Source organism: Kitasatospora sp. NPDC006697 (assembly GCF_042869935.1).
GTDB lineage: Bacteria > Actinomycetota > Actinomycetes > Streptomycetales > Streptomycetaceae > Kitasatospora.
The window spans coordinates 113,032-194,775 of sequence record NZ_JBIAGU010000018.1; the positions used below are offsets into that span (position 1 = coordinate 113,032).

Below are 81,744 nucleotides of genomic sequence, written 5' to 3' on the forward strand. Positions count from 1 at the left end.
AGCAACTGCCGCACCCGGCCCTCGATCTCGTCCCGGATCGGGCGCACCGCCGCCACCCCCTGGCCCGCCGGGTCCGCCAGCCGCCAGTCCAGGTACCGCTTGCCGGGGAAGTAGGGGCAGGCGTCGCCGCAGCCCATGGTGATCACCACGTCGGAGGCCTGGACCGCCTCCGCGGTCAGCACCTTCGGCACCTCGGCCGAGATGTCGATGCCGAGCTCGGCCATCGCCTCGACCACGGCCGGGTTCACGCCGTCGGCGGGGGCGGAGCCGGCGGAGCGGACCTCCACGCGGTCGCCGCCGAGGTGGGTGAGAAAGGCGGCGGCCATCTGCGAGCGGCCGGCGTTGTGCACGCAGACGAAGAGCACGGACGGGACGGCGGCGGGGGCGCTCATGGGCGGGTTCATCCTTCTCGGGTGGCAGCGGTCGCGGGGCGGCCGAAGAGCAGGGCGACCAGGCCCAGCCCGAGGGCCAGTCCGATGCCCTGGGCGGCGACGAAGCCCGGTACGGAGGCCGGGGCGATCCCGGCGAAGGTGTCGGTGAACGCCCGGCCGACCGTGACGGCCGGGTTGGCGAACGAGGTGCTGGAGGTGAACCAGTACGCGGCGCCGATGTACGAGGCGACGGCGGCGGGCGCGAACCGCGCGCGCCCGGCCCGGGTCAGGCCGAAGACCAGCAGGACCAGGCCGGCCGTCGCCACCACCTCGCCCAGCCACAGGTGCGGGGCCGAGCGGGCGTGCGTGGAGAGGCGCACCAGCGGTTCGGCGAACATCGCGTCCGCCAGCACCGCCCCGCCGATCGCGCCCGCGACCTGGGCGGGCAGGTAGGCCGCGACCTCGCGCGGCCCGAGCGCCCGGCCGGCCCAGGCGGCCAGCGTGACCACGGGGTTGAAGTGCGCGCCGGAGACCGGGCCGAGCAGCAGGATCAGCACCCCGAGGCCGAAGACCGTGGCCAGCGAGTTGGCCAGCAGCTGCACGCCGACGTCCGGCGAGAGCTTCGCCGCCTGGATGCCGGAGCCGACCACGACGGCGACCAGCGCGCCGGTGCCCAGGAGCTCCGCGGCCGCCCGGCGGCCCAGTGGAGGTATCGCGGTCATCTCGGGCCGCCGGCCGCCGGGGCCTCCAGCAGCGCCGACAGCCTGGCCAGCGCCACCGGCAGGACCCAGTAGTAGACCCAGGTCCCGCGCCGCTCCGAGCCCACCAGGCCGGCCTCGCGCAGCACCTTGAGGTGGTGGGAGATGGTCGGCTGCGAGACGTCGAACGGGCCGGTCAGGTCGCAGACGCAGGCCTCGCCGCCGTCGTGGGAGGCGATCAGCGACAGCAGCCGCAGCCGGACCGGGTCCGACAGCGCCTTGAACATCCTGGCCAGGTCGACGGCGTCCGCCTCGCCCAGCGGCTCGCGCACCAGCGGGGAGCAGCACACCGCGGCGTCCTCCGGGGCGAGGACGACCAGCTCTGAATTCGACATGCGTCTATGTTGACATCCATCGATTCAGGGAGGCAAGCTCGCTGTATCGATGGATATCAATCCAGAAGATCCCACCCCAGGGAGACCGCCATGTCCCGTGTCCAGCTCGCCCTGCGCGTCGCCGACCTCGAAGCCTCCGTCGCCTTCTACGCCGAGCTCTTCGGCACCGAGCCGGCCAAGCGCCGCCCCGGCTACGCGAACTTCGCCATCGCCGAGCCCCCGCTCAAGCTCGTCCTCATCGAGGGCGAGGCCGGCCACGACACCCGGCTCGACCACCTCGGCATCGAGGTCGACAGCACCGAGCAGGTGGCGGCGGCCGGCGCCCGGCTGCAGGAGGCCGGGCTGGCCACCTTCGACGGTGGGGGCACCTCCCGGCCGAAGGCTGGGGGAGACACCTCCTGCTGCTACGCGCTCCAGGACAAGACCTGGGTGACCGGCCCGGGCCGGGAGCCCTGGGAGGTCTACGTGGTCAAGGCCGACGCCGAGACCTTCGGCGAGCGCCCCGAGGACCAGGCGCCCGACGACCGCCGCGCCGCCTCCGGCTGCTGCCTCCCGACCGGACCGGCCATCGCCCCGGCCGCGCCGGCGGCCGCCGCCGGCTGCTGCGGCTGACCCCGGCGACCCGCTGCGCCCCCTGCCGCCGGGCCCGCCCGCTCGCTACCATGACCGGCCGTAACGGCAGACAGCAGGCGGCTTTGGGGGGAGCACAGCTGTGGACCTGGTCGGGCGGGACGAATCCTTGGCACTGCTGGCGGACGCGGCGGCGCGGGCCCGGGAGGGGCACGGCGGGCTGGTCATGGTGCGGGCCGATCCGGGCACCGGGGTGACGGCGCTGCTGGACGCCCACCTCGCGCAGGTGCGCGCGGCGGGCCTGCCGGCCTACCGGGTGCCGGTCCTGGCGACGGGACTCAGCAGCCTCTCGGCGGCCCGACCACCGGACTGGGCCGGGCCCGCCGTGGTCGTCGTCGACGACCTCCACCTCGCCGACGACGCCACGCTCCTCGCCCTGCACGCCCTCGCCGACCCGGACCACGGGCGCCCGCTCTCCGTGGTCACCGGCCGGCGGCGCGGCAGTTCGCCCGCCCGCTTCGCCGGGCTCGACCGACTCGCCACCGTGGTCCACGACCTGGCACCGCTCGACGAGGCGGCCGTCGCCCGCCGCTGGGGCGCCGACCCTGCCGCGGCCGGCGCCTGCGGCAACCCCCGCCTGCTGAACGCCCTGCGGCGGCCCGCCGAGCTGGCCGCGTGGGCCACCGAACTCGCGGGCCCCGACGCCGCCTTGGCCCGCTGGATCGCGCTGCTGGCGGAGCACGCCGAACTCGACGCCCTCGCCGCGCTGACCGGCACCGCCCCCGAGGCGGTGCTGGCGGCCGTCGACCGGCTGCGGGCGAACGCCCTGCTCTCCCCCGACGCGATCCGCCTGCACCACCCCGTCGTCCGGCAGGCCCTCGCCGCCGCCTCCGCCGCCCTGCGCCCGGCCGCCGCCCGCCGACTGGCCCGGCACGGCGTGCCGGACCCGACCGTCCTGCGGCTGCTCGCCGAGGCGCCGGTCGACGCCTGGGCGGTCGCCTGGCTGCTGCGCCGCGCCGACCGGCTCAACGTGCGGCCGACCCCCGCCCTGCTGAAACTGCTGGCCCGCGCGGCCGAGCACCTGCCGCTGGACGACCCGCGCCGGGCTCGGCTGGTGGTCGCCCTGGTCGAGGCCCACTACTGGTCGGGCGACCGCCCGGCCGCCCGCCGGCTGGCCCGCGCCCAGCTCACCGCGCCGCTGCCGACGCCGCTGCGCCGGCGGCTGCGGGTGATCCTGGCCAAGGCCGCGCTCGCCGAGATGGACCCGGCCGCCGCCCTCGCCCTGATCGCCGCCGAACAGCTGGACGACGGCCGGCTCCACCCCCGCCTCGCCCTGCTGCGCACCTACGCCTGCCTGCAACTCGGCGACCTGGACACCGTGAAGCAGTCCCTGCCCGTGGCCAGCGCGGCGGCCGACGAGGACCCGCTGCTGGCGATCGCCCTGCTGAACCTGCGCGCGATCGAGCGGACCGCCTCCCACGACCTGGCCGGCGCGGTCGAGTTGCTCGACCAGGTGGACGCGATGCTGGAGACCACCGCCTACGACCGGGTGGAGTGGCTGGACTCGCGGCTGCTGCGTGCCGTGATCCAGGACCTGCGGTCCGACCCGGCGATCGACGAGACCGTCGAACAGGCCCGTCCGATGGCCGAGTTGCTGGGCGCCTTCTGGCTGCCCTGGCTGCACACGGTGGCCGCGCTGAGCGCCTACCGGACCGGCCGGTGGGAGCAGGCGCTGGCCGAGGTGGACGCGGCGATGGCGCTGCCCAACCTCTACGGCATGGGCCGGCCGCTGCACGCCGTGGCCGCGCTGATCCTCCTGCACCGCGGCGAACTCGACGCCGGGCGGGCCCGGTTGGCATCAGCCGAACGGTCCGTCGCGCGCAATGCCGCGCTCTTCTACGAGCAGGTGGTCGCCGTGGCCCGGGCCACCGTCGCCGAACTGACCGGCGAGCACCGGCAGGCACTGGAGATCGTCCGGACCGTCACCGACGGCATGGCCGAGATCCACCCGAGCAAGTCGACCAGCCTGACCGGCAGCGAGCTGGTGCGGATCGCCGTGAACAGCGGCGGCCAGGAGGAGGCCCGGCGGCTGACCGAGGCGATCCGCAACCGGACCACCGACAACTCGCCCGGCCGGCGCGGCGCGTTGAGGTTCGCCGAGGGGCTGGTGGTCGGCGACCCCGACCTGCTGCTGGCCGCCGCCCACGACCTGGCCGACGCCGGCTCGTTGGTCGCGGCCGCGCACGCCGACGACCAGGCGGCCCTGCTGTTCGCCGCCTCCGGCCGGGCCGAGGACGCCCGGGCGGCGCACCGGCAGGCGGTCAGCCGGTTCGGGGCGCTGGCGGCCACCGGGGAGATCGACCGGGCCACCGCCGCGCTGCGCGCGCACGGGGTGCGGCTGGGCGCGACCGGCTCCCGCCGCCGGCCCGCCCACGGCTGGGCCTCCCTCACCCGCGCCGAACGCCGGGTCGCGGAACTGGTCGCGCGGGGCCTGACGGACCGTGAGATCGCCGACCGGCTCATCGTGTCGGTGCGCACCGTCCATTCGCACGTCTCCCGCATCCTCGCCAAACTCGGCTACTCCTCGCGGGTCGAGGTTCTCCTCGCGTTCTCCCGGGCCGAGGGCACGGACCTCCCGGACCCGGACCTCTCCGGATTCCTCGGTAGGAGTACTGATGATTGAACCGCCCGGCGCTGCTGAGCTGGCAGGGTAACTCGCCACCAGCTCGGGGGGACGCATGGCACTGGATCTGCCGCCGGAACTGGAACCGGTGCTGGCACTGCTCGGCATCGAGTGGCCCCAGGTCGACGAGGACGAGGTCACCCGGTTCGCCGACGAGTTGAGCAAGCTCGCCTCGGCCCTGGACTCGGTGCAGATGTCCGCCGACAAGGCCGTCTCCACCCTGCGCGAGGCCTACCACGGCTCCTCCGCGGACCAGTTCGCCGAGCTGTGGACCGGCATCTCCACCTTCTCCGGCCTGGTGGTCGAGGTCTGCGGCACGCTCGCCACCGCGCTGCACGCGGGCGCCCTGGTCATCTCGGCGGCCAAGGCCGCCTCGATCGCCCAGCTGGTGACCACCCAGGGCGAGTTGGTGGCCGCCGCGCCCACCGGCCCGGTCGGCGAGGCGATGGTCATCGCGATCGGCCAGCAGTTGCTCGCCGCCCTGCTCGACCAGGCGTCCACCGCCCTCGGCCAGGCCCTGGCCAAACCGGTCGGCGACGCGGTGGAGGGCCTGGTCAAGACGGTGATCGGCGGCGGCCCGGCCCGGCCGGTCGGCAGCGGGTTCGGCGTGGACCTCTCCGTGCTCGCCACCTGCGCCAGCACCCTGCTCGGTCACGCCGAGGACATCGACTCCTACGGCTCCTCCTTCCGCACGGTGATCGCCGGCCTGGACCTCGGCAACCCGGCCGACGCCTTCGGCCAGATCGCCACCGCCGTCGGCGAGAAGGTCGGCACCGTGGTCGGCATCGAGGTGGTCCGCCGCCTGCTCGACTCCTTCCAGGGCACGGCCACCGGCCTGACCCAGGTGGCCGCCAACCTGGCCACCCACGAGGACATCCACACCCAGCAGCTCACCGGCATCCTGGCCTCGCTCGGCAACTCCGCGCCGCTCAGCGCGCTCACCCCGCTGGCTCCGCTGAACCTGGCGAGCATCAGCCCGGACCTCCTCGCCAGGACCACCGGCAGCCTGCTCCCCGTCGACGCCCTGAACCCCGACAACGGCCGGAGCGGCGCGGGCGGCGGCGCGGGCGGCGGCCTGCTGCTCCCGCCGGGTGCGCTGCTCCTGCCGCCGACGCCGCCCATCGGCGAGCCCGAACTCCCGTCGGCCACCAGGCCGATCGGCGCCGAGCCGGAGGAGGTCGGGGAGCCCCGGGGCACGCGCAGGGTCACGGGCGGCGCGGAGGAGGAGCCGTCCGAGGGCGCTCGCCGCAAGGCCGTCGGCGAAACCGGGGGCGAGGGTGAGCGCGAGGGCGAGCCGGGCATGAGCGGCGCGGGCGGGGTCGGGTCCGGCGCACGGCGGGGCTCGGCGAACAGCGGCAAGGTGCGGACGGCCGTGCGGGAGCAGTACTACGCCAAGCTCGCGGCGGGCGGCGAGGAGGACGAGGAGGAGGAGGCCCCGGGGGAGGACCCCGAGGACGGCGAGGGCGTCGAGCACGAGGAGCCGGAGCTGGAGGTGTAGCCCCCCGCAAATCGCGTTGCGCCCCTCCCGCCCCCTGGGCAGGATCCGGCCATGGATGACACCGTGCGTCGGTTCCCGTCCCAGCTCCCCGCCTTGCGCGCAGCGGCGGCGGCCGCCGGCTTCACCATGTCCTCCGAGGACCGCACCGGCAGCCTGCTCGCCACCCTCGCCGCCACCCGCCCCGGCGGGCGGCTCCTGGAGCTGGGCACGGGCGCCGGCGAGGGCACGGCCTGGCTGCTCAGCGGCATGGACCCGGCGGCCACCCTGGTCACCGTGGAGCTGGACGACGCCGTGCAGCGCATCGCCCGCGAGCAGTTCGCGGACGACGGGCGGGTGACCTTCGTGACCGGCGACGGCGGCGCCTGGCTCGACACCTACGACGGGCCCGCCTTCGACCTGGTCTTCGCCGACACCTGGCCCGGCAAGTTCACGCACCTGGAGCGCGCCCTGGACCTGGTCGCCCCGGGCGGCATGTACCTCATCGACGACCTGCTGCCGCAGCCCAACTGGCCGCAGGGCCACCAGGAGTCGGCGGACCGCCTGGCCGCCGGTCTGACGGCCCGCCAGGACTTCGCGACCACCACCCTGGACTGGGCCAGCGGCCTGCTGCTCGCCGTCCGCCGGGCCGGGTGAACCGGGTGCCCACCGTCGTGCTGATGTGCGGTCTGCCCGGCGCCGGGAAGTCGACCTACGCCCTGCGCCTGGTCGCGCAGGGCTACGCGCGCCTGTCGATCGACGAGGCCGTCTGGCAGCTGCTCGGCGGCCGGGACGCGGGCGTGGTGCTCGCACCCGCCGCGTACGACGCGCTCAAGGAGCGGGTGCGCGCCGACCAGCGCCTGGAACTCGCCGAGTTGATGCGGGCCGGCCGCGATGTCGTGGTGGACTACAGCTTCTGGAGCCGGGCCGCCCGCGAGGCCGGCCTCCCGTCCGCCGGACACGCTCTGGTTCGGCGCGGGGGGGTGGCCGGCGACCGGCTGGGCCACCGCCGGGTGCTGCTCACCGGGCCGGCGCCGTTCGGCGGCGACTGGCCGTCACAGCTCCAGCAGGGCTGCCAGGGTGGCCACCTCGCGGATGCCCGCCCCGGCGGCGCGCTCCGAGGCCGGGCCGCCGGTGGTCCTGCGGTTGAGCCAGTAGGCCTGCAGCCCGGCCTCCTTGGCGCCGAGGGCGTCGTGCAGCAGGTGGTCGCCGATGTGCAGGACCCGGGCGGGCTGCAGGTCCAGCCGGGCGGCGGTGTGGCGGAAGGCCCGGCGGTCCGGCTTGCGGAAGCCGCTCTGTTCCGGGCTGGTGACGCAGGCGAAGTAGCCGCCCAGGCCCACCTTGGCCGGATCGGTGTTGCCGTTGGTGGTGACCGCGAGCACGAACCGGCCGGCCAGCGCGTCCAGCACCTCCACCACCTCGGGGTACGGCCGCAGGGCGGACCAGCGCCGCTCGTTGTACCAGTCGAACAGCCCGTCCACCCGCGCCGGATCGGCCCGCTGGCCGCTGCTCTCGATCGCCCGGCTGAAGGACTGCTTGCGCAGTGTCGACAGCCAGATGTCCGGCGCCGCGTCCCGGCCCTCCTGCCAGAGGCCGGTCAGCCACTCGCCCGTCACCGGGCCGTCCGCCCGGCGCGCCCCCTCCTCCGTGAGCCGGTCCGCCACCGCGGCGATCGCCACGGCGTACGCGGCCTCGAAGTCCCACAGGGTGTCGTCGGCGTCGAACGAGATCGCGGCTATCGCAGGCATGCCCAGGACCCTACTGCAGGGCCGGGGCCGGTCCTCCGGACGGACCCGTCAGCCGTAGGCGGGCTCGCGGACGGTGGCCGCCGAGAGCAGCACGTCCACCAGCCGCTCCGCCGCGTCCGGGCGGCCGTGCGCCCGGGCCCGCTCGGCCATCGCGGCCCGCTTGGCCGGGTCGTCCAGCAGCGGGGTGAGGGCCTGGCGCAGCCGGGCCGCGGTCGGCGCGCCGGTCAGCGCCACGGCGGCGCCGGTGGCCTCCAGGTGGCGGGCGTTGTGCTCCTGCTCGTTGCCCGCCGCGGTGGCCAGCGGCACCAGGACGGAGGCCTTGCCCAGCGCGGTCAGCTCGGCGATGGTGCCCGCGCCGCTGCGCGAGACCACCACCCCGGCCAGCGCCAGCACGTCCGGCAGCTCCGCGCCGACGTATCCGGTGACCAGGTAGCGCCCGCTCAACTCCCGCCCCAGCGCGGCGGCCTGCTGGCGCAGCGCGGGCTCGTGCACCGGTCCGCACTGGTGCAGCACATTGGCCCGGGTGAGCAGCCAGGGCAGCAGCTCGGCGATCAGGCCGTTGATCTGCTGCGAGCCCTGGGCCCCGCCGGTCACGTAGACGGTCGGCCGGGAGAGGTCGAAGCCCCGCAGGCCGAGCGCGGCCACCGCCCGTTCCGGACGGCCCGTCAGCACCTCCGGCCGCACCGGGTTCCCGGTCACCACGGCCGCCGCCCGGGCCGCGTCGGACAGGTAGTGCAGGGTGGACTCGGAGGAGACCGCGAAGCAGGTGGCGGCCCGGGCCAGCGCCCGGTTGGCCAGGCCCAGCCGCACGGTCTGCTCGTGCACCACCAGCGGGCGGCGGCAGATCCGGGCGGCCAGGCCGACCGGCACGGCCACGTAGCCGCCGGTGGCCAGCACCACGTCCGGCCGCGCCTCGGCGACCAGCGCCCGGGCCTGCGCCACGCCCAGCGGCACCCGGCCCATGTCCCGCACGTTGGCGGGCGAGACCAGCTTCAGCGGGTTGGCGCTGCGCCGCACCTTGCCGGTGGCCACGGTGGCGAACGGGATCTGCTCGGCGGCGGCCACCCGGGCCTCCAGGCCCTCGGCGGTGCCGATCCAGAGCGCCTCCAACTCCCGCCCGGCCCCGGCCAGCCGGGCCTGCAGCGCGCGCACGGCGGTCAGCGCGGGGTAGGTGTGGCCCCCGGTCCCACCGCCGGTCACGACCAGGCGGAACGGGCGCCGCGGGTCCTCGGGTTCGATGCGTCCATCAAGCACTGACGCATTGTGCGGCGCCCGGCGGGGCCGCCGTGACGGCGCTCGGCGGCCGCCGCGGGGTCCGGCCAGGTGGGGCCGGGCGGGCGTCAATCCGCCCGGCACAGGGACCACCCTTTCGGGGCGAGACCGGGCGCGCTAGCGTCTGCTGCGGTGGCGGCAGGTGCCGGTGTGGCTCAGGGGGGCTCGAAGACCATGGACGAACAGGACGTGCTCGCGGCGCGGTTCGAGGAGCACCGGCCTCGGCTGCGGGCGATCGCCTACCGGATCCTCGGCTCGCTGGCCGAGGCCGAGGACGCGGTGCAGGACACCTGGCTGCGGCTCGGCCGCACCGAGGCCGCCTCCATCGACAACCTGGGCGCCTGGCTGACCACCGTGGTCTCCCGGGTCTGCCTCAACTCGCTGCGCTCGCGCGACCACCTGGGCGAGGAGCCGCTGGAGGCCGCCGCCGCCAGGACCGACCCGAGCGGCATCGACCCCGAGGAGGAGGCGCTGCTGGCCGACTCGGTGGGGTTGGCGCTGCTGGTGGTGCTGGACAGCCTCTCCCCCGCCGAGCGGGTCGCCTTCGTGCTGCACGACATGTTCGCGGTGCCGTTCGAGGAGATCGCCGCCCTGCTCGACCGCACGCCCACGACGACCCGTCAACTCGCCAGCCGGGCCCGGCGCCGGGTACGCGGCAACCCGCCGCCCACCGCCGACCTGGGCCGCCAGCGCAAGGTGGTCGGCGCCTACCTGGCCGCCACCCGGGCCGGCGACTTCGACGCCCTGCTCGCGCTGCTCGACCCCGAGGTGGTGCTGCGCGCCGACAAGGCGGTCGGCCCCACCCCCGCCGCGATCCTGCTGCGCGGCGGCCGCACCGTCGCCAAGGCCGCGCTGGCCTCGACCGGCCGCGCCCTCAGCACCCAGCTCGCGCTGCTGGAGGGCGCGGTGGGCCTGGTCATGGCGCCCTCGGGCCGGCTCGCGGTGCTGCTCGCCTTCCGCTTCTCGCCGGAGAGCGGGCTGATCACCGAGATCGACGTGATCGCGGAGCCGGTGCGGCTGGCGGACGCGGACCTGGCGGTGCTGGCGGACTAGACGGCCGCCATGGCGGCGTCCGTCCCGCGCGGCGCCGCACTGGCCATGCGGTACAGCCGCACCCGGAAGACGCCCGAGGCGGTGACGCCGAGGGTGGTGGCGAAGGCGAGCACGGTCACGGCCGCGGCGAAGCCGGCGACCGAGAAGCCGGCGCTGCCGGACTCCCCGGCCAGGATCACCAGGACCAGCGCCGGAAGGAGCGTCAGCAGCGCCGGCACGGCGAAGAGCCAGCGGGTGCGGGTCACCGAGCCGGCGTACTGGGTGAAGGAGCGGACCGAGGCCTCGCCGGCGGCACGCAGGCCGTGGCCGTCGAGCAGCATCGCGGGCAGCATCAGGTAGCCGCCCACCGTCCAGATCGCGCCGAGCACCCCGCCCAGCAGGGAGCTGAGCAGCTCGCCGACCAGCGAACCGAGCACCCAGCGGATCGCCTGGATCAGCAGGTTCACCAGCACGCTGAAGAGCGTCCAGGTCAGCAGGGCCAGCCAGCTGCGGGCGGCCCTGGCGTAGGCGGCTCCGATCCGGACCGGGCGGCCGCTCAGCGCGTCGTCGGCGGCGAAGATCATCGCACCGCCGAAGAAGGCGCCCAGCGCGGTGATCAGCACCCCGATGACCACCGAGACCGCCACCCGCTCCGACCCCTGGACCCCGCCGATGGCGGCGGCCGCGACCGAGGCCGTCAGCGGGCCCGCCATGCCGAGGGTGCCCAGAACCGGCAGCACGAGCAGCCGCTTGTTCTTCCGGACCACCTGCAGTGAATCGCGCACGGGTCTCATCCCGGCGTCCCCTCCCTCTCGATCATCGGACACCGGCGCGGAGCCCCCAGGAGGACGCCGCGCCGGTGGTGTTCGAAAGGTATAGATCAGGTAATGCCCCGCACAAGGCGGGTCCGGCCGGGCGTCAGACCTGCGGGCCCGCAGGGTCGGTCACCCGGGGCGCGGTGAGCGCCGGGCGGGCGGCGGTGTTCGGGGCGGCGAGCTTGGGCGCCTGGGTGCCGGCGGCGGACGGGGTGTCGCCGAAGCCGTCGAGCAGCCCCAGCGGCTCGATCCGCACCAGGTGGGACGGCGCGTAGAAGTGGTAGCCGTAGTGCAGGCGGGCCCGGTTGTGGGCGTCCACGGTGGGCTCGGTGGTGCCGTCCTGGGCGGTGGCGACCAGGCCGGTGTGCGACTTGGTGGCGCCGGGGCCGGCGTAGGTGACCACGACGTCGCCGGGGCGGGCCTGCTCCGGGTGGTCGCCGATGTCCGTGCCCAGGTGGCTGTCCATCAGGTAGTCGTACAGGTTGTGGTACTGCGGCAGGTCGCTGATCAGCAGCAGGTCGTAGGTCTTGCCGTTGGGCGCGGTGTAGTGGAAGTAGGAGTCCTGCGAGTCGTCCGGGCCGAGGCCGGGCACCAGGCCGGCGGCGGCCAGCGCCCGGGCCACGTACTCGGCGCACTGGTAGTTCGGCTGGTCCGCCCCGAACGCCACCGGGGTCGGGTCGTTCCACGCGGAGTCCGCCCAGTGCTGCTCGGCCCAGTCCACCTCGACCCCGCGCAGCAGGTCGCCGAAGCTGGGGACGCCGGCGGTGGTCGCCGGGGCGGCGGAGGCCGCCGGGGCCGCCGCCAGGGCGGGCGCGGCGGCGAGGGTCAGGGTGAGTGCGGCACCGGCGAGACGGCGCGCGAAGGTCTTACGCATGGTCAGAAGCCCCCGGGTGATTGGGTCGTGAAGATCCAATCTATGCGGACTCGAACGCCCGGTCTATCCGGAGTGACATGATCCGGATGAGCCGACGCCCCGTCAGTAGCGCCACCGGGTGGCCGCGGCCAGCTCCTCCGGGGTGTGCTGGGCGAACAGCTCCAGCTCGGCCTGGCGGACGGCGGCGACGGCCTCGTAGAGCGGGTCGCCCAGTGCCTCGCGGAGCGGGGCGGAGGTGCGGTACTCGGCGAGCGCGCCGGCCAGGCTGTCGGGCAGCCGCGGGATCTCGCCCTCGGGGTGCTCGGAGGGCTCGTCCCGCACCTCGGCGGGCAGCGCCCGGTGGGCGTCCAGCCCGGTGAGGCCGGCCGCGATCACCCCGCCGAGCAGCAGGTAGGGGTTGGCGGCGGCGTCGAAGCACTTCAGCTCGGCATTGGCGCTGCCGGGGCCCTCGCCGGGCGGGCCGGGGATCAGCCGGAGCGCGGCCTCCCGGTTCTCCCGCCCCCAGCACTGGTAGGCGCCGGCCCAGTGCTGCGGCACCAGCCGCAGGTAGCTGGCGGGGCTCGGGGCGCCGAGCGCCAGCAGCGCGGGCAGTTCGGCGAGCACGCCGGCCAGGAAGGACTCGGCCTCGGTGCTGAGGCCGTGCGGACCGGGGCCGCCCTGGCCGAGGTTGCGCCCGTCCCGCCAGAGCGAGAGGTGCAGGTGGCCGCCGTTGCCGACGGCGCCGGGCTGGACGGCTGGCGCGAAGGAGGTGCGCAGGCCGTGCCGGACGCCGACGGCCCGGATGGTCTGGCGGACCAGCACGGTGGAGTCGGCGGCGGCCAGCGGATCCGCGGGGGCGATCGACACCTCGAACTGCCCGTCGGCGTACTCGGGGTGCAGCTGGAGCACCGTCAGACCCTGGCGGTCCAGCGCGTGCAGCAGGTCGCGCAGGTAGTCGGAGAGGTCGGTCAGGCGGTGGAAGCCGTAGGCCGGGCCGTGCGTGGGATAGACCGGCGGATCGCTCGGCGGGCCGGCCAGCGCGACCACCCACTCCACCTCGATCCCGGCCCGCAGCTCCAGCCCGCGCCGGGCGGCGGCCGCCACGGTGCGGCGCAGGAAGGCGCGCTGGCAGCCGGGGTGCTCGGCGCCGCCCTGCTCGAACCGGTCGGCGGGGGCCCAGGCCCAGCCGGGCTGGGCGGCCAGCCGGGTGAGCCGGTCCAGGTCGGGGACCAGCCGCAGGTCGCCGACCGGGCCGCCGATGTGCCGGCTGGTGGTGATCGAGTCGTCGACCAGGAAGACGTCGAAGCAGGGCGCGGCGCCGACGCCCCAGGCGGCGGCGTGCTCAAGGCGGCGCACCGGCACCGTCTTGACCCGGGTCAGCCCGGCGTTGTCCACCCAGCTGAGCACCACGCCCTCGACGCCCTCCGCGCCCAGCCGGGCGGCGGCCACCCGGGCGCGGGCGGCCCTGGCCGCGCGGGCGTCGGAGCTCGGCAGCCGCTCGGCGATCGGCTCGCCCGCGGGCAGCAGCTCCTCGGCCGAGGGGTCGAGCGGGTCGAGGGAGTCGAAGGAGTCCTGGTCGGCGATGGTGGTGCTCATACGATCCATGCTCCCGCCACCCCCACCCGTCCCACCATTCCCCGCAGGAGTGGATCGGCGAACCCGAAACTGACGCGGGATCACCGAAAGCTGCCATCCACCCCCTTTCCTACTCGCTGGTAACCCGGTTACAGTGGCCGCACGCACCACCGCCGGGCTTCGGGAGCCGCTCCGGCGCTGTGCCTTTCACGGTCCACGGGTGATCCACGTACCGGACCGGACGTCACCAGGGTTCGTCCCCCACGCGCGACCACTGCGGCCCGGCCAGAGCGGACTGGCCACCGCAGCGCGCGGTTCGACCGCACCCCGAGTCACCCCGCCCCGTACACCCGTCTCGGCAGTCACGGCCGTCCCAGCAGTCACGGCCGTCCTGGCCGTCAAGGCCGCCCCGGCCGCCGCGCGTGTCCCGCGCCGCCGCCCCGGCCCGTCGCTCTCCCCCGCCGCGTCCCGATCGTCCCCCGCGCGCCCAGCCGCCCGCGGGGTGCCGCGGCCACCCCGAAAGGACCAGCAACGATGCAGGCCCCCGAATCCCAGGCTTCCGAACCGCAGGACCTCCCCACCCCCTTCCCCACCGTCGCCGTGGTCGGCCTCGGCACCATGGGCGCCGGCGTGGCCGTCGCCGCGGCCCGCAGCGGCCGCCGGGTGATCGGCGTCGAGGCGGACGGCGCGGCCGCCGCCCGGGCGCTGGCCCGGATCGAGGAGGCGACCGCGCACGCCGTCGCCCGCGAGCGGCTGACCGCCGGGGAGCGCACCGCCCTGCTCGCCCGGATCACCGTGGGCGCCGAGCTCTCCGCCGTCGCCGCGGCCGACCTGGTCGTCGAGGAGGTGCCCGAGCAACTGGAGCTCAAGCGCGAGCTCTTCGCCGAGCTGGACCGGATCTGCCCGCCGCACACCGTGCTGGCCACCGGCACCACCTCGCTCTCGGTGACCCGGATCGCCGCCGCCACCGCCCGCCCGGAGCGGGTGCTCGGCCTGCACTTCTTCAACCCGGTGCACGCGATGAAGCTGGTCGAGGTGGTCCGCAGCGTGCTGACCGACCCCCAGGTGGCCGAGCAGGCCGCCGAGTTCGCCCGCGCCCTGGGCAAGGAGCCGGTGGCAGCCGGCGACCGGGCCGGCTTCGTGGTGAACGGCCTGCTCTTCGCCTACCTCAACCAGGCGGCGGCGATGTTCGAGTCGCGCTACGCCACCCGGGAGGACATCGACGCGGCGATGCGGCTGGGCTGCGGCCTGCCGATGGGCCCGCTGGCGCTGCTCGACCTGATCGGCCTGGACACCGCCCGCACCGTGCTGGAGGCGATGTACGAGCAGTCCAGGGACCGGCTGCACGCGCCCGCGCCGATCCTCGGCCAGCTGGTCTCGGCGGGCCTGCTGGGCCGCAAGTCCGGCCGCGGCTTCTACCGCTACGAGGCCCCCGGCTCCTCCAAGACGGTCCCGGAGGCCGCCTCGGCCGCCGCCGGCCGCCCGGCCGGCCGGACCGTCGGCAGCGTCGGCGTCTGCGGCTCCGGCACCATGGCCACCGGCATCGCCGAGGTCTTCGCCAAGGCCGGCCACCCGGTGGTGCTGGTCGCCCGCAGCCAGGAGAAGGCCGAGAAGGCCAAGGCCCAGCTGGCCCGCTCGCTGGACCGCTCGGTCGCCAAGGGCCGGCTGACCGCCGAGCAGCGGGACCGCACCCTCGGCCTGGTCACCCCGACCGGTTCGCAGGCCGACCTGGCCCAGGTGGACCTGGTGCTGGAGGCGGTGGCCGAGGACCTGGCGGTCAAGCGGGAGCTGTTCGCCGCCCTGGACAAGATCGTCAAGCCGGGCGCGGTGCTCGCCACCACCACCTCCAGCCTCCCGGTGATCAGCTGCGCCACCGCCACCTCCCGGCCGCAGGACGTGATCGGGATGCACTTCTTCAACCCGGCTCCGGCTATGAAGCTGGTCGAGGTCGTCTCGACCGTGCTGACCGCGCCGGAGGTCACCGCCACCGTGCTGGAGCTCTGCGCGGAGGTCCGCAAGCACCCGGTGGAGTGCGGCGACCGGGCCGGTTTCATCGTCAACGCCCTGCTCTTCCCCTACCTGAACGACGCGGTCCGGATGCTCGCCGAGCACTACGCCACGGTGGACGACATCGACACCGCGATGAAGCTCGGCTGCGGCTACCCGATGGGTCCCTTCGAGCTGCTGGACGTGGTCGGCCTGGACGTCTCGCTGACCATCGAGCAGGTCCTCCACCAGGAGTTCCGCGAGCCGGGCCTGGCCGCCGCACCGCTGCTGGAGCACCTGGTGGCGGCCGGCTGCCTGGGCCGCAAGACCGGTCGCGGGTTCCGCGACCACGCCCGCCGGTGACCGGCGCCGGCCCGGCGGGGACGCCCCGCCGGGCCCCGCTGCCGCCACTGACCCCGCCCCGGCCGGTCTGGGGCCCGGGCCGGGCTCCGCGTCCGGCGGCCGGGCCGGCCGTCCGGCCGGTGGCCCGCAGGATGCCGCCGACGGCGCCTGAGCAGGCCCGGGGGGCGTGTAGCGTTCCGGGCATGGACCGGGAACAGACATCCGCTGAACAGACCGGGCACGCCGGGCCCGAGAGCCGCGCCGCCGAGCCGGGCCCGGGCAGCCGCCGGGCGGCGGCGCAGCGCCAGCAGATGCGCCAGGACCTGGCCGCAGCCGCGATGCAGCTGTTCGCCACCCAGGGGTACGAGGAGACGACGGTCGATCAGATCGCCGCGGCCGCCGGGGTGGCCCGGCGGACCTTCTTCCGGTACTTCCGGTCCAAGGAGGAGGCGATCTTCCCGGACCACGACGACACCCTGGTCCGGGTGGCCGACCTGCTGGCCAGCGCCGAGCCGGAGGAGCACCCGCTGGACGTGGTCTGCCGCGGCATCAAGGAGGTGCTGCGGATGTACGCCTCCACCCCGGCCGTCTCGGTCGCCCGGTACCAGCTGATCCGTCAGGTCCCGGCGCTGCGCGAGCGGGAGATCGCGGTGGTGGCCCGCTACGAGCGGCTCTTCACCCGCTACCTGCTGGGCCGGTTCGACGCCTCGGACACCATCCCGCCCGGCTGGCAGCACGGCGGGGACGACGACTCGATGCTGGCCGAGGTCTCGGCGGCGGCGGTGGTCGCGGCCCACAACCACGTGCTGCGGCGCTGGCTGCGGGCCGGCGGCCACGGGGACGTGGAGGCGCAGCTGGACCACTCCTTCGCGGTGATCCGCGGCACCTTCTGGGCCACCCCGCCGAGCGGGGTGCGACGGCGCAGCACGGTAGTGACACCCAGTGCCACCGGGACCCCCGGGGCCCTGGAGGCCACCAGCGCACTGAGTGCCACCCCGGGCGGTGAGGTGCTCATCACAGTGGCCCGCACGGATGCCCCGCTGGACGTGGTACTGGACAGCATCCGGGCCGCACTCGGCCACTAGAACAGAAAAACAGCAGGTCAGAAGGCCCGTCGGGACTCTCCCGGCGGGCCTTCGGCCTGCCCTGCGCCCCCTTGGGCGACGCTGGAGAGCCGGGCAAAATTCATGGCACCCAGTGTCTTTACGAGTGGCACAGGGTGCCAGTAGCTTGTTACCCACCAGTCGCGGCGCCGCGGCTCCCCACCTCGGCGCGCCGTCGTCCGGCGCCCCCACACCCTCGGGGGCGAGCACCTCACCCCACCCGACCCACTGCGAAGCCGGTGTCCGCTCCCGGCTCCCCCAGACGCCCTGTGCGCCCTCACACAGGTACGCCTTCGGAGGCAGCCATGAAGGAAATCCTCGACGCGATCCTCAGCGCCGACAGCACGTCCGCGGACTTCGCCGCGATCAAGCTCCCCGAGTCCTACCGGGCGGTCACGCTCCACAAGGACGAGGAGCAGATGTTCGCGGGCCTGGAGAGCCGCGACAAGGACCCGCGGAAGTCGCTCCACCTGGACGACGTCCCGCTGCCCGAACTCGGCCCCGGCGAGGCCCTGGTGGCCGTGATGGCCAGCGCCGTGAACTACAACACCGTCTGGTCCTCGATCTTCGAGCCGGTCTCCACCTTCGGCTTCCTGGAGCGCTACGGCCGGCTCTCCCCGCTGACCAAGCGGCACGACCTGCCCTACCACGTGCTCGGCTCCGACCTGGCCGGCGTGGTGCTGCGCACCGGCGCCGGGGTGAACGCCTGGAAGCCCGGCGACGAGGTGGTCGCGCACTGCCTCTCGGTCGAGCTGGAGAGCCCGGACGGCCACAACGACACGATGATGGACCCGGAGCAGCGGATCTGGGGCTTCGAGACCAACTTCGGCGGCCTGGCCCAGCTGGCCCTGGTGAAGACCAACCAGCTGCTGCCCAAGCCGAAGCACCTCACCTGGGAGGAGGCCGCCTCCCCGGGCCTGGTCAACTCCACCGCCTACCGCCAGCTGGTCTCGCGCAACGGCGCCGGCATGAAGCAGGGCGACAACGTGCTGATCTGGGGCGCCAGCGGCGGCCTGGGCTCGTACGCCACCCAGTACGCGCTGGCCGGCGGCGCCACCCCGATCTGCGTGGTCTCCAGCCCGCAGAAGGCGGACATCTGCCGGGCGATGGGCGCCGAGGCGGTCATCGACCGCTCGGCCGAGGGCTACCGGTTCTGGAAGGACGAGCAGAACCAGGACCCGCGCGAGTGGAAGCGCCTGGGCGCGAAGATCCGCGAGCTGACCGGCGGCGAGGACGTGGACATCGTCTTCGAGCACCCGGGCCGGGAGACCTTCGGCGCCTCGGTCTACGTGACCCGCAAGGGCGGCACCATCGTCACCTGCGCCTCCACCTCCGGCTTCATGCACCAGTACGACAACCGGTACCTGTGGATGTCGCTCAAGCGAATCGTCGGCTCGCACTTCGCCAACTACCGCGAGGCCTACGAGGCCAACCGCCTGATCGCCAAGGGCAGGATCCACCCGACGCTCTCCAAGGTCTACTCGCTGGAGCAGACCGGCCAGGCCGCCCTGGACGTGCACCACAACAAGCACCAGGGCAAGGTCGGCGTGCTCTGCCTGGCCCCGCAGGAGGGCCTGGGCGTGCGCGACGCCGAGTTCCGCGAGAAGCACCTGCCCGCGATCAACCTCTTCCGCGAGCTCGACGAGCGGAACGTCAAGCCCGGCCGGGACATCTGATGACGGAGCGCCAGAAGGACCGTCCGTGGCTGATGCGGACCTACGCGGGCCACTCCACCGCTGCGGACTCCAACGCGCTCTACCGGCGCAATCTGGCGAAGGGCCAGACCGGCCTCTCGGTCGCCTTCGACCTGCCCACCCAGACCGGCTACGACTCGGACCACGTGCTGGCCCGCGGCGAGGTCGGCCGGGTGGGGGTGCCGGTCGGCCACATCGGCGACATGCGCACCCTGTTCGACGGCATCCCGCTCGAGCGCACCAACACCTCGATGACCATCAACGCCACCGCGATGTGGCTGCTGGCGCTCTACCAGTCGGTCGCCGAGGAGCAGGGCGCGGACATCGCCAAGCTCACCGGCACCACCCAGAACGACATCATCAAGGAGTACCTGTCGCGCGGGACGCACGTCTTCCCGCCCGGCCCCTCGGTGCGGCTCATCACCGACATGATCGCCTACACCGTGGCGCACATCCCCAAGTGGAACCCGATCAACATCTGCAGCTACCACCTGCAGGAGGCCGGGGCCACGCCGGTGCAGGAGATCGCCTTCGCGATGTGCACCGCGATCGCCGTGCTGGACGCCGTCCGGGACTCCGGCCAGGTGCCGGCCGAGCGGATGGGCGAGGTGGTCGGCCGGATCTCCTTCTTCGTCAACGCGGGCGTCCGCTTCGTCGAGGAGATGTGCAAGATGCGGGCCTTCGGGCGGCTCTGGGAGAAGGTCACCCGGGAGCGCTACGGCATCGAGGACCCCAAGCAGCGCCGGTTCCGCTACGGGGTGCAGGTCAACTCGCTGGGCCTGACCGAGGCCCAGCCGGAGAACAACGTCCAGCGGATCGTGCTGGAGATGCTGGCCGTCACCCTCTCCAAGGACGCCCGGGCCCGCGCCGTGCAGTTGCCGGCCTGGAACGAGGCGCTGGGCCTGCCCCGGCCCTGGGACCAGCAGTGGTCGCTGCGGATCCAGCAGGTGCTGGCCTACGAGTCCGACCTGCTGGAGTACGGCGACCTGTTCGACGGCTCCGCGGTGGTGGAGGCCAAGACCGCCGAACTGCTGGCCGGCGCCGAGGCGGAGATCGCCAAGGTGCTGGGCCAGGGCGGGGTGGTCGCGGCGGTCGAGTCCGGCTACCTCAAGTCCGCGCTGGTCGCCTCGCACGCCGAGCGGCGGGCCCGGATCGAGGCCGGCGAGGACAAGATCGTCGGGGTGAACTGCTTCGACACCACCGAGGAGAGCCCGCTCACCGCCGACCTGGACACCGCGATCATGGTGGTGGACCCGGCCAGCGAGCAGTCGGTGCTCGGCGGCCTGCGGCGCTGGAAGGCCGACCGCGACCAGGCGGGGGCGGCGGCCGCGCTGGCCGAGCTCAAGCGGGTGGCCGGCACCACGGAGAACCTGATGGCCGCCACCCTGGCCTGCGCCCGGGCCGGCGTGACCACCGGCGAGTGGGCCTTCGCGCTGCGCGAGGTCTTCGGCGAGTACCGGGCGCCCACCGGCGTCGGCGGGGCGCCGGTCGCGGTGGCCGCCGAGCCGGGCGGCGAGCTGGACCGGGTGCGGCGGGCGGTCGAGGCCACCGCCGCCGAGCTGGGTGCGGGCAAGCTGCGCCTGCTGGTCGGCAAGCCGGGCCTGGACGGGCACTCCAACGGCGCCGAGCAGATCGCCGTGCGGGCCCGGGACGCCGGCTTCGAGGTGGTGTACCAGGGCATCCGGCTGACCCCGGAGCAGATCGTCTCGGCGGCCGTCGCCGAGGACGTGCACTGCGTGGGCCTGTCGATCCTCTCCGGCGCCCATCCCGAGCTGGTGCCCGACGTGCTGCGGCGGCTGGAGCGCGCCGGGGTGGAGGATGTGCCGGTGATCGTCGGTGGCATCATCCCCGCAGCGGACGCCGAGGCCCTGAGGGCCGCCGGTGTCGCCGCGGTCTTCACCCCGAAGGACTTCGGCATCACGACCATCATCGGCAGGATCGTCGACGAGATCCGGCTGGCCAACCGGCTGGCCCCGATCGTCGGCGAACCGATCAAGGAAGAGACCCTCGCGTCATGACCTCAGTGAACCGCCTCCGCCCCCGCCGCTCCTGTCTGGCCGTCCCGGGAAGCAACCCGCGCTTCCTGGAGAAGGCCCAGGGCCTGCCGGCCGACCAGGTCTTCCTCGACCTGGAGGACGCCTGCGCCCCGCTGGTCAAGGAGAGCGCCCGGCACACCGTCGTGGACGCGCTGAACAACGGCGACTGGGGCGGCAAGACCCGGGTGGTCCGGGTGAACGACTGGACCACGCACTGGACCTACCGCGACGTCATCACCGTGGTCGAGGGCGCCGGGCCGAACCTGGACTGCATCATGCTGCCCAAGGTGCAGGACGCCGAGCAGGTGAAGGCGCTGGACCTGCTGCTCACCCAGATCGAGAAGACCATGGGCTTCGAGGTCGGCCGGATCGGCATCGAGGCGCAGATCGAGAACGCCAAGGGCCTGGTCAACGTCGACGCGATCGCCGCCGCCTCGCCCCGGCTGGAGACCATCATCTTCGGCCCGGCCGACTTCATGGCCTCGATCAACATGAAGTCCCTGGTGGTCGGCGAGCAGCCGCCCGGCTACCCGGCCGACGCCTACCACTACATCCTGATGCGCATCCTGATGGCCGCCCGGGCCAACGACCTGCAGGCGATCGACGGCCCCTACCTGCAGATCCGCAACCCCGACGGCTTCCGCGAGGTGGCCGGCCGGGCCGCCGCGCTGGGCTTCGACGGCAAGTGGGTGCTCCACCCGGACCAGGTCGGCATCGCCAACGAGGTCTTCTCCCCCTCCCAGGAGGACTACGACCACTCCGAGCTGATCCTGGACGCCTACGCCTGGGCCACCTCTGAGGCCGGCGGCTTCAAGGGCTCGGCGATGCTCGGCGACGAGATGATCGACGAGGCCTCCCGCAAGATGGCCCTGGTGATCGCCGGCAAGGGCCGCGCCGCCGGCCTGCAGCGCACCTCCAAGTTCGAAGCCCCGGAGGCCTGAGCCATGCAGTTCGGACGCACCTACGAGGAGTTCGAGGTCGGCGCGGTCTACAAGCACTGGCCCGGCAAGACCGTCACCGAGTACGACGACCACCTCTTCTGCCTGCTGACCATGAACCACCACCCGCTGCACATGGACAGCAACTACGCCGAGAACACCACCGACTTCAAGAAGAACGTGGTGGTCGGCAACTACGTCTACTCGCTGCTGCTGGGCATGTCCGTCCCGGACGTCTCCGGCAAGGCGATCGCCAACCTGGAGATCGAGTCGCTGCGCCACGTGGCGCCGACCTTCCACGGCGACACCATCTACGGCGAGACCACCGTGCTCGACAAGTGGCCCTCCAAGTCCAAGGACGACCGCGGCATCGTGTACGTCGAGACCAAGGGCTACAAGCAGGACGGCACCGTGGTCTGCCTCTTCCGCCGCAAGGTGATGGTGCCGACCGCGACCTACATCGAGCAGCGCGGCGGCGAGCAGCCGGCCCGGCCCACGCCCGCGAGCTGACCCGACCCCCGGGGGGCGGGCGCCGTCATCGCCCACACCTCCGGTCGCGGGGCCCGTGGAAGACCACGCTCCACGGGCCCCGCTCCCTCCCCTCCCCACCCTCACGCAGACTTTTTTGGAGCCGCACGATGGGACGCCTCGCACAGACCGACGGCCTCACCGAGATCCAGCGGGACATCCTCGCCACCGTGCGGGAGTTCGTGGACAAGGAGATCCTCCCGGTCGCCACCGAGCTGGAGCACAGGGACGAGTACCCGACCGCCATCGTCGAGGGCATGAAGGAGCTCGGCCTCTTCGGCCTGACCATCCCCGAGGAGTACGGCGGCCTCGGCGAGTCGCTGCTCACCTACGCCCTGGTGGTGGAGGAGATCGCCCGCGGCTGGATGTCGGTCTCCGGGATCGTCAACACCCACTTCATCGTCGCGCACATGATCAACGCCCACGGCACCCAGGAGCAGAAGGACTACTTCCTGCCCAAGATGGCGGCCGGCGAGATCCGCGGCGCCTTCTCGATGTCCGAGCCGGCCCTGGGCTCCGACGTGGCGGCGATCTCCACCAAGGGCGTCAAGGACGGCGAGCACTACGTCCTGAACGGCCAGAAGATGTGGCTGACCAACGGCGGCTCCTCCACCCTGGTCGCGGTGCTCTGCAAGACCGACGAGGGCGGCTCGACCCCGTACAAGAACATGACCACCTTCCTGGTCGAGAAGACCGCCGGGTTCGGCCCCAACCCGACCGTCCCGGGCCTCACCGTGCCCGGCAAGATCGAGAAGATGGGCTACAAGGGCGTGGACACCACGGAGCTGGTGCTCCAGGACGTCCGCATCCCGGCCGACCGGATCCTCGGCGGCGTCCCCGGCAAGGGCTTCTACCAGATGATGGACGGCGTCGAGGTGGGCCGGGTCAACGTGGCCGCCCGCGGCTGCGGAGTGGCCCGCCGCGCCTTCGAGCTGGGCATCTCCTACGCCCAGCAGCGCACCACCTTCGGCAAGAAGATCGCCGAGCACCAGGCGATCCAGTTCAAGCTGGCCGAGATGGCCACCAAGGTCGAGGCCGCCCACCAGATGATGGTGATGGCCGCCCGCAAGAAGGACAGCGGCCAGCGCAACGACCTCGAGGCCGGCATGGCCAAGTACCTCGCCTCCGAGTACTGCAAGGAGGTCGTGGAGGACGCCTTCCGGATCCACGGCGGCTACGGCTTCTCCAAGGAGTACGAGATCGAGCGGCTCTACCGGGAGGCCCCGATGCTGCTGATCGGTGAAGGCACGGCGGAGATCCAGAAGATGATCGTGGGACGCCGGCTCCTGGAGGAGTACAAGATCGCCCAGTAACCCCCGGAGGGGCCCGGTGACGGGGGTGCCGGGCCTCACCCGCGGTGCTGAGAGAAGACTCACTGATCTTGGCCGAACCCTTGGGAACCGCTCCGGCTGCGGCTACGGTCGTATACATAGCGCGTGCGTCCAGGCACGGCAGGAGACAGTTGACCGAGCAGGCGGGTTGCCCACCCACCACCTGCTCCCGATAGCATCCACCGGGACAGCAGCTGTCCCCTTATCACCCGATCCCGCGGTGGCCCCTCGGTCGGCCATGATCCCCCGCGACAAAGGTCTTAGATGCCCATCAGCCCGTCCCCTCACTCCTCCGTCACGGAGCGCGATCCCTTCGCTCCCGAAGCGGCAGGCCGCCGTCCGCGCGTGACCATCGCGCGCGGGGCGACGCCCTGGTTCGTCCCGACCCTGGCCACCGCGGCCCTGACCACCGCTCTCACCAAGCGGAACGGCAAGTGGGCCCTCGCGGCGGTCCCGGCCTGCGCGCTCAGCGCGGGCATGCTGTGGTTCTTCCGCGACCCGGAGCGTGAGATCGGCGCCGGCAGAGTGATCTCGCCGGCCGACGGCGTGGTGCAGAGCATCGACGCCTGGCCGGACGGCCGGACCCGGGTCGCGATCTTCATGAGCCCGCTGAACGTCCACGTCAACCGCGCGCCGCTGCCCGGCACGGTGGCCTCCGTCGAGCACATCGCCGGCGGCTTCGTGCCCGCGTTCAACAAGGACAGCGACCGCAACGAGCGGGTCGTCTGGCACTTCGACACCGAGCTCGGCGACATCGAGATGGTGCAGATCGCGGGCGCCGTGGCGCGCCGGATCGTGCCGTACATGCCGGCCGGCACCAAGGTCGAGCAGGGCGAGCGGATCGGCCTGATCCGCTTCGGCTCCCGCGTCGACACCTACCTGCCGGCGGGCGTCGAGGTCGGCGTCTCGGTCGGTCAGAAGACGACGGCGGGGGTGACACGCCTTGACCGTGACTGATCCCGAGACCCTGGTGGGCATCGGCGAGCAGGAGGAGACCGAGCTGCGTCGGCGCCGCTGGGCGCGCGATCGCGAGCTGCGGGCCCCCCGTCCGCCGCAGGCGCTCTCCACGGCCGACTTCCTGACCCTGGGGAACGCGGTCTGCGGCTTCCTGGCGATCTACTCCGTCACCACCAACATGCTGATCCCGCACATCACCGGGAACGGCAACGGCGGCGGCGTGGTCCGGCACGGCGCGGCCACCGCGGTGACCCTGCTGCTGCTCGGCGCCATGTGCGACCTCTTCGACGGCCTGGTGGCCCGCAAGCTGCGCGCCTCGGCGCTCGGCGCGGAGCTGGACAACCTGGCCGACCTGATCAGCTTCGGCATCGCCCCGGCCTACTTCGTGGCGGTCTGGGGCATCGTCTCCCCCGGCACCAACCAGGGGCTCTCGGCGTTCATCGCGCTCACCGTGCTGCTCGCGGTGGTGCTGCGGCTGGCCCGGTTCTCCGCGGTGAAGATGCGGCCCGGGGTGTTCCAGGGCATGCCCTGCCCGATGGGCGCGATGACGGTGATCGCCATCGTGCTGCTGGACCCGCCGTTCCTGGCCGGCCTGCTGGCGATCTTCGGCGTGGCCTACCTGATGGTGAGCCAGGTCGAGTACCCCAAGCCGCAGGGCCTGCTGGCCACCGCCACGCTGGCCTGGATCGTGGTCTCGATCGGCTGCCTGGGCGCCTGGGCGGCCGGCCTGCCCGGCGGCGACGTGCTGATGCACATCGGCGCCTTCGCGCAGATCGCGCTGGCCGCGATGGCCCCGATGCTGGTGATCCGCCGCAAGGTGGGCCAGAAGGTCGGCGACGTGCGCGCCCGCCGCGCCAGCTCGCGCAGCTGCTGAGGCCGTAGCGCCAAAGGCCGAGGGCCCCGGAACGAAACCGTTCCGGGGCCCTCGGCCTTTCTCCGTACCTTCTCCGTACCCGCGTGCGGGTCACGCGCCGCCGTGGTGGACGCTGAATGCCGACCGTCGGGCCGCCCGGGCCACCGCCGGGTCCGGGTGCACGGTGGCGACCGCGGTGAGCACCGAGGCGGCCCTGGCGTGGCCGGACTGCCGGGCCCGGGCGAACAGCCGCACCGGGTCGCCGGCACTGGCCCCCTCCACGTGGCCGACCAGCAGCTCCACCTCGCCGTGGTCCAGCACGGCCGCGGCGGTGTCCACCCAGAGCCAGGCGGCGTCCTCCGCGCTCAGCACGTCGGACGGGACCACCCCGCCCTCGTCCAGCTGCTCGGCCAGCCAGAGCAGCGCGTAGGGCCGCAGCACGGGCTCGTCCACGGCCGCCCGCACCGCCTGCTCGGCGGTGCCGCCGGCCACCCGCAGCGCCTCGAAGGCCAGGCCGCGCAGCAGCGCGTCCTCGCCGCGGGCCGCGTCCAGCAGCTCGGCCACCGCGCGGTCCACCGGGCGGGCGGCGACCCAGGCCCGGTACTCGGCGCGGGCCGGGCCCGGGGAGTAGTTGGCGCAGGCGTCCAGCAGCTCCAGGGCGCTCTGCTCGATGTGGCCGGCGGCGGTCTGCGCGACGGTGCAGATCTCCTCCAGCTTGGCCCGCACCGCCCAGTGGCCGAGCGGGGAGAGCTCGGCGGCGGCGTCGTGCCGCTCCACGGCGCCGACGGCGGTCAGGCCGTCCAGCATCCAGTCCAGCACCGCGGCCACGTCGGAGGGCGCCGGCGGGGCGTCCACCTGCGGCTCCCGGCAGGTGCCGCGGACGGCGGAGACGGCGGAGGCGGCGTGCGGCACCGGCGAGAGCGCGGCGAAGTCGCTGCCGCCGTGCCGGCGCTCGTCCAGGCCGCGGCGCAGCAGCTCCATCAGCTCGCCGTCGGCCACCGGGCCGTCCACCAGGTGCAGGAAGGAGAGCAGCTGCGGGGCCTGGTCCACGGCCTGTCCGGCGAGCACCGCGAAGACCCCGCGCAGCGCGGCCGGCGGGACGGGGGCGAGCAGCGTCCAGGCGTCGAACAGCGCGGACCAGCCGCGCAGCACCGCCTCGTCGTCGTGCTCCCAGGCGTGCAGGCGCCAGCCGGGGGCGGCGCCACCGTCCCGGGGCTCCACCAGGCCGACCAGCAGGGCCTGGCCCCAGGCCTTGGCGGCGGCGCCGACGGTCATCGCCAGCGCCCGCCCGGCCGTCCGGGCGTCGTCGGGGAGCAGTTCGCCGCGCTTGTCGACGGTCTCCAGCTCGCCCGCCCAGCGGGCGATCCGGACGGCGTCCTGCAGCATCCGGCGGGCCAGCGGAGCCAGCTCGGCCGGACCGGGGAAGCCCTCGGGCACCGGGACCCGGCCGCGGCCCGGTCCTGGTGCGGGCGTGCGTCGGCGGCCGGCGGAGCTGACGGAACGGCCCGGCTGGGCGCCGTCGGCACGGCGGGCCGTACCGGGCAGACGGGTCACCGTCGCGCCGGTGCCCGTGGTCGGCGGGAGCGGGGCATCACGGTCGCGCGGATTCCGAGACGTCACGCCGTGCAGTCTTCCCCGTGTACGGGGCGGTTGTCACATCGAGTTCGGCGCGTCTTGCGGCGAACCGGCTCGCCGGGGGCCAGGACTCGGGGCAAGAGCGGCCAAACCGGGCCGACTCCCGTTGAAAATGACCTGAGCACGACAGTACCGTCGGTACTGTGCGTGGTCAAGGGGTCACCAGCTGCGCGCGGGGAGGGCGCGCGGTCCCGCGCGTTCAGAGGATCGGGGTCAGGAAGCGGCGCAGCGTCTCCTCGTAGCCCGCCGGGTCGGCGTTCCAGAGCGCCCCGTGGCCGGCCCCGGGGACGGTGTGCAGGCTCACCAGGTCGCTCCGGCGGTGGGCCAGCCGGTCGGCCGCCCCGAACGGCGCCACGGCGTCCTGCGGGCTCGCCAGCAGCAGCGTGGGGGCCGCCAGGTCGGTGCCGTCGGCGATCCGGGCGAAGCCCGCCAGGTCCACCCCGGTGCGGCCCTCGGCCGCCCAGGCGCCCAGCCGGCCGACCAGCTCGCCCGGCACGCCCGCCCGGGCCGCCACGCCGCGCACCGAGGCGGCCGGGTCCAGCACCGGCGAGTCCAGCACCAGGCCCGCCAGGTGGTGGCGCAGGTCGGAGCGGGCAGCGGTCTGCAGCACGGCCGTGGCACCGACCGACCAGCCGTAGAGCACGATCCGGCCGGCGCCCGCCTCCTTGGCGAACCGGATCGCCGCGTCCACGTCCCGCCACTCGGTCTCGCCGAAGTGACCCATCCCGTCCGGCGAGGGCGGCGCGCCCTGGTCGCCGCGGTAGCTGACCACCAGGGCGGGCAGCTGCAGCCGCTTCAGCACCGGCAGGACGGGCAGCGCCTGGCGGCGGTCGGCCAGCGCGCCGTGCACGAGGATCACCCAGGTCCCGCGGATCGCCGGCACGTACCAGGCGGGCAGCAGGCCCAGCTCGCCGTCGACCACCACGTCCATGTAGTCCAACCCGCAGGCCGACCCCGGATCGCCGCGCAGCACCCGGTTGGTCAGCTCCACCTCGGCCCCGTCCGCCGGCGGCGTGCCCGCCACCGACTCCACCCGCCGGGTCACCGTCTGCGGCCCCGTCGCCAGCACCTCCCCCACCACGGCGTGCCCACCCCGCCACTCCACCGCGTACCGCCCGCGCCGCGCACTCGCCACCGTCCGGGTCAGCACCACCTCGCGCTCCCCCATCCGATGCACCTTCAGCACCGGCTCCCCCGCCACCGGCCCCACCTCCGCATGCCCCGGACGGATCGTCAGATCGGCGACCCGGCGCCCCACCATCAGGGCGACCGCCCCCGCCCCGATGACGACGGTGGTGGCCGCGGCGACAACGGTTCCCCAACGCATGGGCACTCCCCGGAGCTGTTGGTCCTCGGATCTCACTGACCCCACCAGTTGACCGCGCTGCCGCACGTGCGGCCACCGGGGGACGGCCGTCCGGTTCCTAGCTTGCCCGCTCCTCCCCGCGTCGGACGGCGGTCGTGTCCCCCGGCCTTCGGCGGGGGCCCACCGGGGCGGGCATCGGCGGCGGGGGCCCTCCTGGCCGGAGGGGATGGGGTCATCGGCGATCGACGAGAGACCGTCGTGGGGCCCTCCCGGCCGAAGGCCGGGGGCGTGTATGCCATCAGGAAGAGACTCGCCGACGGAAAGCGCCCCGGTCGTGACACCAGTGCCGAGGAGGAGCCATGGTGCCGCCCGGCCGGAGGCCGGCGGCCGAGAAGTCGTCGTGGGGCCGGTGGCGGGCATGCCCCGGCGGCAACCGCCCGGCGTCATCAGGAAGAGATTCGTCAACGGAAACACGCCCCAGTCATGTCACCACTGGCCTCCTCCTCACCGCGATCTCGCGCCCGGGTCGTGGCAGCCACTCCCTCACCCCCGCCATCGGCGTCGCGCTCCGCTGCCTCCTCGCCCGCGCGAGCCGGGCGTGGCTCCTGGGGCTGGGCCTTCGCGCGGCGGGCAGCACGCTCAGCCGGGCCGGCCTCCGGCTCCTCCGAGCCATCCCCCACCTCCCGCGCCTGCTCGCCCGCCGGTGCCAGCGAGAGGCCGGGCCTTCTCGCGGCAGGCAGCGCGCTCGGGCTGCGCGGCCTCTCGCGTCCCCTCTATCCCTCGCCCGGCGGCAGGCCTCCCCTACACCGCCAGACCCCCCGTCCCCTGCTCCGCCAGCAGCGCCCAGAAGCGCTCCGGGTGCGGCTCGCTCGGGGGCGGCGGCGCGGTGCGCTGGGTGGTGGATCCCCAGTGGGAGGGAACCTGGTGTTCCGCCTGCAGCGCCGTCAGGGCCCCGGTGAGGCGGGCAGGTGGGACGGGGACCAGGCGGGCGACCGCCGGGAGGTGGGCCTGCCAGCGGCCCGCCACGCAGCGGCGGAGCAGGTCCGCCAGCTCGCCCTCGCCGCCCGTGACGCGGACGAACTCGCGCAGGGTCATGCCGAGCAGTGCCACCAGGGCGGCGGCCTGTTCCGGGTCGCCGGTCCAGCGGCCCGTCAGTTCGGCGGCCGCGTAGCTGCGCAGGCCCATGCCGATCCGGGTGGCCGCGTGCTGCTGGCTCAGTTCGCGGGCGAGCCGGAAGTCCCGCAGGGTGGCGGGGCGGGTGCCCATCAGCTGGACCGGCGGGCACCAGAGTGCGCGGGCGAGGGCGATGAACTCCTCTTCCCCCGGGATGATCTCGCCGCTCTCCCAGCCCAGCACGTGCCCGGGCAGCAGCCGCACGCCGTGTGCAGCCATCGCCGCCGCCACCTGCTCCGGGGTGAGGCCGAGGCCGGTCCGGTGCGCGCGGGCGGCCTGCGGGGAGAACGGGACCGGAGCGGGGGCCGGGGGCCTGCTTCTTCGCATGGCGCCGACGGTAGGGCGGCGCGCTTCCCGGACCCCACCCGCTGAACGCACGAAGCCCCTCGGCGACGCCTGACATCCCGTTGGACGATCGCCCAGCACCCGCGCCCCCACCAGGGCGGCTCCCGGTGTGATCAACCACTCACCCGACGAGGGGGATGGCCGGCCGACGGGCGCTCAGGCTCCGGCCCGCCAACGGCAGCGAGGCGGCCCCGGACGAAGCAGCTCCGGGCGCCGACCAGCCGCGCACGTCAGCCCGCCCATCCGCCCGTGTGATCAACCACGCACCCGATGGGGAGGAGGGGCAGCCGACGGGCAATCAGGCTCCGGCCGTCGCACAGCGCGTCAGGCTGGACGGCCGCGTCAGCCCGCCCGCCCATCCCCCGTGTGATCAACCACTCACCCGCCGACGGGCGCTCAGGCTCCGGCCCGTCAACGGCATCGAGGCCGCCCCGGGCGCAACAGCTCCGGGCGCCGGCCGGCCGGGCGCGTCAGCAGGCCCGGCAGCGCGCCCTCCCTGTTGACGCGCGGTTTGGCCGCGTGATGGTATCCATGGGCCATACGGAGGCAAGCAGAGGAAGCCGGTGCGAATCCGGCGCGGTCCCGCCACTGTCACCGGGGAGCCCGCCGGAGAGTCGGCCGCAGCGCGCCCCGGGAGCCAGGAACTCTCGCCCCCGGTTCGTCGATCCAGGGCGCGGACCCTGAGTGAGGACACGCACCGATGCAGCGCGCCCTGCCGCCGCCCGCGCACGCCCCGGCCTACGCGCTCGGCGCCGTGGCCGGGTTCGCCGCCGACGCGGTGTTCGCCGATCCCCGGCGCGGCCACCCGGTGGCCCTCTTCGGCAGTGCCGCGCTCCGGCTCGAGAACCTGCTGCACCGCGACCACCGCGGCGCCGGCGCCCTGCACACCGCGCTCGCCGTGGGCGGCGTGGCCGTCGGCTCGGCCGCGCTGCTGCACCGGGCCGGGCCACTCCGGCAGGCCGTGGCCGCCGGCCTCGCCACCTGGACGGTGCTCGGCGGCACCTCCCTGACCCGCGAGGCGCGCACCATCGCCGCCGCGCTCGGCGCCGACGACCTCGAGGCCGCCCGCGCCCGCCTGCCGCACCTCTGCGGCCGCGACCCGAGCGCGCTGGACGGGCAGCAGATCGCCCGCGCCGTGGTCGAGTCGGTGGCCGAGAACACCGCCGACGCCGTGGTGAACGCCCTGGCCTGGGGCGCCCTGGCCGGCACTCCGGGCCTGCTCGCCTTCCGCGCCGTCAACACCCTGGACGCGATGGTGGGCCACAAGTCCCCGCGCTACCGCCGGTTCGGCTGGGCGGCGGCCCGGCTGGACGACGTGGCGGGCTGGCCGGGCGCCCGGCTGACGGCGCTGCTGACCGTGGCGGCGGCCGAGGACCGCGGCCGGGCCTGGCAGGTCTGGCGGCGGGACGGGGCCGCGCACCCGAGCCCCAACGCGGGCCAGGCGGAGTCGGCCTTCGCGGGCGCCCTCGGCGTCCGGCTGGGCGGCACGCTGCAGTACGGGACCAGGACGGAGCACCGCCCGGTGCTGGGCGCCGAGCTGCGCCCGGTGGCGGTGCCGGACATCGAGCGGGCCTGCCGCCTCTCCCGCCGGGTCGGCCTGCTGGCCCTGGGGACGACGGTGGCGGCCCGACTGCTGTGGAAGGGACGCAGGTGAGCAACGCGATCCTGATCGCCGGCACCACCTCGGACGCCGGCAAGAGCGTGGTGACCGCGGGCATCTGCCGCTGGCTGGCCCGACAGGGCGTCAAGGTGGCGCCGTTCAAGGCGCAGAACATGTCGCTGAACTCGATGGTGACCGCCGACGGCGCCGAGATCGGCCGGGCCCAGGTGATGCAGGCCCAGGCGGCCCGGGTGGAGCCGGAGGCGGCGATGAACCCGGTGCTGCTGAAGCCGGGCGCCGACGGGCGCAGCCAGGTGGTACTGCTGGGGCGCGCAGTGGCCGAGGTGGGCGCGCTGGACTACCGGGAGCGCAAGCCCTACCTGTTGGAGCGTTCGCTGGAGTGCCTGGCCGATCTGCGCCGCCGCTTCGACGTGGTGGTGTGCGAGGGCGCCGGCTCGCCCGCCGAGATCAACCTGCGCGACCGGGACATCGCCAACATGGGCCTGGCCCGGGCCGCCGGCCTGCCGGTGCTGGTGGTCGGCGACATCGACCGGGGCGGGGTGTTCGCCGCCATGTACGGCACCCTGGCGCTGCTGGAGGCGGCCGACCAGGCGCTGGTGGCGGGCTGGCTGGTGAACAAGTTCCGCGGCGACGCCCGGCTGCTCGCGCCGGGGCTGGACATGCTGCACGAGCTGACCGGCCGTCCGGTGCTGGGCACCCTGCCGATGCTGCCGGACCTCTGGCTGGACGCCGAGGACTCGCTCGACCTCGCCACCGCCGTGGACCGCTCGGCGGCCACCGGGCCGGTGGGCGCGGACGTGCTGCGGGTGGCGGTGCTGCGGCTGCCCCGGCTCTCCAACTTCACCGACCTGGACGCGCTCGCCCAGGAGCCGGGCGTGCTGGTGCGCTGGGCGACCCGGCCGGAGGAGCTGGCCGACGCCGACCTGGTGGTGCTGCCCGGCACCCGGGCCACCGTCGCCGACCTGGCCTGGCTGCGCGAGCGCGGCCTGGAGCGGCCGCTGCTGGCCCGGGCCGCCGAGGGGCGCCCGGTGCTGGGCGTCTGCGGCGGCTACCAGATGCTGTCGCGCCGGATCACCGACACGGTGGAGTCCGGCGCGGGCACGGTGGACGGCCTGGGGCTGCTGCCCGTCGAGGTGGAGTTCGCCGTCGAGAAGACCCTCGGCCGCCCGGTCGGCGAGGCCTTCGGCGAGCGGGTCGAGGGCTACGAGATCCACCACGGCATAGCCCGGGTGGCGGGCGGGGAGTCCTTCCTCGACGGCTGCCGGGTCGGCTCCGTCTGGGGCACCACCTGGCACGGGGCGCTGGAGAACGACGGCTTCCGCCGCGCCTTCCTGCGCGAGGTCGCGGCGGTGGCGGGGCGGGCCTTCGTGCCCGCGCCGGACACCTCCTTCGCCGCCGCCCGGGAGGCCCGGCTGGACCGGCTGGGGGACCTGATCGAGGAGCATGCCGACACCGACGCGCTGTGGCGGCTGATCGAGGGCGGGGTCGGCGGCGCGCTGCCGTTCGTCCCGCCGGGCGCTCCGGCGCCCCGTCCTGTGCCGGATGGAGAGGTGTCCGTGGAGCGTGAAGAGGGTGGAGAGCTGTGAGTGACGTCCGTTACCCGTTCACCGCGGTGGTCGGGATGGCCGACCTGCGGCTGGCGCTGCTGCTGAACGCGGTCTCGCCGGCCGTCGGCGGCGTGCTGGTGCGCGGGGAGAAGGGCACCGCGAAGTCCACCATGGTGCGCGCGCTGGCCGGACTGCTGCCGTCCATCGCGGTGGCCGCGGACTGCCGGTTCGCCTGCGACCCGGCCGCCCCGGACCCGCAGTGCCCGGACGCCCCGCACACCGCCGGCGGGCAGGAGCGGCCGGCCCGGCTGGTCGAGCTGCCGGTGGGCGTCACCGAGGACCGGATCGTCGGCTCGCTCGACCTGGAGCAGGCGCTGGCCCAGGGCGTGAAGGCGTACGAGCCGGGGCTGCTGGCCCAGGCGCACCGCGGCGTGCTCTACATCGACGAGGTCAACCTGCTCCAGGACCACGTGGTGGACCTGCTGCTGGACGCGGCCGCGATGGGCCGCTCCTACGTGGAGCGCGAGGGCGTCTCGGTCCGGCACGCGGCCCGGTTCCTGCTGGTCGGCACGATGAACCCGGAGGAGGGCGAGCTGCGGCCGCAGCTGCTGGACCGGTTCGGGCTGACGGTGGAGATCGCGGCCACCCGGGACCCGGCCGAGCGGGCCGAGGTGGTGCGCCGCCGGCTGGCCTACGACGCCGATCCGGCGGGCTTCGCGGCCGGCTACCTGGCGGACGAGCGGGCGCTGGCCGAGCGGATCGTCCGGGCCCGCGAGCTGCTGCCCGCCGTGGTGCTGGGCGATCCGGCGCTGCGCCAGATCACCGCGGTCTGCGCGGCCTTCGAGGTGGACGGGCTGCGCGCGGACATTGTGATGGCCCGCACGGCGGTGGCGCTGGCGGCCTGGGACGGGCGTACGGCGGTGCTGGAGGAGGACGTCCGCCAGGCGGCCCGGCTGGCCCTGCCGCACCGGCGCCGCCGCAACCCGTTCGACGCGCCGGGGCTGGACGAGGAGCAGCTGGACCGCACGCTCGGCGAGCACAGCGAGCCGGAGGAGCCCACCGACCCGGAGCCCACCGACCCCGACGGCGACGGCGACGGCCCCGGGGACGGCGGCGGTCCGGACGGCGGCGGCGCCCCCGCGCCCGAGACCCCGTCGGCCGAAGCCCCGTCACCCGACGCCCCGTCACCCGACGCCCCCGACGCCCCCGAGGCGCCCGCCGCCCCGCAGCTCCCCGCCCCGGGCCCCTCGCGGGAGTCCGCCCCCGTGGCCGCGGGCGAGCCCTACCGCACCCGGCTCTTCAAGGTCCCGGGCACCGGCCACGGCGCCCGCGGCCGCCGCTCCCCCGCCGAGACCGACGGCGGCCACACCATCCGCGCCTGCCGCCCGCAGGGCGCCCTGACCCGGCTGCACCTGTCCGCCACCCTGCGCGCCGCCGCCCCGCACCAGCTCGCCCGCGGCCGCACCGGCCGGGCGCTGCGCCTGCGGACCGACGACTTCCGCGAACAGGTCCGCAAGGGCCGCGAGTCCAACCTGGTGCTCTTCGTGGTGGACGCCTCCGGCTCGATGGCGGCCCGGCAGCGGATGACCGCGGTCAAGGGCGCGGTGCTCTCCCTGCTGATGGACGCCTACCAGCGGCGGGACAAGATCGGCATGGTCACCTTCCGCGGCTCCGGCGCCGAGCTGGCGCTGCCGCCCACCTCCTCGGTGGAGGTCGGCGCGGCCCGGCTGGAGCTGCTGCCCACCGGCGGCCGCACCCCGCTGGCGGCCGGCCTGCTGCGGGCGCACGAGGTGCTGCGGCTGGAGCGGGTGCGCGATCCGCTGCGCCGGCCGCTGCTGGTGGTGGTGACCGACGGCCGGGCCACCGGCGGGCGCTCCGCGCTGGCCGAGGCCGGCCGGGCGGCCGGGCTGCTGGCCGCCCAGGGCACCGCCGCCGTGGTGCTGGACTGCGAGTCCGGCCCGGTCCGGCTCGGCCTGGCCCGCACCCTGGCCGGGCAGTTGAACGCCGCCGCCGTCACCCTGGACGAGCTGCGCGCCGAGGGCGTGGCCGCCCTGGTGCACGCCCACCGACCCTCCACCCAGCGAAAGGCAGCGTGATCCCCGTGCCGCAGGGACAGCCCGAGGTCGTTCCCAACGACGGCCTGACCACCCGTCAGCGCCGCAACCAGCCGATCACCGCCGTGCACACCGGCCCGGGCAAGGGCAAGTCCACCGCCGCCTTCGGGATGGCGCTGCGGGCCTGGAACCAGGGCTGGTCGATCGGGGTGTTCCAGTTCGTCAAGTCGGCCAAGTGGAAGGTCGGCGAGGAGAACGCGCTGAAGGTGCTGGGCGCCTCCGGCCAGGGCGGCAGCGTCACCTGGCACAAGATGGGCGAGGGCTGGTCCTGGGTCCAGCGCTCCGCCGAGATGGCGGAATCCAGCGAGGAGGCGGCCAAGGAGGGCTGGGAGCAGGTCAAGCGCGACCTCGCCGCCGAGACCTACCGGCTGTACGTGCTGGACGAGTTCACCTACCCGATGAAGTGGGGCTGGGTGGACGTGGCCGAGGTGGTCGAGGTGCTGCGGGACCGCCCGGGCAGCCAGCACGTGGTGGTCACCGGCCGGGACGCGGCCGCGCCGCTGCTCGAACTGGCCGACCTGGTCACCGAGATGACCAAGGTGAAGCACCCCATGGACACCGGCCGCAAGGGCCAGCGCGGGATCGAATGGTGACCGCCCTCCCCCGGATCGTCATCGCCGCCCCCTCCTCGGGGGCTGGCAAGACCACCGTCGCCACCGGCCTGATGGCCGCGCTGACCGCGCGCGGCCTGGCCGTCTCCCCGCACAAGGTGGGCCCGGACTACATCGATCCGGGCTACCACGCGCTGGCCACCGGCCGGCCCGGCCGCAACCTGGACGCCTTCCTGTGCGGCCCGGAGCGGATCGAGCCGCTGCTGCGGCACGGCGCGGCGGGGGCCGACCTGGCGGTGGTCGAGGGCGTCATGGGGATGTTCGACGGGGCCTCCGGGCGGGGCGAGCTGGCCTCCACCGCGCAGGTCGCCAAGCTGCTGCGGGCGCCGGTGGTGCTGGTGGTGGACGGCTCCTCGCAGTCCCGCTCGGTGGCCGCGCTGGTGCACGGCTTCGCCAGCTGGGATCCGCAGGTGCGGCTGGCCGGGGTGATCCTCAACCGGGTGGCCTCCGACCGGCACGAGCAGCTGCTGCGCGAGGCGCTGGAGGAGGGCGCGGGCGTGCCGGTGCTGGGCGCGCTGCGCCGCTCGGCGGCGGTGGCCACGCCCTCCCGCCACCTGGGCCTGGTGCCGGTGGTGGAGCGCTCGGCCGAGGCCCTGCGGGCGGTCCGGGACATGGGCGAGCTGGTCGCCGCCTCGGTCGACCTGGACGCGGTGCTGGCGCTGGCCCGGTCCGCCCCGCCGCTGACCGCCGAGGCCTGGGACCCGGCCGCCGAGGTGGCCCGGCCGGCCGGCCCGGCGCCGCGGATCGCGCTGGCGGCCGGCCCGGCCTTCTCCTTCAGCTACGCGGAGAACGCCGAACTGCTCGCCGCCGCGGGCGCCGAGGTGCTGCCCTTCGACCCGCTGCACGACGCCGCCCTGCCTGACGGTTCGTCAGCTCTGGTGATCGGCGGTGGCTTCCCCGAGGTGTACGGCGAACAGCTCAGCGCGAACGGGCAGTTGCGCAAAGCGATCGCCGAACTGGCCGCCGCCGGAGCGCCGATCGCCGCGGAGTGCGCCGGACTGCTGTACCTCGGCCAGGAGTTGGACGGCCACCCGATGTGCGGGGTGCTGCCCGTCACGGCCCGGATGACCGAACGGCTGACCCTGGGCTACCGGGAGGCGGTGGCCCTGCACGACAACGCGCTGGCGGCCGCCGGCACCCGGCTGCGCGGCCACGAGTTCCACCGCACCGCCTGCACCCCCGGCGCCTCCGCGGCGCCGGCCTGGGGCTGGCGGGCCCCCGACGGCTCGCCGGTCACCGAGGGGTTCACCACGGCCAATGTGCACGCCAGCTACCTGCACCTGCACTGGGCGGGCGCGCCGCAGCTGGCGGAGCGGTTCGTCCGCTCCGCCGCCGTGCACTGACGCTCCGTCAGCGGCCCGCGATGGTGCCGCCGTCCAGGTGGAAGACCTGGGCGGTGAGGTGCCCGGCCTCCGGGGAGGCCAGGAAGAGCGTGGTGGCCACGATGTCGGCCGGCACGCCGTGGCGCTTGTTGACGGTCTGGCCGACGTTCCAGGCAAGCCGCTCCGGGGAGATGCCCTCGGGGCCGAAGAACTCGGTCTCGCTGATGTAGCCGGGGGCGATCACATTGGCCGTGATGCCCTCGGGGCCGACCTCCTGGGCCAGCGTCAGGTTCCAGTTCTCCACGGCGGCCTTGGCGGCGCCGTAGGAGCCGGAGCCGCCGCGGTGGGCCGCGATCGAGCTGAAGTTGATCACCCGGCCGCCCGGGTTGAGCCGGTCGCGCAGCGCGGTGGTGAGCAGCACGGCGGTGAGGACGTTGGCGTCCAGGTTGGCCTGCCAGGCGGCGGCGACCCCGGCCAGGCCGGCCTCCGGGGCGGACGGCGAGGTGCGGTCGCGGTTGCCGCCGGCGTTGTTGACCAGCACGTCGATCCGCTCCGGGAGCTCGGGCAGCGCCGCCTCGACCTGCGCGGGGTCGGCACCGTCGAAGGCCACGGCGCGCACGTCGGCGCCCAGTTCGGCCACCGCGCGGTCCAGCACCTCCTTGCGCCGGCCGGTGATCACCACCTGGTCGCCGCGCTCCGCGAAGGCCGCCGCGATGGCCCGGCCGATGCCGGTGCCGCCACCGGTGACGACGATGTGACGCATGGTTCACCACTCCCCTGTTGATGTCGGTGTGCCGAGCGCAGACTACGCTCACCCCACCAGCCCTCCCGAAAGGCCCGCCTGCCGTGGACGTGACCGCCACCTTCCAGCTGACCCCGCGTGAGTTCCGCAGCGCGCTGCGCAACCTGCCCGTGCTGCGCCGGATGCGGGTGCTCGCCGTGCTGATCGCGCTGGTCGGCGGGATCGTCACGGCCACCGGCGGCCACGACGGCTGGACCCCGCTGGGCACCGGCCTGGTCCTGCTGGTCTTCGGCGAGCTGGGCGTGGTCCGGCTGGGCACCCGGCGCAGCGCGCCGCTGATCGCCAACCCGTGGACGGTCCGGCTCACCGACGGCTGCTACCAGCTGGAGACCAACGCCACCACCGCCAAGGTCGGCTGGAGCCTCTACCGCGAGGTCAGCGAGCACGGCGGCTTCTGGTACTTGCACCAGACCAACCGGGCGGTCTCCTTCCTGCCCAAGCAGGCCTTCCCGGAGCACGACGCCGCCCGGGTGGCCGCCTTCTTCGCCGCCCGCCTCCCGAAGCTCCCCCGCCCCTGGTACCGCAGGGTGCTGCTGCTGGGGTGACCGCCCCCACACCCGCCCCGGTCCGATTGACGCCCCTTCACGCACCGTGGTGGGATTTCCGGGCGCGCGGAGGGAGTACGAGCACAGGTGACCAGCGAGAACGCGGCCGGCGTCGTCGTCGGAGTCGGAGCCAGCAGCGGGGTGGCCGAGGACGAAGTGCTGCAGCTCATCACGGCGGCCCTCGCCGAGGCGCGGCTGCCCGCCGCCCGGGTGCGGCTGCTCGCCACCGTCGAGGCCCGCGCCGCCGAGCCCGGCCTGCTGCGCACCGCCCACCAGCTGGGCGTCCCGCTGGTCGGCCACCCGGCCACCGAGCTGGCCGCCGTCCCCGTGCCCCACCCCTCCGGCGAGGTGCAGGCGGCACTCGGCACCCCGAGCGTCGCGGAGGCGGCCGCCCTACTCGGCGGCGGTGAACTGCTGGTCGGCAAGCGGAAGTCGGCCCATTCGACGGTGGCCGTCGCCACCCTGCCCGCGGCCGGCCGGGCGCTGACCGCCCCGGTGCACGCCCACGACCTGCGCCACCACGGCGACGCCGAGGTGCGCGACCCCGGGCTGGTGGACCTGGCGGTCAACGTCCGCACCGGCACCCCGCCCGGCTGGCTGCGCTCCGCGCTCGCCGACACCCTGGGCGGCCTGGCCGCCTACCCCGAGCAGACGGCCGCCCGCACCGCCGTCGCCGCCCGGCACGGCCGCCCGCTCGGCGAGGTGCTGCTCACCTCCGGCGCCGCCGAGGCCTTCGTGCTGCTCGCCCGCACCCTGCGGCCGTCCCACGCCGTGGTGGTGCACCCGCAGTTCACCGAGCCCGAGGCGGCGCTGCGGGACGCGGGCGTCGAGGTGCACCGGGCGCTGCTGAGCCCGCGGGACGGCTTCCGGCTGACGCCAGGCGCCGTGCCGGAGGAGGCCGACCTGGTGGTGGTCGGCAACCCGACCAACCCGACCTCCGTGCTGCACCCCGCCGGGGTGCTGGCCGCGCTGGCCCGGCCGGGGCGGACCCTGGTGGTGGACGAGGCGTTCATGGACACCGTGCCGGGCGAGCGCGAGTCGCTGGCCGGGCGCACCGGCCTGCCCGGCAGCCTGGTCGTGCTGCGCAGCCTGACCAAGACCTGGGGCCTGGCGGGCCTGCGGATCGGCTACGTGCTGGCGCCCGCCCCGCTGATCGCCGAGCTGGCCGCCGCCCAGCCGCTCTGGCCGGTCTCCACCCCGGCCCTTCGGGCCGCCGAACTCTGCAGCGGCGAGCGGGCGCTGGCCGAGGCGGAGGCGGCCGCGGCGGAGCTGGTGGCGCACCGCGGCTACCTGCTGGAGCGGCTGGCCCGGTTCCCGCGGGTGCGGGTGCACGGCGAGCCGGCCGCCTCCTTCCTGCTGCTGGAGCTGCCGCACGCCGCCGAGGTCCGCACCCGGCTGCGGGCCGCCGGGTTCGCGGTCCGCCGCGGCGACACCTTCCCGGGGCTGGGCCCGAACTGGCTGCGGGTCGCCGTCCGCGCCCCGGAGACCACCGACGCCTTCGCGGCGGCCCTGGAACGCGTGCTGGACCGCCCGTTCGACTGAGCGGTCAGCTCGCCGCCGCCAGCAGCGAGTCCGCCAGATCGGTGCGCTGGTAGAGCACCGAGCGCCCGGACCGGTGCGAGGCGACGATCCCGGCCGCGCGCAGCGCCGTCAGGTGCTGCGACACCCCGGCCGCCGACATGCCGGTGCGCCGGGACAGCTCGGTGGTGGAGGCGGGCACGGCCAGCTCCGCCAGCAGCAGCGCCCGGGAGCGCCCCAGCACCGCGGCCACCGCCTCCGGCACCCGGGTCGGCTGCTGCTCCCAGAGCAGGCCGACGCCGCGGCTCGGGTAGCAGAGCTGCACCACCTCGCCGGGCCGGTTGATCACCATGGTGTGCGCCGGGCCGACGAAGGCCGAGGGCACCAGCAGCAGCCCGCGCCCGGCCAGGCCCTCGCTCGGCCCGCAGGTGATCGCGGGCAGCGTCAGCCGGTCGGTGCACCACTCCACGCTCGGGTGCAGCTCCTGCAGCACCGCCGCCGATCCGGCCGCCGCGAACCGGCGCGACTGGTGCAGCACATCGCTCTCCAGCACGGTGCGCAGCCGGCTCCAGTGCGGCGCCAGCGCCACCTCCCAGTACCGCCGCACCTGGTCCACCAGCTCCGGCAGCACCGCGGCCGGGTCCCGGTGCAGGGCGGCCACCTCGGGCGTCCAGCTCGTCATCAGCTCCAGGTCCGCGCGGACCCGGCCGGGCTCGGTCCGGGCCACCACGGCCAGCTCGGCCTCCAGCGCGGCCGCCGCGCCCGCGCTGGGCGCGACCCTGCCGGGCGGCGGGTTGAGGAAGTCGGGCAGGTAGCCGTAGGGCGGGACCAGATCGGCGAGCAGCCCCGTGCCCAGCCCGGCGGCGGCCAGCCGGGGCCGGGCCTGCTCCACCCAGCGCCGGTGCAGCGCCCCGGGCGAGCGGCGGCCGAGCACCCGACGGCTCGTCACCACCTCCCAGAGCGGCGAGTAGGCCAGCCTGGTGTGGGCCAGGTCACGGGTGGTGAAGGCCAGTTCCAGCACGTGTCCCCCCGGGTGGATTCGGCTGAGCGCGAATGAATTGGTCCCACCGTAGTGCGGAGCACAGGCTTCCTGCCATGTCCTCCACCGTGTCCCGCACCACCAGCACCGACGCCCCGGAGCCGACGCCCGCCACCGGTGGGATCCGGGCCCGCTTCAGCGGGTTCGGCCGCCCGCTCTGGGTGGTGGTGGTCGGCACGGCGGTGAACCGGCTGGGCAACATGGTGCTGCCGTTCCTGGTCTTCTTCCTCGGCGCCCGGCACGTGCCCGCCGACCGGATCCCCTGGGTGCTGGGCGCGCTGGGGCTGGGCTGCCTGCTCGGCCCGGTGCTCGGCGGGCTGGTGACCGACCGGTTCGGCGCCCGGCCCGCGATGATCGGCGCGATGCTCGCCACGGCCGCCTCCCAGGGCCTGCTCTTCGCCGCGCCGAGCCCGGCCACCCTCGCGCTGGCCACCCTGGCGCTGGGCACCGGCAGCACCCTGCACCTGCCGGGCGCGGCCGCGGTGGTGGCGGGCTCGGCGCAGGGCGAGCGGCGCCAGGTGGCGTTCGGACTGCTGCACTGGTCGATCAACGTCGGCACGGCGGTGGCCGGCGCGATCGGCGGCTTCCTGGCCGAGCACGGCTACGGGCTGCTCTTCGCGCTGGACGCCGCGACCTGCCTGGCCTACGCCGTGCTGGCCGCCACCCTGCTGCCCAAGCGGGCCCGCGCCGGGCGGGGCCGGACGGCGGGCGACGGCGGCGGCTACGGCCTGGTGCTGCGCGACCGGCTGCTGCTGGCGCTGCTGGTGCCGGTGCTGACCGGCGAGGCGGTGTACTCGCTGACCGAGTTCAGCCTGCCGCTGGCGATCCGCGACCACGGCCTGCCGCCGACCGTCTTCGGCCTGGCGGCAGCGGTGAACGCGGTGCTGGTGGTGGCGCTGCAGCCGGTCGCCAACGTGCTGCTGACCCGGTTCGACCGGGGCCGGCTGATGGCCTTCGCCGCGGTGCTGGTCACGGCCGGGGTGGCGCTGACCGGGATGGCGGACAGCACCACGGGCTTCGTGGTGACGGTGGTGGTGTGGAGCCTGGGCGAGGTCTGCGCGGCCGGCCTGGCCGGGACGATGGTGGCGGACCTGGCGCCGGAGGGCGCGGCGGGCCGCTACCAGGGCGCCTGGGGCTGGACCCGGGGCCTGGCCCGGTTCGGCTCCCTGGTGCTCGGCTCGGCGGTCTACGCGGAGCTCGGCGCGCCGGCGCTCTGGTGGAGCGCGCTGGCGGTCGGCCTGGCCGGGGCCGTGGTGGCGCTGCTGGTCGGCGCCCGGCTGCGGCAGCGGACGGCGGCGACGGCCACCGCCGTCGCGGTCGCGGCCTGACGGAACGACGGAAGGGCCTGACCCCGCTGATGCGGGGTCAGGCCCTTCCGTTCGGCACCGGGGGGATCAGACCTGGCCGGCCTTCTCCAGGGCGGAGCAGCAGGTGTTGACCAGCAGGCGGGTCACCACGTACGGGTCGATGTTGGCGTTCGGGCGGCGGTCCTCGATGTAGCCCTTGCGCTCCACCTCGACCTGCCACGGGATGCGGACCGAGGCGCCGCGGTCCGAGACACCGTAGGAGTAGACGTTCCACGGGGCGGTCTCGTGCTTGCCGGTGAGGCGGGACTGGATGTCGTCACCGTACTGGTTGACGTGCTCCATGACCTTCTCCTGCGACTCGCCCAGCGACTCGCAGGCGGTGATGATCGCGTCGTAGCCCTCGCGCATCGCCTTGGTGGAGAAGTTGGTGTGGGCACCCGCGCCGTTCCAGTCACCGCGCGCCGGCTTGGCGTCCAGGGTGGCGTCGATGCCGAACTCCTCGGCGGTGCGGTAGAGCAGGTAGCGGCCGACCCACAGGTCGTCGGAGACCTGCAGCGGGTCCACCGGGCCGATCTGGAACTCCCACTGGCCGGGCATGACCTCGGCGTTGATGCCGCAGATCGCCAGGCCGGCGGCCAGGCAGCGGTCCAGGTGCAGCTCGACGATCTCGCGGCCGAAGACCTCCTCGGCGCCGACGCCGCAGTAGTAGCCGCCCTGCGGGGCCGGGTAGCCGCCCTCCGGGAAGCCGAGCGGGCGGGAGCCCTTGAAGAAGGTGTACTCCTGCTCGATGCCGAAGATCGGCTCCTGGGCGGCGAACTGCTCGGCGACCGGGCGGAGCAGGGCGCGGGTGTTCGACGGGTGCGGGGTGCCGTCGATCTCGTGCACCTCGCAGAGCACCAGGATGTTGTCGCCGCCGCGGATCGGGTCCGGGTAGGTGCGGACCGGGGTCAGCACGCGGTCCGAGGCGTGGCCCTCGGCCTGGTTGGTGGAGGAACCGTCGAAGCCCCAGGTGGGCACGTTCTCCGCGGACTTGAGGACCCGGGTCTTGGAGCGCAGCTTGGCGGTCGGCTTGGTGCCGTCGATCCAGATGTACTCGGCCTTGATTGCCACGGGTTACCTCGCGAACTCTGAGTGGTGGGTGCCCCCGTAATGTCGCAAGCCGCCGTTTCCCGGTTGTTCCTCTCGTGTAACCAGCGTGTGAACCGACTGTCCGCACTGGCACCCTCACACTGCGAGAGTGCCGGTGCTCATGACAGGCCTGCCGCCGCAGGCCGCTGATCAGTGCTTTTTCCGGTGGCGGGCCAGCGCCAGCACGCCGCCGCCCGCGACCAGCAGCGCAGCGCCCGCACCGGCCAGCGGCAGGACCGGGGCACTTCCGGTGAACGCCAGCTCCGTTCCGGGCCGCGGATGTTTCGTCGGAGTTACGGAGGGGGTGCCGGACGGGGTGCCGGCCGGCATACCGGAGGGCGCGGCGGGCGCGCTCGAGGTCGCACTGACGGCGGCCGCGGGCTGCGCGACCGACGCGGCGTCCGAGGGCTGCGCGGCGGACGGGGAGTCCGAGGGCACCGGGGCGGCGCTCGCGGACGGGCTCGCGCTCGCGGCGGCCGTCGGCGCCGCGGGCTTGGTGCAGCTCACCGAGGCGACGGTGATGGTGCCCTGCACGGTCGCCACGTTGAGGTTGAGCGGGTTGAGCGCCACCGTGACCACCAGCGCCGAGGCGGCGGCCGTGCTGGAGGTGGTGGTCCGCGGGGCGTACTGCACGTCCAGGGTGCCGATCCCGGGCACCGGCACATGAGTGCTGCCGGTCAGGCTGAGGGTGACGGGGCGGCCGAGCACGGTGAGCCGGGCCGGCATGGTGACCCTGGCGGTGGGCGCGCCGTCCGCCGGGCAGTCGGCCTCGGCGGCCAGCGCGTCCAGCCCGATCAGCGTGCGGTCGGGCAGCCCGGGCGCGTTCACGCCGGCGTTGACCAGCTGCACCGCGGCGTGGGCGCCGCTCGCGTCCCGGTGCGTGCTGGAGCTGCCCGCGTCGGCCCGCACCAGGGTGACCGGCCCGGACTGGGCGACGCCCTGCACCACGGCGGTGAGCACCGAGCCGTGCAGTTCGGCGGGCGACTGCACCTTGTTCAGCGCCACGTCCACCGGTATGTCCACCGCATGGTCCAGCAGCCCGACGTGCAGGGCGAGTTCGGCGGTGGTGGCACTGGCGCTGCCGCCCGGATCGGCGGCCCCCTCGGCCGCCGCGGGCAGCACCGGCAGGGCGGTCAGCGCGGTGACGGCGGCGAGCAGCGCGGCCGAGCGGACAACGGTAGGTGACGACAAGATGACGCTCCCATGGATGTGATGAGAGCGTCATCTTCTTGCCGGATCAGCTGACCCAACGGCAACTCATGGATCACTGTCACCCGTTGGAGTGAAGAAGGGGCGAAGCTCCCCCCGCCGCACCGCGACGGGCGGGACCACCGGCTGCATCAGTCCCCCGCGACGACCAGCCCGAGCCTTGGGCGGACAGTTCCGCCCGACTGCGATCCCGTGATCAGAAGCCGGCCGCGCCGGCGGGCTCCGGTGGGGCCACCGGGTATCCGACCGCGCGCACCTTCTCGTCCAGCTCCTGGGCGAACCCCTGCCAGGTCTCGGCGTACTGCCGGGCGAGGTCCACCACCAGGTCCCGGCAGTGCGAGGGCACCACCTCCGTCAGTTCCGACCAGCCCTGCCGGCCGATCGCGTTCTGCTGCAGCAGGCGCAGCAGCTGCCTGCCCTCCTCCTTGTGGCGCAGCGAGGGGTCGCGCACCAGCTTCTCCAGCAACTGGGCCGGGTCCCGGTGGTCCGTCCGGGCCCGGCGCTCGCCCCGGTGCCGCTGTGCCGGCACCGAGACCGCCGGTCTGGCCGCCTCCGCGCCGGGCTCGCCCTCGCGGGCCGTGGCGCTGCGGCCCGGCAGCGGGTCCTGGAAGAGCTCCAGCCTGCGCCGGACGTCGCTCACCGTGGCCGGCGAGATGCCGGCCTGCCGGGCCACCTCGCGCAGCGAGGCGTGCGGGCTGCGGGCGATCAGTTCGGCGGCCCGCTGGCGGCCGGCCTCGCTGTTCAACGGTCGCACCCTGCCGTCCCGGCCGATCCGCCCGGCCAGTTCCGGCAGCCCGTCCGCGGCCCGGCGGCGGATGGCCGCCACCGTCTTGGCGCCGAGGCCGGCGACCCGGGCGATCGCCCGGTCCGACATGTAGGGGTGCGAGTTGATGATCCGCTCGGCGGCGGCCCGCCGGTCGGACTGGGACAGCGGCAGACCGTGGGCGGTGTTCGCCTCCACCGCCCGCAGGAAGGCGTCCTCGCTGCTGCCGTCGAAGAACTCGACGTCGATCGTCCGGGCACCGCGGGACCGGGCGGCCAGCAGGCGGTGCTCGCCGTCGATCACCCGCATGGTGCGGCGGTCGACCAGGATCGGCGGCAGCGGTCCGTCCACCTCCGCCAACGCCCTGACGTGCTCCGGGTCGTATCCCGCCGAGCGCACCGACCCGGCAGGCACCAGCGCGGCGATCGGGACCGCCACCACCTCCCGGGTACCGGTGGCGGCCGGCTCCTGCGTTCCGGCCGGCCCCGACGGGCCGACCGCTTCGACGGCCCGCACCGCACGGGCGGGCTCGGTGACACCGAAATTCAGCCGATCCATCATCCTCTCTCCCCCTTATGTCGCACGAACGAATGCTTGGAACGGAGTCCGGACACCCTCGACGGCAGTCGTCACGCCGGCCGTCGGGAGGGTCGTCGCCCCGGCCGCTCAGTCCGGGCCGCATCGCCACTGGTGCAGTGACGGCAGTTGGCCCATGATCTCCCCGACCAGCCAACGGGCGTGGCGGGCCGGGTCCCCGACACCGCTGGACACGAAGACGGCCAGGTCGATTCCACTGGACGTGGCGGTGGCGGTGATGTGCTCGATGTGGTGCCCGGGTTCGAGGTGCGTCCACAGGATGTCGACGAGCAACTCGGCGGTCTGCTGGGTCGCAGGGTCCGGGCCGGTCAGTAAGAGGCGGGCGAGCCGCATGGCGCTACTCCCAGGCGATGCAGTCGGACGAGGGGGAGGCGCTCGGGCTCGGGGTGGGCGTCGCGGCCGGGCTGGTCGCGGCCGGTGCCGCGGAGCCGGTGTCGGCCTGGGCGGCGGCGGCGCCGGCGGCGATCGCGGCGGCGGCGAGACCGGCGACCATCAGGGTGCGGGCGTTTCTGAGCATGGCGGTGTCCCCGTCTCGATTCGATGAGTGCTGGCGCGGAACTCGGTGGAAATCACCGGGGCTCGGCGGAAATGCGGCGGAACTCGTCCACCTGCGTTTATCGGGAATTCCGGTCCGGAATCGCCGGTTCCCTATTTCCGTCTCCCGTTCCGTGTTCCGGTCCGGGCTGACGAGTCACATCCTGCCCAGCCTCGAGCGGGCCTGGATAGGCATTCGAGCTGGACGCAATATGCCTGGCCCATGTAGGACAGCTCCCGGGCGGGGGGCGGCCGCGCACCCGTCGGTCAACGCACCGTCCTCGACGCGAACACCTCATCCCCGACGCACACAGTGCCTCCAAATCCCGGTCCGGCGAGGCAAACTCAGCCCACAGCCCCTTGTGCCGCACTAGGGCGTTTGCGAGGATCACGGGTGGCGTGCCGGGCCACGGGGGTTGTCCGGCCCGAACTGTGGGGGGCGTTTACTCGTGCTGCAGGCACTGGGACTTGGACAGGACGCCGAGGACCTCTACCAGGCGATGTTGGAAGCACCTTTGCTCGGCATCTCCGACCTGTGTGAACAGTTGGGCCTCCCGGAGCACCGGGTCCGGGCCGCCCTCGACGAACTGGTGCGATCCACCCTGCTGCGCGAATCGCGCGAGACGCCGGGTCAGTTGCGCGTGGTCAGCCCGGACATCGGGCTGGCGGCGCTGCTGCGCCGGCAGGAGGCCGAACTGGCCCGCCGTCAGCAGGAGCTCGCCGCGAGCAAGGCGCGGGTCGCGGAGACCGTCGCGCAGTACGCCGATCTGCAGGAGAACGGCAAGGACCGCGAATCCCAGCGCCTGGTGGGGCTGGACGCGATCCAGGGGCGGCTGGAGGTGCTGGCCCAGGAGGTGGCCGGGGAGTGCCTGTCGGTGATGGCCGGAGGCGGCCACTCCGAGGCCACCCTCAAGGCCGCCCGCCCGCTCGACCAGAGCGCGCTGGATCGCGGCGTCCAGCTCTACTCGCTCTACCAGGAGAGCGCCCGCAACGACCCGGCGACCTGGGCCTACGCCCGCTGGATGACCGAGGCCGGCGGGCAGGTGCGCACCGCGCCGGTGCTGCCGCCGCGGATGCTGATCTTCGACCGCACCGTGGCGGTGGTGCCGATCGACCCGAAGAACACCGGGCTCGGCGCGCTCTGCACCCGCGAGCCGGCGGTGGTCGCGGCGCTGGCCGCGGTCTACGACCAGGCCTGGTCCACGGCGATCCCGCTGGGCGCCCAGCGCGCCCCGGACGCCGACACCGGCCTCACCCAGCTCGACCGGGAGTTGCTCGCGCTGCTCGGCACCGGGCTGACCGACGAGGCGGCCGGCAACCGGCTGGGGGTCTCGGCCCGCACCGTGCGCCGCCAGATGGCCGCGCTGATGGAACGGCTGAATGCGACCAGCCGCTTCGAGGCCGGCCTCAAGGCGGCCCAGAAGGGCTGGCTCTAGCGCTCCGGCGGCTGCTCTCCCGCTTCGGACACGATCCGATCGGCAGCGCTGATATCCGCCGCCGCGCGCGGTGTTGACCGACCGTCAATCCTCGGCCCGGCGAACGGATTCCCCGATGCGGCCGCGGCCCCGCCGTGGGGGCGGGGCCGCGGTCGGAGGGGCGGGCCGGGCCCCCGCCGTGGGGGCGGGGGCCGGCGGGGTGCTCAGGCGCCCTGCCAGCGGGGCTCGCGGCGCTCCGCGAAGGCGCGCGGGCCCTCGACGGCGTCCGCGCTGCCGCGGCGCCGCTGCTCCCACGTGAAGGGCGTCTCGAAGGCCTGCGGCAGCGGCATGTCCACCGACCGCAGCACCGCCTCCTTGATCGCCCGGACCGCCAGCGGGGCGCTGCGCAGCAGGGCGCCGGTCCACTCCGCCACGCAGTCGTCGAGCTCCGCGGGCGGCACCACCTGGTTGACCAGGCCGAAGCCGAACGCGGTCGCGGCGTCCATCCGACGCCCCGTCAGCAGGTAGCCCATCGCGGCCTTGAGCGGCAGCTGCCGGGCCAGCCGGAAGGCCCCGCCGGCCCCGGGCACCAGCCCGAGACCGGCCTCCGGCAGCGCGAACACCGCCCGCTCCGAGGCGATGATCAGGTCGCAGGCCAGGGCGAGCTCGAAGCCCCCGCCCAGTGCGTAGCCGTCGACCCGGGCGAGCACCGGCTTGGAGAAGGCGAACCGCTCGGTCAGCCGGGGCCAGCCGGGCTGGCCCCGGCTGCCGAAGCTGGACCGGGGCACCCCCTCCCGGTCCAGCCGGGCCCGCTCGTGCAGGTCCTGCCCGACCGTGAAGGCACGCTCCCCGGCACCGGTCAGCACCACGACCCGGACCCGGTCGTCCGCCTCGGCGTCGTCCCAGACCTCGGCCAGCTCCCGGTGCATCCGCAGGTCCATCGCGTTGAGCCGGTCGGGCCGGTCGAGGGTGACCCGGGCGAGGTGGCCCTCCTTCTCGTACCGGACCCGGGGCCGGTCCGGCTCGCTCATCGGGGGTTCGCCGCCGCGCCGGAGAACCGCCCGACCTTCTCGATGACGTCCGAGCTGTACAGCCGCAGCGCCTGCTGGAGGGCGAACTCGGCCATGTAGCGGCGGAATCCGTCCAGCGACTCGTCGGCCAGATTGAGCATCCGGCGGTTGGCGACCACCGCGGGACCGCGCAGCCGCTCCAGGCTGCGCTCGATCGCCAGGTCGAGTTCGGGCCCGCTCGGGTGGACCTCGTCGACCAGCAGCCGGGCGTCCGGCTCGGTGGCCCGGATCTCCCGCCCCTCGAGGATCACCTGCCGGGCCAGCCGGTGCCCGGCAGCCCGGCCGAGCCGGAAGTTGGAGGCGCCCGGGATGATCCCCTCCTTGGCGGCCGGCAGGCTGAGGAAGGCGTCGTCGGCGGCCAGCACGTGGTCGAAGACCAGCAGCAGCTGGCAGCCGCCGCCGATCGCGAAGCCGTCGACCGCCGCCACCCAGGGCTTCTGCACGGTGCGCGGACCCCAGCCGGGGCCGTCGCCGGTCAGCAGCCCGCGCTGGATCTTGTGGAGGTAGCCGAGCTCCCGCCGCAGCAGGAAGTCGGTCAGCGAGATCCCGCCGCCGTGCAGGGCCTTGAGGTTGATGCCGGCGCTGAAGACCCGCCGGCCCCGGTAGCGGGGGTGGGTCATCTCGCCGCCGCGCAGCAGCGCCACCTCCACCGCGGGGTCGAGCAGGGCCAGGTCCACCGCGGTCTCGATGTCCTCGATCTGGCGGTTGTCCTCGGCGTTCAGGCTGTCGGTCCGGCACATGGTCAGCCGGGCCGCCCCGGCGGAGCGTTCCAGCCGGACCGAGCCCAGGTCGAGCCGGCCGGTCCGGGTGAACTCCGGCAGCAGCTCGAGCGCCCGCTCGGTCGGCCGGAGCATCGCGTCCAGCAGGTGCCCGCCCGCCGTCGGCGAGGCCAGCACCCGACCGAGGAAGAGCCCCTGGTCGATCTCGTGGCCCTCCTTGCCGGCCTGCGGCAGCCGCCGTTCGGCCGCCAGCTGGGCCTCGGTGGGGACGAGCCCGGGGAAGGCCTCGGCGGCCGCCCGGGCCAGTTCGGCGACCCGCAGGTGGCGGCTGCGGTCCGCGGTGAGCTCCTGGTAGACCTCCTCGGTGTGCACGTCCAGGAAGGCGGCGCGCAGCGTCCTGGTCTCGTCGATGGCCGCCGCGGCGGCGGCCCGCTGCTGCACCGAGCGCTGCTGCGGCGCGGGCAGCACGGCGAGCAGGTCCTCGGTGTACGCGGCCGCCGCGGCCAGCGCCTGCCGGGCGCCGGGCAGTTCGGCCCGGACGGCCAGCAGGTCGGCCGCCAGGCCGGCGGTCACGAGGCCGCTCCGACCGCCGCGCGCCGCAGCAGGCGGTCGCAGGCGGCCAGGTGGAGGCCGAGCGCCTCGTCGAAGCTGGTGGTCGGCGCGTCCACCATCAGCTGCCGGCGGACCGCCAGGTCGGCGCCGGAGACCGCGCCGACCCGCTGCCGGAGCACCGCCAGGGCGGCCGGCAGGTCCTCCACCAGCTCGTCCACCAGGTGGAGTTCGAGCGCGTCGGCGGCCTCCACCGGGGTGCCGAAGAGCACCGCGCGGCGGATCGCGGTGGCGGTGGGGCCGTGCTGGGCGAGGCGGTAGAGCGCCATGCCCGGCCAGGTCCCGCCGTCGCCGACCGGCACCACCAGGCGCACCGAGCCGGTGGCGATCCGGTAGTCGGTGGCGAGCAGCGCCTCCAGGGCCAGCCCGCCGCAGTCGCCGTCGGCGATCGCCACCGTGGTCGCGGGCAGCCGCTCCAGCCGGCGCACCGCCCGCTCCCACTTGCTGACCAGGGAGACGGTCAACTCCTCGTTGCGCGCGCCCGGTTCCGGAACCCCGGAGACCCGGACGACGACCCGGCCGCGGCCGCCGCGGTCCTCGGCGCTGTCGCAGACGGTGTTGACCGCCGCGATCGCCTCGGGCGAGAGCACCCGCCGGCCGTCGACCCGCAGCACCAGGTCCTCGGCCGGGGCGTGTTCGCCGCTGTTCGTCTGACTGTTCTTCATCTGACTCTCCGTCACCATTGCAGCAATGCGGTCTCGATGGTCGATCCGGGGCCCATGGTCATCAGCACGCCGTAGTCGCCGGCCCGGGTGACGCCCTCCTGGAGCAGCCGCTCGTAGGAGAACAGGAAGGAGCCGCTCGACAGGTTGCCGTAGTCGCGCAGCACGCCGGTGGTGTGGCGGACCTCGTGACGGGTCAGGCCGAGGTTGACCCGGACCGCGTCGATCACCTTCTTGCCGCCGGAGTGCACCAGCCAGTGGCCGATGTCGCTGCGGCGCAGCCCGGCGCCGGCCAGCAGCCGGTCGACCACCTGCTCCGCGTTGGCGCCGACCACGTAGGGCACCTGCGGGTCGAGGTAGAAGCTGAACTTGCCCTGCACGTCGTCCCAGTCGTAGCGCATCGCCTCGATCGCGTCGGTGATCAGGTGGCTGGCGAAGCCGAGGATCCGCGGGCTGCCGGCGCCGGCCGGCACGTCGGCCGGGGCGTAGGCGGTGTCCGGCGCGTCGGCGACCAGGGCGATGGCGGCCGCGCCGTCGCCGAACAGGCTGTTGACGACGGCCGTGCGCAGCGTCCCGTCGATCACGTAGGCGGCCGAGCAGGCCTCGGCGCAGAGCATCACCGCGACCTTCCCGGGGTTGGCCGCGGCCCAGGAGGCCGTGGCGTTCAGGGCGTTGAGCCCGGCGTTGCACCCCATGCCGACCACGTCCACCCGGCTGGTCCGGGGCAGGATGCCCATCTCCCGGATCAGGTGGGCGCTCAGCCCGGGGGTGAGGAAGCCGGTGGTGGTGGTGCAGCACAGGTAGTCGATGTCGGACAGGTCGAGGCCGGCGTTCTCCAGGCAGGCCCGGACCGCCCTGGCGCCCATGTCCAGGGCGAGCCGCTTGTGCTTGGCGAGCAGTTCGCCCTGCGCCTCGGGGAGCACGACGCCCTGGGCGTCGCGCGGCGGCACGGTGAGGTAGCGGCGTTCGATCGCGCTGTTGAGGAAGACCGAACGGACCTTGGGGTCGGTGATGCCGAAGATGTCCAGCAGTTCCCGCTGGCTGTAGGAGTGCTCGGTGTTGGCGGTGCCGACGCCGGCGATCCGGGCGGTGCCGGGGCCGTTCTTGGCCTCGGGCGCCGGCCTGCCCTCGGCGATCAGGGGTGCCCCGGCGGCGGGGCTCGGACGGGTGGCCATGCTGACGGTCATCGGAAGATCCATCCCCACATACGGGTCCTGCTGCGGACAGGGCGCACTGCTGCTACCGACAAGATCGGCCGTCCTTTCATGAAGAGCGGTGGCTTTCCTGAGGGGCTGTGCGGGCCGGCTCGGTCGGGTCGGCCGGGGCCTCAGGCCGGGATGGCCCGGGCCCGGATGAAGGCCGCCAGGCGGGCGATCCCGTCGGCGATCTCCTCGTGGGTCAGGTAGCTGACGGACAGGCGCAGGCTGTGCTCGCCGCCGCCGCGCGGGTGGAAGTAGGACATCGGGGTCCAGATCACGCCGTACTCCTCGGCCGACTGCACCAGGGCGGCGTTGTCGGCACGGAACGGCACCGTGACGGCCAGGAAGAAGCCGCCCGCCGGTTCGTTCCAGCGCACCCCGAGGGCCTCCCGCTCGGCGGCCGGGAACTGCGCGGCGAGCGCGTCGAGCACGGCCCGCATCGCGTCCCCGTAGTGGGCGGCGTTCTTGGCGTTGAGCTCGGCGGCGCTGCCGCCGGCCGAGAGCAGCATGCCGGCCGCGACGGCCTGGCTCACCGGGGAGGTGTTGACCGTGATCATGCTCTTGATCTTGGTGAGCTCGTCGGCCAGCAGGCCGCGGCCGCCCGCGGCGTCCACCACCTCCTGGTCGGCGATGGCGAAGCCCACCCGGGCACCGGGGAAGAGGGTCTTGGAGAGCGAGCCCAGGTGCAGTACCCGGCGGTCGCGGTCGAGCGCCTTGAGGGTGGGCAGCTGGGCACCGGGGCTGACCAGCCGGTAGGGGGTGTCCTCCAGGATCAGCAGGTCCTCCCGGGCGGCCAGGTCGAGCAGTTCCCGGCGCTCCCGCAGCCCGATGGTGGCGCCGGAGGGGTTGGAGTGGTCGGGGATCACGTAGAAGGCGCGGGGGCGGCGGCCGCGGGCCCGCTCGGCCCGGATCGCGGCCTCCAGCGCGGCCGGTTCGAACCCGGCCGGCCCCTCCTCCACCGCCACCGGCTCGACGTCCAGCAGCCGGGCGGCGCCGGTGATCCCCACGTAGCAGGGGCTGGAGACCAGCAGCACGTCCTCCGGCCGGGAGATCAGCGCCCGGACCGCCAGGAACATCGCCTCCTGGGCGCCGACGGTGACCACCACGGCCTCCGGCGCCACCTCGATGCCCTCGTCCCGGCGCAGCCAGTCGGCGATCACCTCGCGGATCTGGCCGGCCGCCGGGCCGTACTGGAAGAGCGCGGAGCGGATCGCCCCGGGCGAGGCGCCGCCCTGCTCCAGGTGCTCCAGGTAGCGGCGCAGGTGGTCGATGATCTGCTCGGTGTCGAAGAAGCCGTCGTAGGGACGGCCGGGGGCGAAGGAGACCGCCTCCGGGTAGCGGTGGGTGATCTCGTTGAGGAAGTTCATGGTGTCGAGCACCGGGTCGGCCAGGCTGCCGTGCAGCTCCTCCTTCCGCAGCACGGCGGGCCCGGCGGGCGGGGCGGTCCGGGGGCGGGCCGGCGCGGGTGCGACGGCGCTGGGCGAGTACACGTGTTCCACTCCGATGTCGGCGATCGAACCGGCGCCGACGAGGCTCATCGTCTCCGCCAGTTCCTCGGTGATCAGGTCCAGCACCCCGGCGGCGCCCTGCTGCCCGCCGACCGTCAGGCCGTGCAGCACCGGGCGGCCGAGCAGCACCGCGTCGGCGCCCAGCGCCAGTGCGGCCAGCACGTCGCGGCCGCGGCGCACGCCGCCGTCGAGCAGCACCGGGCAGGCCCCGGCCACCGCCGCTGCGACCTCCGGCAGCACGTCCAACGTCGCTGGGGCGCCGTCGAGTTGGCGGCCGCCGTGGTTGGAGACCACGATCCCGGCCGCGCCGGCCTCGACCGCCCGGCGGGCGTCGGGTGCGCCCAGCACGCCCTTGACCAGCACCGGCAGCGGGCTGACCGAGCGGAACCAGTCGAGCACCGACCAGTCCAGCACGGGGTCGAAGGCGGTCAGCGCGTGGCCGCTGGGCGAGTCGAAGCCGGTGCCGGTGAGGTTGGCCGGCCCGATGCCCGGCGGGAGCCGGAAGCCGTTGCGCAGGTCGCGCAGCCGGCGGCCGAGCCGCGGGGCGTCCACGGTCAGCACCAGCGCCTCGAAGCCGGCCCGCTCGGCGCGCTCGATCAGCGCGCGGGTGGTGGCCCGGTCGCGGAAGCAGTAGACCTGCAGCCAGAGCGGTCCGGCGGCGGCCGCCGCGATCGACTCGAAGGTCCGGCCGGCGAAGGTGCTCACCACCAGGGGCAGGCCGGCCGCGCCGGCGGCCCCGGCGGTGGCCGCCTCCCCCGCCGGGTCGGCGAGCGTGTGGTAGGCCATCGGCGCGATGCCCAGCGGTGCCGCCCAGTCCCGCCCGAGCAGCCGGGTGCGGGTGTCGGGCAGGCCGGCGCCGGTCAGCACCGACGGCCGCAGCCGGATGCCCTCGAAGGCGGCCAGGTTGGCCGCCAGGGTCTGCTCCCGGCCGGCGCCGCCGGCCAGGAAGTCCCAGACGGCCGGGTCGGTGAGCTTCCGCGCCGCGTCGGCGTAGTCGGCCAGGGTGAACAGCGGCGTGCCGCCCGGGCCGGTCACCGGACGGCCGGCACGGAGCGCTCGAAGGCTGCGTACGGCGTACTCGGGGCGAGTTCGAGCAGGTCGCCGGGGTGCTCGCCGTCCCCGGTCCGGAAGGCCAGGTGGCGCACCTCAGGGCCGGTGTCGGCGGCCGCCAGGGTGAGCAGGGTGCGTCCGCCGGCGGCCCGCAGGGCCACCCGGTCCGCCGCCGCCTCGTCCCGGCGGTCGAGGCCGAAGGCGTCCCGGTACAGCCGGGCGTACCGCGGCACGGCGGCGGCCGGCAGGCCGACCGCGAGGTGGTCGAGCCGGACGGCCGGGCCGGCGGCCGGCCCGGGGACGGGGGTCCAGTTCCGGCCGGGCGGCAGCGCCCGCAGCGGGACCAGGGTGTGGACCACCGCGCCGAAGCCCGCGAACACCGGGAGCCCGCGGTCCGGGCCGGCCGGCTGCGCCCCGGCGGCCAGCGCGGCGGCCTCGGCCCGCGCGACGTCCGCGCAGCCGAAGGCGATGTCGGCCACGCCGTCGCCGTGGTCGTCGAGGAACCGCCAGATGCCCCGGCCCGAGGTGACCACCAGCTGCGCCCCGCCCCGCCGCAGCAGGACCGAGCTCCGGTCGGCCGCGACGCTGTCCGCGACCCGGGTGAAGCCCGTGGCCGACACCAGGCGGTCGACCGCGGACACCTTGTCCCGGGTGTACAGCTCGACGAATGCGATGTCCTGCACAGCCATGGAGCTACCCCCTTCGAATGGTCCGGTGGCTGTTCTGGATACCACTGCCGGATTCTCCGGCCCCGGGGATTCCGCGGCCGCCCCCCAGGGGCGGCCGCGGTTTTCTCCCCGGTTTTCCGCTCACTTTCCGCTCATGGCCTCGATCAGGCTCTTCGGGCGCAGGTCGGTCCAGTTCTGCTCGATGTAGTCGAGGCAGTCCTGGCGCGGCGCCTCGCCGTAGACCGAGCGCCAGCCCTGCGGGACCTCGATGAAGACCGGCCAGAGCGAGTGCTGGCCCTCGTCGTTGACCAGCACGATGTAGCTGGCGTCGGGGTTCTCGAACGGGTTCGCCATCGGAATTCCTCTCATCGGCCCGGGACCGGGATATCCCGGGCGGTCATTTCTCTCGGATGGTCTTTCGGCGGGTTCATCGGCACCGCCCGGACCACTATGCCGCAGCGTCGTCCGGTCGATCAATAGCCGTTCCCGCGGTCGGCCGGCGGAATTCTCCGGCCGAATTACCGGGCCATTCCGCGGCGGTCGCGGAAATGCCGGGGCACCCCGGCGGGCCGGGTGTCCGTTCAACCGGGCCGGCGGCGCAGTTGAACGGACACCCGGGCGGGGCGGACGGGGCGGACGGGTCGTCAGGACCGGCGCATCGGCCGCAGGGCCGGCCGGACCTCCTGCTCGCCGCCGAGGCCGGGCGCCAGTTCGGCCACGGTCGGGGTCTGGAACAGCGCACGGATCTCCAGCTCCGCGCCGGCCACCGCGCGGACCCGGTTGACCAGCCTGGTGGCCAGCAGCGAGTGGCCGCCCAGGTCGAAGAAGTTGTCGTCCACGCCCACCGAGGGCAGTCCCAGCACCTCGGCGAAGACCTGGCAGAGCATCACCTCCTGCGGGGTCCGCGGCTCCCGGCCGGCGACCCGGGCGGCGGCCGGGTCGGGGGCGGGCAGCGCCTTGCGGTCGAGCTTGCCGTTGCCGGTCAGCGGCAGCGCCTCCAGCAGCACCACCGCGCTGGGCACCATGTGCTCGGGCAGTCGCCCGGCCACCAGGTCGCGCAGCTCGCCGGGCAGTTCCTCGGCCGCCTGGCCCGGCTCCCCGGGCACCACGTAGGCGACCAGGCGCCTGTCGCCGGGCACGTCCTCGCGGGCCACCACCACGGCCCGGTCGACCCCGGGGTGGCCCGCCAGCAGGGCGGCCACCTCCCCGGGCTCGACCCGGAAGCCGCGGATCTTCACCTGCTCGTCGGCCCGGCCGGCGTAGACCAGCAGGCCCTGGCCGTTCCACCGGGCCAGGTCCCCGGTGCGGTACATCCGCTCACCGGGCTCGCCGAACGGGCAGGCGGTGAACCGCTCGGCGGTCAGCGCGTACCGCCCCAGGTAGCCGCGGGCCAGGCCCGCGCCGGCCACGTACAGCTCGCCGGTGGTCCCGGCGGGCACCGGCCGCAGCCGCTCGTCCAGCACGTACAGCCGGTTGCCCGGCACCGGGCTGCCGACCGGCACCCGGCCGGAGGCCACCAGCTCGGGGGTCAGCCGGACGGTGGCCACGCCGATCGTGGTCTCGGTCGGGCCGTAGTGGTTGAAGACCGGCCGGTCGCCGGCCGCCTCGAACAGTTCGGTCAGCCAGGCGGCCGGGGCCGCCTCGCCGCCGAGCACCAGCGATCCGCTCGGCAGCACCGCGTCCAGCCCGCCGGAGCCCAGCGCCGCCAGGTGCGAGGGCACCGCCTTGAGGTGCTCGATCCGGTGCTCGGCCAGGTAGCGGGCGACCGCCGCCGGGTCGGTGGCCGCCTCGACCGGCAGCAGGTGCAGCTCGCCGCCCGAGACCAGGCTGGCGAAGAGCACGGTGTTGCCCAGGTCGGTGGCCTGGCCCTGGAGCAGCGCGTAGCGGCCGCCGGCCGGGGCGAAGCCCAGCCGTTCCGGCACCGAGGCCAGGTAGTTGGCCAGCCCGCGGTGGGTGACCGCGACGCCCTTCGGGCGGCCGGTGGAGCCGGAGGTGTAGATCACGTAGGCGGCCCGGTCGGCCGCCGGGAGCTGCTCCGGCGCCGTCGACGGCTGGCCGGCGATCCGCGCCGCCGTCATCGGGTCGTCGATGGTCAGCATCCGCACCCGGCCGGCCGGCAGGTCGTCGATCACCTCGGCGGTGCCGATCGCGACGGCCGCCCGGGCGTCCAGCAGCATGTGGGAGATCCGCTCGGCCGGGTAGGACGGGTCGATCGGCAGGTAGGTCCCGCCGGCCTTCCAGACCGCCAGCAGCGCGGTGACCAGTTCCACGGAGCGGTCGAGCACCAGGCCGACCACCCGTTCGGCGCCCACGCCCTGGGTGGCCAGGTGGTGGGCCAGCCGGTTCGACCGGGCGTCCAGCTCGGCGTAGCTCAGCCGGTCGCCGCCGGCCACCACCGCGACCGCCTCCGGGGTGCGGGCCGCCTGCGCCGCGAACAGCTCCGGCACGGTCACCGCCCCGGCGGGGGCCGCCGCGGCGGGGGCCGCCGCGGCGTTCCAGCCGGTCAGCACCAGCTCCCGCTCGGCGGCGTCCATCAGCTCCAGCTCGCCGACCCGCAGGCCGGGGTCGGCCGCGACCGCCGCCAGCACCCGGACCAGCCGCCGGGCCAGCACCGCGGCCGCCAGCTCCTCGAAGAGGTCGGCCGCGACCGTGACGGAGCCGCGCAGGCCGGCCGGGGCGCCGCCGTCCAGCACCTCCTCGACGATCACGTCGAGGTCGAACTTGGCCGCCGGCCGGGCCACGTGCAGCAGCTCGACCGCGAGGCCGGGCAGCTCCAGCACCGCGTCGCCGGTGTTCTGCATGGTCAGCACGGTCTGGAAGAGCGGGTGCAGGCCGAGCGAGCGGGCCGGGGCCAGCTCCTCCACCAGCCGCTCGAACGGCACGTCCTGGTGGGCGAAGGCGGCCAGGCCCACCTCCCGGACCCGGGCCAGCAGCTCGGTGAAGCTGGGGTCGCCGGTCAGGTCGGTGCGGATCACCAGGGTGTTGACGAAGAAGCCGACCAGTTCGTCCAGCGCCTCGTCGGTGCGGCCGGAGACCGCGGAGCCGATCGGCACGTCGGTCCCGGCGCCGAGCCGGGAGAGCAGCGCGGCCAGCGCGGCCTGCAGCAGCAGGAACAGGGTCACACCGTTCTCCTGGGCCAACTCCAGCAGCCTGGCGTGCAGGTCGGCCGGAACGTCCAGGCCGGTGCTGTGCCCGCGGTGCGAGGAGACGGCCGGGCGGGCCCTGTCGAAGGGCAGCGGCAGCTCGGCCGGGGCGCCGTCCAGCGCCTCCCGCCAGTACTCCACCTGGCCGGTCTGCAGCTCGGTCGGGTGCTCGGCGTCGCCGAGCAGTTCGCGCTGCCAGAGCGCGTAGTCGGCGTACTGCACCGGCAGCGGCTGCCACTCGGGCGCCCGGCCGGCGGCCCGTGCCGCGTAGGCGGTGGAGACGTCGCGGGCCAGCGGGCCCATCGACCAGCCGTCACCGGCGATGTGGTGCACCACCACGGCCAGCACGTGCTCCTCCGGCGACTCCTCGAACACCCAGGCCTTCAGCGGCACTTCGGTGGACAGGTCGAAGCGGTGCCGGGCCGCCTCCGCGACCAGTCCCGGGGTCCGCGCCGGCTCGGCGCGGACCAGCTCCGGCTCCCAGCCGAGTTCGGCGGCCGGCAGCACCCGCTGGTGCGGCACGCCGTCCACGGTCGGGAAGACGGTGCGCAGCACCTCGTGCCGCTCCAGCACGTCGCGCAGCGCCGCCGCCAGCACCGCCGGCTCCAGGGCGCCGGTCAGCCGCACCGCGATCGGCGCGTTGTAGGTGGCGCTCAGGCCCTCCAGCTGCCCGATGAACCAGAGCCGCTGCTGGGCGTAGGAGAGCGGCACCAGCTCCGGCCGCTGACGGACCGTCAGACCGGTGCGGGCGCCGGCCGCGGTGGCCAGCTCCGCGGCCAGGCCGGCCACGGTCGGGGAGCGGAACAGCGCGCGGATCTCCAGCTCGGCGCCGAGCCGGGCCCGCACCCGGTTGACCAGCCGGGTGGCGAGCAGCGAATGCCCGCCCAGCGCGAAGAAGTTGTCGTCCACCCCGACCGCCGGCAGGCCCAGCACCTCGGCGAAGACCTGGCAGAGCGCCTCCTCCCGCTCGTCGGCCGGACCGCGGCCCCGGCCGGCCGCCAGGCCGTACTCGGGGGCGGGCAGCGCCTTGCGGTCGAGCTTGCCGTTGCCGGTCAGCGGCAGCGCCTCCAGCAGCACCACCGCGCTGGGCACCATGTGCTCGGGCAGCCGCTCGGCGGCCAAGGCGCGCAGCAGCTCGGGCAGTTCGGCAGCCGAAGCACCGCCGGCCGGCACCGCGTAGGCGACCAGGCGCTGGTCGCCGGGCTCGTCCTCGCGGGCCAGCACCGCGGCCTGGGCGACCAGCGGGTGCGCGGCGAGCACCGCGGCGATCTCGCCCGGCTCGATCCGGAAGCCGCGCACCTTGACCTGCTCGTCGGCCCGGCCGGCGAAGACCAGCAGGCCGTTCTCCTGCCAGCGCACCAGGTCGCCGGTGCGGTACATGCGCTCGCCGCTGCCGCCGAACGGGCAGGCGGTGAACCGCTCGGCGGTCAGCCCGGCCCGGCCCAGGTAGCCGCGGGCCAGCCCGTAGCCGGTCACGTAGAGCTCGCCGACCGTGCCGACGCCCACCGGGCGCAGCCGCTCGTCCAGCACGTAGACGCCCAGGCCCGGGATCGGCCGTCCGATCACGCTGCCGCCCTCGCCGCCGGCCGCGTTCAGCGCCTGGTAGGTGACGTGCACCGTGGTCTCGGTGATGCCGTACATGTTGACCATCAGCGGGCCGCCGCTCGGGTGGCGCCGCCACCAGTCGGCCAGCCGGGCCGGGTCCAGCGCCTCGCCGCCGAAGACCACGGTGCGCAGGCCGGCCAGGGTGCCCGGGCGGCCCTCCTCGGCCGCCATCAACTGGTAGAAGGCGGAGGGCGTCTGGCTCAGCACGGTGACCTGCTCGCGGGCCAGCAGCTCGGCGAAGTCGGCCGGCGAGCGGGAGGTGTCGAACGGGACCACCACGACCCGGCCGCCGCTCAGCAGCGGCCCCCAGAGCTCCCAGACCGAGAAGTCGAAGGCGAAGGAGTGGAACCAGCTCCAGACGTCGTCCTCGCCGAACTCGAAGAGCTGCCCGGCCGAGGCGAACAGGCCCACCGCGTTGCGGTGGCTGACCACCACGCCCTTGGGGCGGCCGGTCGAGCCCGAGGTGTAGATCACGTAGGCCGGGTGGTCCGGGGTCAGCGCCTCGCCGCGCCGGCGCGCGGCCGGGGCGCCGTCGCCGAACCTGGCCAGCGCGGCCAGCGTCTCCGGCGCGTCCAGCACCAGCTCGGGCACGCCCTGCTCGGCCGCCTCCGCCAGCACCGCGCCGGCCGAGGAGTCGGCGAGCAGCAGCGCGGGGCGGGCGTCCCGCAGCACGTAGCCGATCCGCTCGGCCGGGTAGCCGGGCTCGATCGGCAGGTAGGCGCCGCCGGCCTTCCAGACCGCCAGCAGGGCGGTCAGCAGCTCGGCCGAGCGGCCCATCGAGACCGCGACCAGCTGCTCCGGGCCGACCCCGTGCTTGATCAGGCAGCGGGCCAGCCGGTTGGCCCGGGCCGTCAGCTCCCGGTAGGTCAGCCGCCGGTCGCCGTCGACCACCGCGACGGCCTCGGGCGTCCGGTCGGCCTGCTGCTGGAACAGCTCCGGCAGCGTCTGCCGCTGCTCGGCCAGGCCGGTGCCGTGCCACTGCTCCAGGATCCGCCGCCGGTCCTCCGCGCCGAGCAGGTCCAGCTCCTCGGCCGCGGTGTCCGGGTGCGCGGCCAGCTCGCGGATCAGCCGGACGTACCCGGCCGCCAGCCGGCGGACCGTCGACTCGTCGAACAGCTCGGCGGCGTACTGGAAGGAGACCGCCAGGCCCTCGCCCAGCGCCGTGACGTCCACGTTCAGCCCGGTCTTGGCGTACGGCCGGGGGGTGGCCAGCACGGCGGCGTTCAGGCCGGCCAGCTGCGGGGCGGCGGCCATCCGGTCCAGGTTGAAGAAGGTGGTGTAGAGCGGCCCGCGCGGCCCGGTCCGCGCCGGGTCGTGCAGCTCGGAGGCCGGGAAGGCGCTGTGCGCGAAGCCCTCCAGCACCGCGCGCTGGATCGAGCGGGCGTACTCCCGCACGGTGGTGCCCGGCGCCAGCCGGGATCGGATCGGCAGCACGTTGCTCAGGTTGCCGACGATCCGGTCCGCGCCCGCCTCCTCGCGCAGCGCCACCGGGACGCCGATCACCAGCTCCTGCTGGTCGGTCAGGCGGTGCAGCAGGCAGCCGTAGGCGGCCAGCAGCAGGGTGAACCGGGTGGTCTCCAGCTCCCCGCAGGCGGTGCCGAGGAGTTCGGCGGTGGCGCCGTCGAGGGTGAAGTCGTACTGGCCGCCGGCGTGCGTCGGGGCGGCGGCCGGGGCGCGGTCGGCGGGCAGCTCGGCCGGGGTGACCCCGGCCGGGAAGAGGCCGCGCCAGTACGCCTCGTCGGCGCCGCGGGCGGCGCTCAGCGCGTACCGCTCCCGGCCCTCGGCGAACTCGTGGAACTGCGGGGCGGGCGGCAGCTGGGCGGTGGTTCCGGCCCGGCGGGCGTTGTACAGCTCGGCCAGCTCCTCGAACAGGATGCCGAACGACCAGCCGTCGGCCACCAGGTGGTGGATCGCCAGCAGCAGCCGGTGGCAGTCCGGCTCCAGCCGCAGCAGCGCGGCCTCCACCAGCGGGCCGTTCACCAGGTCGGCGTCGGTGTGCGAGCGGGCCTCCAGCCACTGCCGCACCCGGGCCTCGCGCTCCTCACCGACCGGCCCCTCCAGGTCGACCAGCGGGATCTCCAGCTCCGCGGGGGCGGCCGCGACCAGCTGCCGCGAGCCGTCCGCCGCGAAGGCGGTGCGCAGGCTGTCGTGCCGGGCCAGCACCTCGCGCAGCGCCCCGCGCAGCGCGCCGGCGTCCAGCTCGCCGCGCAGCTCCAGCACGGTGCTCTCCCGGTAGGCGCGCGCCTCGCCCGGGCTCAGCTGGTTCAGCAGCCAGATCTCCTGCTGGGCGGTGGTGAGCGGGTAGGCGTCCAGCACGCCCTCCCCCAGCGGCTCGCCGTCCGCCTCGAGCTGCCGGCTCGGGCGGCGGGCGCCGGGGAAGAAGCCGGCCTCGACCAGTTCGTCCAGCGCGGCCGTGAAGGCGGCGACGATCCGCTCCACGTCCTCGTCGGTGTGCGCGGTGGTCAGGAAGCAGTTGCGGCCCTCCCAGACGTAGACGCCGTTCAGCGCCAGCAGGGTGTAGAAGGCCTCGACCTTCTCCGAGTGCTCGCTCTCCTGCGGGAACTTCATCCGGAACAGCGAGCCGAACCGGGCGATCGAGATCGGCACCCGGGCCCGGGTGAAGAGCCGGTCGAGCCGGTCGGCCAGCCGGCGCACCCGCTCGCTCAGCTCCTCCTGCAACTCCGGTCCGCGCCGGTGCAGTTCGCGCAGCACGGCAGTGCCGGCGGCGAGCATCAGCGGGTGCTTGCAGAAGGTGCCGCTGAAGAAGGTGCGGGCCGAGCGCGGGTAGGGCTGGTCGCCGAAGAGCCAGGCGCCGCCGTCGATGGCGTCCAGGTAGCGGGCCGGGCCGGCCACCAGGCCGACCGGCATGCCGCCGCCGGGTACCTTGCCGTAGGTGGTGAGGTCGGCCTCGATGCCGAACAGGCCCTGCACGCCGTTGGGGTGCATCCGGAAGCCGGTGATCACCTCGTCGAAGATCAGCACCACCCCGGCCTCCTCGGTCATCCGGCGCAGCTCGCGCAGGAACTCCACCGGCTGCAGGTCGGGGTGGCGGCTCTGCACCGGCTCGACCAGCACGGCCGCGAGCTCGGGCAGCCGGCTGCGGATCGCCTCCAGCGAGGCCGGGTCGCCGTACGGCAGCACCATCGCGTCGCTGCCCACCGCGTCCGGGACGCCCGGGCAGAGCGGGACGCTCGCGCCGTTGCCGGCCGGGTCCTGACGGGCCAGCACCGGGTCGGCGGAGCCGTGGTAGGCGCCGGCGAAGAGGGCGATCCTGGTCCGCCCGGTGACCGCCCGGGCGATCCGCAGCGCGACCATCACGGCCTCGGAGCCGGTGTTGCAGAAGACCGTGCGCTCCTTGCCGGTCAACTCCCTGACCAGGCGGGCGAACTCGTCGGTCAGCGGGTTGTGCGGGCCGACGTGGATGCCGGCCGCCAGCTGCCGCGCCACCGCCTCCTCGATGAACGGCTCGCGGTGGCCGAACAGGTTGGCGCCGAAGCCGACCGTCAGGTCGACGTACTCGTTGCCGTCCACGTCCCAGACCCGGGAGCCGAGCGAGCGCTCGACGACCAGCGGGTAGCGCAGCTCCTTGAGGTTGGGGAAGGGCTGCGGGGCGTGCCGCACGTCCGCGTGCCAGGGGCGCTCGCGGATCGCGTACTCCTTCGAGCCCTTGGTGAACCGGCAGTAGCGGTCGGCCAGTTCGGCCAGGTAGGCGCGCTGCTCGGCGCCGAGGCGGGGGGCGGCCGGGCCGCGGCCGGACTTGAAGGCGACGAAGGTGTTGGCGGCGGCGACCGGGATCGGGGCGGCCGCGGGGCGCGCGGCCTGCTGCCCGGCCACGGGCTGCACGGCTGCGGGCAGTGCGGCAGCGGGCAGTGCGGGGGCCGGCTGCACCGGAGCCGGGGCCGCGGTCCCGGCGATCATCGCGGAGGCCTCCCGCATGACCTGGGCGTGCACCTCCAGGAACCGCTCGACCGCGCTGCCGGAGAGCGGTGCGGCGGGCTGCCCGACCGGCTGGACGGCCGGCTGGACGGCGGACTGGACGACCGCGGGCTGCGCCACCTGCTGCACCGCCGGCGCGGCGGCGGCAGCCGGACCGGCCGGGGCCGCGGCGTCGGCCAGCGCCTCCGCCAGCCGCTCCGGCGCGGCGTTGGCCTGCACGTAACCGGCCAGCAGCTCGGTGGTGTTGACCTCCTCGAAGAGCAGGCTGATCGGGATCGTGATGTCGAAGGTCCGCTGGACCGCCTGCAGCGCCTGAATGAGCGTCAGCGAGTCGGCGCCGAGTTCCAGGAAGGTGGCCTCGGGGTCGACCCGGTGGTCGCTGCCGAGCACCCCCGCCACGATGTCGCCGATGGCCGCCAGGATCCTCTCCCTGGCGGTCGTCGAGGTGTCGTTCTCCGGCATAGCTGCGTCGTTTCCCTTCGGTGTCGGCGCGGCGGCTGGCGCGCCGGCGGAGGTGGTGGTGCGGTCGGTGGGCAGCCAGTACGAGCGGCGCTGGAACGGATAGCCGGGCAGCCGGACCGGGCGGTGCGCCCGCTCGCCGTCGAAAGCCGCCCAGTCGACGGGCCGGCCGGCGGTGTGCAGGCTCGCGGCGGACTCGGCCAGGACCTGCCAGTCCGGCACCTCGCGGCGCAGCGAGGGCAGCCAGAGCCCGTCCGCCACCTCGCGGGAGCCGGCGCCCAGCAGCACCCGCTGCGGGCCGACCTCCAGGTAGCTGCGGCAGCCGAGGCCGTGCAGCCGGCGGATGCCGTCGGCGAACCGGACCGGCGAGGTCAGGTGGGCGGTCCAGTAGGCGGCGTCGGGCCGCCGCCCGGCGTCGAACAGGGTGCCGTCCAGGTCGCTGACCAGCGGGACGGTCGGCGCCCGGTAGTCGATCCGGGCGGCGACCGCGGCGAACTCCTCGGCGGCGCGCGCCATCATCGGCGTGTGGAAGGCGTAGCCGGCGCCCAGCGGGCGGCTGTCCAGCCCGTGGCCGGTGAGCGCCCGGCGCAGTTCGGCGACGTCCTCGGCGGTGCCGGCCACCACGGTGTTGCCCGCGTTGTTGACCGCCGCGACGGCCAGGCTGGGCGCCTGCGGCAGCGCGGCGAGCAGCTCGCGCACGGCCGGCTCCTCGGCGAAGACCGCGACCATCGCCCCGGGCTGCGCGAACTGGGCGACCAGGCGCCCGCGTTCGGCGGCCAGCCGGAGGCCGTCCCGCAGCTCGAAGACGCCCGCCGTGCAGGCCGCGGCCAGCTGGCCGACGCTGTGGCCGAGCAGGTAGTCGGGCCGCACACCCCAGCTCTGCCAGAGCCGGCCGAGCGCGTACTCCACGGCGAACAGGGCGGGTTGGGTGTACTCGGTGCGGTCCAGCAGGCCGGCGGTGTCGGCGCTCGGCCGCAGCACCTGGGCCAGCGGCCGGTCCAGCAGGCGGTCGAGGAGGTCGGCGCAGCGCTCCAGTTCGCGCCGGAAGACCGCGCTGGTGTCGGCCAACTGGGCGGCCATCAACGGGAACTGCGAGCCCTGGCCGCTGAACAGGAAGGCCAGCGGGCCGGGTTCGCCGGCGCTGCGGACACCCGGGCCGCCGGCGGCCAGCCGGTCGAGCCGGGCCACGGCCTCGGCGCGGCTGCCGGCCACCACGGCCGCGCGCTGCCGGAAGTGGGTGCGGCGGGTGTTGGCCAGGTGCGCGACATCGCCGAGCGCGGGGCCCGGTTCGGCGCGCAGCAGCTCGGCGTACCGGGCGGCCAGGGTCCGCAGCGCGGGCTCGGTGCGGGCGCTCAGCGTCAGCACCTCCACGCCGCGCTCCGGCTCCGGCGGCCCGGCGGGCGGTGCGATGGGGGCCGGGGGCTCCTCCAGGATCAGGTGGGCGTTGGTCCCGCCGAAGCCGAACGAGCTGACGCCCGCCAGCAGTCGGCCACCGCTCGGGCGCCACTGCCGCGGCTCGGCCGGGACCGCCCAGCCGGGGCCGGCCGGCAGGTGCGGGTTGGGGCCGGTGAAGCTCGGGTGCGGCGGCACCGTGCGGTGCCGGATCATCTCGACCACCTTGATCAGGCCGGCCATCCCGGCCGCCGCCTCGGCGTGGCCGATGCTGGTCTTCACCGAGCCGATCAGCAGCGGCTCGCCGGCCCGCTCGTCCGGAGCCAGCACGGCGGCCAGCGCCCGGACCTCGATCGGGTCGCCGAGCGGGGTGCCGGTGCCGTGCGCCTCCAGGTAGCTGATCTCCTCCGGCGCCACCCCGGCGTTGCGCAGGGCGTCCCGGATCACCTCCTGCTGCGCCGAACCGTTGGGCGCGGTCAGCCCGTTGCTGCGGCCGTCCTGGTTCACCGCGGAGCCGCGGACCAGGGCATGCACGGTGTCGCCGTCGCGCAGCGCGTCGGCGAGCCGCTTGAGCACCACCACGCCGCAGCCCTCGGCCCGGACGTAGCCGTCGGCGCTCGCGTCGAAGGTCTTGCACCGGCCGTCGGCGGCCATCATGCCCGCCTCGCGGAAGGCGTCGGTGAGTTCGCCGGCCAGCAGCAGGTTGACCCCGCCGGCCAGCGCGGTGTCGGACTCTCCCGCGCGCAGGCTGGCGCAGGCCAGGTGGACGGCGAGCAGCGAGGAGGAGCAGGCGGTGTCCACCGCCAGGCTGGGGCCGCGCAGGTCGAGGAAGTAGGAGAGCCGGTTGGCCGCGATGCTCGCCGCCTGCCCGGTGACGCCGTGCAGGTCGAGCCCGCCCTCGCGAGCCGCCAGCCGCCCGTAGTCACCGCTGCTGATGCCGACGAAGACGCCGGTCCGGGTGCCGGCCAACTCGCCCGGCACGATGCCGCCGTGCTCCAGCGCCGACCAGGCCGTCTCCAGCAGCAGCCGCTGCTGCGGGTCGATCAGGACGGCCTCCCGCGCCGCGGTGGCGAAGAACTCGGCGTCGAAGAGGTCGACGTCCGGCAGCGTGCCGTGGGCGCCGGGCAGGCCGCGCCGGGCGGCGAGCTCGGCGCCGGCCGCCACCGCGTCACCGCCGGAGAGCACCAACTCCCAGAGCCCGTCCGGCCCGTCCGCACCGGGGAAGCGGCAGCCGAGGCCGACGACGGCGATCGCCTGCTCGTCCCCGGGCCCGGCCGCCGGCCGCGCCGGCTCCGCCCCGGCAGCCGGCTCTTTCGACAACTCGCCTTCGGAAGCGGCGAGTTCGGCGATCCGGGCACTGAGCAGCCCGATCGTCGGCTGCTCCCAGAGCAGCACCGGACTGAGTTCGACGCCGAGCTCGGCCTGCAGCTCGCCGATCAGCGCCATCGCGTCACGCGAGGAGACCCCGAACTCGGCGAACGGGATATCCGGATCGAATTCTGATTCCGGTAGTCCGGTGGAACCGGACAATCGGTGGATGATCAGGGATTTGACGGCGTCCGCCCCGCACCGGGGAGACCGCGGCATTTCTTCGTCCCTGTTGCCGGGAGAATACACAGAGCCCCTGCCTTATGCCAGATGGTGGAACGGCAGGGGTGCGATGCCCATGCGCATCCGCCCCCTCGGCCGTCGCTCGGCGATCGTCCGGTGAGCATCTCCCGGGCCGCCGCACCTGCTCAAGGGTGCACAGCGGCGGACGGCGCGGCTACCACGGGCGGCTGTTCAAGTGGCGCGGCGGCCCAGTTGAACGGCCCCGCGGGGGTGGGCGGGCAATGCAGCCGCGGGGTACCGGGGCGGCCGGACATTGATCCCGCGAACCGCGCTGGGACATAGTCCTCAGCAGAATTCCGGAATCCCGGGACGGCCGTCGTCCCGGGATTTCGACCGAGTGGGTGGAGACTCCCCGCGCGGCGCCCGAACCTGGAGGTAACGTCATGACGTTCGATCTCGCTGTGCACCAGAACGTGGGCGATGCGTTCGCCGAGCGGGTCGCCGCGCACCCGGAGCGGGCCGCGCTGACCCTCTACCGCGGCTCGGCCGCACCCGGCCACGACACCGTCGACTATGCCGAACTCGCCCGCCGCGCCGGACTGCGCGCCGCCTGGCTGGCCGAGCGGCTGCCGCTCGGCGAGCGGGTGCTGCTGGTGCTGCCGACCGGCGCCGAGTTCGTCGAGTACTACCTGGGCTGTCTGCTGGCCGGCCTGGTCGCCGTGCCGGCCCCCGTGCCGGGCGGCGGCGCCAGCGCCACCGACCGGGTGGCCGCCATCGTCGAGGACTGCCGCCCGGCCCTGGCGATCGCCCCCGCGGGCGGCGGCGCGGAGCTGGCCGAGCAGTTCCGCGGGCACGGCCTGGCGGACCTGGCGGTGGTCGAGGCCGCCGAGGCCGGCCCGGGCACGGCGCCCGCCGGCTTCGCCGACGGCCGCCGACCCGACCGCGACACCGTCGCCGTCGTCCAGTACAGCTCCGGGTCGACCGGCACCCCGCGCGGGGTGGTGCTCACCCACGGCTCGGTCCTGGCCAACACCCGCTCGATGAACACCCACGGCAAGCTCGGCCCCGAGGACACCTTCGGCAGCTGGCTGCCGCTCCACCACGACATGGGCCTGTTCGTGCTGCTCACCGCCGGCCTGCTGTTCGGTTCCCGGGTGGTGCTGATGTCGCCGGCCGACTTCGTCCGCCGTCCGGTGGAGTGGCTGCGGATGCTCGCCAAGTTCGGCTGCACCGTCACCGCCGGGCCCAACTTCGCCTTCGACCTGTGCACCCGGCTGGTCCCGGACGCCAAGCTGGTGGGGCTGGACCTCACCGGGGTGCGTTACATCCTCAACGGCTCCGAGCCGATCCACCTGCCCACCATGCGGGCCTTCAACGAGCGCTTCGCCGCCTACGGGCTGAGCTCGCGCGCCGTCTCGCCCTGCTACGGCCTGGCCGAGGCCACCGCCTACGTCTCGGCCAGCCGCCCGGCCGGCGACCCGCTGGTCTTCCTCGCGGACCAGGCCGCCCTGCAGCACGCCGAGCGGCCCGAGTTGCTGCCGGTCCCGGCCGGTGCGCAGGGCGCGGCGGCGGTCGGCAAGGAGGTGGTCGGCTGCGGCACGCTCGGCGACATGGAGCTGCGGATCGTCGACCGGCAGACCCGCCGGGAGCTGGCGGACGGCCGGATCGGCGAGATCTGGCTGCGCGGCGGCAACCTCGGGACGGGCTACTGGAACCGGCCGGAGCTCAACGCGGAGCTCTTCGACGCCCGGCTCGCCGACAGCGCCGACGACCGCCCCTGGCTGCGCACCGGCGACCTGGGCGCCGTGCTCGACGGCGAGCTGTACATCACCGGCCGGATCAAGGAGATCCTGGTCGTGCGCGGCCGCAACTTCTTCCCCAACGACGTGGAGCAGGAGGCCCGGGCCTCGCACGAGGCGCTGCAGGGCTTCCTCGGCGCGGCCTTCGGGGTCACCGCGCCGGACGAGCGGATGGTGCTGGTCCACGAGGTCAACCCGGTCACCCCGCAGGACGAACTGCCCGCCGTGGCCAGCACCGTGGCCCGCCGGCTGACCACCGCGCTCGGCGTGCCGGTGCGCAACGTGGTGCTGGTCCGCCGCGGTTCGGTGCGGCGCACCACCAGCGGCAAGATCCAGCGGTCGGCGATGCGCGAGCGCTTCCTGTCCGGCGAACTCGTCGCGCTGCACGCCGAGCTGGAGCCCGAGGTGCAGCTCATCTCGGCCGGCGGTGCCGGGTGACCGCCACACCCGCAGCCACTCCCGCCGCCGGCCCCGAGGCGGAGCTGGACGCCCTTCTCGGCGACTGGGCGGCCACCGCCGCCCGCGCGGCCGACGACGACGAGGGCGAGCGGTTCCCCGCGGAACTCTGCGCCCGGCTGGACGAGTTCGGCCTGCACCGGTACTACGTGCCGGAGCCGCTGGGCGGCCGCTTCGACGACCACGAGGTGATGCTTCGGCTCTGGCGCACCGTCGCCCGCCGCGACCTGGCCGCGACGGTGGCGCACGGCAAGACCTACCTGGGCGTGGCCCCGGTCTGGCTCGCCGCGAGCCCCGAACAGGCGGCCGAGGTCGCCGCGGTGGTGCTCTCCGGTGCCCCGGTGGGCTGCGCGCTCTCCGAGCCGGAGCACGGCGCCGACCTGGTCAACGGCTCGGCCCGGGCCACCGCGCAGCCCGGCGGCTACCGGCTCGACGGCGTCAAGTGGCCGATCAACAACGGCAGCCGGGCCACCCACCTGTCGGTGCTGGCCCGCACCGCCGAGGCCAGCACCGCGCGCAGCCACAGCATCTTCCTGGTCGCCAAGGAGTCCCTGGAGAGCGGTGGTTGGCGGCAGCTGCCGAAGATCCGCACCCACGGCATCCGCGGCATCGACCTGGCGGGCGTGGAGTTCACCGGCGCCACCGTGCCGGCCGACGCGCTGCTCGGCGAGGAGGGCGCCGGCATCGAGACGGCGCTGCGGGCCCTGCAGCTGACCCGCACCGTCTGCTCTGCCATGTCGCTGGGCGCGGGCGAGCAGGCCGTCCGGCTGGCCGCCCGGTACGCGGCGGACCGGCCCGGCGGACCGGACCGGGCGAGCCGCGCGGTGCTGGCCCGGTCCGCGGCCCGGCTGGCCGCCGCCGAGGCGGCCGCGCTGGTCGGCGTGCGCTCCGCGCACAGCCTGACCGGCGAGATGAGCGTGGTCTCCGCGGTGGTGAAGTCGGTCGCGCCCGCCCTGGTCTCCGAGTTGATCCGCGAGCTGGCCGAACTGCTCGACGTCCGCTCGGCCCTGGTCGACGGCCACGAGCACGGCGCCTTCCAGCGGCTGGCCCGCGACCACGACGTGGTCGCCGTCTTCGACGGCAGCACCCCGGTCAACCGGGCCTCGCTGATCCAGCAGTTCCCCCGGCTGGCCCGCAACCTGGCCGCCGGCCGCTTCGAGGCCGAGGGCCTGGCCGAGGCGGTGGCGCTCGGCGAGCGCCCGCGGCCGCTGGACCGCGGCGCGCTCTCGCTGCTCTCCCGGCACGGCTGCTCGCTGGTGCAGTCGCTGCCCGCCCTGGCCGACGCCCTCGCGGCGGCCCCCGGGGTGCCGGCCGACCTGGCCGGGCTGGCCTCGGCGCTGCGCACGGCCGCGCTGCGGCTGGCCGCGCTGATGGCCGAGGTGCGCCCCGCCGCCCGCCCGCCGATGGCGGCCTACGAACTCGCCGCCGCCTACGAGCTCTGCTACGCCGGCACCGCCTGTCTGCGGCTCTGGTCCACCCAGGCGCAGCGGCACGCGGGCGAACCGCTCTGGCAGGACGGGCTCTGGGCCCGCGCGGCCCTGCGCGTCCTGCTCGCCGACCTCGCCGACCTGGTCGGCACCCCTCGCCCGCCCGCGGACGAGCAGGCGGCCACCCTGCTCGCCGACCACCTGCTGGCCACCGCGCACTCCGCGGCCACCGCCACCCCGTTCGGCACCCCGCTGCCCTGCTCCCCCGCGAGGTCCTCATGAGCGCCGAGAAGCTCGACGAACTGCTCGGCGACCCGTGGGCCCCCGGCAACCCCGCCGGCCACGCCGCCGCGCTGGCCGCCGACGAGCAGCGGCGGCCGCCCGCCGCCGCCGGGGAGCTGCTGGCCGAGTACGGCCTGGGCGCCGAGTTCGTCCCCGCCGCGCTCGGCGGCCGGCTCACCCGGGCCGACGAGCTCGCCGAGCTGCTGAAGGCGGTGTGGCGGCGTGATCCGGCGCTGGGCCTGGACCACGGCTTCGGCTCCTTCCTGGCGGCGGCGCCGGTCTGGACCTCGGGCGGCCCGGAGCAGCAGCGGGCGGTCGCCGACCTGCTGCTGTCGGGCGGCCGGATCGCCGCCCCGGCCGGCCCGCTGGACGGGGCCCCCGACCGCCCGGAGTTCACCGCCCGCCCCGCCGAAGGCGGCTGGCTGCTCTCCGGCCGGCAGGAGTTCACCGCCGGCCTCGACCGGGCCGACGCCCTGGTGCTCCGCACCGACCTGGGCCCGGTGCTGGTCCACCGCGCGGAGTTGCCCGCCGACGGCCGGGTGCGCGAGTTGCCGCCGGTCGGCGCGGCCGGGCTGCGCGGACTGCGCTTCGGCGGCCTTGAGCTGACGGACTGTCCGGTGCCGGCCGGCGCCCTGCTCGACGGCCGGACCGCACCCGACCCGGCCGACCGCGAGGGCGCCTCCCGCTCCTACCGGCTCACCCGGGCGTTCACCGCCGGCCTGGCCGCCGGGCCGCTGGACACCGCGCTGCGCACCGCCCTGGCCAACGCCCTCGACCGGCGGCTCTACGGGGCGCCGGTCGCCGACCTCCCGTACGTCCGCTCGGTCCTGGCACGGGCCCGGGAGGACCTGCTGATCGTCGACCTGCTCGGCTCGGTGCTGGTCCGGGCCCTGCACCTGGTGCCCGACGCCCCGGCCGGACAGGCGCCGGCTGCGGACGCGCTGGCGGCCCGGACGGTGCAGGCGGCCGTCGAGGAGCTGCGGGCCGCGCTGGGCGCCCGGGGGTTCATCCGCGAGGGCGCGCACGCGATCTTCCAGAAGACCGCCCGCGACCTCACCGTCCACGGCGTGCTGCGGGCCTCCCGGGCCGACACGCTCAGGCTGGTGCTGCCGCACCTGCCGCGGCTCGCCCCGGGTGCGCCGGCCGATCCGGACCTCTTCGACCTCGGCGGCCCGCTGCCGCCGCTGGACCCGCGCCGGCCGACGGCCGACCCGGCGGCCCCGGACCCCGTCCTCGCCACCCTGGCCGTCTTCGCCGCGGCGCCGGGGGCCGCGGGCGACGACCCGCTGGCCCGGTTCGCGACCCGGCTGGGCGCCGAGCTCGACGCCCTGGGCGCCGACTGCGCCGCGCTGTCCCGCTCCGCCCTGCCCCGCTCCGGCCCGACCGCCGACCCGGACCCCGCAGCCCTCGCCCTGGCCGAGCGCTACGCCGTGCTGTTCGCCGCGGGCTGCGCGGCCGGGGTGCACCGGCAGGCGCCGGACCGGCTGCCCCGGGCCGCGCTGCTCGGGGTGCTCGACCGGCTGACCCGGCGGCTCGGCGGCGCTGCGGTGCTCACCGCGGCCGAGCGCGAGCAGGTCGAGCGGCAGCTCTTCGAGACCGCCGTCGAGCTCTTCCACGACCGCACGATGTTCGACCTGACCGCCCGGCGGATTCCGGGCTGACCGGACCGAGAACCGAGAGAGCCCAGAGAGGGGCATCCCGATGACCCAGACCGACCCGACCACCCCCGCACCGCCCGGCGAGGCCGCCGGCATCCAGGCCTACCTGATCGACCGCATCGCCTTCTACCTGTCGATGCCCGTCGAGGAGATCTCCCTCGACGTGCCGGTCACCGAGTTCGGCCTCGACTCGGTCTACGCGATCGCGCTCTGCGCCGACATCGAGGACGAGCTCGGCGTCACCGTCGAGCCGACCCTGCTCTGGGACATCGACACGGTGACCGACCTGACCGCCCACCTGGGCGGGCTGCTGGCCGCCCAGCCGGCCGGGTGAGGCGGACCGCACCCGGCCGCAGCGCCTGGCTGCCGTACCCGGCCGCCGCGCAGGCGGCGCCGCTGCGGCTCTTCTGCCTGCCGCACGCGGGCGGCGGGGCCACCGCGTACCGCAGCTGGGTGCGGCAGCCGGACGGCCGGGTGGAGGTCGTCCCCGTCCAGCCGCCCGGCCGGGAGAGCCGGCGCAGCGAACCACGTCCCGACACGGTCGCCATGCTCGTCCGCGAGCTGGCGGCCGCGCTGCTGCCGTGGCTCGACGCGCCGTTCGCCCTGCTGGGCAACAGCATGGGGTCGGTGGTCGCCTTCGAGCTGGCGCGGTACCTGGCGGAGCGTCACGGACGCTCCCCCGAGCACCTGTTCGTCGCCGCCTCGGCCGCGCCGCACTGCGCCCGCCCGAACCTGCCGCGCTTCGACCTGCTCTCGGACGGCGAGCTGATCGCCTTCCTGGCCGACCGCTACCGGGGGATCCCCGAGGCGCTGCTGCGCTCCCCCGAGCTGCTCGCGCTCTTCACCCCGGTCCTGCGCGCCGACCTCGAACTGCTCCGCGGGTACCGGCCGGGGCCGCTGCCCGTCCTGTCCTGCCCGGTCACCGCGTTCATCGGTGCCGGGGATCCGCTGCCGCGCGAACTGGTCGACCAGTGGCGCGCCGTCACCATCGGGCCGTTCGAACGGGTGGAGCTCCCCGGCGGCCATTTCGCACTACTCGAGGAGGGAAGCAGAGTGATCGAGCTGCTGGGGAAGGCGGCCCCGAGATGACCGCCACCACCGAACTGCGCCCGGCCCCGCCACACCCCGGCCTGGCCGAGCTGGTGCGCGCGCACGCCGCCGCGGCGCCGGGCCGGCGGGCCTGCGTGGTGCTCGACCTGCACGGCGAGGAGGACGAGGCGGTGAGCTACGGCGAGCTGGACCGCCGGGCCCGCAGCACGGCCGCCGCGCTGCGCCGGGTGGCCGAGCCGGGCGAGCGGGCGCTGCTGATGTGCGACACCGGGCTGGAGTTCGTGGCGGGCTTCCTGGGCTGCCTCTACTCCGGGGTGATCGCCGTACCGGTGCCCAAGCCGGACCGGCTCTCCAGCGGTCCCCGGCACTGGGGGCGGATCGCCGCGATCTGCCGCAACGCCGCCCCCTCGGTGATCCTGACCAGCGCCGACCTGGTCGACCACGCCGAGGTGGCCGGCCTCGGGGTGGCGCAGCGGCTCGCGGTGCGCGAGGTCTGGTCGGGCCAGGAGGCCGGCTGGACGGACCCGTTCACGCCGACCGCCGAACCGGCCTTCCTGCAGTACACCTCCGGCTCCACCGGCGACCCCAAGGGCGCGGTGATCAGCCACGGCGCGCTGGCGGCCAACCTCTGGGCGATCACCGAGGGCTTCGAGCTGGGCGGCCTCGGCCCGGAGCTCACCACGGTGAGCTGGCTGCCGCTCTACCACGACATGGGGATCGTCCAACTGCTGCTGGCGCTGCGCAACGGCGGCACCAGCGTGCTGATGTCGCAGATGGCCTTCCTGGTCAAGCCGCTGACCTGGCTGCAGGCGGTCGGCCGGTACGGCGCGCAGCTGTGCAGCGCGCCGAACTTCGCCTTCGAGCTCTGCGTGGACCGGATCCCGGTGCAGCAGCGGGCCGGCCTGGACCTGTCCCGGCTGCGCAACGCCACCTGCGGCTCGGAGCCGGTGCGCTTCGACACCGCCGAGCGGTTCGCCGCGGCCTTCGAACCGACCGGCTTCCGCGGCGAGTTCTTCAAGCCCGCCTACGGCCTGGCCGAGGGCACCCTGTACGTCTCCGGCGAGCGCGAGCCCGGCGATCCGCGCTACCTCGACGTGGACATCGCGGCGATCACCGAGCGGGGCGTGGTGGCCCCGCCCGCCGGCCGCGGCCCGGCCCGGCGGATGATCTCCAACGGGCGGGTGGCGCGGAACCTGCGGGTGCGGATCGTGGACCCGGAGACGGGCCTGCCCTGCCCGCCGGACCGGGTCGGCGAGATCTGGATCGCCGGGCCGAGCCTGGCGAGCGGCTACTGGCGGCTGCCGGAGGTCTCGGCCGAGAAGTTCGGCGCCCGCCCGGCCGGCGCGCACGGGGCGGAGGGCCCGTTCCTGCGCAGCGGCGACCTGGGCTTCCTGCGCGACGGCCAGCTGTACGTGGCGGGCCGGCGGGACGACCTGGTCATCGTGGACGGCCGCAACCACCACCCGCGCGACGTGGAGATCACCCTGACGGAGAGCCACCCGGCCCTGGCCCCGGGCCAGGCCACCGTCTTCGGCCACGAGCAGGACGGCCGGCTGCTGGTGGTGGCGGTGGCCGAGACGGCGCTCGGGGTGCGGGTCGCGCCCCCGGGGGCCGAGGCGCCGGCCGGCTCGACCCCGCGCACCGAGGTCGAGCGCGCGGTCCGCCGCGCCGTCTCCGAGGAGCACCAACTGGGCATCGCCACCGTGGTGCTGGTCAAGCCCGGCGCGATCCCGCGGACCACCAGCGGCAAGCTGCAGCGCCGGGCGAGCCGTCAGCTCTACCTGGACGGGCGGCTCAACGCCTGGTGACCCCCGGTGCATGCCGAAGGCGCCTCCCGGATTCCGGGAGGCGCCTTCGGCGTTCCATGGACGAACGGTCGTCCGATTTACTCGCGAGCGGTGATCAGCGGCCCGCGCACGGCGATCAGCACCAGGCCGAGCGCCAGCACCAGCAGCGCGCAGAGCTCGGCGCCCAGGTCGTGCGGCGGCCGGGCCGGCCAGATCCACGGCGACTTCCAGGCCGCGGTGAGCGCGAACTCGGTGACCGCCGCGTAGGCGATCGGGCCGATCCAGGCCAGCGCGCCGCCGAACAGGGTGGCGCTGACCAGGCCGAGGCCGGTCATCCCGATCACGTTGCGGGCCTGCGCCCAGGTGCCGTCGGGCAGCCGGCCGCCGGCCGTCCCGGCGGCCAGCAGGCCGACCGCGGCGAGGGTCAGCCCGAGCACCGCGCCGAGCCGCAGGTAGGGCAGCAGCCGGCCGTGTGCCAGCTCGCTCTCACCGAACGGGCTGCGGGTGCTCGCCGCGATCACGGCGGCCGCGGCGGCCTCCACCATCACCGGCATCTGCTGGGCCAGCGGGCCGTCGCCCTGCACCCAGTCCAGCCGCAGACCGAGCTGGAAGACCACGCCGCAGCCGGCCAGGATCGCCAGCGCCAGCGGGACCTGACGGGAGACCAGGTGCAGCCGGATCAGCCGCGGCCCGGCCCCGCGGGCCCGGAACCGGTCCACCTCGGCCGCGTTGGGCCGGACTGCTGGCGTCGTCATCTGTGCCTCTCCGGTGCTCACGGCAGGTCCGTCAGGGTGAGGTGGCCGGCCCGCAGGTCGGTCAGGTGGCCGGCCAGCCAGGCGTGGCGGGCTTCGGGGGTGAGGGCGGCGAACCGCTGGGCCGCCGCGGCGACCGGGGTGCCCGCGCGCGGGCCCATCACCTGGATGTCGGGGTTGGGCACCACCGGCGCGCCGTTGGGCAGCATCGAGGGGGCGCCGGGGTCGGTCAGGGTGACGCCGATCGCGGTCAGCAGCCCGGCCGAGACCGCCTGCTGGGCGTCGGTGGTGCCGCCCACCAGCTGGTCCACCACGGTCTTCGCGGTGTGCGGGCGGATCGCGGCGCCGACCAGGTCGGCGTTGTCCCACAGCTTGGAGACGGTGACGCAGGTGCTGCTCTTCGGGCCGGTCAGGAAGCAGGTCATGCCGTTGCGGCCGATGTTGAGGCCGATCCGCAGCACGTCGCCGTCGACCGCGGAGGTCGAGTAGACGGCCTCGCCGTGGTACGGGAAGAGCACCTGCTCGGTCCGGGTCGGCGCGCCGGGCAGGCCGGCCACCTCCTTGAACAGCGGGGTCAGGGCGGTGCTCAGGTTCGCCAGGTAGCCCTGGTAGACCGGGCTGAGGCAGACCTGCACCCCGGCCGAACCGTCGCAGACCTGCTTGTCGTTGATCGGCTCGTCGTTGCCGGAGTCGTGCACGGCGGAGATCGAGGTGCCGTTGGCCACCGCCTTCGAGGTGCCGGCCAGCTGCACGCCCGCCCCGGCCGCCACCAGGCCGGCCGCGGTGACCACCACGGCGGCGGTGCGGGCCACCGAGCCGGCGCCCATCGCCCGCACGCCCAGCACGCCGAGCGCGGCCACCGTCAGGCCGAGCATGAAGAGCATCTGCACGATCGACAGGTCGCCGGGGTACGGGTAGAAGACGCCCGCCTCGGGGCCGGGCGCGCCCAGGATGTTGGTCGGCGAGAGCAGCCCGTAGGTCGCGTTGTGGGTGATGCCGTCCTGGGTGAGGATCAGCAGCAGCAGCGCCAGGATCGCCACCAGCGGCACGGTGAACCGGCTCGGGAAGACCGCCCCGGCCGCGAACCCGACGGCGGTGAAGGCGAGCACGCCCACCGCGCCGACCGCGATCGGCCACCAGGACAGCTCGCCGCGCGGGCTGTCCGCCGAGATCGCCGCGAGCAGCCCGGCGGTGCAGGCCGCGTAGGCGGCCAGCGCCCAGAAGGCGGTGGCGGCGAAGGCGGCCAGCCGGGCCGCCCAGCGCGGCAGCGGCGTCGAGGCGACCTGCTCGTCGGTGCCGCGGCGGCCGTCCCGCGAGCCCATCCAGGCGGCCGCGCCGGCCACGAACGGGGCGAAGTCCACCAGCGGGCGGCCCTGCTGCAGGTACAGCTCGCGGGTCGGCCAGAAGGCGGGCAGCGCCATGGTGCTGCGGTAGCAGTCGAACCAGAACATCGCCGCGGCCATCGGCACCAGCCAGAGCATCGCGTTGCGCTTCAGCTCCAGCCGCAGCAGCCGGCCGGCGCAGAGCCGCAGCACTCCGCCGGTGCGCCGGGTGCCCGTGGCGGGGGCGGCCAGGGTCGTGGTCATGACCGCACCCCCGCCAGCACCGCGCTGTAGCCGCGCTCCAGCGGGGCGTCGCCCGCGTGGCCGTCGCCGAGGCCGGCCAGCTCGGCCGGGGTGCCCGCGAAGGCGATCCGGCCCGCGTACATCAGGCCGACCCGGCTGCAGGCGGCGCCCACGTCCTCCACCAGGTGGGTGGAGACCACCACGGTGGCGGTCTCCCCCAGCTCGCGCAGCAGCGTGCGGAAGCCGACCCGCTGCTCCGGGTCGAGGCCGGCGGTCGGCTCGTCCAGCAGCACCAGCTCGGGGCTGTTGACGATCGCCTGGGCGATCCCGGCCCGGCGCAGCATGCCGCCGGAGAGGGTGTGCAGCCGCGCCCGCGCCTTGTCGCCGAGGCCGACCTTCTCCACCGCCGCCGCGACCGCCTTCGCCACCTGGTTCGGCGGCATCTCCTTCAGCAGCGCGAAGTACTCGACGAACTCGACCACGGTGAACCGCGGGTAGTAGCCCAGGTTCTGCGGCAGGTAGCCGAGCCGGCGGCGGATCTCCCGCCGCTCGTTCTGGTTCGACGGGTCCCGGCCGAGCAGCCGCAGGGTGCCGGAGGACGGCGGGATCACCGTGGCCATCATCCGGAACAGCGAGGTCTTGCCGGCGCCGTTCGGGCCCAGCAGGCCGAACACCCCCGAATCGACTTGCAGTTCGACACCGTTGACGGCCTGGTGCCGGCCGAAGCGGCGGGTCAGGTCGTGGATCTCTACGTTCACGAGTTCCCCCTAGGGTTCAGAAAGCGCGGCGGGTACAGCACGATCAGCAGGCAACAGGCGGCGAACCCCACGTAGGGGGTCGTCAGCGAGGAGTCGTTCACGGCACCGGCGAAATCGCCGGTCACCGACTGGGAGACGAGCACCGCGACCGTCCAGCCGCCCACGGCGGCGGCGATCCCGGCGTTGGCCGAGTCGGCCACCCGGGCGGCGGCCAGGCCGAGCAGGGAGACCGCGGTCATCGGCAGCAGCCAGGAGAAGGCGATCCCGGCGGCGGTGCTGGAGACCACGGCGGCGAGCAGGGTGAGCAGGGCGTTGAGCGCGAAGACGGCCAGCGAGCGGACCAGCAGCACCATCGAGTCGCTGACCGCCATCGAGCGGGACAGCTCCCAGGCCGGGTCCATCCCCGGACCGTAGGCGCAGGCGATGCCCACCCCCGCCACCACCGGGGCGGCCAGCGCCACCGCCGGCTGCCCGGTGCCGGCCGTCACGGCGGCGCCGGCGCCCAGCACCACCACGCTGGCGATCAGCCACTGGAGCAGCAGGCCGGGGGTGGTGCACAGGGCCCGGGCCAGGCCGGGCGACTGGAGCAGCCGGGCGGCCAGCCGTTCGATCCGGCCGGGCTCCCGGCGCCAGACCTCGGCGGCCACCTTGACCCACACCCGGTCGAGGTCCAGTTCGGGCGGTGCGCTGTCCAGTTGATCCATCACAACCCCTCTTCCGCCGTTCTCTTGCCGATCAGGGCCGCCCGGAGCAGCTTGCGCACCCGGTGTGCCCGGCTCTTGACGGTGCCCTCCGGCACCCCCAGGATCTGGGCCACCTGGGCCACCGGACGGTCCTGCTCGTAGAGCAGGTCCCAGACCGCGCGGTCCGGGCCGTCCTGCGGGCCGAGGGCGGTGAGCGCGCTGTTCAGGTCGGCCCGCACGATCGCGGCCTCCACCTGGTCCTGCTCGGCGGGCCGGTCCTCGACCGGCACCGGGACCGAGTCCTGTCCTTTCCGGCGCAGCCACATCGCGGCCTGCCGGCGGGCGATCACCCAGAGCCAGCCGCCGGCCGCCTCCTGCGGCCGGTAGTTGGCCGCGCTGCGCCAGGCGCCCAGGAAGGTCTCCTGGAGCACGTCCTCCACGTCGGCGGCGGGCAGCACGGTCCGCAACCTGGCGGCCAGCCAGGGCGCATGACGGCGGAACAGCTCCCGCAGCGCTACGTCGTCGCCGCCGGCCAGGCGGGCGATCAGCTCGTCGTCGTCCATCACTACCTCTATTGCGACGCGGTGGAGTTCGGTTCACGGCTGCCGAAGATTCTTTTCCCGCTCGGCGGGCGGTCCGGCCCGGTCTTGCCGCAGGCGACAGCGGCCGGGCCCGGCCGGCGCTGGGAGGCGCCGGCCGGGCCCGGTCTGACCGTGTGTCGGTTGGTCGGGCTACGACTGCTGCCCAGTGCTCCCGGGCTCGGTGGCCAGCCACGCCGCTATGGCGTCCCAGGCCAGGGCCAACATGGCGGGCTGCGCCATGTTGTGGTGGGTGCAGGGCAGTTGCCGCTCGGTGATGGCACCGGAGACGTACGGCTGCCATTCGGCGCTCGGTTCGCCCTCGGTGCGCTCCTCGCCGGCCGTCACCAGCAGCAGGTCGCCGTCGAAACGGCGGACCAGGTGCCGCGACATGACCTGCCCGTTGTTGCGCAGCACCCGGGCGAGGATCGCGAGTTCGTCGTCGGTCACGGCGCCGAGGTCCACCGCTTCACGGATGTCGTTCATGAAGTAGAGCAACTCGGCGTCTTCCTTGGACATGTCCGGGGTGGGCCGGTCCTCCGGCTCCGGCCCGCTCCCGATCCCGTGGGCGGCCGGTTCGGCGAGGATCCGGCCGTTCTGCGGATACGCGTCCATGATGATCAGGGACACCTGTTCCCCCTGGGCGCGCAGCTGGACGGCGACCTCCTGGGCGGAGATCCCTCCGAACGACCAACCGAGTACATGGTAGGGGCCGGACTCCTGGATCGCACGGATCGCAGTCACGTAGTCACTGGCCATCTCCTGGACAGATGACGCGAGTTCGCTCGTACCATCGAAGCCGCGCGCCTGCAGGCCGTAGACCGGTCGGTCCTCGGGGACCAGCCGGGCGAGCGGCGAGTAGCACCAGCTGAGCCCGCCGGCCGGGTGCAGGCAGAAGAGCGGCGAGCGGCTGCCGCGCGCCTTGATCGGCAGCACCGGGTCGAGCGCGCCCTGCACGGCGGACAGGCTCAGCTGCTCCATCAGGCCGGCCACCGAGCGGGCGGCGAAGACCGTCCGGATCGAGGTCGCGACGCCGCGCGCCCGCAGCGCCTCCACCAGGGAGACCACCAGCAGGGAGTGGCCGCCGAGTTCGAAGAAGTCGTCGTCCACGCCGACCGCCGGCACGCCCAGCACCTCGGCGAAGGCCTCGCAGAGGATCTGCTCCTGCGGCGTGGCCGCCTCGCGCCCGCTGCCGCCCGCGGTGCCGTAGTCGGGCGCCGGCAGGGCCTTTCGGTCCAGCTTGCCGTTCACGTTCAACGGCAGCACCTCCAGCACCACCACCGCCGAGGGCACCATGTGCTCGGGCAGGTGTTCAGCGGCGAATGCGCGCAGAACAGTTGACAGTTCGTCAGCAGAGTGTTCGCGGTTCACCGGGACGGCGTAGCCGACCAGGCGCTTGTCGCCCGGCACGTCCTCACGCGCCACCACCGCCGCCTGCGCCACCAGCGGGTGACCCGCCAGCACGGCCTCCACCTCACCCGGCTCGACGCGGAACCCACGCACCTTCACCTGCTCGTCCGCACGCCCCGCGTACACCAACTGCCCATCCGCACTCCAGCGCACCAGGTCACCCGTGCGGTACATCCGCTCCCC

At 75.0% G+C, this 81,744-nt stretch carries 61 protein-coding genes, 1 pseudogene and 1 riboswitch (1 of these 63 only partly in view); of the genes and pseudogenes, 30 read left to right on the forward strand and 32 right to left on the reverse strand.

All coding sequences use genetic code 11. The features are described from left to right. The 3 genes in view from ACFYNO_RS24395 to ACFYNO_RS24405 are tightly spaced (at most 8 nt apart) and all read right to left on the reverse strand, a layout consistent with a single transcriptional unit that may run on beyond the window. Positions 1–392 carry the 5' portion of an arsenate reductase ArsC gene (locus ACFYNO_RS24395; protein WP_388016193.1) on the reverse strand. It extends 22 nt beyond the left edge of the window, so the window shows 392 of its 414 coding nt (coding positions 1–392); it begins with the start codon at positions 390–392; its stop codon lies beyond the left edge, outside the window. A gap of 8 nt (positions 393–400) precedes the next feature. Further along, positions 401–1,093 (reverse strand): aquaporin, encoded by a 693-nt coding sequence (locus tag ACFYNO_RS24400; RefSeq protein WP_388016196.1) that lies wholly within the window; start codon positions 1,091–1,093, stop codon positions 401–403. Continuing rightward, the gene (locus ACFYNO_RS24405; RefSeq protein ID WP_388016199.1) at positions 1,090–1,464 is read right to left on the reverse strand and encodes an ArsR/SmtB family transcription factor; all 375 of its coding nucleotides are present in this window, start codon (positions 1,462–1,464) and stop codon (positions 1,090–1,092) included. The genes ACFYNO_RS24400 and ACFYNO_RS24405 overlap by 4 nt, the downstream gene beginning before the upstream one ends. A 90-nt stretch (positions 1,465–1,554) precedes the next feature. Here ACFYNO_RS24405 and ACFYNO_RS24410 point away from each other — a divergent pair, with 90 nt between their 5' ends. From ACFYNO_RS24410 to ACFYNO_RS24430, 5 genes and pseudogenes are all read left to right on the forward strand, one after another. Then, positions 1,555–2,076, forward strand: coding sequence for an ArsI/CadI family heavy metal resistance metalloenzyme (locus ACFYNO_RS24410; protein WP_388016202.1), 522 nt, complete (start codon positions 1,555–1,557; stop codon positions 2,074–2,076). A gap of 100 nt (positions 2,077–2,176) precedes the next feature. Then, positions 2,177–4,717: a LuxR C-terminal-related transcriptional regulator gene (locus ACFYNO_RS24415; protein ID WP_388016205.1), complete on the forward strand. Its 2,541-nt coding sequence runs from the start codon at positions 2,177–2,179 to the stop codon at positions 4,715–4,717. Positions 4,718–4,772: 55 nt separating this feature from the next. After that, complete coding sequence (locus ACFYNO_RS24420) at positions 4,773–6,215, forward strand: WXG100 family type VII secretion target (protein WP_388016208.1); 1,443 nt, start codon at positions 4,773–4,775, stop codon at positions 6,213–6,215. A gap of 51 nt (positions 6,216–6,266) precedes the next feature. After that, positions 6,267–6,848, forward strand: a complete 582-nt coding sequence (locus ACFYNO_RS24425) for an O-methyltransferase (RefSeq protein WP_388016211.1) — start codon at positions 6,267–6,269, stop codon at positions 6,846–6,848. A 23-nt stretch (positions 6,849–6,871) separates the two neighbouring features. Continuing rightward, positions 6,872–7,135 (forward strand): annotated as a pseudogene (locus ACFYNO_RS24430) (AAA family ATPase); the annotation flags it as partial. 111 nt (positions 7,136–7,246) lie between these two features. Here the strand turns inward: ACFYNO_RS24430 and ACFYNO_RS24435 are convergent. Together ACFYNO_RS24435 and ACFYNO_RS24440 are read right to left on the reverse strand one after the other, a co-directional pair. Then, positions 7,247–7,939 (reverse strand): HAD family hydrolase, encoded by a 693-nt coding sequence (locus ACFYNO_RS24435; protein ID WP_388016214.1) that lies wholly within the window; start codon positions 7,937–7,939, stop codon positions 7,247–7,249. Between the two features lie 48 nt (positions 7,940–7,987). Then, the gene (locus tag ACFYNO_RS24440) at positions 7,988–9,193 is read right to left on the reverse strand and encodes a glycosyltransferase (protein ID WP_388016217.1); all 1,206 of its coding nucleotides are present in this window, start codon (positions 9,191–9,193) and stop codon (positions 7,988–7,990) included. A gap of 192 nt (positions 9,194–9,385) precedes the next feature. On the opposite strand from ACFYNO_RS24440, the gene ACFYNO_RS24445 reads away from it, so the two are divergent. Then, on the forward strand, positions 9,386–10,264 hold the full coding sequence (locus ACFYNO_RS24445; RefSeq protein WP_388016220.1) for a sigma-70 family RNA polymerase sigma factor: 879 nt from the start codon (positions 9,386–9,388) through the stop codon (positions 10,262–10,264). Here the strand turns inward: ACFYNO_RS24445 and ACFYNO_RS24450 are convergent. The 3 genes from ACFYNO_RS24450 to ACFYNO_RS24460 form a co-directional block, all read right to left on the reverse strand. Further along, the gene (locus tag ACFYNO_RS24450; RefSeq protein ID WP_388016223.1) at positions 10,261–11,028 is read right to left on the reverse strand and encodes a hypothetical protein; all 768 of its coding nucleotides are present in this window, start codon (positions 11,026–11,028) and stop codon (positions 10,261–10,263) included. The two genes, ACFYNO_RS24445 and ACFYNO_RS24450, sit on opposite strands and share 4 nt — an antisense overlap. 133 nt (positions 11,029–11,161) lie before the next feature. After that, positions 11,162–11,932: a hypothetical protein gene (locus ACFYNO_RS24455; protein ID WP_388016226.1), complete on the reverse strand. Its 771-nt coding sequence runs from the start codon at positions 11,930–11,932 to the stop codon at positions 11,162–11,164. Between the two features lie 102 nt (positions 11,933–12,034). Further along, positions 12,035–13,507, reverse strand: a complete 1,473-nt coding sequence (locus ACFYNO_RS24460) for a glutamine synthetase (RefSeq protein WP_388016229.1) — start codon at positions 13,505–13,507, stop codon at positions 12,035–12,037. A 513-nt stretch (positions 13,508–14,020) separates the two neighbouring features. Between ACFYNO_RS24460 and ACFYNO_RS24465 the strand changes: the two genes are divergently transcribed. The 9 genes from ACFYNO_RS24465 (at position 14,021) to ACFYNO_RS24505 (ending at position 25,275) form a co-directional block, all read left to right on the forward strand. Further along, a complete protein-coding gene (locus ACFYNO_RS24465) occupies positions 14,021–15,835 on the forward strand; it encodes a 3-hydroxyacyl-CoA dehydrogenase family protein (protein WP_388016232.1) in 1,815 nt (604 codons plus the stop codon). Between the two features lie 182 nt (positions 15,836–16,017). Continuing rightward, positions 16,018–16,899, forward strand: a complete 882-nt coding sequence (locus tag ACFYNO_RS24470) for a TetR family transcriptional regulator (protein ID WP_388016235.1) — start codon at positions 16,018–16,020, stop codon at positions 16,897–16,899. Positions 16,900–17,222: 323 nt separating this feature from the next. Next, on the forward strand, positions 17,223–18,593 hold the full coding sequence (gene ccrA, locus ACFYNO_RS24475) for a crotonyl-CoA carboxylase/reductase (protein ID WP_388016238.1): 1,371 nt from the start codon (positions 17,223–17,225) through the stop codon (positions 18,591–18,593). After that, positions 18,593–20,629 (forward strand): protein meaA, encoded by a 2,037-nt coding sequence (locus ACFYNO_RS24480; RefSeq protein ID WP_388016241.1) that lies wholly within the window; start codon positions 18,593–18,595, stop codon positions 20,627–20,629. Before ccrA ends, ACFYNO_RS24480 begins: the two co-directional genes overlap by 1 nt. After that, complete coding sequence (locus tag ACFYNO_RS24485; RefSeq protein ID WP_388016244.1) at positions 20,626–21,588, forward strand: HpcH/HpaI aldolase/citrate lyase family protein; 963 nt, start codon at positions 20,626–20,628, stop codon at positions 21,586–21,588. The genes ACFYNO_RS24480 and ACFYNO_RS24485 overlap by 4 nt, the downstream gene beginning before the upstream one ends. Positions 21,589–21,591: 3 nt before the next feature. Next, positions 21,592–22,095 carry a MaoC family dehydratase gene (locus tag ACFYNO_RS24490; RefSeq protein WP_388016247.1) on the forward strand — a complete coding sequence of 168 codons (504 nt, stop codon included), beginning with the start codon at positions 21,592–21,594 and terminating at the stop codon, positions 22,093–22,095. Between the two features lie 128 nt (positions 22,096–22,223). Then, positions 22,224–23,426 carry an acyl-CoA dehydrogenase family protein gene (locus tag ACFYNO_RS24495; protein ID WP_388016250.1) on the forward strand — a complete coding sequence of 401 codons (1,203 nt, stop codon included), beginning with the start codon at positions 22,224–22,226 and terminating at the stop codon, positions 23,424–23,426. A gap of 282 nt (positions 23,427–23,708) precedes the next feature. Then, complete coding sequence (locus ACFYNO_RS24500; protein ID WP_388016253.1) at positions 23,709–24,401, forward strand: phosphatidylserine decarboxylase; 693 nt, start codon at positions 23,709–23,711, stop codon at positions 24,399–24,401. Further along, positions 24,388–25,275: a CDP-alcohol phosphatidyltransferase family protein gene (locus ACFYNO_RS24505; protein WP_388016256.1), complete on the forward strand. Its 888-nt coding sequence runs from the start codon at positions 24,388–24,390 to the stop codon at positions 25,273–25,275. Before ACFYNO_RS24500 ends, ACFYNO_RS24505 begins: the two co-directional genes overlap by 14 nt. Positions 25,276–25,365: 90 nt before the next feature. Here ACFYNO_RS24505 and ACFYNO_RS24510 read toward each other — a convergent pair whose 3' ends face one another. The 3 genes from ACFYNO_RS24510 to ACFYNO_RS24520 all read right to left on the reverse strand — a co-directional run bounded on the left by ACFYNO_RS24510 (position 25,366) and on the right by ACFYNO_RS24520 (position 29,695). Then, positions 25,366–26,874: a hypothetical protein gene (locus tag ACFYNO_RS24510; protein WP_388016259.1), complete on the reverse strand. Its 1,509-nt coding sequence runs from the start codon at positions 26,872–26,874 to the stop codon at positions 25,366–25,368. Between the two features lie 214 nt (positions 26,875–27,088). Then, on the reverse strand, positions 27,089–28,216 hold the full coding sequence (locus tag ACFYNO_RS24515) for an alpha/beta hydrolase (RefSeq protein ID WP_388016262.1): 1,128 nt from the start codon (positions 28,214–28,216) through the stop codon (positions 27,089–27,091). Positions 28,217–28,996: 780 nt separating this feature from the next. Beyond that, positions 28,997–29,695 (reverse strand): transcriptional regulator, encoded by a 699-nt coding sequence (locus tag ACFYNO_RS24520; protein WP_388016265.1) that lies wholly within the window; start codon positions 29,693–29,695, stop codon positions 28,997–28,999. 524 nt (positions 29,696–30,219) lie between these two features. Next, positions 30,220–30,383: riboswitch (cobalamin riboswitch) on the forward strand. A 30-nt stretch (positions 30,384–30,413) separates the two neighbouring features. Between ACFYNO_RS24520 and ACFYNO_RS24525 the strand changes: the two genes are divergently transcribed. Genes ACFYNO_RS24525 through ACFYNO_RS24545 form a run of 5 tightly spaced genes read left to right on the forward strand, consistent with a single transcriptional unit; the run spans position 30,414 to position 36,949 of the window. Continuing rightward, positions 30,414–31,367, forward strand: coding sequence for a cobalamin biosynthesis protein (locus ACFYNO_RS24525; RefSeq protein ID WP_388016268.1), 954 nt, complete (start codon positions 30,414–30,416; stop codon positions 31,365–31,367). Next, positions 31,364–32,920 carry a cobyric acid synthase gene (locus tag ACFYNO_RS24530; protein WP_388016271.1) on the forward strand — a complete coding sequence of 519 codons (1,557 nt, stop codon included), beginning with the start codon at positions 31,364–31,366 and terminating at the stop codon, positions 32,918–32,920. The genes ACFYNO_RS24525 and ACFYNO_RS24530 overlap by 4 nt, the downstream gene beginning before the upstream one ends. Positions 32,921–32,955: 35 nt before the next feature. Further along, a complete protein-coding gene (locus ACFYNO_RS24535; RefSeq protein ID WP_388016373.1) occupies positions 32,956–34,977 on the forward strand; it encodes a putative cobaltochelatase in 2,022 nt (673 codons plus the stop codon). Positions 34,978–34,982: 5 nt separating this feature from the next. Beyond that, complete coding sequence (gene cobO / locus ACFYNO_RS24540; protein WP_388016274.1) at positions 34,983–35,588, forward strand: cob(I)yrinic acid a,c-diamide adenosyltransferase; 606 nt, start codon at positions 34,983–34,985, stop codon at positions 35,586–35,588. Then, positions 35,582–36,949, forward strand: a complete 1,368-nt coding sequence (locus tag ACFYNO_RS24545) for a cobyrinate a,c-diamide synthase (protein ID WP_388016277.1) — start codon at positions 35,582–35,584, stop codon at positions 36,947–36,949. The genes cobO and ACFYNO_RS24545 overlap by 7 nt, the downstream gene beginning before the upstream one ends. Before the next feature lie 7 nt (positions 36,950–36,956). Here ACFYNO_RS24545 and ACFYNO_RS24550 read toward each other — a convergent pair whose 3' ends face one another. Further along, positions 36,957–37,691 (reverse strand): SDR family NAD(P)-dependent oxidoreductase, encoded by a 735-nt coding sequence (locus ACFYNO_RS24550; RefSeq protein WP_388016280.1) that lies wholly within the window; start codon positions 37,689–37,691, stop codon positions 36,957–36,959. An 83-nt stretch (positions 37,692–37,774) separates the two neighbouring features. Between ACFYNO_RS24550 and ACFYNO_RS24555 the strand changes: the two genes are divergently transcribed. Beyond that, entirely contained in the window at positions 37,775–38,275 is a 501-nt protein-coding gene (locus ACFYNO_RS24555) for a YcxB family protein (protein ID WP_388016283.1), read from the forward strand. A gap of 87 nt (positions 38,276–38,362) precedes the next feature. Next, positions 38,363–39,817 (forward strand): Rv2231c family pyridoxal phosphate-dependent protein CobC, encoded by a 1,455-nt coding sequence (gene cobC / locus ACFYNO_RS24560; RefSeq protein WP_388016286.1) that lies wholly within the window; start codon positions 38,363–38,365, stop codon positions 39,815–39,817. Between the two features lie 4 nt (positions 39,818–39,821). Here the strand turns inward: cobC and ACFYNO_RS24565 are convergent, their stop codons facing one another. Then, positions 39,822–40,814: a DUF5937 family protein gene (locus ACFYNO_RS24565; protein ID WP_388016289.1), complete on the reverse strand. Its 993-nt coding sequence runs from the start codon at positions 40,812–40,814 to the stop codon at positions 39,822–39,824. A gap of 74 nt (positions 40,815–40,888) precedes the next feature. Here ACFYNO_RS24565 and ACFYNO_RS24570 point away from each other — a divergent pair, with 74 nt between their 5' ends. Next, the gene (locus tag ACFYNO_RS24570; protein ID WP_388016292.1) at positions 40,889–42,160 is read left to right on the forward strand and encodes an MFS transporter; all 1,272 of its coding nucleotides are present in this window, start codon (positions 40,889–40,891) and stop codon (positions 42,158–42,160) included. Positions 42,161–42,226: 66 nt separating this feature from the next. Here ACFYNO_RS24570 and glnII read toward each other — a convergent pair whose 3' ends face one another. From glnII to ACFYNO_RS24595, 5 genes are all read right to left on the reverse strand, one after another. Further along, positions 42,227–43,249 carry a glutamine synthetase gene (glnII, locus tag ACFYNO_RS24575; RefSeq protein WP_388016295.1) on the reverse strand — a complete coding sequence of 341 codons (1,023 nt, stop codon included), beginning with the start codon at positions 43,247–43,249 and terminating at the stop codon, positions 42,227–42,229. Positions 43,250–43,417: 168 nt separating this feature from the next. Next, positions 43,418–44,458 (reverse strand): hypothetical protein, encoded by a 1,041-nt coding sequence (locus ACFYNO_RS24580; RefSeq protein ID WP_388016298.1) that lies wholly within the window; start codon positions 44,456–44,458, stop codon positions 43,418–43,420. A 214-nt stretch (positions 44,459–44,672) separates the two neighbouring features. Continuing rightward, a complete protein-coding gene (locus ACFYNO_RS24585; RefSeq protein WP_388016301.1) occupies positions 44,673–45,800 on the reverse strand; it encodes a ParB N-terminal domain-containing protein in 1,128 nt (375 codons plus the stop codon). 105 nt (positions 45,801–45,905) lie between these two features. Beyond that, on the reverse strand, positions 45,906–46,169 hold the full coding sequence (locus ACFYNO_RS24590) for a hypothetical protein (RefSeq protein WP_388016304.1): 264 nt from the start codon (positions 46,167–46,169) through the stop codon (positions 45,906–45,908). Between the two features lie 4 nt (positions 46,170–46,173). Continuing rightward, positions 46,174–46,353: a hypothetical protein gene (locus tag ACFYNO_RS24595; protein WP_388016307.1), complete on the reverse strand. Its 180-nt coding sequence runs from the start codon at positions 46,351–46,353 to the stop codon at positions 46,174–46,176. Positions 46,354–46,819: 466 nt separating this feature from the next. On the opposite strand from ACFYNO_RS24595, the gene ACFYNO_RS24600 reads away from it, so the two are divergent. After that, positions 46,820–47,806 carry a LuxR C-terminal-related transcriptional regulator gene (locus ACFYNO_RS24600; protein WP_388016310.1) on the forward strand — a complete coding sequence of 329 codons (987 nt, stop codon included), beginning with the start codon at positions 46,820–46,822 and terminating at the stop codon, positions 47,804–47,806. A gap of 203 nt (positions 47,807–48,009) precedes the next feature. Here ACFYNO_RS24600 and dpgD read toward each other — a convergent pair whose 3' ends face one another. The 8 genes from dpgD to ACFYNO_RS24640 all read right to left on the reverse strand — a co-directional run bounded on the left by dpgD (position 48,010) and on the right by ACFYNO_RS24640 (position 67,335). Continuing rightward, a complete protein-coding gene (dpgD, locus tag ACFYNO_RS24605) occupies positions 48,010–48,816 on the reverse strand; it encodes an enoyl-CoA-hydratase DpgD (protein WP_388016313.1) in 807 nt (268 codons plus the stop codon). After that, complete coding sequence (gene dpgC / locus ACFYNO_RS24610; protein ID WP_388016316.1) at positions 48,813–50,147, reverse strand: (3,5-dihydroxyphenyl)acetyl-CoA 1,2-dioxygenase DpgC; 1,335 nt, start codon at positions 50,145–50,147, stop codon at positions 48,813–48,815. Before dpgC ends, dpgD begins: the two co-directional genes overlap by 4 nt. Continuing rightward, positions 50,144–50,848: an enoyl-CoA-hydratase DpgB gene (gene dpgB, locus ACFYNO_RS24615; protein ID WP_388016319.1), complete on the reverse strand. Its 705-nt coding sequence runs from the start codon at positions 50,846–50,848 to the stop codon at positions 50,144–50,146. The genes dpgC and dpgB overlap by 4 nt, the downstream gene beginning before the upstream one ends. An 11-nt stretch (positions 50,849–50,859) precedes the next feature. Beyond that, a complete protein-coding gene (gene dpgA, locus ACFYNO_RS24620; RefSeq protein WP_388016322.1) occupies positions 50,860–52,032 on the reverse strand; it encodes a 3,5-dihydroxyphenylacetyl-CoA synthase DpgA in 1,173 nt (390 codons plus the stop codon). A 140-nt stretch (positions 52,033–52,172) separates the two neighbouring features. Then, positions 52,173–54,587: an aminotransferase class I/II-fold pyridoxal phosphate-dependent enzyme gene (locus ACFYNO_RS24625; protein WP_388016325.1), complete on the reverse strand. Its 2,415-nt coding sequence runs from the start codon at positions 54,585–54,587 to the stop codon at positions 52,173–52,175. Beyond that, positions 54,584–55,291, reverse strand: coding sequence for a hypothetical protein (locus tag ACFYNO_RS24630; RefSeq protein ID WP_388016328.1), 708 nt, complete (start codon positions 55,289–55,291; stop codon positions 54,584–54,586). Before ACFYNO_RS24630 ends, ACFYNO_RS24625 begins: the two co-directional genes overlap by 4 nt. 120 nt (positions 55,292–55,411) lie before the next feature. Then, a complete protein-coding gene (locus ACFYNO_RS24635) occupies positions 55,412–55,624 on the reverse strand; it encodes an MbtH family protein (RefSeq protein ID WP_388016331.1) in 213 nt (70 codons plus the stop codon). Between the two features lie 290 nt (positions 55,625–55,914). Continuing rightward, entirely contained in the window at positions 55,915–67,335 is an 11,421-nt protein-coding gene (locus ACFYNO_RS24640) for an amino acid adenylation domain-containing protein (RefSeq protein WP_388016334.1), read from the reverse strand. A gap of 464 nt (positions 67,336–67,799) precedes the next feature. Here ACFYNO_RS24640 and ACFYNO_RS24645 point away from each other — a divergent pair, with 464 nt between their 5' ends. From ACFYNO_RS24645 to ACFYNO_RS24670, 6 genes are read left to right on the forward strand one after another with little or no spacing between them, the layout of a single operon-like run. Continuing rightward, positions 67,800–69,593: a fatty acyl-AMP ligase gene (locus tag ACFYNO_RS24645; protein ID WP_388016337.1), complete on the forward strand. Its 1,794-nt coding sequence runs from the start codon at positions 67,800–67,802 to the stop codon at positions 69,591–69,593. Further along, positions 69,590–71,320, forward strand: a complete 1,731-nt coding sequence (locus tag ACFYNO_RS24650; protein WP_388016340.1) for an acyl-CoA dehydrogenase family protein — start codon at positions 69,590–69,592, stop codon at positions 71,318–71,320. The genes ACFYNO_RS24645 and ACFYNO_RS24650 overlap by 4 nt, the downstream gene beginning before the upstream one ends. Next, positions 71,317–72,981, forward strand: a complete 1,665-nt coding sequence (locus tag ACFYNO_RS24655; RefSeq protein WP_388016343.1) for an acyl-CoA dehydrogenase family protein — start codon at positions 71,317–71,319, stop codon at positions 72,979–72,981. The genes ACFYNO_RS24650 and ACFYNO_RS24655 overlap by 4 nt, the downstream gene beginning before the upstream one ends. Positions 72,982–73,021: 40 nt before the next feature. Further along, positions 73,022–73,312: an acyl carrier protein gene (locus tag ACFYNO_RS24660; RefSeq protein ID WP_388016346.1), complete on the forward strand. Its 291-nt coding sequence runs from the start codon at positions 73,022–73,024 to the stop codon at positions 73,310–73,312. Next, positions 73,309–74,067: a thioesterase II family protein gene (locus tag ACFYNO_RS24665; protein WP_388016349.1), complete on the forward strand. Its 759-nt coding sequence runs from the start codon at positions 73,309–73,311 to the stop codon at positions 74,065–74,067. Before ACFYNO_RS24660 ends, ACFYNO_RS24665 begins: the two co-directional genes overlap by 4 nt. Continuing rightward, the gene (locus ACFYNO_RS24670) at positions 74,064–75,836 is read left to right on the forward strand and encodes a fatty acyl-AMP ligase (protein ID WP_388016352.1); all 1,773 of its coding nucleotides are present in this window, start codon (positions 74,064–74,066) and stop codon (positions 75,834–75,836) included. The genes ACFYNO_RS24665 and ACFYNO_RS24670 overlap by 4 nt, the downstream gene beginning before the upstream one ends. A 77-nt stretch (positions 75,837–75,913) precedes the next feature. Here ACFYNO_RS24670 and ACFYNO_RS24675 read toward each other — a convergent pair whose 3' ends face one another. From ACFYNO_RS24675 to ACFYNO_RS24700, 6 genes are all read right to left on the reverse strand, one after another. Further along, positions 75,914–76,570 (reverse strand): hypothetical protein, encoded by a 657-nt coding sequence (locus ACFYNO_RS24675; protein WP_388016355.1) that lies wholly within the window; start codon positions 76,568–76,570, stop codon positions 75,914–75,916. Between the two features lie 17 nt (positions 76,571–76,587). Further along, positions 76,588–78,153 carry a hypothetical protein gene (locus ACFYNO_RS24680; protein ID WP_388016358.1) on the reverse strand — a complete coding sequence of 522 codons (1,566 nt, stop codon included), beginning with the start codon at positions 78,151–78,153 and terminating at the stop codon, positions 76,588–76,590. Then, entirely contained in the window at positions 78,150–78,890 is a 741-nt protein-coding gene (locus ACFYNO_RS24685) for an ATP-binding cassette domain-containing protein (protein WP_388016361.1), read from the reverse strand. Before ACFYNO_RS24685 ends, ACFYNO_RS24680 begins: the two co-directional genes overlap by 4 nt. After that, positions 78,887–79,594: a hypothetical protein gene (locus tag ACFYNO_RS24690; protein ID WP_388016364.1), complete on the reverse strand. Its 708-nt coding sequence runs from the start codon at positions 79,592–79,594 to the stop codon at positions 78,887–78,889. Before ACFYNO_RS24690 ends, ACFYNO_RS24685 begins: the two co-directional genes overlap by 4 nt. Continuing rightward, positions 79,594–80,136 (reverse strand): RNA polymerase sigma factor, encoded by a 543-nt coding sequence (locus ACFYNO_RS24695; protein ID WP_388016367.1) that lies wholly within the window; start codon positions 80,134–80,136, stop codon positions 79,594–79,596. Before ACFYNO_RS24695 ends, ACFYNO_RS24690 begins: the two co-directional genes overlap by 1 nt. A 168-nt stretch (positions 80,137–80,304) precedes the next feature. Beyond that, positions 80,305–81,744, reverse strand: a 1,440-nt coding sequence (locus ACFYNO_RS24700; RefSeq protein WP_388016370.1) for an alpha/beta fold hydrolase, incomplete at its 5' end; no start/stop codon positions are given.

Coding starts and splice junctions, on each gene's coding strand:
- ACFYNO_RS24400 (WP_388016196.1), bottom strand. CDS start 1,093: ATGACCGCGATACCTCCACTGGGCCGCCGGGCGGCCGCGGAGCTCCTG.
- ACFYNO_RS24405 (WP_388016199.1), bottom strand. CDS start 1,464: ATGTCGAATTCAGAGCTGGTCGTCCTCGCCCCGGAGGACGCCGCGGTG.
- ACFYNO_RS24410 (WP_388016202.1), top strand. CDS start 1,555: ATGTCCCGTGTCCAGCTCGCCCTGCGCGTCGCCGACCTCGAAGCCTCC.
- ACFYNO_RS24420 (WP_388016208.1), top strand. CDS start 4,773: ATGGCACTGGATCTGCCGCCGGAACTGGAACCGGTGCTGGCACTGCTC.
- ACFYNO_RS24425 (WP_388016211.1), top strand. CDS start 6,267: ATGGATGACACCGTGCGTCGGTTCCCGTCCCAGCTCCCCGCCTTGCGC.
- ACFYNO_RS24435 (WP_388016214.1), bottom strand. CDS start 7,939: ATGCCTGCGATAGCCGCGATCTCGTTCGACGCCGACGACACCCTGTGG.
- ACFYNO_RS24445 (WP_388016220.1), top strand. CDS start 9,386: ATGGACGAACAGGACGTGCTCGCGGCGCGGTTCGAGGAGCACCGGCCT.
- ACFYNO_RS24455 (WP_388016226.1), bottom strand. CDS start 11,932: ATGCGTAAGACCTTCGCGCGCCGTCTCGCCGGTGCCGCACTCACCCTG.
- ACFYNO_RS24460 (WP_388016229.1), bottom strand. CDS start 13,507: ATGAGCACCACCATCGCCGACCAGGACTCCTTCGACTCCCTCGACCCG.
- ACFYNO_RS24465 (WP_388016232.1), top strand. CDS start 14,021: ATGCAGGCCCCCGAATCCCAGGCTTCCGAACCGCAGGACCTCCCCACC.
- ACFYNO_RS24470 (WP_388016235.1), top strand. CDS start 16,018: ATGGACCGGGAACAGACATCCGCTGAACAGACCGGGCACGCCGGGCCC.
- ccrA (WP_388016238.1), top strand. CDS start 17,223: ATGAAGGAAATCCTCGACGCGATCCTCAGCGCCGACAGCACGTCCGCG.
- ACFYNO_RS24480 (WP_388016241.1), top strand. CDS start 18,593: ATGACGGAGCGCCAGAAGGACCGTCCGTGGCTGATGCGGACCTACGCG.
- ACFYNO_RS24485 (WP_388016244.1), top strand. CDS start 20,626: ATGACCTCAGTGAACCGCCTCCGCCCCCGCCGCTCCTGTCTGGCCGTC.
- ACFYNO_RS24490 (WP_388016247.1), top strand. CDS start 21,592: ATGCAGTTCGGACGCACCTACGAGGAGTTCGAGGTCGGCGCGGTCTAC.
- ACFYNO_RS24495 (WP_388016250.1), top strand. CDS start 22,224: ATGGGACGCCTCGCACAGACCGACGGCCTCACCGAGATCCAGCGGGAC.
- ACFYNO_RS24500 (WP_388016253.1), top strand. CDS start 23,709: ATGCCCATCAGCCCGTCCCCTCACTCCTCCGTCACGGAGCGCGATCCC.
- ACFYNO_RS24515 (WP_388016262.1), bottom strand. CDS start 28,216: ATGCGTTGGGGAACCGTTGTCGCCGCGGCCACCACCGTCGTCATCGGG.
- ACFYNO_RS24520 (WP_388016265.1), bottom strand. CDS start 29,695: ATGCGAAGAAGCAGGCCCCCGGCCCCCGCTCCGGTCCCGTTCTCCCCG.
- ACFYNO_RS24525 (WP_388016268.1), top strand. CDS start 30,414: ATGCAGCGCGCCCTGCCGCCGCCCGCGCACGCCCCGGCCTACGCGCTC.
- ACFYNO_RS24535 (WP_388016373.1), top strand. CDS start 32,956: ATGGCCGACCTGCGGCTGGCGCTGCTGCTGAACGCGGTCTCGCCGGCC.
- ACFYNO_RS24545 (WP_388016277.1), top strand. CDS start 35,582: ATGGTGACCGCCCTCCCCCGGATCGTCATCGCCGCCCCCTCCTCGGGG.
- ACFYNO_RS24550 (WP_388016280.1), bottom strand. CDS start 37,691: ATGCGTCACATCGTCGTCACCGGTGGCGGCACCGGCATCGGCCGGGCC.
- ACFYNO_RS24570 (WP_388016292.1), top strand. CDS start 40,889: ATGTCCTCCACCGTGTCCCGCACCACCAGCACCGACGCCCCGGAGCCG.
- ACFYNO_RS24585 (WP_388016301.1), bottom strand. CDS start 45,800: ATGATGGATCGGCTGAATTTCGGTGTCACCGAGCCCGCCCGTGCGGTG.
- ACFYNO_RS24590 (WP_388016304.1), bottom strand. CDS start 46,169: ATGCGGCTCGCCCGCCTCTTACTGACCGGCCCGGACCCTGCGACCCAG.
- ACFYNO_RS24595 (WP_388016307.1), bottom strand. CDS start 46,353: ATGCTCAGAAACGCCCGCACCCTGATGGTCGCCGGTCTCGCCGCCGCC.
- dpgD (WP_388016313.1), bottom strand. CDS start 48,816: ATGAGCGAGCCGGACCGGCCCCGGGTCCGGTACGAGAAGGAGGGCCAC.
- dpgB (WP_388016319.1), bottom strand. CDS start 50,848: ATGAAGAACAGTCAGACGAACAGCGGCGAACACGCCCCGGCCGAGGAC.
- dpgA (WP_388016322.1), bottom strand. CDS start 52,032: ATGACCGTCAGCATGGCCACCCGTCCGAGCCCCGCCGCCGGGGCACCC.
- ACFYNO_RS24630 (WP_388016328.1), bottom strand. CDS start 55,291: ATGGCTGTGCAGGACATCGCATTCGTCGAGCTGTACACCCGGGACAAG.
- ACFYNO_RS24635 (WP_388016331.1), bottom strand. CDS start 55,624: ATGGCGAACCCGTTCGAGAACCCCGACGCCAGCTACATCGTGCTGGTC.
- ACFYNO_RS24645 (WP_388016337.1), top strand. CDS start 67,800: ATGACGTTCGATCTCGCTGTGCACCAGAACGTGGGCGATGCGTTCGCC.
- ACFYNO_RS24655 (WP_388016343.1), top strand. CDS start 71,317: ATGAGCGCCGAGAAGCTCGACGAACTGCTCGGCGACCCGTGGGCCCCC.
- ACFYNO_RS24660 (WP_388016346.1), top strand. CDS start 73,022: ATGACCCAGACCGACCCGACCACCCCCGCACCGCCCGGCGAGGCCGCC.
- ACFYNO_RS24670 (WP_388016352.1), top strand. CDS start 74,064: ATGACCGCCACCACCGAACTGCGCCCGGCCCCGCCACACCCCGGCCTG.
- ACFYNO_RS24675 (WP_388016355.1), bottom strand. CDS start 76,570: ATGACGACGCCAGCAGTCCGGCCCAACGCGGCCGAGGTGGACCGGTTC.
- ACFYNO_RS24680 (WP_388016358.1), bottom strand. CDS start 78,153: ATGACCACGACCCTGGCCGCCCCCGCCACGGGCACCCGGCGCACCGGC.
- ACFYNO_RS24690 (WP_388016364.1), bottom strand. CDS start 79,594: ATGGATCAACTGGACAGCGCACCGCCCGAACTGGACCTCGACCGGGTG.
- ACFYNO_RS24695 (WP_388016367.1), bottom strand. CDS start 80,136: ATGGACGACGACGAGCTGATCGCCCGCCTGGCCGGCGGCGACGACGTA.